Annotated in this window: 108 protein-coding genes, 1 rRNA gene and 1 pseudogene (1 of these 110 only partly in view); 44 read left to right on the top strand and 66 right to left on the bottom strand. The window is 68.3% G+C overall.

All coding sequences use genetic code 11. From position 1 onward, the window contains the following. On the top strand, positions 1-620 hold the end of the coding sequence (locus tag SB816_RS27975) for a phospholipase A (protein ID WP_395756861.1). The gene continues 664 nt to the left of window position 1, outside the view; 620 of the gene's 1,284 nt are visible here — the last part of the coding sequence; its start codon lies off the left edge, out of view; the stop codon is at positions 618-620. A 28-nt stretch (positions 621-648) separates the two neighbouring features. On the opposite strand, the gene SB816_RS27970 is transcribed toward SB816_RS27975, so the two are convergent. Genes SB816_RS27970 through SB816_RS27955 form a run of 4 tightly spaced genes read right to left on the bottom strand, consistent with a single transcriptional unit; the run spans position 649 to position 4,843 of the window. After that, the gene (locus SB816_RS27970; RefSeq protein WP_410547832.1) at positions 649-1,584 is read right to left on the bottom strand and encodes a dihydrodipicolinate synthase family protein; all 936 of its coding nucleotides are present in this window, start codon (positions 1,582-1,584) and stop codon (positions 649-651) included. A gap of 5 nt (positions 1,585-1,589) precedes the next feature. Next, the gene (locus tag SB816_RS27965) at positions 1,590-2,762 is read right to left on the bottom strand and encodes an L-rhamnonate dehydratase (protein WP_070781012.1); all 1,173 of its coding nucleotides are present in this window, start codon (positions 2,760-2,762) and stop codon (positions 1,590-1,592) included. A 57-nt stretch (positions 2,763-2,819) separates the two neighbouring features. Continuing rightward, a complete protein-coding gene (locus SB816_RS27960; protein ID WP_054503202.1) occupies positions 2,820-3,860 on the bottom strand; it encodes a 4-hydroxythreonine-4-phosphate dehydrogenase PdxA in 1,041 nt (346 codons plus the stop codon). Positions 3,861-3,868: 8 nt separating this feature from the next. Then, positions 3,869-4,843 carry a Bug family tripartite tricarboxylate transporter substrate binding protein gene (locus SB816_RS27955; RefSeq protein ID WP_410547831.1) on the bottom strand — a complete coding sequence of 325 codons (975 nt, stop codon included), beginning with the start codon at positions 4,841-4,843 and terminating at the stop codon, positions 3,869-3,871. Positions 4,844-4,963: 120 nt separating this feature from the next. Here SB816_RS27955 and SB816_RS27950 point away from each other — a divergent pair, with 120 nt between their 5' ends. Beyond that, on the top strand, positions 4,964-5,890 hold the full coding sequence (locus SB816_RS27950) for a LysR family transcriptional regulator (protein WP_054503204.1): 927 nt from the start codon (positions 4,964-4,966) through the stop codon (positions 5,888-5,890). A 392-nt stretch (positions 5,891-6,282) separates the two neighbouring features. Here SB816_RS27950 and SB816_RS27945 read toward each other — a convergent pair whose 3' ends face one another. From SB816_RS27945 to SB816_RS27900, 10 genes are all read right to left on the bottom strand, one after another. Beyond that, positions 6,283-6,519, bottom strand: coding sequence for a hypothetical protein (locus tag SB816_RS27945; protein ID WP_026383281.1), 237 nt, complete (start codon positions 6,517-6,519; stop codon positions 6,283-6,285). A gap of 19 nt (positions 6,520-6,538) precedes the next feature. Continuing rightward, positions 6,539-6,775, bottom strand: a complete 237-nt coding sequence (locus SB816_RS27940; RefSeq protein ID WP_054503205.1) for a FixH family protein — start codon at positions 6,773-6,775, stop codon at positions 6,539-6,541. 22 nt (positions 6,776-6,797) lie between these two features. Further along, positions 6,798-8,288, bottom strand: coding sequence for a cytochrome c oxidase accessory protein CcoG (gene ccoG / locus SB816_RS27935; RefSeq protein WP_410547830.1), 1,491 nt, complete (start codon positions 8,286-8,288; stop codon positions 6,798-6,800). Positions 8,289-8,362: 74 nt separating this feature from the next. Further along, positions 8,363-9,316 carry a cytochrome-c oxidase, cbb3-type subunit III gene (ccoP, locus tag SB816_RS27930; RefSeq protein WP_054503207.1) on the bottom strand — a complete coding sequence of 318 codons (954 nt, stop codon included), beginning with the start codon at positions 9,314-9,316 and terminating at the stop codon, positions 8,363-8,365. Further along, positions 9,313-9,489, bottom strand: coding sequence for a cbb3-type cytochrome oxidase subunit 3 (locus SB816_RS27925; RefSeq protein WP_080977556.1), 177 nt, complete (start codon positions 9,487-9,489; stop codon positions 9,313-9,315). The genes ccoP and SB816_RS27925 overlap by 4 nt, the downstream gene beginning before the upstream one ends. Next, a complete protein-coding gene (ccoO, locus tag SB816_RS27920; RefSeq protein WP_054503208.1) occupies positions 9,489-10,217 on the bottom strand; it encodes a cytochrome-c oxidase, cbb3-type subunit II in 729 nt (242 codons plus the stop codon). Before ccoO ends, SB816_RS27925 begins: the two co-directional genes overlap by 1 nt. A gap of 10 nt (positions 10,218-10,227) precedes the next feature. Continuing rightward, complete coding sequence (gene ccoN / locus SB816_RS27915) at positions 10,228-11,715, bottom strand: cytochrome-c oxidase, cbb3-type subunit I (protein WP_116792114.1); 1,488 nt, start codon at positions 11,713-11,715, stop codon at positions 10,228-10,230. A gap of 211 nt (positions 11,716-11,926) precedes the next feature. Beyond that, positions 11,927-12,088, bottom strand: coding sequence for a cbb3-type cytochrome oxidase assembly protein CcoS (ccoS, locus tag SB816_RS27910; protein WP_006390533.1), 162 nt, complete (start codon positions 12,086-12,088; stop codon positions 11,927-11,929). Next, positions 12,085-13,059, bottom strand: coding sequence for a membrane protein (locus SB816_RS27905; protein ID WP_049072778.1), 975 nt, complete (start codon positions 13,057-13,059; stop codon positions 12,085-12,087). The genes ccoS and SB816_RS27905 overlap by 4 nt, the downstream gene beginning before the upstream one ends. A 184-nt stretch (positions 13,060-13,243) precedes the next feature. Beyond that, positions 13,244-14,512 (bottom strand): adenosylmethionine--8-amino-7-oxononanoate transaminase, encoded by a 1,269-nt coding sequence (locus SB816_RS27900; RefSeq protein WP_395756866.1) that lies wholly within the window; start codon positions 14,510-14,512, stop codon positions 13,244-13,246. 114 nt (positions 14,513-14,626) lie between these two features. Between SB816_RS27900 and bioF the strand changes: the two genes are divergently transcribed. The 3 genes and pseudogenes from bioF (at position 14,627) to bioD (ending at position 17,901) form a co-directional block, all read left to right on the top strand. Beyond that, positions 14,627-15,811, top strand: a complete 1,185-nt coding sequence (gene bioF / locus SB816_RS27895; RefSeq protein ID WP_410547829.1) for an 8-amino-7-oxononanoate synthase — start codon at positions 14,627-14,629, stop codon at positions 15,809-15,811. After that, positions 15,811-16,476: an alpha/beta fold hydrolase gene (locus SB816_RS27890; protein WP_054503211.1), complete on the top strand. Its 666-nt coding sequence runs from the start codon at positions 15,811-15,813 to the stop codon at positions 16,474-16,476. The genes bioF and SB816_RS27890 overlap by 1 nt, the downstream gene beginning before the upstream one ends. Further along, a pseudogene (bioD, locus tag SB816_RS27885) lies at positions 16,473-17,901 on the top strand (dethiobiotin synthase). The gene SB816_RS27890 and the pseudogene bioD overlap by 4 nt, the downstream one beginning before the upstream one ends. 37 nt (positions 17,902-17,938) lie before the next feature. Here bioD and SB816_RS27880 read toward each other — a convergent pair. Continuing rightward, a complete protein-coding gene (locus tag SB816_RS27880; protein ID WP_054503213.1) occupies positions 17,939-18,703 on the bottom strand; it encodes an alpha/beta fold hydrolase in 765 nt (254 codons plus the stop codon). Positions 18,704-18,829: 126 nt separating this feature from the next. Here SB816_RS27880 and SB816_RS27875 point away from each other — a divergent pair, with 126 nt between their 5' ends. Continuing rightward, positions 18,830-19,618 carry an AraC family transcriptional regulator gene (locus SB816_RS27875; protein WP_144654597.1) on the top strand — a complete coding sequence of 263 codons (789 nt, stop codon included), beginning with the start codon at positions 18,830-18,832 and terminating at the stop codon, positions 19,616-19,618. A gap of 20 nt (positions 19,619-19,638) precedes the next feature. Here SB816_RS27875 and SB816_RS27870 read toward each other — a convergent pair whose 3' ends face one another. Genes SB816_RS27870 through SB816_RS27860 form a run of 3 tightly spaced genes read right to left on the bottom strand, consistent with a single transcriptional unit; the run spans position 19,639 to position 21,376 of the window. Continuing rightward, positions 19,639-20,478 (bottom strand): MBL fold metallo-hydrolase, encoded by an 840-nt coding sequence (locus SB816_RS27870; protein WP_410547828.1) that lies wholly within the window; start codon positions 20,476-20,478, stop codon positions 19,639-19,641. Positions 20,479-20,496: 18 nt separating this feature from the next. After that, complete coding sequence (locus SB816_RS27865) at positions 20,497-20,823, bottom strand: hypothetical protein (RefSeq protein ID WP_035360784.1); 327 nt, start codon at positions 20,821-20,823, stop codon at positions 20,497-20,499. Between the two features lie 7 nt (positions 20,824-20,830). Beyond that, positions 20,831-21,376, bottom strand: coding sequence for a sugar ABC transporter (locus tag SB816_RS27860; RefSeq protein ID WP_410547827.1), 546 nt, complete (start codon positions 21,374-21,376; stop codon positions 20,831-20,833). A 141-nt stretch (positions 21,377-21,517) separates the two neighbouring features. Here SB816_RS27860 and SB816_RS27855 point away from each other — a divergent pair, with 141 nt between their 5' ends. Continuing rightward, entirely contained in the window at positions 21,518-22,420 is a 903-nt protein-coding gene (locus SB816_RS27855) for a LysR substrate-binding domain-containing protein (protein ID WP_410547826.1), read from the top strand. A 115-nt stretch (positions 22,421-22,535) separates the two neighbouring features. Here the strand turns inward: SB816_RS27855 and aceA are convergent, their stop codons facing one another. Continuing rightward, positions 22,536-23,855 carry an isocitrate lyase gene (gene aceA, locus SB816_RS27850; RefSeq protein WP_020929020.1) on the bottom strand — a complete coding sequence of 440 codons (1,320 nt, stop codon included), beginning with the start codon at positions 23,853-23,855 and terminating at the stop codon, positions 22,536-22,538. Between the two features lie 322 nt (positions 23,856-24,177). Between aceA and queF the strand changes: the two genes are divergently transcribed. Next, positions 24,178-25,002 (top strand): NADPH-dependent 7-cyano-7-deazaguanine reductase QueF, encoded by an 825-nt coding sequence (gene queF, locus SB816_RS27845; protein WP_054503219.1) that lies wholly within the window; start codon positions 24,178-24,180, stop codon positions 25,000-25,002. A gap of 73 nt (positions 25,003-25,075) precedes the next feature. On the opposite strand, the gene SB816_RS27840 is transcribed toward queF, so the two are convergent. Next, positions 25,076-26,080, bottom strand: a complete 1,005-nt coding sequence (locus SB816_RS27840) for a cytochrome-c peroxidase (RefSeq protein ID WP_054503220.1) — start codon at positions 26,078-26,080, stop codon at positions 25,076-25,078. 185 nt (positions 26,081-26,265) lie between these two features. Then, complete coding sequence (locus tag SB816_RS27835) at positions 26,266-27,174, bottom strand: LysR substrate-binding domain-containing protein (protein ID WP_410547825.1); 909 nt, start codon at positions 27,172-27,174, stop codon at positions 26,266-26,268. Positions 27,175-27,309: 135 nt separating this feature from the next. On the opposite strand from SB816_RS27835, the gene SB816_RS27830 reads away from it, so the two are divergent. Next, positions 27,310-28,386 carry a tartrate dehydrogenase gene (locus tag SB816_RS27830; protein ID WP_269873502.1) on the top strand — a complete coding sequence of 359 codons (1,077 nt, stop codon included), beginning with the start codon at positions 27,310-27,312 and terminating at the stop codon, positions 28,384-28,386. 108 nt (positions 28,387-28,494) lie between these two features. Here the strand turns inward: SB816_RS27830 and SB816_RS27825 are convergent, their stop codons facing one another. From SB816_RS27825 to SB816_RS27770, 12 genes are all read right to left on the bottom strand, one after another. Continuing rightward, positions 28,495-29,781, bottom strand: a complete 1,287-nt coding sequence (locus tag SB816_RS27825) for an MFS transporter (protein ID WP_410547824.1) — start codon at positions 29,779-29,781, stop codon at positions 28,495-28,497. Between the two features lie 196 nt (positions 29,782-29,977). Further along, positions 29,978-30,550, bottom strand: coding sequence for a CDP-diacylglycerol--glycerol-3-phosphate 3-phosphatidyltransferase (gene pgsA, locus SB816_RS27820; RefSeq protein WP_006390551.1), 573 nt, complete (start codon positions 30,548-30,550; stop codon positions 29,978-29,980). A gap of 80 nt (positions 30,551-30,630) precedes the next feature. Then, positions 30,631-32,460 (bottom strand): excinuclease ABC subunit UvrC, encoded by a 1,830-nt coding sequence (gene uvrC, locus SB816_RS27815; RefSeq protein ID WP_058665051.1) that lies wholly within the window; start codon positions 32,458-32,460, stop codon positions 30,631-30,633. After that, positions 32,423-33,478, bottom strand: coding sequence for a beta-N-acetylhexosaminidase (gene nagZ / locus SB816_RS27810; RefSeq protein ID WP_410547823.1), 1,056 nt, complete (start codon positions 33,476-33,478; stop codon positions 32,423-32,425). Before nagZ ends, uvrC begins: the two co-directional genes overlap by 38 nt. 37 nt (positions 33,479-33,515) lie before the next feature. Then, positions 33,516-33,953: a holo-ACP synthase gene (gene acpS / locus SB816_RS27805; RefSeq protein ID WP_175143988.1), complete on the bottom strand. Its 438-nt coding sequence runs from the start codon at positions 33,951-33,953 to the stop codon at positions 33,516-33,518. A 35-nt stretch (positions 33,954-33,988) separates the two neighbouring features. Next, the gene (gene pdxJ / locus SB816_RS27800; RefSeq protein ID WP_054503224.1) at positions 33,989-34,729 is read right to left on the bottom strand and encodes a pyridoxine 5'-phosphate synthase; all 741 of its coding nucleotides are present in this window, start codon (positions 34,727-34,729) and stop codon (positions 33,989-33,991) included. Continuing rightward, positions 34,726-36,213, bottom strand: a complete 1,488-nt coding sequence (locus SB816_RS27795; protein WP_410547822.1) for an efflux transporter outer membrane subunit — start codon at positions 36,211-36,213, stop codon at positions 34,726-34,728. The genes pdxJ and SB816_RS27795 overlap by 4 nt, the downstream gene beginning before the upstream one ends. Beyond that, positions 36,210-39,431, bottom strand: a complete 3,222-nt coding sequence (locus tag SB816_RS27790; RefSeq protein WP_410547821.1) for an efflux RND transporter permease subunit — start codon at positions 39,429-39,431, stop codon at positions 36,210-36,212. The genes SB816_RS27795 and SB816_RS27790 overlap by 4 nt, the downstream gene beginning before the upstream one ends. Positions 39,432-39,494: 63 nt before the next feature. Further along, positions 39,495-40,784, bottom strand: coding sequence for an efflux RND transporter periplasmic adaptor subunit (locus SB816_RS27785; protein WP_054503227.1), 1,290 nt, complete (start codon positions 40,782-40,784; stop codon positions 39,495-39,497). 294 nt (positions 40,785-41,078) lie between these two features. Further along, positions 41,079-41,531: a helix-turn-helix domain-containing protein gene (locus tag SB816_RS27780; protein WP_054503228.1), complete on the bottom strand. Its 453-nt coding sequence runs from the start codon at positions 41,529-41,531 to the stop codon at positions 41,079-41,081. Between the two features lie 155 nt (positions 41,532-41,686). After that, the gene (locus SB816_RS27775; protein ID WP_064523494.1) at positions 41,687-42,883 is read right to left on the bottom strand and encodes a DUF3734 domain-containing protein; all 1,197 of its coding nucleotides are present in this window, start codon (positions 42,881-42,883) and stop codon (positions 41,687-41,689) included. Positions 42,884-42,904: 21 nt separating this feature from the next. Continuing rightward, the gene (locus SB816_RS27770) at positions 42,905-43,507 is read right to left on the bottom strand and encodes a DUF4136 domain-containing protein (protein WP_081273389.1); all 603 of its coding nucleotides are present in this window, start codon (positions 43,505-43,507) and stop codon (positions 42,905-42,907) included. Positions 43,508-43,705: 198 nt separating this feature from the next. On the opposite strand from SB816_RS27770, the gene SB816_RS27765 reads away from it, so the two are divergent. Beyond that, positions 43,706-44,500 carry a TOBE domain-containing protein gene (locus SB816_RS27765; protein WP_054503230.1) on the top strand — a complete coding sequence of 265 codons (795 nt, stop codon included), beginning with the start codon at positions 43,706-43,708 and terminating at the stop codon, positions 44,498-44,500. Between the two features lie 104 nt (positions 44,501-44,604). Here the strand turns inward: SB816_RS27765 and SB816_RS27760 are convergent, their stop codons facing one another. From SB816_RS27760 to SB816_RS27725, 8 genes are all read right to left on the bottom strand, one after another. After that, positions 44,605-45,291: a sulfate/molybdate ABC transporter ATP-binding protein gene (locus SB816_RS27760; RefSeq protein ID WP_269873499.1), complete on the bottom strand. Its 687-nt coding sequence runs from the start codon at positions 45,289-45,291 to the stop codon at positions 44,605-44,607. Further along, positions 45,288-45,971 carry a molybdate ABC transporter permease subunit gene (modB, locus tag SB816_RS27755; RefSeq protein ID WP_064523489.1) on the bottom strand — a complete coding sequence of 228 codons (684 nt, stop codon included), beginning with the start codon at positions 45,969-45,971 and terminating at the stop codon, positions 45,288-45,290. The genes SB816_RS27760 and modB overlap by 4 nt, the downstream gene beginning before the upstream one ends. 30 nt (positions 45,972-46,001) lie before the next feature. Continuing rightward, complete coding sequence (gene modA / locus SB816_RS27750) at positions 46,002-46,760, bottom strand: molybdate ABC transporter substrate-binding protein (RefSeq protein WP_410547820.1); 759 nt, start codon at positions 46,758-46,760, stop codon at positions 46,002-46,004. Between the two features lie 126 nt (positions 46,761-46,886). Beyond that, positions 46,887-47,237, bottom strand: a complete 351-nt coding sequence (gene speD / locus SB816_RS27745; protein ID WP_049072743.1) for an adenosylmethionine decarboxylase — start codon at positions 47,235-47,237, stop codon at positions 46,887-46,889. Further along, positions 47,234-47,404: a hypothetical protein gene (locus SB816_RS27740; protein WP_162876642.1), complete on the bottom strand. Its 171-nt coding sequence runs from the start codon at positions 47,402-47,404 to the stop codon at positions 47,234-47,236. The genes speD and SB816_RS27740 overlap by 4 nt, the downstream gene beginning before the upstream one ends. Before the next feature lie 3 nt (positions 47,405-47,407). After that, positions 47,408-48,877 (bottom strand): DUF4178 domain-containing protein, encoded by a 1,470-nt coding sequence (locus SB816_RS27735; RefSeq protein ID WP_410547819.1) that lies wholly within the window; start codon positions 48,875-48,877, stop codon positions 47,408-47,410. 13 nt (positions 48,878-48,890) lie between these two features. After that, on the bottom strand, positions 48,891-49,907 hold the full coding sequence (locus SB816_RS27730; protein WP_410547818.1) for an SPFH domain-containing protein: 1,017 nt from the start codon (positions 49,905-49,907) through the stop codon (positions 48,891-48,893). 44 nt (positions 49,908-49,951) lie between these two features. Further along, on the bottom strand, positions 49,952-50,338 hold the full coding sequence (locus tag SB816_RS27725) for a DUF350 domain-containing protein (RefSeq protein ID WP_049072739.1): 387 nt from the start codon (positions 50,336-50,338) through the stop codon (positions 49,952-49,954). Between the two features lie 96 nt (positions 50,339-50,434). Between SB816_RS27725 and SB816_RS27720 the strand changes: the two genes are divergently transcribed. From SB816_RS27720 to SB816_RS27705, 4 genes are all read left to right on the top strand, one after another. Further along, entirely contained in the window at positions 50,435-51,946 is a 1,512-nt protein-coding gene (locus SB816_RS27720) for a polyamine aminopropyltransferase (RefSeq protein ID WP_410547817.1), read from the top strand. Then, on the top strand, positions 51,946-53,583 hold the full coding sequence (locus tag SB816_RS27715) for an NAD(P)-binding protein (protein ID WP_410547816.1): 1,638 nt from the start codon (positions 51,946-51,948) through the stop codon (positions 53,581-53,583). Before SB816_RS27720 ends, SB816_RS27715 begins: the two co-directional genes overlap by 1 nt. A gap of 144 nt (positions 53,584-53,727) precedes the next feature. After that, complete coding sequence (locus tag SB816_RS27710) at positions 53,728-54,978, top strand: NAD(P)/FAD-dependent oxidoreductase (RefSeq protein ID WP_144654585.1); 1,251 nt, start codon at positions 53,728-53,730, stop codon at positions 54,976-54,978. A 28-nt stretch (positions 54,979-55,006) separates the two neighbouring features. Beyond that, positions 55,007-55,711: an aspartate/glutamate racemase family protein gene (locus SB816_RS27705; RefSeq protein ID WP_410547815.1), complete on the top strand. Its 705-nt coding sequence runs from the start codon at positions 55,007-55,009 to the stop codon at positions 55,709-55,711. A 102-nt stretch (positions 55,712-55,813) separates the two neighbouring features. Here SB816_RS27705 and SB816_RS27700 read toward each other — a convergent pair whose 3' ends face one another. After that, a complete protein-coding gene (locus tag SB816_RS27700) occupies positions 55,814-56,608 on the bottom strand; it encodes an ABC transporter ATP-binding protein (protein ID WP_054503238.1) in 795 nt (264 codons plus the stop codon). Position 56,609: 1 nt separating this feature from the next. Next, positions 56,610-57,500 carry an ABC transporter permease gene (locus SB816_RS27695; RefSeq protein WP_049072730.1) on the bottom strand — a complete coding sequence of 297 codons (891 nt, stop codon included), beginning with the start codon at positions 57,498-57,500 and terminating at the stop codon, positions 56,610-56,612. Between the two features lie 209 nt (positions 57,501-57,709). On the opposite strand from SB816_RS27695, the gene SB816_RS27690 reads away from it, so the two are divergent. Then, the gene (locus SB816_RS27690; RefSeq protein ID WP_155755470.1) at positions 57,710-57,862 is read left to right on the top strand and encodes a hypothetical protein; all 153 of its coding nucleotides are present in this window, start codon (positions 57,710-57,712) and stop codon (positions 57,860-57,862) included. A gap of 28 nt (positions 57,863-57,890) precedes the next feature. Here the strand turns inward: SB816_RS27690 and SB816_RS27685 are convergent, their stop codons facing one another. Then, a complete protein-coding gene (locus tag SB816_RS27685) occupies positions 57,891-58,862 on the bottom strand; it encodes an ABC transporter substrate-binding protein (protein WP_049072728.1) in 972 nt (323 codons plus the stop codon). Positions 58,863-59,104: 242 nt separating this feature from the next. Here SB816_RS27685 and SB816_RS27680 point away from each other — a divergent pair, with 242 nt between their 5' ends. Beyond that, the gene (locus SB816_RS27680; protein ID WP_144654583.1) at positions 59,105-60,061 is read left to right on the top strand and encodes an aldo/keto reductase; all 957 of its coding nucleotides are present in this window, start codon (positions 59,105-59,107) and stop codon (positions 60,059-60,061) included. Between the two features lie 27 nt (positions 60,062-60,088). Here the strand turns inward: SB816_RS27680 and SB816_RS27675 are convergent, their stop codons facing one another. The 7 genes from SB816_RS27675 to bktB form a co-directional block, all read right to left on the bottom strand. Next, positions 60,089-61,063, bottom strand: a complete 975-nt coding sequence (locus SB816_RS27675; protein WP_049072725.1) for a Bug family tripartite tricarboxylate transporter substrate binding protein — start codon at positions 61,061-61,063, stop codon at positions 60,089-60,091. Between the two features lie 162 nt (positions 61,064-61,225). Continuing rightward, positions 61,226-62,767: a malonate--CoA ligase gene (locus tag SB816_RS27670; protein ID WP_144654582.1), complete on the bottom strand. Its 1,542-nt coding sequence runs from the start codon at positions 62,765-62,767 to the stop codon at positions 61,226-61,228. A gap of 5 nt (positions 62,768-62,772) precedes the next feature. Next, positions 62,773-63,564, bottom strand: coding sequence for an enoyl-CoA hydratase/isomerase family protein (locus tag SB816_RS27665; protein WP_116792140.1), 792 nt, complete (start codon positions 63,562-63,564; stop codon positions 62,773-62,775). Positions 63,565-63,609: 45 nt separating this feature from the next. Further along, positions 63,610-64,926 (bottom strand): malonyl-CoA decarboxylase domain-containing protein, encoded by a 1,317-nt coding sequence (locus SB816_RS27660; protein WP_054503242.1) that lies wholly within the window; start codon positions 64,924-64,926, stop codon positions 63,610-63,612. Beyond that, on the bottom strand, positions 64,877-65,626 hold the full coding sequence (locus tag SB816_RS27655; protein WP_054503243.1) for a GntR family transcriptional regulator: 750 nt from the start codon (positions 65,624-65,626) through the stop codon (positions 64,877-64,879). Before SB816_RS27655 ends, SB816_RS27660 begins: the two co-directional genes overlap by 50 nt. A gap of 179 nt (positions 65,627-65,805) precedes the next feature. Continuing rightward, entirely contained in the window at positions 65,806-66,576 is a 771-nt protein-coding gene (locus SB816_RS27650) for a spermidine synthase (protein WP_054503244.1), read from the bottom strand. A gap of 104 nt (positions 66,577-66,680) precedes the next feature. After that, positions 66,681-67,862, bottom strand: coding sequence for a beta-ketothiolase BktB (bktB, locus tag SB816_RS27645; protein ID WP_054503245.1), 1,182 nt, complete (start codon positions 67,860-67,862; stop codon positions 66,681-66,683). Positions 67,863-68,231: 369 nt separating this feature from the next. Here bktB and SB816_RS27640 point away from each other — a divergent pair, with 369 nt between their 5' ends. Genes SB816_RS27640 through SB816_RS27615 form a run of 6 tightly spaced genes read left to right on the top strand, consistent with a single transcriptional unit; the run spans position 68,232 to position 75,298 of the window. Continuing rightward, entirely contained in the window at positions 68,232-69,500 is a 1,269-nt protein-coding gene (locus tag SB816_RS27640) for a carbohydrate porin (RefSeq protein WP_054503321.1), read from the top strand. 26 nt (positions 69,501-69,526) lie between these two features. Continuing rightward, on the top strand, positions 69,527-70,540 hold the full coding sequence (gene xylF / locus SB816_RS27635; protein WP_054503246.1) for a D-xylose ABC transporter substrate-binding protein: 1,014 nt from the start codon (positions 69,527-69,529) through the stop codon (positions 70,538-70,540). A gap of 14 nt (positions 70,541-70,554) precedes the next feature. Next, complete coding sequence (locus SB816_RS27630; protein WP_269873494.1) at positions 70,555-72,102, top strand: xylose ABC transporter ATP-binding protein; 1,548 nt, start codon at positions 70,555-70,557, stop codon at positions 72,100-72,102. Between the two features lie 5 nt (positions 72,103-72,107). Beyond that, positions 72,108-73,295, top strand: coding sequence for a sugar ABC transporter permease (locus tag SB816_RS27625; protein ID WP_116792144.1), 1,188 nt, complete (start codon positions 72,108-72,110; stop codon positions 73,293-73,295). Beyond that, positions 73,288-74,370 (top strand): lactonase family protein, encoded by a 1,083-nt coding sequence (locus SB816_RS27620; RefSeq protein ID WP_410547814.1) that lies wholly within the window; start codon positions 73,288-73,290, stop codon positions 74,368-74,370. Before SB816_RS27625 ends, SB816_RS27620 begins: the two co-directional genes overlap by 8 nt. Before the next feature lie 16 nt (positions 74,371-74,386). After that, entirely contained in the window at positions 74,387-75,298 is a 912-nt protein-coding gene (locus SB816_RS27615) for an NAD-dependent epimerase/dehydratase family protein (RefSeq protein WP_054503249.1), read from the top strand. 17 nt (positions 75,299-75,315) lie between these two features. Here the strand turns inward: SB816_RS27615 and SB816_RS27610 are convergent, their stop codons facing one another. The 6 genes from SB816_RS27610 to SB816_RS27585 form a co-directional block, all read right to left on the bottom strand. Next, positions 75,316-76,335 carry a LacI family DNA-binding transcriptional regulator gene (locus SB816_RS27610; protein WP_054503250.1) on the bottom strand — a complete coding sequence of 340 codons (1,020 nt, stop codon included), beginning with the start codon at positions 76,333-76,335 and terminating at the stop codon, positions 75,316-75,318. 13 nt (positions 76,336-76,348) lie between these two features. Next, a complete protein-coding gene (locus tag SB816_RS27605; protein WP_054503251.1) occupies positions 76,349-76,723 on the bottom strand; it encodes a tautomerase family protein in 375 nt (124 codons plus the stop codon). A gap of 157 nt (positions 76,724-76,880) precedes the next feature. Then, positions 76,881-78,167, bottom strand: coding sequence for a glycine betaine/L-proline ABC transporter ATP-binding protein (locus SB816_RS27600; protein WP_054503252.1), 1,287 nt, complete (start codon positions 78,165-78,167; stop codon positions 76,881-76,883). Continuing rightward, positions 78,164-79,021 carry an ABC transporter permease gene (locus SB816_RS27595; RefSeq protein WP_006385635.1) on the bottom strand — a complete coding sequence of 286 codons (858 nt, stop codon included), beginning with the start codon at positions 79,019-79,021 and terminating at the stop codon, positions 78,164-78,166. The genes SB816_RS27600 and SB816_RS27595 overlap by 4 nt, the downstream gene beginning before the upstream one ends. Before the next feature lie 287 nt (positions 79,022-79,308). After that, a complete protein-coding gene (locus SB816_RS27590) occupies positions 79,309-80,310 on the bottom strand; it encodes an ABC transporter substrate-binding protein (protein ID WP_049072697.1) in 1,002 nt (333 codons plus the stop codon). A gap of 417 nt (positions 80,311-80,727) precedes the next feature. Next, positions 80,728-81,999, bottom strand: a complete 1,272-nt coding sequence (locus tag SB816_RS27585) for a class I SAM-dependent methyltransferase (protein ID WP_116792146.1) — start codon at positions 81,997-81,999, stop codon at positions 80,728-80,730. A 210-nt stretch (positions 82,000-82,209) separates the two neighbouring features. On the opposite strand from SB816_RS27585, the gene SB816_RS27580 reads away from it, so the two are divergent. The 6 genes from SB816_RS27580 (at position 82,210) to SB816_RS27555 (ending at position 88,382) form a co-directional block, all read left to right on the top strand. Beyond that, positions 82,210-83,358, top strand: a complete 1,149-nt coding sequence (locus SB816_RS27580; protein ID WP_054503254.1) for a Bcr/CflA family multidrug efflux MFS transporter — start codon at positions 82,210-82,212, stop codon at positions 83,356-83,358. Between the two features lie 458 nt (positions 83,359-83,816). Further along, entirely contained in the window at positions 83,817-84,053 is a 237-nt protein-coding gene (rpmB, locus tag SB816_RS27575) for a 50S ribosomal protein L28 (protein WP_054503255.1), read from the top strand. Between the two features lie 37 nt (positions 84,054-84,090). Further along, entirely contained in the window at positions 84,091-84,258 is a 168-nt protein-coding gene (gene rpmG, locus SB816_RS27570; protein ID WP_003810296.1) for a 50S ribosomal protein L33, read from the top strand. Between the two features lie 259 nt (positions 84,259-84,517). Next, the gene (locus SB816_RS27565; protein WP_082401958.1) at positions 84,518-85,747 is read left to right on the top strand and encodes an ABC transporter substrate-binding protein; all 1,230 of its coding nucleotides are present in this window, start codon (positions 84,518-84,520) and stop codon (positions 85,745-85,747) included. After that, complete coding sequence (locus tag SB816_RS27560; RefSeq protein WP_175189786.1) at positions 85,747-87,624, top strand: ABC transporter permease; 1,878 nt, start codon at positions 85,747-85,749, stop codon at positions 87,622-87,624. Before SB816_RS27565 ends, SB816_RS27560 begins: the two co-directional genes overlap by 1 nt. Next, positions 87,621-88,382: an ABC transporter ATP-binding protein gene (locus SB816_RS27555; protein WP_064523437.1), complete on the top strand. Its 762-nt coding sequence runs from the start codon at positions 87,621-87,623 to the stop codon at positions 88,380-88,382. Before SB816_RS27560 ends, SB816_RS27555 begins: the two co-directional genes overlap by 4 nt. A gap of 7 nt (positions 88,383-88,389) precedes the next feature. On the opposite strand, the gene SB816_RS27550 is transcribed toward SB816_RS27555, so the two are convergent. The 4 genes from SB816_RS27550 to SB816_RS27535 form a co-directional block, all read right to left on the bottom strand. Beyond that, positions 88,390-90,174 (bottom strand): SulP family inorganic anion transporter, encoded by a 1,785-nt coding sequence (locus SB816_RS27550; RefSeq protein ID WP_054503258.1) that lies wholly within the window; start codon positions 90,172-90,174, stop codon positions 88,390-88,392. 35 nt (positions 90,175-90,209) lie between these two features. Next, on the bottom strand, positions 90,210-91,082 hold the full coding sequence (locus SB816_RS27545; RefSeq protein ID WP_054503259.1) for a phosphonopyruvate hydrolase: 873 nt from the start codon (positions 91,080-91,082) through the stop codon (positions 90,210-90,212). A gap of 94 nt (positions 91,083-91,176) precedes the next feature. Beyond that, positions 91,177-91,725, bottom strand: a complete 549-nt coding sequence (locus SB816_RS27540) for a hemerythrin domain-containing protein (RefSeq protein WP_064523432.1) — start codon at positions 91,723-91,725, stop codon at positions 91,177-91,179. 16 nt (positions 91,726-91,741) lie between these two features. Then, complete coding sequence (locus tag SB816_RS27535; protein ID WP_081273386.1) at positions 91,742-92,899, bottom strand: D-alanyl-D-alanine carboxypeptidase family protein; 1,158 nt, start codon at positions 92,897-92,899, stop codon at positions 91,742-91,744. Between the two features lie 410 nt (positions 92,900-93,309). Here SB816_RS27535 and SB816_RS27530 point away from each other — a divergent pair, with 410 nt between their 5' ends. From SB816_RS27530 to SB816_RS27485, 10 genes are all read left to right on the top strand, one after another. Next, positions 93,310-93,768, top strand: a complete 459-nt coding sequence (locus tag SB816_RS27530; protein ID WP_054503261.1) for an HU family DNA-binding protein — start codon at positions 93,310-93,312, stop codon at positions 93,766-93,768. A gap of 180 nt (positions 93,769-93,948) precedes the next feature. Then, positions 93,949-94,461: a MarR family winged helix-turn-helix transcriptional regulator gene (locus SB816_RS27525; RefSeq protein WP_064523429.1), complete on the top strand. Its 513-nt coding sequence runs from the start codon at positions 93,949-93,951 to the stop codon at positions 94,459-94,461. A 36-nt stretch (positions 94,462-94,497) separates the two neighbouring features. Next, the gene (locus tag SB816_RS27520) at positions 94,498-95,712 is read left to right on the top strand and encodes an MFS transporter (protein ID WP_054503263.1); all 1,215 of its coding nucleotides are present in this window, start codon (positions 94,498-94,500) and stop codon (positions 95,710-95,712) included. Between the two features lie 86 nt (positions 95,713-95,798). After that, entirely contained in the window at positions 95,799-98,456 is a 2,658-nt protein-coding gene (leuS, locus tag SB816_RS27515) for a leucine--tRNA ligase (protein ID WP_269873483.1), read from the top strand. 11 nt (positions 98,457-98,467) lie between these two features. Next, positions 98,468-99,130: an LPS assembly lipoprotein LptE gene (gene lptE / locus SB816_RS27510; protein ID WP_064523426.1), complete on the top strand. Its 663-nt coding sequence runs from the start codon at positions 98,468-98,470 to the stop codon at positions 99,128-99,130. A gap of 3 nt (positions 99,131-99,133) precedes the next feature. Next, positions 99,134-100,192 carry a DNA polymerase III subunit delta gene (holA, locus tag SB816_RS27505; RefSeq protein ID WP_410547813.1) on the top strand — a complete coding sequence of 353 codons (1,059 nt, stop codon included), beginning with the start codon at positions 99,134-99,136 and terminating at the stop codon, positions 100,190-100,192. 88 nt (positions 100,193-100,280) lie between these two features. Then, positions 100,281-101,561, top strand: a complete 1,281-nt coding sequence (locus tag SB816_RS27500; RefSeq protein WP_410547812.1) for a glutamate-5-semialdehyde dehydrogenase — start codon at positions 100,281-100,283, stop codon at positions 101,559-101,561. A gap of 57 nt (positions 101,562-101,618) precedes the next feature. Continuing rightward, the gene (locus tag SB816_RS27495) at positions 101,619-101,999 is read left to right on the top strand and encodes a hypothetical protein (protein ID WP_175143968.1); all 381 of its coding nucleotides are present in this window, start codon (positions 101,619-101,621) and stop codon (positions 101,997-101,999) included. 5 nt (positions 102,000-102,004) lie between these two features. Beyond that, positions 102,005-102,799 (top strand): 2-keto-4-pentenoate hydratase, encoded by a 795-nt coding sequence (locus SB816_RS27490; RefSeq protein WP_054503269.1) that lies wholly within the window; start codon positions 102,005-102,007, stop codon positions 102,797-102,799. 55 nt (positions 102,800-102,854) lie between these two features. Beyond that, on the top strand, positions 102,855-103,376 hold the full coding sequence (locus SB816_RS27485) for a GNAT family N-acetyltransferase (protein ID WP_054503270.1): 522 nt from the start codon (positions 102,855-102,857) through the stop codon (positions 103,374-103,376). A gap of 79 nt (positions 103,377-103,455) precedes the next feature. On the opposite strand, the gene SB816_RS27480 is transcribed toward SB816_RS27485, so the two are convergent. Both SB816_RS27480 and SB816_RS27475 read right to left on the bottom strand, forming a co-directional pair. After that, positions 103,456-104,859 carry an amidase family protein gene (locus SB816_RS27480; RefSeq protein ID WP_054503271.1) on the bottom strand — a complete coding sequence of 468 codons (1,404 nt, stop codon included), beginning with the start codon at positions 104,857-104,859 and terminating at the stop codon, positions 103,456-103,458. A 116-nt stretch (positions 104,860-104,975) separates the two neighbouring features. After that, positions 104,976-105,842 (bottom strand): LysR family transcriptional regulator, encoded by an 867-nt coding sequence (locus tag SB816_RS27475; protein WP_410547811.1) that lies wholly within the window; start codon positions 105,840-105,842, stop codon positions 104,976-104,978. A 146-nt stretch (positions 105,843-105,988) separates the two neighbouring features. Between SB816_RS27475 and SB816_RS27470 the strand changes: the two genes are divergently transcribed. Further along, positions 105,989-107,401, top strand: coding sequence for an MFS transporter (locus tag SB816_RS27470; protein ID WP_410547810.1), 1,413 nt, complete (start codon positions 105,989-105,991; stop codon positions 107,399-107,401). A gap of 13 nt (positions 107,402-107,414) precedes the next feature. Here the strand turns inward: SB816_RS27470 and SB816_RS27465 are convergent, their stop codons facing one another. Further along, entirely contained in the window at positions 107,415-108,047 is a 633-nt protein-coding gene (locus SB816_RS27465) for a hypothetical protein (protein WP_054503273.1), read from the bottom strand. A gap of 188 nt (positions 108,048-108,235) precedes the next feature. Here SB816_RS27465 and SB816_RS27460 point away from each other — a divergent pair, with 188 nt between their 5' ends. The 3 genes from SB816_RS27460 (at position 108,236) to SB816_RS27450 (ending at position 109,941) form a co-directional block, all read left to right on the top strand. Continuing rightward, positions 108,236-109,180 carry a 3-hydroxyacyl-CoA dehydrogenase NAD-binding domain-containing protein gene (locus SB816_RS27460; RefSeq protein ID WP_410547809.1) on the top strand — a complete coding sequence of 315 codons (945 nt, stop codon included), beginning with the start codon at positions 108,236-108,238 and terminating at the stop codon, positions 109,178-109,180. Positions 109,181-109,264: 84 nt separating this feature from the next. Next, positions 109,265-109,537, top strand: a complete 273-nt coding sequence (locus SB816_RS27455; RefSeq protein ID WP_054503275.1) for a GNAT family N-acetyltransferase — start codon at positions 109,265-109,267, stop codon at positions 109,535-109,537. A gap of 8 nt (positions 109,538-109,545) precedes the next feature. Continuing rightward, complete coding sequence (locus SB816_RS27450) at positions 109,546-109,941, top strand: YchJ family protein (protein WP_054503276.1); 396 nt, start codon at positions 109,546-109,548, stop codon at positions 109,939-109,941. Here SB816_RS27450 and SB816_RS27445 read toward each other — a convergent pair. Continuing rightward, positions 109,933-110,820: a LysR substrate-binding domain-containing protein gene (locus SB816_RS27445; protein ID WP_116793570.1), complete on the bottom strand. Its 888-nt coding sequence runs from the start codon at positions 110,818-110,820 to the stop codon at positions 109,933-109,935. The two genes, SB816_RS27450 and SB816_RS27445, sit on opposite strands and share 9 nt — an antisense overlap. A 143-nt stretch (positions 110,821-110,963) precedes the next feature. Here SB816_RS27445 and SB816_RS27440 point away from each other — a divergent pair, with 143 nt between their 5' ends. After that, positions 110,964-111,677, top strand: a complete 714-nt coding sequence (locus SB816_RS27440) for a haloacid dehalogenase type II (RefSeq protein ID WP_064523368.1) — start codon at positions 110,964-110,966, stop codon at positions 111,675-111,677. Between the two features lie 27 nt (positions 111,678-111,704). Beyond that, positions 111,705-112,469, top strand: coding sequence for an aldolase (locus SB816_RS27435; RefSeq protein WP_116793568.1), 765 nt, complete (start codon positions 111,705-111,707; stop codon positions 112,467-112,469). A 158-nt stretch (positions 112,470-112,627) separates the two neighbouring features. On the opposite strand, the gene rrf is transcribed toward SB816_RS27435, so the two are convergent. Then, a 5S ribosomal RNA gene (gene rrf / locus SB816_RS27430) occupies positions 112,628-112,740 on the bottom strand. Positions 112,741-113,004: the final 264 nt, after the last annotated feature.

Genomic DNA, 113,004 nt, shown 5'->3' with positions numbered 1-113,004 from the left:
GCCTGTTCAGCCCGTCCGGCAACCGCCCGGCGACCTGGGGCGAGAATTTCTACCTGGGCTACACCCAGACCTCGCTGTGGGACCTGCAGGGCGATTCCATGCCCTTCATCGACACCACCTTCAACCCCAGCCTGTTCTGGCTGTCCGACAACATGTGGCAGTCGGCGAACCAGAATTGGCGTCTGGGCATGAACACCGGCGTCGAGCACAACTCCAACGGCAAGGCCGGCGACGACTCGCGCTCGGTCAACGACGCCTACATCCAGCCGCAGTTCAACTACCGCTTCGACGGCGGCAGCACGCTGACCTTCGCGCCCAAGGTCAAGGCCTACTTCGGCGTGGCCAGCGAGAACTCCGACTACGCCGACTATGCCGGCCGCGTCGACTGGAACCTGCGCTGGGCGCAGGACAACGGCGCGGTGGTCTCGGCCATGTACCGCCAGGGCGACCAGCGCCGCCGCACCACGCAGCTCGACTTCGCCTGGCCGCTGCAGCGCACCTGGCTGAACATGAACGGCTACCTGCACCTGCAGTACTTCAACGGCTACGGCGAAACGCTGCTGGGCTACAACCAGCGCAACGAATCGCAGTTCCGCATCGGCTTGTCGCTGGTGCCTTGACGCCCGCGCCCGTCCCCGGCCGGGCGCCTTAGCGCGCCCAGCGCAGCACCAGCGGATCCAGCCGCCGCGCCACGTCCAGCAGGCCCTGCCGCACTTCCGGCCGCATGGCCGGGAACGGATGGCGCGGCGCGTCGCAGGCGATCACGCCGCCGGCCTTCATCAGCGCCTTGGCGGTCAGGATGCCGCCCTGGCGGTTCTCGTAGTTGATGAGCGGCAGCCAGCGCTCATACAGGCGGTAGGCGTCGTCGGCGCGGCCTGCGCGATGCGCCTCGATGATCGGCCGGATGCCGTCGGCGAAACCGCCGCCCGTCATGGAGCCGGTGGCGCCGGCGTCCAGGTCCGGCAGCAGCGTGATGGCCTCTTCGCCATCCCACGGCCCTTCCACCGCCGCGCCGCCCAGCGCGATCAGGTCGCGCAGCTTGCTGGCCGCGCCGGCGGTCTCGATCTTGAAGTACGACACCTGCGGGATCTCGCGCGCCATGCGCGCCAGCAGCGCGGCGGGCAGCGGCGTGCCGGCGACCGGCGCGTCCTGGATCATGATGGGGATGTCGATGGCGTCCGACACCTGCTGGAAGAACCCGATCACCTGCTCCTCGGAAACGCGGATGGTGGCCCCGTGGTACGGCGGCATGATCATCACCATGGCCGCGCCCTGCGCCTGCGCCCGGCGGCTGCGCGCCGCGCACACCCGGGTGCCGTAGTGCGTGGTGGTGACGATCACCGGCACCCGGCCGGCCACGTGCTCCAGCAACGTGCGTGTCAGCACCTCGCGCTCGTCGTCCGACAGCGAGAACTGCTCGGAGAAGTTGGCCAGGATGCACAGGCCGTCCACGCCGCTGTCGATCATGAAATCGACGGCGCGCTTCTGGCCCGCCAGGTCCAGCTCGCCCGCTTCGGTGAAGATGGTGGGCACCACCGGAAAGATGCCGCGATAGCGCGGCGCCGGCACAGTCGTCGTGATCATGGCGCTCACTCGATGATGTTGAAGTCTTTCAGGTATTCGGTCTTCAGGCTCAGGCCCAGGCCCGGCTTGTTGTCGTCCAGGTCGATGAAGCCTTCCCTGGCCACCGGCTCGCCGTCGAAGATGTAGTAGAAGAGTTCATTGCCCACTTCCACGTCGAACATCGGGAAGTACTCGCTCATGGGCGAGGCCAGCGTGCTCATGGTCAGGTGGTAGTTGTGCATCTGGCCGGCGTGCGGGATGACCGGCACGCTGTAGGCTTCGCACAGGGCATTGATCTTGTGGGCGGCGGTGATGCCGCCGACGCGGTTGGTGTCGTACTGCACCACCGACACCGCCTTGCGGTCCAGCAGTTGCTTGAAGCCATACAGCGAGAACTCGTGCTCGCCGCCCGAGATCGGGATCGAGGTGAGCTGGTTCAGTTCGGCATAGCCGTCGATGTCGTCGGCGATGACCGGTTCCTCCAGCCAGCGCGGCTCGAACTTCTCCAGCTTGGGCAGCATGCGCTTGGCGTATTCCAGGTTCCAGCCCATGTAGCATTCGAGCATCAGGTCGGTGTCGTAGCCGATCACCTCGCGCACCGCCTCGACCGACTTCAGGTTCTCCGACACGCCGCGCTGCAGGTGCGCCGGGCCGTAGCCGAAGCGCATCTTGAAGGCGGTGAAGCCCTGGTCCAGGTAGGTCTGGGCCTCTTCCTGCATGGCCTTGAGATCAGTGCGGTAGAGCTTGGAGTAATAGACCGGAATCTTCTCCTTGGTGCGCCCGCCCAGCAGCTTGAAGACCGGCTTGCCGACCGACTTGCCCAGGATGTCCCAGATCGCCAGGTCCACGCCCGAGATCGCCGCCATGGTCACGCCCTTGCGGCCCCAGGCATGGGTGGCGCGGTACATGCGCTGCCACAGGTATTCGTAGTCCCACGGGTCCTGGCCGATCACCAGCGGCGCCAGGTACTGGTCGATGATGGCCTTGGCCACCCGCGGCGCCAGCGCCACGTTGCCCAGCCCGACGATGCCGTCGTCGGTCTCGACCTCGACCACGGTCCAGCCATGGAAGCGGAAGGTGCTCATGGTTTCCTGCGGCGAATACAGCAGGTCCATGGCGTTGGAGCAGAAGTTACCTTGCGGCGGCACGGTCTTGCCGGTCCATTCAAAGACGCGCGCGCGGACGGATTTGATCTTCATGGGGATTCCTGCAAAAAATGGATCGAACGATGCGATGAATCGGAAGGAAAGGCCGCCTCAGGCCGCCGCGCGCGCGGCGCGGTGCGACAGGCCCATGCGGCAGGCGATGCGGAAAGCCTGCCAGGTGGCGTCGACGCTGGCGCGTCCCTGGCCGGCGATGTCGTAGGCGGTGCCGTGGGCCGGCGTGGTGATCGGGATCGGCAGGCCGCCCTGCACCGTCACGCCGCGCGAGAAGCCCAGCAGCTTGATCGCGATCTGGCCCTGGTCGTGGTACATGGTGACGATGGCCTGGAACTCGCCCGCCTGCGCCTTCAGGAAGATGGTGTCGGCCGGGAACGGGCCCTGCACCGGCAGCCCTTCCTGGTTCAGTTGGCGCACGGCCGGGGCGATGATGTCGACCTCTTCGCGCCCGCAGGTGCCGCCATCGCCGCCATGCGGATTGAACGCCGCCACCGCCACCCGCGGCGCGGCCACGCCGTTGGCCTGCAGCGACTGGTAGATCAGCCGCGTGGCGGCCTTGATGCCGTCGATGCTGAGCGCGGCGGCGGCGTCCTTGAGCGGAATGTGCGAGGACACGCGCGAGGTCCACAGCTCGCCCAGCGTGTTGAACTCGCAGAAGTAGCCCGTCACGCCCAGGTACTGCGCGAAGTGGTGCAACTCGTCATCGTGGCGCAGGCCGCCCTGCTTCATCGCGTGCTTGTTCAGCGGCGCGAAGCAGATGGCGTCGATGTGGCCGGCCAGCGCCGCGTCCATGCAGGCGTTTAGCACCCGCAGCACCGAGGCGCCGCCGGGCGCCTGCGCCTGGCCCAGGTTGACGTCCTCGCGCCGCACGGTATCCATCGCCAGCCACGCCGGCACGCCGGTATCCGGCCGCGTCCGCACGGCGTCGAAGCCGGCCACGGCCCGCGTGGCCACCTGCACCCCGGCCACCCGCTGGCCTTCGCGCCACAACCATTCATCGCCCACCAGCACGATGTTGGCCAGTTGCGCCGCCTCGGGCCGCGCCAACAGGCGCGCGATCAGTTCGGGGCCGATGCCGGCGGGATCGCCCAGCGTGAGGGCGATGACGGGTTTGGCGGCGTTGCGGTCGTTGCTCATGCTGTGCTTCATTCCACGGAGATATGGTTCTTCTTGATGATGCCGGCGTAGCGCTGGTTCTCGGCCTGGTGAAACTGCGAGAATTGCGCCTGGCTCATCGGATTGATGTCGGCGCCGATCGCCTGCAGGCGCGTCTGGGTCTCGGGAATGGCCAATACCGCATTGACCGAGTCATGCACGCGCTGCTGCACCGCCGCCGGCGTGCCGCTGGGCATGTAGATGCCGTACCAGGCGCTCATCTCGACGCCGCTGACGCCGGCCTCGGCCATGGTCGGCACATCGGGCAACTGCGGATTGCGCTTGGCGCTCAGCACCGCCAGCGCGCGCACCTTGCCGCTCTTGATGTGCGGGATGACGGAGGACGCGGTCTCGAAGGCGATCTGCACCTGGCCGCCCATCAGGTCGACCATGGCCGGGCCGCTGCCGCGATAGGGAATGTGCGTCATCTGCACGCCGGTGGCGTCCTTGAACAGCTCGGCGGCGATGTGCTGGGTGCTGCCCGAGCCACTGCTGGCGAAGTTGTATTCGCCCGGCTTGCGCTTGAGCAGCGCGATCAGCTCCTGCACCGATTGCGCCGGCAACTGGTTGTTGACCACCAGGATGTTCGGCACCGCGCCCACGAACACTACCGGCGTCAGGTCGCGGTCGTTGTCGTAGCCCAGCTTGAGCAGGTGCGGCGCGATCGCATGCGCGGTGGACACGCCCATCACCATGGTATGGCCGTCGCCCGACTTGGCCGCCAGGTCCGCCGCCAGCGTGTTGGACGCGCCCGGCTTGTTCTCCACCACCACGGTCTGCTTGAGCATCGGCCCAAGCTTGTCGGCCACGGCGCGCGCCATCGCGTCGGTGCCGCCGCCGGGGGCCGAGCCCACCAGCAGGCGCAGCGGCCGGGTCGGCCAATCGGCGCTCTGCGCCGGGGCGGGTGCGGCGGCGGACAGGCACAGCACGCCCGCCGCCAATGCGGCATAAAGCCGAGTCTTCATGGTTGTCTCCTTGGGGGCTTATGGCCCGTAGCGGGCTTTGTTATGCCTGCATCTTAGAAACAACCGCTGTTTCCGTAAAATGAAACTTTTGCACCAACCGTTCACTACAGGCGATCAATCATGGAACGCGTCCCGAACGTCCCCGCGCTGCTGTCGCGCCTGCGCATGCGGCAGATCGTGCTGCTGCTGGCCATCGAGGAACGCGGCACCCTGCGCGCCGCCGCCGCCCAGCTCAACATGACCCAGTCCGCCGCCAGCAAGATGCTGCACGAACTGGAACTGGCCATCGGCCAGCCGCTGTTCGAACGGGTCGGCCGCGGCCTGGCGCTGACCGCCGCCGGGGAATGCGTGATGGGGTATTTCCGCGGCATGCGCGGCACGGTCTCGTCGCTGGCGCGCGAGCTGGAGGAATTGCGCCTGGGCAGCGCCGGCAAACTTTTCATCGGCAGCATCATGGCCGCCTCGCCGGGCCACCTGACCGACGCCCTGCTGCGCCTGAAACAGACCTATCCGCTACTGGCCGTGGAGATCTCCACCGGCACCAGCGACCTGCTGATCGAACGGCTGAACGAGGGCAAACTCGACGTCGTCATCGGCCGCATGCTGACCCTGTCCGAACGCCATTACGTCTTCCGCCCCATCGGCGACGAGGCCCTGTCCGTCATCGCCGCCGTCGACCATCCCCTGACCCGCCGCAAGCGCATCGGCTTCGACGCGCTGCAGGCCTACCCCTGGATCCTGCAACCCCACGGCAGCCCCATGCGCGACGTCCTGGAACAGGAATTCCGCGCCCACGACACCGCCCTGCCCAAGGGCCTGATCGAGTCCGCCTCGATCCTCACCACCACCAACCTGGCCATGAAGTCCGACATGCTCGGCGTCATCCCCGACTCCGTCGCCAGCCGCTACGCCCGCCACGGCCTGCTCGCCATCATCCCCTACCAACTCCAGCACACCCTGACCGCCTTCGGCAGCATCATCCCCAAGGACCGCCCGCTAAGCGCGCCGGCCAGGCACTTCGTGGACCTGCTGCACGACACGGAATAAAGACGCATCACACCCAGGACAAATACCACCAGCCGCCAACACCCCAACACCGCCCCGACGCAACACACCGCGTAAGCCCCAAAAGGCCGCCCGCGCGGCCGACCTGGGGCGGGCCCCGCAAACCTCTCCATGCCCCCGCCGATCTGACAACGCGACACTCCAAGACGCTCGCAGCCCCTCGCGGCGGGCGAGTCGGTGGCGGGCAACCTCGATGCGCCCGAGGGAATCCGAAGGAGTCGCCGAAGGCGAGGACGAGGATGACAACGGGGCAGTCCGGAGCGAACGCTCCGGACCGCAATCGTGGGCGCCCGCCACCGACTCGCCCGCCGCGAGGGGCGACCTACGAAGCGAATCCCCAACAACGCCCCCACGAAGCACCCCAAAAAACCCACCTAAAGATCCGGATCCTCCTCCACCTTAGGCATCAAATAAGCCGTCAACGCACTCGACGCCCCCGCCATCCCCCAAAGCAAAAAGAACGACACCGTATAAAACCCCACCCGCCCCGTCGGCACATACCCGAACACCGCCACGTCCAACGGATCGATCAGCGCAAAGACAATCGCGCTGCCCACGGCCGCCGCCAGGAACGACGGCCACAGTATCCACATCAGCGATCTCAACCCCATGCCGCGCCTCCGGGAATCGTCAACGAACGCCGATCGCGGGCGGCGGCGTCGGCACCGTGTCCGCCGGCTCGATCACCAGGCCGCGCTTGACCACGCCTTCCTGGATCGGCTGATTGGCGAACTGCGTATAGGCCAGGTAGATCGTGATGGCGCAACCGATCACCGCCAGGAACGGCCCCGCCATCAGGAACCAGGGCCAGAATTCGCGGTACCAGGGTTTCACCGGCATCGGCGCGGCTACATGGGCAGTATTCATCGTCGGCATCCTTTATTCGGAATCACTCGGGGACATAAAAACTCGCGGCTTCATCGGTCTCGACCGGCCGGTTCTCCTGATCGTGGGCGCGGGCCCGCAGCGTGATCGGGTGCGCGCCCGGCTCGGCGCCGGCCGGGGCGCGGATCACCATCGGCACCAGCTTGTTGGCCGCCGGCTCCACGTCCACCACGTCCGACTCGCTTTGCCCGGCGCGCACCGCCAGCCCAGGCATGCCGTCGGCCGACAGCCGCAGCCGCAGCCGCGAATCCGAGGTATTGATGATCTGCAGCCGGTACACGTTCTCGATCATGCCGCCCGCCACCTCTCGACCCAGCGCGCCGCGATCGCGGATCACGTCCACCCGCAGCGGGTTGCGCATCGCCAGCGAGGTCACGAACGCCACCGCCAGCACCAGGATCAGCGAGCCGTAGACCAGCACCCGCGGCCGCAACAGGTGCGAGCGCGCGCTTTGCGTCGACAGCCCGTCCAGCATGGCGCGCTCGGACGTGTAGCGGATCAGCCCGGACGGATACTGCATCTTGTCCATCACCTGCTCGCAGGCATCGATACAGGCGCCGCAGCCAATGCACATGTATTGCAGGCCCTCGCGGATGTCGATGCCGGTCGGACAGACCTGCACGCACAGGCTGCAATCGACACAGTCGCCCAGTCCCGCGGCCTTGTGGTCGACCTTGCGCGAACGGCCGCCGCGCGGATCGCCGCGGCGCTTGTCATAGGTCACGACGAAGGTATCGGGATCGACCATCACGCTCTGGAAGCGCGCGTACGGGCACATGTACTTGCAGACCGACTCGCGCATGAAGCCGGCATTGCCCCAGGTGGCGAAGCCGTAGAACACCATCCAGAACCACTGCCACGGCCCAAGCTGCAGCGTGAACAGCTCGTGGCCCAGCTCGCGGATCGGCGCGAAGTAGCCGATGAAGGTGGAGCCCGTCCACCAGGCCAGCGCGATCCACAGGAAGTGCTTGGTGACCTTCAGGCGCGCCTTGCGCCAGGTCCAGGGCGATTCATCCAGGCGGATGCGGGCGACGCGGTCGCCTTCGACCTTGCGCTCGATCCACATGAAGATCTCGGTGTAGACCGTCTGCGGACAGGCGTAGCCGCAGAACAGCCGCCCCGCCACCGCGGTGAACAGGAACAGCGCCAGCGCCGAGATCACCAGCAGCACCGCCAGGTAGACCACGTCCTGCGGCCACAGCACCAGGCCGAACAGGTAGAACTTGCGCGCGCCCAGGTCGAACAGCACCGCCTGGCGGCCGTTCCATTGCAGCCACGGCAGGCCGTAGAAGATCAGTTGGGTGAGGAAGACGAAGGCGATGCGCCAGCGCGCGAAAATGCCGCTGACCGAGCGCGGATAGATCTTGCCGCGCACGTCGGCCAGGGTCTGCTCCAGCGTTTCCTGGCCAGGACGCGGCGGCCGCACGTGCGGCCGCCAGGGCGGCGGGTCGCCGCCAGGCGGACTGCTGACGCTTGCGGTTGACCCATCATCCATGTGCTGCTCCGTGCGGTAAGTCCATGCGATATGGGGGCTGCCGTCGCGGCGCGCCCCCACCTATGTGGCGATGCCTAGTTGGCCGAGGCGGCGGCCGAGGCCGGTTGCGGTTGCGCGTCCGGCTTGTTCGACAGGCCCCAGACCCATGCCGTCAGGATCTTGATCTGTTCCGGGGTCAGGATGTCGCCGTGCGCCGGCATGCGGTTTTCGCGCCCATCCAGGATGGTCTTGACGATGGTGGCTTCCGAACTGCCATAGAGCCAGACGTCATCGGTAAGGTTGGGCGCGCCCAGCGCCTGGTTGCCCTTGCCGTCGACACCGTGACAGGCCACGCAGAAATTGGCGAACTCGCGCTTGCCGCGGAACACCCGGACCGGGTCGGCCGTCAGGCCCGACAGCGAACGCACGTACTGCGCGATGTCGCCGGCGGTCTTGGGGTCGATGGCGGCTTTCCAGGGCGGCATCACGCCGATGCGGCCATGGGTGATGGTCTGCATGATGGCCTCGGGCGAGCCGCCGTGCAGCCAGTCGCTGTCGGTCAGGTTGGGGAAGCTGGGGCCGCCCTTGGCGTCCGAACCATGGCACTGCGAGCAGGTGTTCAGGAACAGGCGCTGGCCGATTTCACGGGCGCCCGGATCCGCGGCGATCTGCGGCACCGTCATGGTCTCGAAACGCGCGTAGATCGGGCGCACGGCCTCGGCCATTTTGGCCTGTTGCTGCGCCACCTCGTTGGCGCTGCTGTAGCCCAATTGGCCCTTGTACGAACCCAGGCCCGGCATGAAGAACAGGTAGCCCAGCGCGAAGGCGCAGGCCAGCAGGTACATCCAGGTCCACCAGCCGGGCACCGGGTTGTTCAGTTCGGTGAGGTCGCCGTCCCAGACGTGGCCCGTGTCCTCGACCTGGCCGTTGGCCGGCTTGGTTTTGAGCCAGCGGCGCTGCGTGTACAGCAGCCACACACACCACACCACGCCGCCCACGGCGACGATCGAGATGAAATACCCCCAGAAGCCATTGACGAAATCGCTCATGACCGATCCGCTCCATCTTGTTGTGCCGGCCCGAACTCATCGGGCAGCGCGAACGGCAGCATGGCCGATTCGCTGTTGGCATGCTGGCGGCCGCGCGAGCAGGCCCACCAGACGATGCCGAAAAAGGTTGCCATCGAAATGGCGGTGACGATTGCGCTCAGCAAAGCCATGATCAGCCTCCCGACGCCGCGGGTTGCGCAGCGGCGGGCGCCGGCTGCGCGGCCTTGCGGGCTTCTTCGGCCTTCTTGGCTTCTTCCGCCTTTTTGGCCTGCTGCGCCTTGCGCACGCCCACGCCCAGCCCCTGCAGGTAGGCCACCAGCGCGTCCTCTTCGGTCTTGCCCTCGATGGCCTTGGGCGCCGCGGCGATCTCCTCGTCGGTGTAGGGCACGCCCAGGGCGCGCAGCGCGCGCATGCGCTGCTCGACGTTCTGGCCGGTGATCACGGTCTTTTCCAGCCACGGATAGGCCGGCATGTTGGATTCCGGCACCACCTGGCGCGGATTGCGCAGGTGGATGCGGTGCCAGTCGTCGGAATAACGCTCGCCCACGCGCGCCAGATCCGGGCCGGTGCGCTTGGAGCCCCACAGGAAGGGATGGTCGAACACCGACTCCGAGGCCAGCGAGTACGAGCCGTAGCGCTGCACTTCGGCGGCCAGCAGGCGCACCTGCTGCGAGTGGCAGCCGACACAGCCTTCGCGGATGTAGACGTCGCGCCCCATCAGGCGCAGCGGGCTGTAGGGTTCGACCCCCGCCACCGGCTGCGTGGTGCTGTGCTGGAAAAACAGCGGCACGATCTGCACCAGGCCGGCGAAGGACACCACCAGAATGCTGGCGATGATCATCCAGCCGATGTTCTTCTCGAGTGTCTGGTGAGAGAAAAAGCCTTGTTGCTTGTTGGCCATGATGTCCTCGTCAAACGGTGGCCGGCGCGGGCGCGGCGACAGCCGGCGCGCGGGCGGTGTGGGGATCGTCCTGCGGGATGGCGGGGTTGACCGCCTGCGCGCCGCGCACCGTCTTCCACACGTTCCAGGCCATGACCAGCACGCCCGACAGGAACAGCGCCCCGCCCAGCAGACGGATCAGGTAGTACGGCACCCGCGTCTTGAGTTCCTCGACGAAGCTGTAGACCAGCGTGCCGTCGGCGGCGGTGTCGCGCCACATCAGGCCCTGCTGCACCCCGGCGATCCACATCGCGGCGATGTACAGCACCACGCCGATGGTGGCGATCCAGAAGTGCAGCTCGATGGCCTTGACGCTGTACATCTTTTCGCGGCCATACAGGCGCGGGATCAGGTAGTAGAGCGAGCCGAACGAGATCATCGCGACCCAGCCCAGCGCGCCGGAGTGCACGTGGCCGATGGTCCAGTCGGTGTAGTGCGACAGGGCGTTCACGGTGCGGATCGACATCATCGAGCCTTCGAACGTGGCCATGCCGTAGAACGACAGCGCGGTCACCATGAACTTCAGGATCGGATCGGTGCGCAGCTTGTACCAGGCGCCCTGCAGCGTCATGATGCCGTTGATCATGCCGCCCCACGACGGCGCCAGCAGGATCAGCGAGAACGTCATGCCCAGCGACTGGGTCCAGTCGGGCAGCGAGGTGTACAGCAGGTGGTGCGGACCGGCCCACATGTAGGTGAAGGCCAGCGCCCAGAAGTGGACGATGGACAGGCGGTACGAATAGATCGGACGGCCGGCCTGCTTGGGCACGAAGTAATACATCATGCCCAGGAAGCTGGTGGTCAGGAAGAAGCCGACCGCGTTGTGGCCGTACCACCACTGCACCATGGCGTCCTGCACGCCGGCGTAGGCCGAGTAGGACTTCCACAGCGTCACCGGCATCTCGATGTTGTTGAAGATGTGCAGGATGGCGATGGTGAGGATGTACGAGCCGAAGAACCAGTTGGCCACGTAGATGTGCTTGGAGCGGCGCTTGATGATGGTGCCGAAGAACACGATGGCATAGGCCACCCAGACCAGCGTGATCAGGATGTCGATGGGCCATTCGAGTTCGGCGTATTCCTTGCTGCTGGTGTAGCCCAGCGGCAGGGTGATGGCGGCGGCCACGATGACCGCCTGCCAGCCCCAGAACGTGAACGCGGCCAGCTTGTCACAGAAAATGCGGGTCTGACAGGTGCGCTGGACCACGTAGTACGAGGTCGCGAACAGCGCGCTGCCGCCGAAGGCGAAGATCACGGCGTTGGTGTGCAGCGGACGCAGGCGGCCATAGCTCAGCCAGGCGGTGTCGAAATTCAACTGAGGCCAGATCAGCTGCGCGGCGAGAAAAACGCCCACAGCCATGCCGACGATGCCCCAGACCACGGTCATGAGCGCGAACTGCCTCACGATCCTGTAGTTGAAGGTGTCGGCCTTGCTTGCGATTGCGGCGCAATCGTTCATCACCCTTCCCCCAAAACAAAAAGAAACAAGTAGCTCCAGGTTTCAATGATGGGGGGTCGCGGGTAAACCGGGGTTGATGTGCGTCAAACCCCATTGCTCGCGCAGGGGAACCCGCGGCGCGGCGGCAACGTCGCTGGCGCGGACGCCGGCCAAGGCCGGGCGGGCGGCCAGCGAATGGCCGCCGCGAGACGCCTGGGGAGATCGCGCGATCCTAGCCGCGCGAGGCCGGCCCGCTATCGTCGTCGCGCAGGATGGCGGTGCCGGCGTTGTCAGTGTCGTCGTATTGGCCGTTGAACACGGCCCACCACAGCGACACGCCGATCGCCAGCACGAACAGCAGCGACAGGGGCAGCAACAGGTAGAGGATGGTCATGGCGCGGCTTCCAGCGCGCCGTCGGGCGCCGGGCTGCCGGACCAGTCGCGGCGCGACAGCCGCCACGAGTTGTAGGCCACCGCCAGCGACGACAGCAGCATGGTGATGGCCGCCAGCCAGGGCGTGACCCAGCCGACCAGCGCCAGCGGCGTCATCAACAGGTGCCAGGCCAGCGAGCCATGCAGGTTCTGGCGCGCCTTGCGTTGCGCCTCGGCCAGCAGCGCGTCCAGCGCCGCGTCGGGCATGGACGGATGCGCCGCCAGCGCCGCATGGGCCGACGCCATGGCGGTGGGCACCGCCATCGACATGGCACAGGGACAGCTCATCACCAGCAGCGCCACCATCACCGGGATACTGTGGGCCGGGTCGATCCAGGCCCAGACCGCCGCCGCGCCCAGCGCCAGCGCCACCTGCGCCATGACGAAGCGCGAGGCCAGCCGGTCGGCGCCGGCGCCCAGCAGTTGGCGTTGCGCCTCGACCCGGGCGTGGCGCTGGCCGCCGGCGCTGCCGCCGAACGACTGGCGCGCGCACAGTTCCAGGTAGCGCGCCGTCAGCAGGAAGGCCACGAACATGGTGACCGAATCGAAATAGACCTCGCCGTGGCCGGTGTAGGTGGCATGCACGCTGGGAATGAAGGCGGCGACGATGCCCAGCGCCACCGGCACGTCCATGCCGGCGCGGCCCTGGCGCAGGTTGGCGCCGGCGTGGCGCCAGATCGGCCAGGCCGAATACAGCACCACCGGCACCGTCAGGGCCAGGCTGGCCCAGTTCATCAGCACGATGGCCCAGTCGAGCGTGTCCAGGGCGTCCTTGGGTATGCCCTCGTGGCGCAGGTAGCCGGGCCAGGCGAACATCATCACCTGCATCATCGCCAGCCACGCCAGCGACAGGCGCACCAGCGCATGCCGGCGCTGCTGGCGCTCGGCGTCGGACAGGGATGGCGGGACGGCGAAGATGGATTTTGCTCGCATGCGCCGATGCTACCCAGCGCCGCCGGCGCTCGCCTTGACCTGGATCAAGGCGCGCGGGGCGATTTGCCCAGGCACGGCGCGCGGCGGCCTTGCAGACTTGCCGTCCCACAAGCGCAAGCGCGGCATTGCCAGAGGATCCGCGAAAGCTCCCCTGGCCCGCGGGGCCGCCCGCTGGCGCCGGCCTTCAGGGCCGTTGGGCGCGCAGCACGGCGATCACCGCCCGCATCAGGGTGTCCAGCTCGTCCGGGGCGATGGTCAGCGCCGGCGTCAGATACACCACGTTGCCGAACGGCCGCACCCAGACGCCGGCCTCGACCAGGCGGCGCTTCAGGGCCTCGCGGTCGTCGATGCGGTCCAGCTCGACCACGCCGATCGCGCCCAGCACCCGCACGTCGCGCACCCAGGCCAGCTCGCGACATGGCGCCAGCCCCGCCGCCAGGGCGGACGACAGCGCCCGCGCCTGCGCCAGGCGCGGCTCGCTCTCGAACAGATCGAGCGAGGCATTGGCGGCGGCGCAGGCCAGGGCGTTGCCCATGAAGGTGGGACCGTGCATCAGGGCGTGCGAGGGGTCGTCCGACCAGAAGGCGTCGAACACCCGGCCGCTGGCCACCGTGGCGGCCAGCGGCAGCGTGCCGCCGGTCAGCGCCTTGGACAGCGTGATGATGTCGGGGCGGATGCCGGCCTGCTCGAACGCGAACAGGGTGCCGGTGCGGCCGAAGCCGGTGAAGATCTCGTCGAAGATCAGCAGCAGGCCATGGCGGTCGGCCAGCCGGCGCAGCCGCCGCAGCACCTCGGGGTCGTGCAGCAGCATGCCGCCGGCGCCCTGCACCAGCGGTTCGACCAGGATGCCGGCCAGTTGCGGGCCGCGCGTCTCCAGGAAGGCGTCGAGCCGGGCCATGGCGGCGTCGTCGCGCGGCAGGTCGACGATGTCGTGCTCGGCCAGCATGCCGCGGAACAGGCTGTGCATGCCCTCGTCGGGGTCGCACACCGCCATGGTGCCGAAGGTGTCGCCGTGGTAGCCGCCGCGGAAGGCCAGGAAGCGGCTGCGGCCGCGCTCGCCCTGGTTGAGCCAGAACTGCACCGCCATCTTCATCGCGACTTCCACCGCCACCGAGCCGGAGTCCGTATAGAACACGCGGTCCAGCCCCGGTCCCAGCAGGGCCGCCAGGCGCCGCGCCAGGGTCAGCGCGGGTTCGTGCGTCAGGCCGCCGAACATGACGTGCGGCATGGCGTCCAACTGCGCCCGCACCGCCTGGGCGATATGCGGGTGGTTGTAGCCGTGGCAGGCGGTCCACCAGGACGCCACGCCGTCGATCAATTGGCGGCCGTCGGCCAGCTCCAGGCGGCTGCCGTGGCTGCGCACCACCGGCAACGGCGGCGTCGCGGTCTTCATCTGGGCGTAGGGCTGCCAGATATGCGGCTGGCCCCGGGCCATCCAGTCAGGCGTCTGCATGTTTCACCTCCACTACAATGGCTCGCATTCTACGGCCGGGGGCCTGACGGCGCTGTTAACGGCCGCGGCCCGATTGCGGGACGCCCCCGCCGACGGCCGCCGCAGGAAATCGTCATGTCCAAGCTGGATCCCCTCTTTTCTTCCGAACTGGCGCAAGCCGAATCGCGCCGCGTGCGGCGCCGGCTGCGCACCGCCGCCGCCGCGCCCGCCGGCCGCATCGCGCTGGGCGGCGTCCCGGCGCTGAACTTCTCCAGCAACGACTACCTGGGCCTGTCCAAGCACCCGCTGCTGATCGAGCGCTCGCGCGAATGGGCCGCCCGCCACGGCGCCGGCGCGCAGGCCTCGCGGCTGGTGTGCGGCAATCTCGACCTGCACGAGCAGGTCGAGGCCAAGCTGGCCCGCCTGAAGGGCACCGAGGCCGCGCTGCTGCTGGCCTCCGGCTGGCAGGCCAACGCCGCCGTGCTGCCCGCGCTGCTGCGCGCGGCCGCCGGCCAGGGCGAGGTGCAGGTCTACGCCGACAAGCTCAACCACGCCAGCCTGCACCACGGCTGCCAGGCGGCGGGCGTGCGGCAGATCCGCTTCCGCCACAATGACCTGGACCACCTGGAAGCCTTGCTGGCGGCGCGCGCCGACCCGTCAGCGCCGCCCGCCGCGCGCTTCATCGTCACCGAAAGCGTCTTCAGCATGGACGGCGACCGCACCGACGTGGCGCGGCTGGCGGCGCTGGCCGAGCGCTACCAGGCCTTTGTCTACCTGGACGAGGCCCACGCCACCGGCGTGCTGGGACCGGGCGGCATGGGGCTGGCCGGGCTGGCGCCGGGCGGCATCGACCTGGCCATGGGCACCTTCAGCAAGGCGCTGGGCGGCTTCGGCGCCTACGTGGCCGGCTCGCGCGCGCTCTGCGACTACCTGGTCAACGCCTGTTCGGGTTTCATCTACACCACCGCCCTGCCGCCTGCCGTGCTGGGCGCGATGGACGCCGCGCTCGACCTGGTGCCCACGCTGGACGCCGAACGCGCCCGGCTGGCCGCCTCGGGCGAACGCCTGCGGGCGGCGCTCCGCGGCCTGGGCGTGGACAGCGGCGACTCGTCCACGCAGATCGTGCCCGCCATCGTCGGCGACGAGGCCCGCGCCCTGGCGCTGGCGGCGGCGCTGGAACAACGCGGCCTGCTGGCCGTGGCGATTCGCCCGCCCACCGTGCCGGCCGGCACCAGCCGCCTGCGCATCGCCCTGAGCGCGGCGCACCGCGACGCCGATGTCGACCAACTGATCGACGGCCTGACGGCCGCGCTCGCCTGATGCTGGCCGCCGCTCCTGTCCGCCCCACCCTGCTGTTCGTGCATGGCTGGACCTTCGACGCCGCATTCTGGGGCCCGCTGGCCGCCGCGCTGGCCGACTGGCCGCAGGCCGTGGCCGACGCCGGCTATTTCGGGCCGGCCCATACGCCCGCGCCCGCCGGCCCGGTGCTGGCCATCGGCCACTCGCTGGGCGCCCTGCGGCTGCTGGGCGAACCGCCGCCCGGCTGCCTGGGCCTGGTGGCGATCAACGGCTTTGCCCGCTTCGGCGCGGCCGACGATTTCCCCGAAGGCGTGCCGGCGCGCATGCTGGACCGCATGTTGAACCGCCTGGCGGCGCAGCCGGAAACCGTGCTGCGCGATTTCCGCCAGCGCTGCGGCGACACCAGCGCCATCGGCGTCCCCCAGGTCGAACCGCTGGCGCGCGACCTGCGGTTCCTGCGCGACGCCGACCAGCGCGCCGCGCTGGCGGCGCTGCCGATGCCGCTGCTGGCGCTGGCGGGCGCGGCCGACCCGATCGCCACCGCGCCGATGACGACGGCGGGCTTCGGCGCCGCCATCGAGATCCATTGGCGCGAGCACGGCGGCCACCTGCTGCCGCTGACCGACACCGACTGGTGCGCGCGGCGCATCCGCGCCTTCCTGGCCCGCGTGGCGACCGCCGCATGAGCGCCCACCTGCGCAATGCCCGGGTCGGCGCGCGCTTCGGCGCCGCCGCCGCGCGCTACGACGACCATGCCCCCGCCCAGCGCATCACCGCCGGGCGGCTGGCCGACGCGATCGGCCGGCTGCCGCTGCCGCCGCGTCCGCGCATCCTGGAGATCGGCTGCGGCACCGGCCTGCTGACGCGGGCGCTGGCCGCACGGCTGGGGCCGGCGGACTGGACCGTGACCGACATCTCGCCCGCCATGCTGGCGCGGGCGCGACAAGGTCCGGCGCTGCCCGGCACCGCCCGCTACCAGGTGCTGGACGGCGAGCACCCCCGGGACCTGCCGGGCGGGTATGACCTGATCTGCTCCAGCCTGGCGGTGCAGTGGTTCGCCGACCTGAACGGCGGCCTGGGCCGCCTGGCCGGCCTGCTCGCGCCCGGCGGTCACCTGGCGGTGGCGACGCTGGCCGAAGGCACGTTCGAGGAATGGCGCGCCGCCCATGACGCCGTCGGCCTGGCCGCCGCCACGCCACGCTATCCGCCAAGCGGCGCCATCCATCCGGCCATGGCCGATCTGGCCGGTGGCGTGCACAGCGAACGGCTGATACAAGATCATCCTGACGGCCTGCATTTCCTCAAGGCGCTCAAGGGCATCGGCGCCACCACGCCCGCGCCCGGCACCGCGCCGCTGGGCCCGGCCGCATTGCGGAGGGTGCTGGCGCAGTTCGACAAACAAGGCGCCACGGTGACCTATCACCTGGCCTATGGAATCTGGAAGAAACATGACTGACTCCCGCGCCCACGGCGTATTCGTCACCGGCACCGACACCGGCATCGGCAAGACCCTGGTCTCGGCCATCCTGGCGCGCGCCTGGCAGGCCGACTACTGGAAGCCGGTGCAGACCGGCGTGGCCGAGGAACCGGGTGACACCGAGACTGTCGCGCGCCTGGCGCAACTGCCGCCCGAGCGCCTGCACCTGCCGGCCTACGTGCTGCAGGCGCCGCTGTCGCCGTGGGCCGCCGCGCCGCTGGAAGACGCGGTGATCGACGCCACCGCCATCGTGCCGCCCGCCACGACCGCGCCCCTGATTGTCGAAGGGGCCGGCGGCCTGTACGTGCCGATCGACGACAGCCACATGATGATCGACCTGATCGCGCGCCTGGGCATGCCGGTGGTGCTGGCCGCGCGCAGCGGCCTGGGCACCATCAACCACACCCTGCTCAGCCTGGAGGCGCTGCGCCGCCGCGCCATCCCGGTGCTGGGCGTGATCATGAGCGGCCCGCTGTCGGCCGGCAACCGCGAGGCGATCGAACGCTTCGGCAATGTGCGCGTGCTGGCCGAGATCCCGCCGCAGGACCGGGTCGACGCGGCCGCCGTCGAGGCGCTGGCGCGCGCCGTGCCGCCGCTGGCGGAATGCCTGGCGGCGATGCGCGCCGCCGGGTGACGGCAACGGGCTGACCGCAGCGCCGCGTGCGCCGCGCTCAGTCCCCGGCGGAGGTCCGCAGGAAGCGCTCGATGGCCGCCGCCAGCGCCAGCGGCGTTTCATTCATCGGATAGTGCCCGGCATTGGCCAGCACCTCGACTGTCGTGCGCGGATAGCGCCGCGCATAGGTCGCGGCCATCAGCGCCGGCGTGAACACCGGATCGTGCTCGCCCACCAGGGCCAGCACCGGATGGCGGCCGTCGATGCGGTCGCTGAAATCGGTGCCGACCCACGCGGGCAGGTACGCGGCGAACGCGGCCGCCGACGAATGCGCGGCGGAATAGTCGGCCTTCCACGCCACCCATGCCGCCGGCAGGCGCCCGCCGGTGCTGCGGTCGATGATGGCGCGGCGCGCGGCCAGGTCCGCGGCCGCGCCGTCGAACAGCGCGCGCGTGGCCGGCGCCATGGCCACGCCGCCGCACGGCACCGGGGCCACCGCCACCAGCGCGCGCACCCGCTCGGGCGCCAGCGCCGCGACCCGCTCGATCGCCATGCCGCCCATCGAATGGCCCACCAGGCTGAAGCGCTCGAACCCCAACGCGTCGGCCAGCGCCAGCGCGTCGGCGGCGATCTCGTCGATCGAATGTTCGCCGGCCGCCTCGCGCATGCCGCCATAGCCGCGGTAGTCCATGAAGACGTAGCTGAAGTCCGCGCCCGACAGCCAGGGTTCGATCGGCTCGAAGGCGTGCGCGTCGCCGAACCAGCCGTGCAGCACGATGACGGGATGCGGGCCGTGGCCCACGCGATGGAAAGTGTTGGCCATGTCGGCTCCTGGAGTGTGGCGATGCGCCGCCGCAGGGCAGCGAACGCGATGGACAATGGCGGCATCGTAGGCTTGGCGCCGGCGGCCCGCCTTCGATATCGGGTCATTCACTGTAGAATCCAGGCCATGCGCAATACCCTGGTCGATCCCTACGAGGACATTCCGCGCGACGTGGTGGTGACGGCATGCGACTACCCGGCCGGCCTGACCTTCCCGCTGCACGCCCACCGCCGCGGCCAGTTCGCCTACGCCGCGCGCGGCGCCATCAGCGTGGCCACGCCGACGGGCCGCTGGCTGGTGCCGCCGCAACGCGCCTGCTGGGTGCCGGCGGGCATGGATCACCAGATGACCATGAGCGGCGCGGTGACCATGCTCAACACCTTTCTCACCGCGCCCGCCGCGCAGGCCCTGGGCCTGCCCGCCGAATGCCGGGTCCACGCCGTCTCGCCGCTGCTGCGCCACCTGCTCGATGAAGCCATCGACCTGCCCGCGCTCTACGACCTGGACGGCCGCGCCGGCAAGCTGATGGCGCTGCTGGCGGCCGAAATCGCCGCCATGCCGGCGCTGTCGCTGCACGCGCCGCTGCCCGCCGACCCGCGCCTGGCGCGCGCCTGCCGCGCGCTATGGGCGGCGCCGTCGATCACGACGGACCTGGACACGATGGCGGCCGCGGCCGGCATGAGCCGGCGCACCTTCACCCGCCAGTTCCGCGCCGAAGCCGGCATCAGCTTCGGCGACTGGCGCCAGCAGGCCTGCCTGCTGGCCGCGATCGAGCGCCTGAGCCAGGGCCAGCCCGTGACCCGCGTCGCGCTGGACCTGGGCTACGCCAGCGCGAGCGCCTTCACCAGCGCGTTCCGGCGCGCGCTGGGCCAGGCGCCCAGTGCCTACCTGGCCTCGAACGGCCGCCCCGCCTGAGACAACCGGGGCCGTCCCGCTCAGGTCTCGTAGGCGATGCGGTAGCCGTCGCCCTGGCGCGCGATACGGGCAAAGCCGGGTTCGCCGAGATGCATGCCGGCAACCAGGAGCCCATCCGCGCTGACGATGTCCAGCAGCGCCGAGCGCGTGTTGGCGGCCAGGGTCGGATCCTGGTCGAAGGCGATCGACACATCGGGGCGCGCGATCTGGATCTGCGGAAAATGCACGATGTCCCCCCAGACCAGCACACTCCGTCCGTCGGACTCGATACGGAAGCCGGAATGCCCGGCGGTATGCCCCGGCAGGGGCACCGCGTCGATGCCGGGCAGGACGTCGCGGCCCGTGAACGTGCGCATCCTGGCTCGATACGCGCCGAACACCTTGCGGGCGAACTGGAAGTTGCCGCGTGCGCGCTCGCTGGCCCGCGCGAGATTGCCATCGTCTTGCCAGAACGCCACCTCCCGCGCATGTACAACCAGCTCGGCCCGCGCAAAGACTTCCCGCCCCGCGGCATCCAGCAATCCGCCAATGTGATCGGGATGCGCGTGGGTCAGCAGCACCGTATCGACGTCGCCGGGTTGCACGCCGGCCAGCGCCAGGTTGGCCAGGAGCTTGCCGCCCCATTGCTTGAATCCGCCCGCGCCCGCATCGATCAGCAGCGTGCGGCCCCTGCCCCGGACCAGATAGCCATTGATATGAATGGCGCCGGGGTCGGAGACGCCCGCGTCGCGCTGCAGCTTGGCGGCATCCTCCGGGTCGATGTTGGAGAGCGATTCAAGGGCGGCGGACAGGTATCCGTCACTGATGGCGGTGATCGAGAACTCACCGATCCGCAGGCTTGGCAAGGTCATGGGTTGCATGGCGATCCTCCAGAATGCTCAATGGCGCGCATGGATGGCTCCTGCCGCATGGCCGAAGCAGCGGATGCGCGCGGTCAGCCCCGTGATGCGCAGGATGGTCTCATCCAACCCCGCCATGAAGGCCTCCATCACGGCGGGTGGACGGAACGGTTCGAGCCGGAATTGGACTTCCGCGAATGCCGGAAGCCCGCGCCCGGGGTGAACCGCCAGGTTGATGATGTGCACGTTCTCCAGCGCCGCGCCGAGCACGTCAACGCACAGCCCTGTGCATGCCTCGGCCAACTCCGCCAGATCGCGGTCGGCCGGCATGCATGGCGCCGCGAAGAAAAATGTCACGTTGGGCATGGCGGCGCTACTTCGACGCATCGCGGCCGGCCCCGCGCGCATTCGCCAACTGCGCCGTCATCGGCGCATAGCGGTGCACGCCGGACGGCAGTGCGGGGGCTTGGCCATCCGCGCCGCGCGGGCACTTCGCCAGCCACCGGTGCCCGGGCGATTTGTCCAGCGCCACGGCGTGCATGGCGGCGGGCGTCAGGCCCAGCGCGACCAGCGGCTCAGGGCCGACGTCACTCACCAGCAGGGTTTCGTCCGCGGCAATGGCGGGGGCTCGCGCCAGGCCGGCATAGAGATTGCGGTGCCAGTCCGTGATGTGCGGCTGCCAGCGGGCGAAGTTGCCGCCGCCCTTCTGCCGATATTCCTCGCCGAGCAACACCTCGAGCCCGTCGATCGAATGCACGGCGAGGTAGGTCGGGCAACCCGCGCTCAGCGCCTGAAAGCGCTGCGAGGTCTGGAAACCGCTTACGGAAATGAGCGCGGGCAGCTTTTTCAGGCTGTAGAAATCATTCCAGGCCCCTTCGCTGGCGGGGTCCGAGAAACTGCATTCGACGGTGTAGATCATGGGTTCGGTCGCGGCCGGCCATATTTCGTGCCCGGCGCCTTGGTTGAGGTTTCATCATGGTATGGCCTGAAAAAGACGCCATAAAACGATTTTTCGGTATGCTTCATTGAGCAAACATCAAGGCAAACCGGAACTCGCCCCATGCGCCGCAGGATTCCCAGCAATACTTCCTTAATGGCCTTCGAGGCGGCCGCCCGCCATGGCAGCTTCGCCCGCGCGGCCGACGAACTGGCCGTCACCGAAGGCGCCATCAGCCGCCAGATCGGCCGGCTGGAAGCCTTTCTCGGCGTTCCATTGTTCGAGCGGATCGGTAACCGCGTCCGGCTGCTGCCCAATGGCGCGCGCTACGCCGACCAGGTGCGCGAACTGCTCGACCGGCTGGATCGGGACAGCCAGTACCTGATCGGGCAACGGCAGGACAGCGCCAACCTTGACATCGCCACGGTGCCCACCTTCGCCATGCGTTGGTTGATTCCCCGCCTGCCGCGATTCCAGCGGCGGCACCCGAACATCGCCGTGCATCTGGCCGAGCGACTGGAGCCGTTTGCCCTGGCCGGCAGCGGGTTCGACGCCGCCATCCATTTCGCGCATCCGGCCTGGACTGGAATGCATACGCAGCATTTGCTCGACGAAGTGCTGATCCCCGTGTGCCATCCCGCGCTGGTGGAAGGCGACGCCGGTCCGATGGCCCTGGACGCCCTGCCGCGACTGCACCGGCGGCAGAATCCGGACGCCTGGCAGCGGTATGCGCGGGAAACCGGCATCCCCCTGGCCAACGCCGCGCTGGGCGTGCGCTATGACCTGCATGCCATGCTGATCGAAGCAGCATTGGCCGGACTGGGCGTGGCGCTGGTGCCGCGGCTCTACGTGGAAACCGAAATCGCCATGGGCCGGCTGGTAGCGCCATGGCCCCAGGCAAAAACCGTCTCCAAGGCCTTCTGTCTGGTCCTCCCCGAACCGTTCACCCTGAGCCCGCCCCCTCTCCAGGCGTTCACCGAATGGCTAAGGCAAGAAGCGGGTAACGCGGCGGCAGCCGGGCCGTAGGACGCCGCTCCCATCGCGCGACGGCGCCCGCCCAAAAAAGAGGGTGCCCGAAGGCACCCTGAATCCACCCTACAACAGCACTACAACTGCAACTGCACAATCAATCCCGTCCGGCTCAGGCGGCCTTCTGCTCCTTGCCGTGCTCGAACTGCGCCTCTTCGGTCGAGCCGGTCAGCGCGGTGGTCGAGGACTGGCCGCCCTCGATGGTCTGGGTCACGGCGTCGAAGTAGCCGGTGCCCACTTCGCGCTGGTGCTTGACCGCGGTGAAGCCCAGGTCGGCGGCGGCGAATTCCTTCTGCTGCAATTCGACGAAGGCGCTCATCTGGCGGCGGGCGTAGCCGTGGGCCAATTCGAACATGCCGTAGTTCAGCGCGTGGAAGCCGGCCAGCGTGATGAACTGGAACTTGTAGCCCATGGCGCCCAGCTCGCGCTGGAACTTGGCGATGGTGGCGTCGTCCAGGTTCTTCTTCCAGTTGAACGACGGCGAGCAGTTGTACGCCAGCAGCTTGCCCGGGAACTGGCGATGGATCGCGTCGGCGAACTTGCGGGCGTACTCCAGGTTGGGCGTGGAGGTTTCGCACCAGATCAGGTCGGCGTACGGCGCGTAGGCCAGGCCGCGCGAGATCGCCTGGTCAATGCCGGCGCGGGTGCGGAAAAAGCCTTCCACCGTGCGCTCGCCGGTGATGAAAGGACGGTCGTTCTCGTCGACGTCGCTGGTCACCAGGTCGGCGGCATCGGCGTCGGTGCGGGCCAGCAGCACGGTGGGCGTGCCCATCACGTCGGCCGCCAGGCGCGCCGAGACCAGCTTGGCCACGGCTTCGCGGGTCGGCACCAGCACCTTGCCGCCCATGTGGCCGCACTTCTTCACGGACGCCAACTGGTCCTCGAAGTGCACGCCCGAGGCGCCGGCCTCGATCATGGCCTTCATCAGCTCGAAGGCGTTCAGCACGCCGCCGAAACCGGCTTCGGCATCGGCCACGATGGGCGCGAAGAAATCGATGTAGCCCTCGTCGCCCGGGTTCTTGCCTTCCATCCACTGGATCTGGTCGCAGCGGGTCAGCGAATTATTGATGCGGCGCACGACCTGCGGCACCGAGTTGGCGGGGTACAGCGACTGGTCGGGGTACATCTCGCCGGCCAGGTTGGCGTCGCCGGCCACCTGCCAGCCCGACAGGTAGATGGCCTTGAGGCCGGCCTTGACCTGCTGCATGGCCTGGTTGCCGGTCAGGGCGCCCAGCGAATTGACGAAAGGCTCGCTGTGCAGTTGCTCCCACAGACGGGTCGCGCCGCGGCGGGCCAGGGTGTGCTCGACGGCGATCGAGCCGCGCAGGCGGATGACATCCTCGGCGCTGTAGTCGCGCTTGATGCCCTGCCAGCGGCTGTTCTCGGCCCAGTCTTTCTGCAGATTGCGGATTTCGGTTTCGCGGTGGCTCATGGTCATGCTCCTTGGTCTATGGCTGAAAAGGCAAGAAAACTTCGGGGTTGCATTGCGTGAATCGTTGGAGAAAGTCTATGCCTGTGCTGCGGAGCAATGTGGCCGCGCCTCTTATATAAGAGGAAAAATATTATTCATATAAATCAATGTCTTATTTGGATCATTCCGCATTACGGAACGCAATTGTCATCCGTGAAATGGCCTCGCGCGGCGGCGCAGCACAGACTTTCACATGCCGGGAGCGGCGTTTCATGATGCGAAAAATAGGCCCTTCGCAACCGCCTACAATGCGGTCATCTCCACGTTTTCCGACGACCTTTCCATGACGCTGTCTCACGGCCCGCTGGGCCAGAGCGTGACCTACGTCTCGCAATACGACCCCTCGCTGCTGTTCCCCATCGCCCGCGCCCACAACCGCGAGGCGCTCAACCTGGCGAGCGGCCCGCTGCCGTTCACCGGGGTGGACCTGTGGAACGCCTATGAGTTGTCATGGCTCGACGCCAAGGGCAAGCCGCGGGTGGCGATGGCCACGTTCTCGGTGCCGGCCGACAGTCCCAACATCATCGAGTCCAAGTCGTTCAAGCTGTACCTGAACTCGTTCAACCAGACCCGGCTGGTCAACTCGGCCGCCCTGCGCGGCCGCCTGGAACGCGACCTGAGCGCCGCCGCCGGCGCGCCCGTGGGGCTGGACTTCATCCTGCCGCAGCGCTTTGGCGAACTGCGCATGGGGGAACTGGACGGTATCTATATAGACAAGCTCGACATCGAGATCGACACCTACGAGCCGGCGCCCGAGCTGCTGCGCACGCGCGCCGGCGACGTGGTCGAGGAAACCCTGTGCTCGCGCCTGCTCAAATCCAACTGCCCGGTGACCGGCCAGCCCGACTGGGCCAGCGTGCAGGTCCGCTACCGCGGCAAGCCGATCGACCGCGAGTCGCTGCTGCGCTACGTGATCTCGTTCCGCCAGCACGCCGAGTTCCACGAGCACTGCGTGGAACGCATCTTCACCGACATCATGCAGGCCTGCGCGCCCGAGCAACTGACGGTCTATGCGCGCTACACGCGGCGCGGCGGGCTGGACATCAACCCGTGGCGCAGCAACGTCGAGACGGCGCCGCCGGCCGACGTGCGCACGGTGCGCCAGTAAAAACGGTCGTCGTCCGCCCCGAGGCGAACGACGCCCTTCACAGGCGGCGCCCCCGACGGCGCCGCCCGCCTCCCTACTTCACGAACGGCGCCGGCCGCGGCGTGTCGTCCGCCGAAGGCGGCAGCAGCGGGTACTGGATCGCCGGCTGGTCGCCCGTCAGGGTCTTCAGGAACGCCACGATCTGCGCGTTCTCGTCCGGCGTGAAGGTGCGGCCCAATTGCAGGCGGCCCATCACGTCCACCGCCTGCGTCAGGGTGGCGGCCTCGCCGTCATGGAAATACGGATAGGTCAACGCCACGTTGCGCAGCGTCGGCACCTTGAAGTTGAAGCGGTCGGCGTCCTTGCCGGTGACGGCGGCGCGGCCCTCGGCCTTGTTGTCGGTCTGGTACGGCGCCACCAGCCCCATCTTCTGGAACGAGTTGCCGCCCACCGCCACGCCGTTGTGGCACGCCACGCAGCCGCTGTTCTTGAACAACGTGTAGCCGGCCAGTTCCTGGACGGTCAGCGCCTTGTCGTCGCCCTTGAGCCACTGGTCGAAGCGCGAGTTCGGCGTCACCAGCGTTTCCTCGAAGGCGGCCAGCGCGCCCGTCACCTCGTCAATGGTGATGCCGTCCTTGCCGAACACCTGCTTGAACTCGGCGCGGTAGCCCGGAATGGAATTGAGCACCTGCACCGCCAGTTCATGGGTCGAGGCCATTTCCATCGGATTGGCGATCGGGCCGCCGGCCTGCTCGCGCAGGTCCTTGGCGCGGCCGTCCCAGAACTGGGCGATGTTCAGGCTGGAATTGAGCACCGTGGGCGAGTTGATCGAACCCTGCTGCCACTTGTGGCCGATCGACGCCTTCAGGTTGTCCGCGCCGCCCATGCCCAGGTTGTGGCAGGAATTACAGGAGATCGCGCCCGAGCGCGACAGGCGCGGGTCGAAGAACAGCTTCTTGCCCAGTTCCACCTTGGCCGGGTCCTTGACCACCGCCGCCTCGATCGGCTGGATCGGTTCCTGGCGAGGCGCGCCCGACGCCTGGCCCGCCCACAGCGCAATGACGACACCCGCCGCGAGCATCGCGTGCTTCTTTCTCATGGCTTTCTCCTGTTGAATAACCTTATCCATACAAAGGTCATTACATCGGAGCCGGCCGGCGGGCGGCTTGCGATGCGTCAAGGGCGCCGGCGCGCCGGCGCGCCCCGCAACGGCGGCTTGACCTGACGCAATCCGAATTGACTGCCTCGATCCGCCAGGCCGGCGGGCCGCGCGACCCGATCGCGTCAGTCGTTGACGTCGAGCTGGCGCAGATGCGCCTCCAGGAAATCCACGCACACCCGCACCTTGGCCGAGGCGTTCAGCCGCGCCGGGTACACCGCCCAGATGTTGGCCTCCTGGCGGTACTGCGGCAGCACCGGCACCAGCTTGCCGGCGGCGATCAGCGGGCCCACGTCCCAGGCCGAGCGCAGGATGATGCCGCGGCCGTCCACCGCCCACTGCACCACCATCTCGCCATTGTTGGCCGACAGCGGTCCGCGCACCTTGACGGTGTGCTCGCGCTCGCCGCGCCGCATGCGCCAGACGCCGAAGGGATGGTCGCGCTCCTTGATCACCAGGCAGTCGTGCGCGGCCAGGTCGTCCAGCTTGCGCGGCGCGCCGCGTTCGGCCAGGTATGACGGCGCCGCGCAAAGCAGCCTGTGGTTGGCGGCGAGCTTGCGCGCGATCACGTGCGGCGCGATATCGTCGCCGACCCGCACGTCCAGGTCGTAGCCCTCGGCGGCCACGTCGACCAGGCGGTCGAACACCTCGAAGCGCACCTGCACGGCGGGATGGCGCGACACGAACGCCGACAGCGCCGGCGCCACCACCCGCCGCCCGAAGCCGAAACTGCTGCAGATGCGCAGCAGGCCGCGCGGTTCGCGGCGCGTGACGCCGACTTCTTCGACCAGGTGCTCGACGTCGTCAAGAATGCGCTGGGCCCAGTGGTAGACGCGCTCGCCCGCCTCGCTGACGACCACGCGCCGCGTGGTGCGATGGAACAGCGGCGTGCCGAGGCTGGCCTCGAGCAGCCGGATGCGCTTGGTGACGTAGGCGGCCGACATGCCCAGGTCTTCGGCGGCGCGCGAAAAGCTGGAGGCGCGCACCACCGCGTTGAATACGCGCAGGTCGGCGGGGAGCAGGTCATTATTCACGATTCGTGCAGGGTAATTTCACGCAGTGGCCCATTGTAGATGGACTGTGGGGACACCTACCATGGCTGCGATCCCCTGCGACGCGCCCGACGGCGCGGCGCGGGACGCCCTTCCCCTTTTCTTTTCAGGTTCCGCATGTCCCACGTCCACAAAATCGCAGCCATCGCCGGCGACGGCATCGGCAATGAAGTCCTGCCCGAAGGCCTGCGCGCCGTTCAGGCCGCCGCCCGCCGCTTCGGCCTGGCGCTGCAGATCGACACCTTCCCCTGGGCCAACTGCGAGTACTACGCGCAGCACGGCGAAATGATGCCGCCCGACTGGAAGGAACAATTGCAGGGCTACGACGCCATCTTCTTCGGCGCCGTCGGCTGGCCCGCCACGGTGCCGGACCACGTGTCGCTGTGGGGTTCGCTGCTGAAATTCCGACGCGAGTTCGACCAGTACATCAACCTGCGTCCGGTCCGATTGTTTGAAGGCGTGCCGTGCCCGCTGGCCGGCCAGCGCCCGGGCGACATCGATTTCTTCATCGTGCGCGAGAACACCGAAGGCGAATACACCAACCTGGGCGGCCGCCTGTTCCCCGGCACCGAGCGCGAGATCGTGATCCAGGAATCGGTCTTCACCCGCCACGGCACCGACCGCGTCATGCGCTACGCCTTCGAGCTGGCCAGCCAGCGCCAGCGCAAGCAGCTCACCATCGCCACCAAGAGCAACGGCATCGCCATCAGCATGCCGTGGTGGGACGAGCGCGCCGACGCCGTCGGCCAGCAGTTCCCCGACGTCAAGACCGACAAGCAGCACATCGACATCCTGGCCGCGCGCTTCGTGCTGCAGCCCCAGCGCTTCGACGTGGTGGTGGCCTCCAACCTGTTCGGCGACATCCTGTCGGACCTGGGTCCGGCCTGCACCGGCACCATCGGCATCGCTCCCTCGGCCAACCTGAACCCGGAGCGCGCCTTCCCGTCGCTGTTCGAGCCCGTGCACGGCTCGGCGCCGGACATCTACGGCAAGGGCATCGCCAACCCCATTGCCATGATCTGGTCGGGCGCGCTGATGCTGCAGTTCCTGGGCAGCCAGGACGCACACGACGCCATCCTGGCCGCCATCGAACACTGCCTGAAGAACGGCCCGCGCACGCCCGACCTGGGCGGCCAGGCCCGCACCGAGGACATCGGCCGCGCCATTGCCGCCCATATCGAGGCGCAAGGCTGATCCCGGGCGCGGCAAGCGCTCTCCTTCCTAAGACGGCGGCAAATCCGCCGGCCCCAAAGCAGAACGCCGCCCGAGGGCGGCGTTCTGCCTGCTGCGATGGCGGACGCGTCAGGAACGCGCCGGCACCGCGGCGGCGGGATCGGCCCGGCGCGCCTGCACCGCGATCCACTGCGCCAGCAGCGCGGCGGCGGCGAACGCCACGCCCGCGCCGATCCACGGTCCCTGGCGCAATCCCGCGTCCAGCAGCAGGCCGAAAGCCAGCGGCCCCAGCGCAGAACCGACGTCCATGCCGGAATACACCAGGCCGTAGACCGAGCCGGTCGAGCCCTTGGGCGTCACGCGCCGGATCAGCATGTCGCGCGACGGCGCGGCCACGCCCGAGCAGAAGCCGGCCAGCGCCACCACCGGCGCGGCGAACAGCGCCGGCACCAGGCCCAGCGCCAGCACCACCAGCGTCAGGCCGGCCAGGATCAGCGCCACCATCACCGTGCGCTCGGTGCGCGGGTTGGCCGACACCAGGAAGCCGCCGGCCGCCATGCCCACCGCCGACGCCACCATGTAGCCGGACAGCGCCGAGCTGGCCGCCACCTTGGACAGGTCATACAGTTGGCCCAGCAGCGGAATGGTGTAGTTCTGCACCGACGACAGCGCGATCGAGGTGCAGGCGAAGAACAGGAACGCGCCCCATAGCGCCGGCTTGGACAGCAGCGTGGCCAGGGTCGTCAGCACGCCTTCCTGCGGCTTGGGCGTGGCGCGCGCGCCGGCCTTGGCACCGTCGGCCTGGGCCGGCTCCGCGCCGCCCAGCAGGTTGCGGCCCAGCACGGTCAGCAGCAGCACGAAGGCCACCAGCGCCGCGGCGCTGTAGGCCGCCACGCGCCAGTTGGCCAGCAGCGTGATCGAGGTCATGAACACGGGCGTCAGGGCCCAGCCCAGATTGCCGGTCAGGCCATGGGTGGAAAAGGCATGGCCCAGGCGCGGCGCCGTGATGCGGTGGTTGATGATGGAATAGTCCGCCGGGTGGAACACCGAATTGCCGATGCCGCCGACCACCGCGGCCGCCATCAGCATGGGGTAGCCGGTGGCCGAGCCGATCAGCAGGCCGGACAGCACGAAACAGGCCAGGCCGAACCACAGCACCGGCCGCGCGCCGATGCGGTCCACCACGAACCCGGACGAGGCCTGGCCGATGCCCGAGACCACATAGAAGGTCGACACCAGCAGGCCGAGGCGGGCGAAGTCCAGTCCGAACTCGTTGCCGAGCGACACGTACAGCGACGGCAGGACCAATTGGAAGAAGTGCGACGAGGCATGCGCCACGCCGATCAAGAGGATGATCTGCCAGTCGCGGCGGCGGACGGCGGCGTCCGAGGCAAGGGGGGATGCAGCGGTAGTCATTGCGCAAGGCCGCGGGCAGCGGCGAAAGGCGGCCGCCCCGGGGCGGCTCGCGGGTTGTCTCCAGCAACGTCCGGCCAGGCCGGCGTTGTCCCAATGGCGAATGCGGCGCATGGCCGGGCCGGTCGCGGTCCTCGCCCCGCCGGCTTCGCTCTTGATCTGTCAGGACGGCCCCGGGCGCGAGCCGGGCCGCCGCGGGTTACTGCGCTTTCTCGCGGATCGCGGGCCAGGCGCGCTGCAGGTAATACAGCATCGACCAGACCGTCAGCACCGCGGCCACGATGATCAGCACGTCGCCCAGCATCTTGGTGGAGATGCCGTGGATCGGCTGGTTGTACAGCAGGCACGGAATCGCCACCATCTGCGCGGCGGTCTTGAACTTGCCCAGCCGGTGCACCGCCACGCTGGCGCTGGCGCCGATCTTGGCCATCCACTCGCGCAGCGCCGAAATGGTGATTTCGCGGCCGATGATGATGAGCGAAATGAAGGCATCGACGCGGCTCAGGTCCAGCAGCACGATCAGCGCGGCGCAGACCATCAGCTTGTCGGCCACCGGATCCAGGAACGCCCCGAACGCCGACGTCTGGTTCCAGCGGCGCGCCAGCCAGCCATCGAACCAGTCGGTCAGGGCGGCGATGATGAACGCCCAGGCGGCAAAGGTGTCGCGCACCGGCACGGACAACCAGCTTTCAGGCAGGTAGAACAGCCCTACCACCAGCGGAATCATGGCGATACGCAGCCACGTCAGAATTATGGGTACGTTAATTGGCATAGTGTCCGTATGCTACATCAGCCGGGTTGCACTGGCTGTCCCGGGGCCGCCGGGCGGCCGCCACCCGGCCGTCCGGAGCCTTATCCGCGCAGCGCCTCATAGATCCGTTCGGCCAGTTCCTCGGAAATGCCGTCCACCGACGCCAGGTCCTCGATGCTGGCCGAGGCCACCCCCGAAAAACCGCCGAAACGGGCCAGCAGGCGCTGGCGGCGGCGCGCCCCGACCCCTTCGATCTCCTCCAGCCGCGACACATTGCGGGTCTTGGCGCGGCGCGCGCGCATGCCGGTGATGGCGAAACGGTGGGCCTCGTCGCGCACCTGCGCGATCAGCATCAGGGCGGCCGATTCGCCGCCCAGCGCCACCGGCGGGCGGCCGTCGGCGAACACCAGGGTTTCCAGGCCGACCTTGCGCCCTTCCCCCTTGGCCACGCCCACCAGCGCCTGGATGTCCAGGCCCAGCTCGGCGAACACTTGGCGCGCCACCTCGACCTGGCCCTTGCCGCCGTCGATCAGCACCAATCCGGGCATCTGCGCCTCGCCGTCGGCCACCTTGGCGAAGCGCCGCGTCAGCACCTGGCGCATGGCGGCGTAGTCGTCGCCCGGGGTGATGCCCGCGATGTTGTAGCGGCGGTACAGCGACGGCTGCATGTCATGGTGCTCGAACACCACGCAGGAAGCCTGGGTGGCCTCGCCGGCGGTATGGCTGATGTCGAAGCACTCGATGCGCAGCGCGTCCAGCGCCGCCTCGTCGGTATCCAGGTCCAGGGTTTCGGCCAGCGCCAGGGTGCGGGCGGCGCGGGCGCCGGATTCGGTCAGGGCCCGTGCCAGCGCCATCTCGGCGTTCTTGACCGCCTGTTCCAGCCAGGCGCGGCGGGCGCCCTGGGGCCGCGTCAGCACGCGCGACGGGCGGCCGCCGGCCTGCTCCACCAGCAGGTCGATCAGGCCGGCGTCGGGCAAGGCGTGCGAACAGACCAGCACCGGCGGCAACGCATTGTCGGTGTAGTGCTGGGCCACGAAGGCTTCCAGCACCTGCGGCGCGGCCTCGCCCTCGGCGTGGGTCGGGAAGAACGGCTTGTCGCCCAGGTGGCGCCCGCCCCGCACCATGGCCAGGTTGACACAGACCTTGCCGCCGGCGATGGCCACCGCGACGATGTCGGTGTCCTCGCCGCTGACGTTTTCCATGGTCTGCTGGTGCAGCACCCGCGCCAGCGAGCCCATCTGGTCGCGCAGCGCGGCGGCTTCCTCGAAGCGCAGCGCCTCGGCGGCCTCCAGCATGCGGGCCTCGATCTCGCCCATCACGTCCTTGGCCTCGCCGTTCAAGAAGCGCACCGCGCGCTGCACGTCCGAAGCGTAGTCCTGCGCCTGGATGGCGCCCACACAGGGCGCCGAGCAGCGCCCGATCTGATGCAACAGACAGGGCCGCGAACGGTTGGCGAAGACGGTGTCCTCACAGGTGCGCAGGCGGAACACCTTCTGCAGGATCTGGATGGTCTCGCGCACCGCCCAGGCGTTGGGGAACGGGCCGAAGTATTGGCCGCGCTTGTTGGTGGCGCCGCGGTAATAGGCGATGCGCGGCCAGTCGTGGCCGGTGATCAGCAGGTACGGGTAGGACTTGTCGTCGCGGAACAGGATGTTGTAACGCGGCTTCAGGCTCTTGATGAGGTTGTTTTCCAGGATCAGCGCTTCGGCCTCGGAGCGCGTGACGGTGACCTCCAGCCGCGCCACCTTCGCCACCATCTGGGCGATACGCGGGCTGGACAGGTTCTTCTGGAAATACGACGAGACGCGCTTTTTCAGGTCGCGCGCCTTGCCGACATACATGACCTCGCCGGCCGCATCCAGGTGTCGGTAGACACCCGGCAGATGCGGCAGGTCAGCCAGGAACGATTTGAGATTGAAGTCGTCGGGCATTCTGGTAACGGCTTTCGGCCTGCAGGGAGTCCCAGTCGAGCGCGTCGAAACGCGGCATCAACCGGCGGATGCGGGCCACGGACTCGGGCGCGTGGTCGAATTCGAGCCGCGCCAGCAGCTCGTCGGCCAGGTCGGGCCGGTTGCACACCAGCACCATGTCGCAGCCGGCGCCCAGCGCGGCCTGGGCGCGCGCCAGGATGTCGCCGGCGACGGACGCGCCCTCCATGGTCAGGTCATCGGAGAAAACCACGCCATCGTAGCCCAGGCGGGTGCGCAGGATGTCCTGCACCCAGCGCCTGGAGAAACCGGCCGGGTGCTTGTCGACCTTGGGGTAGATCACGTGCGCCGGCATCACCGACGGCAGCACCGCGTCGCCCAGCCAGGCGTAGGGCGCGGCGTCGTCCTTCAGGATGCGCTCGAGCGGACGCGGATCGACCGGGATCTCGTGGTGCGAATCCGCGCCGACGAAGCCGTGTCCCGGGAAATGCTTGCCGCAGGCCGACATGCCGGCCAGCGCCAGGCCCTGGATCAGCGCGCGCGACAGCATCGTCACCACCCGCGCGTCATGATGGAAGGCGCGGTTGCCGATCACCTTGCTGACGCCGTAATCCAGGTCCAGCACCGGCGTGAAGCTCATGTCCACGCCGCAGGCGCGCAGCTCGGCGGCCAGCACGTAGCCGGCCTCGGTCGCCAGGCGCATGGCGGTCAGCGGATCGCGGTCCCACAGCGCGCCCAGGTCGCGCATCGCGGGCAGCGGCGTGAAGCCGTCTTCGCGGAAGCGCTGCACCCGGCCGCCCTCGTGGTCGACCAGGATCAGCAGGCGCTCCTTGCGCGCCTTGTGGATCTGGCGGGTCAGCTCGGTGAGCTGGCGACGGTTCTCGAAATTGCGCGCGAACAGGATCACGCCCCCCACCAGCGGGTGGCGCAGGCGCTTCTTTTCTTCCTTGGTCAGCATGGTGCCGGCCACATCGACCATTACGGGACCGGGCGGCAGCGCCCGGGATTTCTTCTTGGCCATCGGCGTGTCCTTCTGTGTTGCTAGCCGGCCCGCGGGCTCAAGGCTTGCGTTCGACCACCACGTAGGCGGCGGCCATGTCGGATTCATCGGTAATGGAAACGTGCGCGGCGCCAAAGCGCTGCACGTACCATTCCAGCAGTTCAGGGGCGATCACCAGCACGGGCCGCCCCCCGGGCGCGTTCAGGGTCTGCACCCGGCGCCAGGTCATGGGCATGCGCATGCCCAGCCCCACCGCCTTGGAAAAGGCTTCCTTGGCGGCAAAGCGCGTCGCCAGGAAGCGCACGCCGCGCACCGGGTCGCGGGCGCGGCGCGCATGGAACTTGGCCAGTTCCTCGGGCCCCAGGATCTTCTCGGCGAAACGGTCGCCGTGGCGCGCCAGCGCCCGCTCGATGCGATCGATGCGCAGCAGGTCCATGCCGATGCCGCCGATGGCGGCCGGCGGGGGGACGGCGAGAGGGGATTCGGGCTGGGACATCGCTATGGCGCCGTGGGAGGGGGTCGGGCCCGGGCTCAACGGCCGCGCAGCGCTTCCAGGCGAGCCTGCACCATCAGCGCCTTCATGTCGCGCACGGCCTTCTCCCAGCCATCGAACACCGCCTGCGCCACGATGGCGTGGCCGATGTTGAGCTCGGAAATGCCGTCCAGCGCCGCCACCGGCTTGACGTTGCCATAGTGCAGGCCATGGCCGGCGTTGACGCGCAGGCCATGGCGCAGCCCTTCGGCCACCGCCACGCGGATGCGTTCCAGCTCGGCCAGGGCGGCGTCGCCCTCGGCTTCGGCATAGGCGCCGGTGTGCAGCTCGATGACCGGCGCGCCCGCGCGGGCGGCGGCGGCGATCTGCGCCGGGTCGGGGTCGATGAACAGCGACACGCGGATGCCGGTCTCGGTCAGCAGGCCGACCGCGTCCGTCACCGCCGACAGCGCGCCGGCCACTTCGAGCCCGCCTTCGGTGGTCAGCTCGGTGCGTTTTTCCGGCACCAGGCAGACGTCATTGGGCTTGACCGCGCAGGCGATCTCCAGCATCTCGGGCGTGACCGCGCACTCCAGGTTCATGCGCGTGCGCAGTTGCGGCCGGATCGCGTAGACGTCGGCGTCCTGGATGTGGCGGCGGTCTTCGCGCAGATGCAGCGTGATCAGGTCGGCGCCGGCGTCCTCGGCGCGCAGCGCCGCGGCCACCGGGTCCGGATAGGTCGTGTGACGCTGCTGCCGCAGGGTCGCGACGTGATCGATGTTTACACCAAGTTCTATCATTGCACTTTCGTTGTTTCTTCCCAGCCGCCGCCCAACGCCTTGTAGAGTTCCACACGGTTGATCAGCGCGGCCAGGCCGGTTTGCACCAGCGCGAGCTGGGCATTGAAAAAGTCCACTTGCGCGGTCTGCACCTGCAGGTAGCTGTCGATGCCATTGGTATAACGCAGGTTCGACAGTTCCAGGGTGCGCGCCGACGAATCCTGCAACGCGCGCTGGGCGTCCAACTGCGCGCCATAGGTGGCTTCGCCCGCCAGCGCGTCCGAGACCTCGCGGAACGCCTGCTGGATGGTCTGCTCGTACTGCGCCACGGCGATATTGTCGCGCGCCTTGGCCAGGTTCAAGCCTTCGCGGATGCTGCCGCCGGCGAACAGCGGCGTGGTGATCGACGGCGAAAAGCTCCAGTAGCCCTGGCCGCCCTTGAACAGCGTATCCAGCGAGGGGCTGGCCACGCCGAACAGTCCGGTCAGCGAGATGGTCGGGAAGAACGCCGCGCGCGCCGCGCCGATGTTGGCGTTGGCCGACTTCAGGTTGTTCTCGGCGGCCAGGATGTCCGGACGGCGCTCCAGCAGGTCGGACGGCAACCCGGCCGGCACGCTCGCCAGCAACTGGTCGCGGCCGAACGGCGCCGGCGCCGGCAGATCATCGGGCAACGGCGTGCCCAGCAGCAGCACCAGCGCGTTGACGGCCTGGGCCTGGGCCCGGGCCAGTTGCGCCAGATCGGCCGATGCCGTGTCCAGCAGCGACTTGGACTGGTTCAGGTCGAGTTCGGACGCCACGCCACCGTCGAAGCGGCGCTTGACCAGGTTGTACGACTCCTGGCGCGAGGCCAGGGTGCGCTGGGTCAGTTCGAGTTGCACCTGGGCGGCGCGCAGGTTGAAGTACGACTGCGCCACCGCGCCGATCAGCGTGATGTGGGTGCTCTTTTGCGCCTGCTCGGTCGACAGGTACTGCTGGTACGCCGCTTCCGACAGGCTGCGCAGGCGGCCGAACAGGTCGATCTCGAACGTGGTCAGGCCGATGCCGGCCTGGTACGAACTGCTGATCGAACCGGCGCCCGGCTGGCGCATGTTCTCGGGCAAGCGCTGGCGTTGGCCCTGGATGCCGGCGCCGATGCTGGGCCACTGCGCGCCGCGCTGCACGCCGTACTGGGCGCGCGCCTCTTCGACGCGCTGCACCGCCACGCGCAGGTCGCGGTTGTTGACCAGCGCCAGCTCGATCAGGCGCTGCAGGCGCGGATCGTGGAAGAACTCGCGCCAGCCCAGGTCGGCCGCGGGCGTGCCCGCCTGCGGCGCCACCGCCGACGCGGGCTGCGTGCCCAGCGACATCGGATTGGCGTACGCGCCGTACTGCACCTTGGGCTGGTCCGGCCAGTTGCCGGAGACCGGCGCGTCAGGCCGCTTGTAGTCGGGCGCCAGCGAGCAGCCGGCCAACGCCACCGCCACGAAGGCGGACAAGGCGGTCTGTTTGAACATCCGGGCGCTCATTCCTTGCCCTCCTGGCCACCGTTGGGTTGTGCGGGAGCGTCCGGCGGGGTCTGCCCCGCCGCCGCCTTCTTGGCCGCCTGTTCTTCCTCGAAGGCGCGCAGCTCGGCGCCCAGCAGGCGCGGCTTGGTCTTGAACAGGCCCAGCACCACCACGAAGAAGGTCGGCACGAAAATCACCGCGAACGGCGTCGCGGCCAGCATGCCGCCCAGCACGCCCAGGCCCACCGCGCGCTGGCTGGCGGCGCCGGCGCCGGTGGCCATGGCCAGCGGCACCACGCCCAGGATGAACGCCAGCGAGGTCATCAGGATCGGCCGGAACCGCAGGCGCGCGGCTTCCACCGCCGCTTCATATAGCCCCATGCCGCGCGCGTACTGGTCCTTGGCGAATTCCACGATCAGGATGGCGTTCTTGGCCGCCAGCCCGATCACGGTCACCATGCCCACCTGGAAGTACACGTCGTTGGACATGCCCAGCGCGCTGACCAGCGCCACCGCGCCCAGCATGCCCAGCGGCACCACCAGCATCACGGAGATCGGGATGGCCCAGCTTTCATACAGCGCGGCCAGCACCAGGAACACCACCAGCAGCGACAGGCCCATCAGGATCGGGGCCTGGTTGCCGGCCTGGCGTTCCTGGTAGGACAGCCCGGTCCATTCGTAGCCGAAGCCCTGTGGCAACTGGGCCACCAGTTTTTCCATTTCCTCCATGGCCTGGCCGGTCGTGTAGCCGGCCGCGGCGCTGCCGCCGATGCGCATGGATTCGTAGCTGTTGTAGCGCACCACCTGCACCGGGCCCTGCGACCACTTGGCCGTCACGAACGACGACAGCGGCACCATGCCGCCCTGGGTGTTGCGGGCGTTCAGCTTGAGCACGTCCGACAACTGCATGCGGTACGGCGCGTCCGCCTGCACCCAGATGTTCTGCATCCGGCCCAGGTTGGGGAACTTGCTCAGGTAGGCGGAACCGACGGCGGTGGAGATCAGCGAGGCGGCCTCGTCGAAGTTCACCCCCAGCGCGGCGGCCTTGTCGCGGTCGATGTCCAGCGTCAGTTGCGTGCCGGCCGACAGGCCGGTGATGCGCACCTGCGACAGCACCGGGCTCTTCATGGCCATGCCCATCAGTTGCCCGGTGGCCGCGGCCAGCGCCTCGGTGCCGGCCGCGCCGCGGTCCTGCAGGCGCAGGTCGAAACCGGTGGCGTTGCCCAGCGACGAAATCGCGGGCGGCACGAGCGTGAACACCTGGGCGTCGTGGATGCCCATGAGCTGCTTCTGGAATGCATTGAACGCGATCGCGCCGGCCGAATCGCCCTTGCCCTTGCGGTCCTTGAAGTCCTTGAGCGTGGTGAAGGCGATGGCCGCGTTCAGGCCGTTGCCGTTGAAGCTGTAGCCCTGCACGGTGATGATGTTCTCGACTGCGGGGATCTCGCGGAAATAGGCCTCGACCTCCTCGATCACCTGCACCGTGCGGTTGGCGCTGGCGCCCGTGGGCAGCTCGATGTTGCTGATGACGTAGCCCTGGTCTTCTTCCGGCAGGAACGACGACGGCAGGCGCAGGTACAGCCAGCCCAGCAGGATCACCAGCATCAGGAACGCCAGCATCATGCGGCCGCCCTTGTGCAGGATGCGCGAGACCCAGTTCTGGTAGCCGTGCGTGGTGGCGTCGAACTTGCGGTTGAACCAGCCGAAGAAACCCTTCTTGTCGTTGTGGTGTCCCTTGGGCACCGGCTTGAGGATGGTCGCGCACAGCGCCGGCGTGAAGGTCAGCGCCAGCAGCGCCGAGAAGAAGATCGACACGGCCATCGCCACCGAGAACTGGCGGTAGATCACGCCCACCGACCCGCTCATGAAGGCCAGCGGCAGGAACACCGTCACCAGCACCAGCGTGATGCCGATGATGGCGCCGCTGATCTGCGGCATGGCCTTCTTGGTGGCCTCCTTGGGCGGCAGGCCTTCGGTCGCCATGATCCGCTCGACGTTCTCGACCACCACGATGGCGTCGTCCACCAGGATGCCGATGGCCAGCACCATGGCGAACATGGTCAGCACGTTGATCGAGAAGCCCAGCCCCAGCATGACCGCGAACGACCCCAGCATGGCCACCGGCACCACCAGCGCCGGGATCAGGGTATATCGCACGTTCTGCAGGAACAGGTACATCACCAGGAACACCAGCACCATGGCTTCGGCCAGGGTGTGCAGCACCTGCTCGATCGAGACCTTGACGTACGGCGCGGTGTCGTAGGGGATGGCGTAGGTGATGTTGCCGGGGAAGTACTTGGACAGTTGGTCCATCTGCTGGCGCACGCCCTGGGCGGTGGCCAGCGCGTTGGCGTCCGGCGACAGCACGATGGCGAAGGCCGCCGTCGGCTTGCCGTTCAGGCGGGCGCCGAACTGGTAGTTGTCGGCGCCGACCTCGATGCGGGCGACGTCGCGCAGCAGCACCTTGGAGCCATCGCTGTTGGCGCGCAGCACGATCTTGCCGAAACCATCGACGGTGCTGAGCTGGCCGTTGGCCACCACGGTGGCCGTGATGCGCTGCGAATCAGGGTTGGGCGGCGCGCCGATGCTGCCGCCCGACACCAGCACGTTCTGCGCGGCGATGGCCTGGTTGACCTCGGCCATGCTCAGGCTGAAGCCGACCAGCTTGGCCGGGTCGACCCAGATGCGCATGGCGCGCGGCGCCGCGAATAGCTGGAACTGGCCCACGCCCGACACCCGCGACACCGGGTTCTGGACGTTGCGGGTGATGTAGTCGGCCAGCGCCGTCTGGTCGAGCGAGCCGTCGGTGGACGACAGCGTCACGATCATCAGGAAGCCGGTGCTGGTCTGCTCGTACTTCAGGCCCTGTTGCTGCACCGCGGACGGCAGTTGCGCGATCACGTTGGACACGCGGTTCTGCACGTCCACCTGCGCGAGGTCGGGATCTCGCCCGGGCGCGAAGGTGGCGGTGATGGTCGAGGTGCCGTAGGAATCGCTGACCGACTCGTAGTAGATCAGGCCCTTGGCGCCGTTGAGCTTGTCCTCGATGATACTGGTGACCGACTCGGCCACTTCCTTGGCCGACGCGCCCGGATAGGTCGCGGTGATGGTGATGGCCGGGGGCGCCACGTCGGGATACTGCGATACCGGCATGTTGGGGATGGCCAGCACCCCCGCCAGCAGGATGAACAGGGCGACTACCCAGGCGAAAATTGGTCGATCAATAAAAAATTGCGGCATGTGGGCTGACTCTGAAAGCGATGCTCACCAAAGAGGAACGCAGCGCGTTGCGCTGCGAGCCGCTTACGATTTCTGGCCGGTGGCCGGGGCCTGCTGCGCCGGCTTGGCGGGGTCCGCGGGCTTGGCCGCGGGAGCGCCCGCCGCGGGATCCGCCGGCTTGGCGCCAGGCTGTGCCGGCGGCTGGCCGCCCGCGGCGGGCGCGCCGCCCCCCGCCTTGTCCTTGTTCCAGGGGCTGGCCTGCACCGGGGCGCCGGGACGGATCTTCTGGAAGCCTTCGACCACGACCACGTCGCCGGCCTTCAGGCCGCTGGTGACGATCCAGTTGTTCTTGATGGCGCCGCCGGTGGTGACGGGCAACTGTTCGATCTTGTTGTCCTTGACCAGCATCAGGCTCTGCGAACCGTCGGCCGTGCGCTGCAGCGCCTGCTGCGGCACCAGCAGGGCCTGGTCGTCCACGCCCTGCTCCAGGCGCACGCGCACGTACATGCCGGGCAACAGGATGCCGTCGGGGTTGGGCACCTCGGCGCGCAGGTTGACCTGGCCGGTGCTGGGATCGACCGTGATGCCGGTGAAGAGCAGCTTGCCCGGCTTGTCGTATTCGGACCCGTCTTCCAGCACCACGGTGGCGCGGGCGGCATCCTTGCCGACCTGCTGCAGCTTGCCGCTGGCGAAGGCGCGACGCAGCGCGGCCAGGTCGGCGGTGGACTGGGTGAAGTCAACGTAGATCGGGTCGAGCTGCTGCACGGTGGCCATCTGCGTGGCGGAGGTGGCCTCGACCAGCGCGCCCTCGGTCACCAGCGGCTTGCCGATGCGGCCCGTGATCGGCGAGGTGACATCGGTGTAGCCGAGGTTGATGGACGCGTTGTCCTGCGCCGCCTTGGCGGCGGCCACGGTGGCATCGGCCTGGCGGTAGGCCGCCACGGCATTGTCGTATTCCTGCTTGCTGACGGCGTTGGCCTTGACCAGCGGCGCGTAGCGGTCGGCCAGCAGCTTGGCGCTGAACAGGTTGGCCTGCGCCTGCTTGAGCTGCGCGGTCGCCTGATCGTAGGCGGCCTTGTAGGGCGCCGGATCGATCTTGAACAGCAACTGGTTTTCCTTGACGTCGCCCCCCTGCTCGAAGGCGATCTTCTGGACGATGCCGGTGACCCGCGAGCGGATCTGGGCGTCGCGCACCGCGTCGACGCGGCCGGGCAGTTCGGAGACGATGGGTGTGCGTTGCGGCTGCACCGTGATGACGCTGACCTGCGGCATGCCGGGGTTCATCTGCGGCTTTTCACCGCAACCCGCCAACAACAGCGCGAGGACGCCGCCGGAAAAAGCCAGACTTGATACACGTTTAGGCGAAAACCGCATTGAAACCCCCGCGAAGTTAACCGCGTCAAGCGACCGCAACAATGTAACGGCGTTAGCTGAGCGCCGTGTCCGGTTGCCGAAGGACGGCCGCGGGCTTGCGCGGCCGTGTCCGACCGCCGTATTTGACCGCAATATGTGATTGCGATCAAAACAAAATCCCGCGCTCCGCCACTGACACGTGAATAGCCCGTTAATGTAACTCAGTTATTGGGGAAATCACTGATTTTCACGACGGCGCGCGACATGGGAAGCGGCGAAAAACAAACGGATCCGGGGGGAATCCGCCCGCCGCGATCAGACGTCGGCAACCTCTTGCAGGTTGCCCAGGAAAACATAGCCCACGCCATGCACCGTATGCAACGGCAGGCGCCCGCCAGCCTCGCGCACCTTGCGCCGCAGGCGGCAGATCGCCACATTCAGGGCGCGCAGGTTGGTGCTCTGGCGCGGCAGCATCAATTCCTCGCGCAGCAAGGCGAGTTCCTCGCGCAACAGTTCCTTGCGCGGGTTGCGCAGCAGGCACTGGAAGCAGGCCCGCTCGACCTCGGTCAGGTCCAGCCGCGTGCCTTGCGGGGTCAGCAAGGTCCAGCCGTGGTACAGCAGGCTCCACCAGCCGTCGAGCCGCACCGGGAAGGGGCCGTCGGCCGGTTCGGCCGCGGCGGCCGGCGGCGGGGCCGGCGTGGCGGCGCCCGGAACCGCAGGCGCGGACTGCGGGCCGCGGACAGGGGGAACGGGGAAAGCGATAGTCATGTTGGCGTCTCCAGCGGGCGCGGGCGCGGCGCGGAAGACGGCGGCCCGGACCCGGAACAAGGTTTCAAGTCTTGCCGAAAGACTACCGTTGCTGACGCCGTTGTGCGGCGAAGTTTCCCTGGAATCAGACGGATCCCAGACCGCCGCGCGGAACCTCAGGAGGTGTGCTTGCCATTGCGGTGGATGTCGTGGGCCACGAAGCAACTGTCCTGCGTCGGGCGCGCCAGGATACCCGGCTTGGCCAGCGTCTGGCGGATGTCGGCCAGGCCCGACTCCCAGTGCTCGCGCATGGCCTCGGTGCCGAACTCATAGTCCTTGGAGAAGCGCTCGCGGTGCTTGGACTCGTAGATCAGGTTGATGATGTTGGTGGCCGGGGTCTTGGCCAGGCGGCGGATCTCGGCCAGCTCGGGCGCGCCCCGCTCTTTTTCGGGCAGGCGCTCCAGCAGTTGCTGCAGGCCATGGCGCAGCTTGAGCACGCGGCGTAGCTGGTCGGTGACCATGCGGGTCCGGCTGGAGTACTGGATGTCCTTCTGGCGCTCGGCCACTTCCTCGAGCGTGGTCGGCAGCCCGCCGCGCGCGGGCCACAGGTCGACCTGGAAGGCCAGCGTGTCGCGCATCGTGTCGCTGGTCAGGACCTGCGCCAGCGGCGTGTTGGACACCACGCCCCCGTCCCAGTAGTGCTCGCCGTCGATCTCCACTGACGGGAAGCCGGGCGGCAAGGCGCCGGAGGCCATGATGTGCTCGGGCCGCAGGGTGTCCTTGAGGCTGTCGAAATAGGCGAAATTGCCACTGCGCACATTGACCACGCCAAAGCTGGCGCGCACCGCGCCGGAATTGAGCAGATCGAAATCCACGTACTCGCGCAACGTCGCCGCCAGCGGCGTGGTGTCGTAGAAGCTGGTGGACGCCGCGCCCTTGCCGTGCACCCAGTAAGGCGGCGGAAAGCGCGGCTTGAAAAAGCCCGGCTGCCCCGAGAACAGCGCCTGGAAGGCCGACAACTGGCCATTCATGGCGGGCGAGCCGAAGCCGAATGGAATGCCCTCGAACATGCCGGCCAGCGTATCGCCCCAGGGGACCGAGGCGAACCCCGCCGGCCGGCAGATGCTTTCCCAGAACCCGCGCAGCCGTTCGATGCGCTCGTCCTCGCGCGAACCGGCAATGATCGCCGCGTTGATCGAACCGATCGAGATGCCGGAGATCCAGTTCGGGCGGATGCCGGCCTCGTGCAGGCCCTGGTACACCCCCGCCTGGTACGAGCCGAGGGCGCCGCCGCCCTGCAGCACCAGGGCGACGGTGTCATAGGACGGCGTGGCGCCGGTATCGGTAGACGAGGATTTGCGGCGGGTGCTCATGCGGGGTTCCTTTGGATGACGCTACGGTTTGCGCTTGTCCGGCCGCTGCGGCGCGGCGACGCCGGCGCGGAACGGATACTGGGCGAAGACCTGGGCCACGGCCTTCTCTATGCTCTGCGGCGAGGTCGCGGCCTCGGGATCGCGGACTTCGCCGACTGCGACGCCCTCCCACACCAACTGTTTGCGGCGCGGGTCGACCAGGTCGATGTTGAGGGTGCCCTCGGTGTATTGGTAGACGGTGTCGCCCCAGCCGTAGCCGGGCCAGCCGCCGTAGAAGCCGGCGCGATAGCCGTAGTACGGCCCCATCGGCGGAGGCGGCGGCGCCTGGGTCACCTCGGTCTTCTGCTGCAGTTTGCCGTTGAAATTGACCAGAAGGTCGGGATTGGCGGCGTCGTAGACATAACCGCGCATTTCCATCTGGCCACGGGTCGCGTCCTTGAGGCGTTCGGTCAGCAGGGTGCTGTAGCCGGCCTTGTCGGTGCCCAGCGGCGACATGTAGCCGAAGGTCCGGTAGCGCGAGAAATCCGCCTGATGGTCGTAATCGCTTTTGATGGTGGGGCCGGAAGCGCAGGCCGCCAGTAGTGTCACCATGGAACCCGATGCCAGCATTTTCAGCGCTTTCATGTCGATCTCCAAGAAGCGGGGCCGCGAGCCGGCCCCCGATGTCAACACACCTCAACACATCCTGAGCGCACTCATAGTGCCGCGAAGCGGATAAAGTTTCAACAGCATCTCATTCTCATCCGATCCCTCCCGAATGCCGGCGGCGTGGGCTCCATTACACTCGCGGTACTTTCATCACGCTGACCACACCCGATACCGATGTTGGAACTCGACGGCTCGATTTGGTTTCGTTCCGGCGCCCAGAACTGGGGCGGCAAGAACCGCATAGACCTGCTGGCGCAGATCGACGCCACCGGCTCGATCACGGCCGCCGCGCGCGCGGTCGGCATGAGCTACAAGGGCGCCTGGGACGCCATCGACGCCATGAACAACCTGGCGGGCGAACCGCTGGTGTTGCGGGCGGCCGGCGGCAAGGGCGGCGGCGGCACGCGCCTGACCGACCGGGCGCGCGGCCTGATCGCGACGTTCCGGGTGCTGGAAGCCGAGCACCGCAAATTCATGGAAAACCTGGCGCGCGCCGGCCTGGATGCCAGCGGCGACATCGACCTGATGAGACGCTTCATGCTGAAAACCAGCGCACGCAACAAACTCATGGGCACCGTGATGGAGGTCCGCACGGGCGCCGTCAACGACGAAGTCCTGCTGCGCATCGCCGGCGGCCAGGTCATCACGGCCACCATCACCCGCGAGAGCACCCAGGAACTCGAACTGGCGCCCGGCAAGGAAGCGCTGGCGCTGGTCAAGGCCTCGTCGGTGATCGTCGGCGCGCCCGGCGCCGGCCTGCGGCTGTCGGCCCGCAACCAATTGCCAGGCACCGTGACGGCGGTGCGCGCCGGCGCGGTCAACAGCGAGATCCTGATCGAACTGGAAGGCGGCGCCACGCTGGCGGCCATCGTCACCAACGAAAGCGCGCAGGACCTGGGACTGGGCGAAGGCGCGGGCGCGGTCGCCGTGTTCAAGGCCTCGAGCGTGATCCTGGGCGTGCTGGACTGACTTCGCTCCGTTGCGGCCAGGCGCTTGCCGCCACCGCGGTCGGCCCCGGGCGGCCGCGGCGCTTACAGGCAGCGGCATTCACGCTTTGAATGCCGCCCTGCCCGTCACACGCCCACGTCCTCGTCGCGGCGACGCACCTTGCCGTCGCGGACCTCGAAGACCTCGTCGGCCAGCGCCTCGACGTCGGCCGGATCGTGCGTGATCAGCAGCATCGGCACGTCCAACTGGCGTTGCAGCGCGCTCAGCTCCTGGCGCATCTTGCCGCGCAACTGCGAGTCCAGCGCCGAGAACGGCTCGTCCAGCAGCAGGATTTCCGGCTTGACCATCAGCGCGCGCGCCAGCGCCACGCGCTGCTTCTGTCCTCCCGAGATCTCGTGCGGATAGCTGCCCACGATGGCGCCCAGTTCAAAGGCGTCGACCCAGCGCCGCGCCTCGGCCGACACGGCCCGCCGCGGCGGATTGAGCCAGCCTCGGCGCGAGCCGAAGGCGATGTTCTGCGCCACCGTCAGATGCGGGAACAATGCGTAGTCCTGGAACAGATAGGCCACGCGGCGGGCCTGCGGCGCGACGCTCAGGCGCGCCTCGGAATCGAACAGCACCCGTCCGTTGATCTCGATGCGGCCGGCGTCCGGCCGCAGCAGGCCGGCCACCGCCCGCAGCGTCAGGCTCTTGCCGGCGCCCGACGGGCCGAACAGCGCGATGCGCCTGGACTTGGAGGAGAACGCCACGTCCAGGGAAAAGTGGCGGTCGCCCGACACCATGTCCTTGCGGATGCGCAGGTCGACGCTCATCGCCCGCCTCCGCGACGGCTGGAGCGGATCGGCACCAGCTTGCCGGCCGCCAGCAGCACGACCACGCAGGTGATGGAGGTCACCAGCACCAGGAAATTGGCGGTGGCGTCATCGCCCGCCTGCACCGCCTCGTAGATGGCGACTGACAGCGTCTGGGTGCGGCCGGGCAGGTTGCCGGCAATCATCAGGGTGGCGCCAAACTCGCCCAGCGCGCGGGCAAAGGCCAGCAGCACGCCGGCCACGATGCCGCGCGCCGCCAGCGGCAAGGTCACGCGAAAGAACACGCCGGCCTCGCGCACGCCCAGCACGCGGGCCGCGCTTTCCAGTTGAGGATCGACGTCTTCGAAGGCGGCGCGGGCCGACTTGAACACCAGCGGAAAGGCCACCACCGACGCGGCGATGACCGCGCCCTGCCAGGTGAACACCAGTTCAATGCCCAGCGCCGCCAGCTTCTCGCCCAGCACGCCGCGCCGTCCCAGTAGCACCAGCAGGTAATAACCCAGCACCGTGGGCGGCAGCACCAGCGGCAGGGTCAGGACGGCATCCAGCAGGTCGCGGCCCGGCCAGCGCCAGCGCGACAGGCCATAGGCGGCCGCGGTGCCAGCCACGGCGGCCAGCAGCGTTGCCCAACCCGCCACTTTCAGGGTAAGCAACAGGGGCACCCATACCGGATCACTCATCACAGACCGCGTTGGCTACCGCCCGCGCCCTCAAGGCTTCTGGAAGCCGTAGCGTGACAGGATTTCCTGCCCGGCGGGCGACATCACGTAGGCCACGAAGCGCTTGGCTTCATGGGCGGCGGCATCACGCGCCGTCACGGCGATGGGATAGGTGACCGGCGTCTGCGACGGCACGCGCACCGCCACCTTGACCTTGTCCGGCATGATTGCCGCGTCGGTGGCGAACACGAAGCCCGCGTCCACTTCGCCGCGCGACACGTAATCCAGGCTCTGGCGCACGTTCTGCGCCAGCACGCTCTTGGCCTGCACCGCGTCCCACAGGCCGGCGGCCTGCAGCGCGCCCTGCGTGTAGCGGCCCACCGGCACCGAGGCCGGGTTGCCGTAGGCGATGCGCTTGATGTCGTCGCGCGTCAGGTCCTTGAGCGCGGTGATGTTGGCCTTGCTGTCCGTCGGCACGATCAGCACGATCTGATTGGCGGCGAAATCCACCCGCGACTCGGGCTTGACGGCCTTTTCCTCGACCGCCTTGTCCATCGCCTTCTGGTCGGCGGACGCGAACACGTCGGCGGGCGCGCCCTTGACGATCTGCTGCAGCAGCACGTCGGAAGCGCCGAAGTTCAGGATGACCTTGGTGCCGGCATGCTCCTTCTCGTACGCATGCGCCACGTCCTTGAACGCGTTGGTCAGGCTGGCGGCGGCGGACACGACCAGGTCGCCAGCGTGGGCGCTGGGGCCCCAGGCGGCGGCCAGGACCAGCGACAGCGCCAGGACCGGGTGTTTGCGGAACATGCATCTCTCCTCGGACAAGATCAATCTCGGTATCGAAATATATATAGGTATATAACGCTCGTCAATTTGTGCCCGGGGCCGACTTGCGCCCGATCAACGAAGGGAGGAAATCGGCCTGGAGCCCGCTCAGCCGCGGTCGACCGTGGTGACGCGCACCGTGTCGGGGGCCAGCGCGGCCCGCAGCCGCTCGAGCGCCAGTTCGGGCCGGGCGGCCCCGCACATGAAGATGTCCAGCGCCGCGAACCGGTGCTCGGGCCAGGAATGCACGCTGATGTGCGATTCGCTCAGCATGACCACGCCCGTCACGCCCGCGCCTTCTCCAAAATGGTGGAAGTGCGCGCCCAGCACGCGCGCGCCGGCGGCCTCGGCGGCCCCCAGCAGCTCACGCTCGAGCGCCTGGGCGTCGGCCAGCAGGCCGGCGTCCACGCCACGGAAGTCGGCCAGGATGTGGCGGCCGGGCGTCGCGTGCGGCGTCACTTGTGCGATCCGCCCGACGACCAGCCCGAGCTGCCCGACGATCCGCCGCCCCAACTGCTGCTGCTGCCGCCGCTGCCACCGCTGGTGAAGCGGGCGCCGGGCGAGCTGGCGCCGGTGGCTGCGATGACCACGATCAGGGCGTAGATGGCGTAGAAGAACTTGCCCATGCCTCAGTCGTCCTTTGCCGACATCTTGTCCGCGAGGCTGGCCGGCAGCCACAGGAAGGCCAGGCCGATCAGGATCGGCAGGATGCGGCCGCTGAAGATGTTGCCCATGTTGAGGAATCCCATGGCGATGGTGGCGAACCAGGCCCATTTGCGATAACCGCCCGGCGAGGCCGAGCGCGGCATCGCCTTCTGCCTGGCCAGTTCGGGATTGTCGAACCACTGGGCCAGTTGCGCCGGCGCCACCGGCGCGGCGGCCGACCAGCCCACCTCGGCCGGCCCCTGTTCGCGGGTGAGCTTGAGGTTGCCGGCCTTGTAGTCGGTGATCTTGGTGCTGTCGCCGACCCTGACGCGCCAGTTGAAGGCGCCCAGCGCCAGGTCGACGCGCGAGGTGTAGTCGTACAGCTTCTGGTACAGCTTGGAGCGCCAGCGCACGCTGGTGGCGTTGTTGTAGCTGGGCCAGGTATCGCAGACCTGCACGCGCTCCCAGCCCTCGTCCGTCTCCACCAGCCAGATGAAGCCCTTGGCCGGGTTGAACAACAGGTATTCGATCCAGTCCGAGGGCTCCTCGGGGTCCGGGTCGGCGCATTTCATCAGGCCGATCAGGGTGTAGGCGACGCCATCGATCCTGGCGGTGGCGCCCAGCGCCAGCGTGGTCTTGATGGCCTTGACCTTGCGCGCCTTCTCGATGACTTCGGCGGTCTCGCCGGCGCAGTCGACCGTGGCCGCGCACGACGGGCACACCACCTGCGTCGCCATGGCGGCGACGAAGCTGATCGGCGCGCCGCAGTTGGGGCAGTCCAGCGCCTTGATCTGGCCGCGGAAGCGCCCGGCGGTTTCCTCGACCTGTTCGTTCGAACGCAGCGTCGCCGCCTGCATGCCCGCCAGGTCGAAGGCCTTGCCGATGTAGAGCTCGGGTTCGGGACCGTCGGAAAAGTCCAGCGTCAGGAACGCATCCAGGCTGCGGAAATCGGCCACCTTGGCTTCCCAGCCATCGCCCGGCACGAACGGCAGTTCCCCCTGCGCGCCGCCAGCGCGGCAGCGCCGCACGTCGGAAGCCGTGAAACGCTGGCCATCCAGTTTCATGTCGTCGCCGGGCGCGATGTCGGCGAAGGCAGGCAGGCCCTGCACGGTCTTGGCCTTGCGGCGGCGGGTAATGGCGTATTGGCCGGAGGCGTCCGACAGCCAGCCGTCCGAGCCGTCTTCGAACCACAGGTACCACTCGTTCCAGAAGCCGTCCTCGTAGCGCAACTGGATGCGGCCGATCAGGTCGAAGCGCTTGCCTTCGAACTGGCCGGCGGCGCCCAGGCACAGCGGCGAATAGTCTTCCAGGACATCGGCGGTCTCGCCGATGCGCTTGACCGACTCGGCGTCCTTGAGCAGCGTGCTGCGGCAGGCGCCGCAGACCGCCATGACCGATGCCGTGGAAGTGAACTTGACGGGTGCTCCGCACTGCGGACACAGGACCTGCTGCATGGGCGGGCGGCGTTCAGCTAGTGAGTTTCTTCAGGACCTCGGCCTTGGCCGCGTCGTAGTCGGCCGGCGTGATCAGGCCCTTGTCGAGCAGATCCTTGAGCTGCTGCAGGCGCTGCACCGGGTCGGCGCCCGAAGCGGCCGCCGCCTGGGCGCCCGCCGCCGGTTGCCCCGCGGCCACGCCCAGTCCGGCCGCCATGGTCTGGCCCAGCGCCGCGCCGGCCGCCAGGCCCGCGCCGATGCCGGCGATGCCGCCTTCGTTCTGCGCCGCCAGCGGGATCGAGGTGGCGGTCTGGTACTGGGTGAACTTGCCCAGGTCGCCCGCCATGCCCATCGAGATCCGCGTGTCCAGCGCCTTTTGCAGTTCTTCCGGCAGCGACACGTTCTCGACCGTGAAGTTGTCGAGCTTGACGCCATAGCGCTCGAACACCGGGCCGAGCTGCTCGCCGATGCTCTGCGACATCAGGCCCTGGTTGCCGGCGATGTCCAGGAACGGCACCTTGGAGCCGCCCAGCGCGGTGGTCATGGCCGCGACCACCATGTTGCGCAACTGCGCTTCCAGGTCATCGACGGTGTAGACGTCGCGCGTGCCGCTGATCTCGCGGTAGAACTTGGCCGGATCGGTGATCTGGTACGAATACACGCCGAAGGCGCGCAGCCGCACCATGCCGAATTCGCTGTCGCGCAGCGTCACCGGCTGCGCCGTGCCCCAGCGCCGGCCCAGTTGCAGGCGGGTGCTGAAGAAGATCACGTCCGACTTGAAGGGCGACTCGAACAGCTTGTCCCAGTTCTTCAGGTACGTCAGCACCGGCAGCGTCTGGGTGGTCAGCTTGTACATGCCGGGGCCGAACACGTCGGCCACCTTGCCTTCGTTGACGAACACCGCCATCTGCGACTCGCGCACGGTCAGGCTGGCGCCGTACTGGATTTCGAAATCCTGCATCGGATGACGCCAGGCCAGCACGCCGTCGCCGTCCTCGTTCCATTGCAGGATGTCGATGAACTGTTTGCGGATAAATGAACCGAGACTCATGGCTAGTTCTCCTGTGTCAGAGATGGGTCGACGCGCGCGGCCGCTCAGGTCAGGCAGGCGGCGTTGACCACGCCGGCGGCCAGCGAGATCGATCCGATCAGGCCGCCCATGGCAATGTTGTTTTCCTCGATGGCCTCGTGCAAGCCCTGGATGGCGCGCGACACGACGGCATAGACGACCAGTTGCACCACCATGGCGGCCACGCCCCAGACCAGGAACATGACGAAGCTCGCATGGATGGCGATGCTGGAGCAGAGCGTGAACGAAAAACCGACCAGCGCGCCGCTGTATGAGAGCACCGCGGCAATGTTGCCCTGGCGGATCAGTTCGAATTCCTTGTAGCGCGTCACCGTGGTGTAGACCGCGGTGAAAATGCCCAGCATGACCAGCGCCGAAACAATGTAGATCAGATAGGTCACCGCCGGATGCATCGCTTCTCCCATAATCGCCCCTCCAGGCCCTGATTGCGCGCAGTATATACGCCGCCTTCGATATACTGCGAACGCATTTTTCGAGTCGGAACCCTCATGCGCGACCGCGTCCTCATCCTGTCGGTATTGATCGTCGCTTCCTGCGGCCTGGGCTACGAGCTCATCAGCAGCGCGCTGGCCAGCTATTTGCTGGGCGATTCCATCCTCCAGTTCTCGTCCGTCATCGGCTGCTATCTGTTCGCGATGGGCATCGGATCGTGGTTGTCAAAATATGTAAGAGACGACGACGTTTTGAATCGATTCATCGACGTCGAACTGGCCGTCGCCTTGTTGGGCGGGGTTTCCGCCGCGGTGCTGTTCCTGGTGTTCGCCTGGCTGTCGGCGCCGTTTCGCGCGGCGCTGTACGCGGGCGTCTTCATCATCGGACTGATGGTCGGCATGGAGATCCCGCTCGTGATGCGCGTCTTCAACCAGCGCAAAGCCGAGTTCCGCGAGATCGTCAGCCGCGTGCTGACTTTCGATTATCTCGGCGCGCTGGCCGTGTCGCTGATCTTTCCGCTGCTGCTGGCGCCCAAGCTGGGCCTGCTGCGCACCAGTTTCCTGTTCGGCATGCTCAACGCCGGCGTGGCGCTGTGGACCACCTGGCTGTTCCGCGGCGAGATCCGGCGCCCTGCTGAACGCGCCATACGCGGCGGCGTGGTGCTGGGGCTGCTGGCGCTGGGCTTCCTGTTTTCCGGCCAGATGACGGCCTGGGCCGAGAAGGGCCTGTACGGCGACGACGTGGTGCACGCCGAGACCACGCCCTACCAGCGCCTGATCGTGACGCGCTGGCACGACGACCTGCGGCTGTACATCAACGGCAACCTGCAATTCTCGTCACGCGACGAACACCGCTACCACGAGTCGTTGGTGATCCCTGGCCTGCAGGCCCTGCCCTGGGCCCGCAACGTGCTGGTGCTGGGCGGCGGCGACGGTCTGGCGGTGCGCGAAATCCTCAAATTCAAGCACGTTGAGCACGTCACGCTGGTGGACCTGGACCCGGCCATGACCGGCCTGTTCTCGCGCTCCGAGCCGCTGACCAAGCTGAACCAGGGCTCGCTGACCGATCCGCGCGTCACCGTCATCAACGACGACGCCGGCCGCTGGCTCGAAAGCCACGCCGAGGTCTACGACTTCATCGTGGTGGACTTTCCGGATCCGTCCAACTTCGGCCTGGGCCGGCTGTACTCGGTGCCGGTCTACCACCTGATGGCGCGGCACCTGGCCGAGAACGGCTACATGGTGATCCAGTCGACCTCGCCCTACTTCGCGCCGCGCTCGTTCTGGAGCGTGGACGCCACGATCAAGGAAGCCGGCCTGAACACCTGGCCGTACCACGCCTACGTGCCGTCGTTCGGCGACTGGGGCTTCATCCTGGCCGGCAAGCGCCGCGACTATACGCCGCCGGACGCCGTCACCGTGCCCACCCGCTACCTCGACCCCGCCACCCTGCGCGAGCTGTTCCACTTTCCCGCCGACATGCCGGCGCTGGCCATGCCACCGAACCGCCTGAACGAACAATCGCTCGTGCGGTACTTCGACGAGGACTGGCGCAAGGTCATCCGCTGATGCGGCGCCGCACCTTCCTGCTGGGCGTCGCCACCGCCGCCGCCGCCGGCACGGCGGGCTACTACCGTTCGCGCGTGGTCGAGACCACGCCCGAGGTGCGCTACCCGGGCATGCAGGCCGGCCATGCGCTGCGCGATGGCGCGGCGCTGCCGCCATCGTCCGGCGCCCGGCGCTGCCAGGTGGCGATCCTGGGGTCCGGCGTGGCCGGCCTGTCGTGCGCCTGGAAGCTGGCGCGCGAAGGCTTCACCGATTTCGTCGTGGTCCAGGGCCCCGAGTACGGTGGCAATGCCGCCGCCGGCGCCCGCGACGGGCTCGACTACCCGCTCGGCGCGCACTACCTGCCGCTGCCGTCGATGCAGTCCACCCACGTGCGCGAGATGCTGGCCGATTTCGGCATCGCCGAGCGCGACGCCTTCGGCGAGCGGCCCTATTACGACGAGGCCATCCTGGCGCACTCGCCGCAGGAACGGCTGCTGCGCGACGGCCGCTGGGAAGACGGTCTCTTGCCGATGCACGGGCTGCCCGAGGCCGATATCGAACAGCACCGCAAGTTCCTGGCGCTGGTGGACCGGCTGCACGGCGCGATCGGCAACGACGGCCGCAAGGTCTTCTGTATTCCCATCGTGCTGTCCTCGCGCGACCCGGCCTGGCGGGCGCTGGACGCGCTCACATTCAAGCAGTGGCTGGACCGCGAAGGCTACACCTCCCCCGCCCTGCACTGGTACCTGAACTACTGCTGCCGCGACGACTACGGCGCGCCCTACGACCGGGTCTCGGCCTGGGCCGGGCTGCACTACTTCGCCAGCCGCGGCGGCCATGCCGCCAACGCCGCCGAGGGCGCGGTGCTGACCTGGCCCGGCGGCCTGGCGCCGCTGGTGCAACGGCTGCGCAACGCCATCAGCGCCCGTCTCGGCCATGAGGGCTGGCTGCTGCCCGGCACCGCCGCGCGGTTGCAGGAAAGCGCGGCCGGCCCGCGCATCGATTGCCTGGCGCCGGGGCCCGCCGCCCGCGTCTTTACGCTGCAAGCGCAACGCGCGGTCTGCGCCATGCCGCTGTTCGTGGCCCAGCGCCTGCTGCCCGACATCCGCGCCTACGGCTACGATCCGGCCACGCACGCGTCGCCGCACGCGCCCTGGCTGGTGTCGAACTTCGTCATGGACGGCTATCCGCGCGAAGCGCCGGGCGAGCCGCTGTCGTGGGACAACGTGGTCTACCAGGGCCAGGCCCTGGGCTACGTGGTCTCGACCCACCAATTGCTGCGCGTGGCGCGTTCGCCGCGCACGGTGTTCACTGCCTATCACGCCCTCAGCAACCGGACGCCGCAGGCCGCGCGGCAATGGCTCGCCGACGCCCGCCCCGAGGCGCTGCGCGACGAGGCCGCCGCCGATCTGGTCGCCGCCTATGGCGACGAGTTCTGGCGTCGCGCCCGGCAGTTGGAGATCACGGTGCGAGGCCATGCCATGGCCTCGCCCTACTGCGGCTATCTATCGAACGCCGGCCTGGCGGCGTTGCGCGAGGTGGACGGCCCGGTGCTGTTCGCCCATGCCGACCTGTCCGGCTATTCGGTGTTCGAAGAAGCCGCGTGGTGGGGCGTGGCGGCGGCCGGCCGCATCCTGGGGCAACGGCCGCCCGCCTGACCGGCGCCGGCACACCCGCCTGGCGGCCGCCCGGCGCGGCGTCACAATCATGGATTGCCCGCTCTCGCTGGCGCCCGCCCGCTGCCCTACAATCGGCCGCTCACCTCCCTTGGTTCCATACCGACTCAAGCAGCGACAGCGACGATGGGAAAGCAAGTCATAGTGCTCGGCGCCGGCATCGTCGGCGTCTGCTGCGCGCTGGAACTGCAGCGGCGCGGCATGCAGGTCACCCTGGTCGACCGCCAGGATCCCGGCCGGGAAACCTCATCCGGCAACGCCGGCGTCCTGGCCCGCAGCTCCCTCATGCCCTTCAACCATCCCGGCCTGTGGCGCCAGTTGCCCCGGCTGCTGCGCAACGACACCGTCCAATTCCGCTATCGCGCCGCGTACCTGGCCCGCAATCTGGGCTGGGCGGCGGGCTTCCTGGCGCGCGCCCGGCCGTCGGTGTTCGGCGAAACCACGGCGGCGCTCGACGGCCTGATCCGGCGCTCCGCCGCCGAACACCTGCGCCTGCTGGACGCGGCCGGCGCGCGCCACCGCCTGCGCGACAGCGGCTGGATCTTCCTGTTCCGCAGCGAACAGGCGTGGCAGGGCGGCGCCCTGGCGCGCCAGGCCTACGCCCGCCACCAGGTGCCGACCCAGGCGCTGGCCCCGGCCGAACTGGCGCAACTGGAGCCGGCCCTGGCGCCGATCTTCCCGCGCGCGCTGTGGATCCAGGGGTCCTATTCGGTGGACGATCCCAGCGCCGTGACCACGGCCTACGCCGACCTGTTCCAGCGCTCGGGCGGCGTCTTCCGCACACTGCAAGCCGCCGCCATCCGCCGCGATGGCGGACGCGGCTGGATCGTGCAAGGCGATGCCGGCACGGAAACGCTGACGGCGCCCGACCTGGTGGTGGCGCTGGGCCCGTGGTCCAAGGCCCTGCTCAAGACCACCGGCATCGACCTGCCGCTGGCGTTCGAGCGCGGCTATCACATGCATTACGGCACCGCCGGCGGCCCGGCGCTGGGCCGCCCCATCTACGACACCGGCGGCGGCTACGTGCTGTCGCCGATGGCGCGCGGCCTGCGGCTGACCACCGGCGTCGAGCTGGACGACTGCGACGCGCCTGCCCGTCCCATCCAGTTGGACCTGGCGGAAACCCGGGCGCGAGAGGCCATCGACCTGGGCGAGCGGCTGGACCCGCGGGCCTGGCTCGGCCGCCGCCCGACGCTGCCGGACAGCCGCCCGATGATCGGCCAGGCGCCGCGCCATCCGGGCCTGTGGCTGGCGCTGGGACACCAGCACATCGGTTTCAGCACGGCGCCCGGCACCGCGCAGATACTAGGGGAATTGATGACCGACGGCGACGCCACCGGCCGCCACGACGCCTTCCGTCCGGGACGATTCCTCTAGGGCGTATCGACATTCACGGGAGCCTCGCATGGCCACGAACGATGCAACCCTCCCGGCCGCGCCCGCGGCCCCCGGCGCCTTTCTCGGCCTGCTGATGCTGGACACGCGCTTTCCGCGCCCGCCCGGCGACGTCGGCAACCCCGAGACCTACGCCCGCGCCGGCATCCCGGCGCGCTTCGTCACGGTGCCGGGCGCCTCGCCGCGCAAGATCGTGCAGGAAGCCGACCCGGCCTTCCTGCGGCCGTTCATCGGTGCCGCCGTGGGTCTGGCGCGCGACGGCGCGGCGCTGATCTCCACCAGTTGCGGTTTCCTGGCGCGCTACCAGGACGCCTTGCAGGCCGCCGTGCCGGTGCCAGTCGTGTCGTCCAGCCTGCTGCAATGCCATGGCCTGGCGCGGGTGGGCATCGTCACCTTCGATGCGGCCTCGCTCGATCGCGCCTTGCTGGATGCGGCCGGCGTGCCCGCCAACGCCGTGGTCGAAGGCCTGGCGCCCGGTTGCGAGATGCAGGCGCGCATCCTGGAAAACGCGCCGGACATGGATCTGGCGCGGGTCGAACGCGACGTGGTCGAGGCGGCCGAACGGCTGGCGCGGCGCGCCCCGGACCTGACCGACATCGTGCTCGAATGCACCAACATGCCGCCCTACCGCGAGGCCGTGGCGCGCGCCACCGGCCTGCCAGTGCACGACATCGAGACGCTGCTGCTGCGCACCTGGCGCGCGCTGGCGGCCTGACCGCCGATCCGCGCGGGCGCCGCGCGCCGGCATGAAAAAACCCGGCGCGATCCCGAGGGATCCGCGCCGGGTCTTGCGCCTGGCGGCGCCCGGAGCGTCCGTTCAGCCCAGCAGCAAGGCGTCGTCCGACAGTTTCTCGCCGCGCACGCGCTCGAACATGGCCAGCAGGTCGGGCACGTCCATGCCGCGACGCTCGTCGCCGGATACGTCCAGCACCACCTGGCCCTGGTGCAGCATCACCGTGCGGTCGCCCACGTCCAACGCCTGGCGCATGCTGTGCGTGACCATCATGGTGGTCAGCTTGCTTTCGGCCACGATGCGCGCCGTCAGTTGCAGCACGAAGTCGGCGGTGCGCGGGTCGAGCGCGGCGGTGTGCTCGTCCAGCAGCAGGATGCGCGACGGCTGCAGCGCCGCCATCAGCAGGCTCACGGCCTGGCGCTGGCCGCCCGAGAGCAGGCCGATGCGGTCGGTCAGGCGGTTTTCCAGGCCCAGCCCGAGCGTGGCCAGGCGTTCGCGGAAACCTTCCTTCATCGAAGTCTTGACCGCGCGGCCATAGCCGCGGCGCGCGCCGCGCAACTGCGCCAGCGCCATGTTCTCTTCGATGGTCAGGTCTTCGCAGGTGCCGGCCATCGGATCCTGGAACACGCGCGCCACGCGCGAGGCGCGGGCCCAGACCGGCTGGCGCGTGACGTCGGCGCCGTCGATCTCGATGCGGCCGGAATCGACCGGCAGGTCGCCCGACACGGCATTCAGGAAGGTCGACTTGCCCGCGCCGTTGGAACCGATGACGGTGACGAACTGGCCCGACGGGATGTCCAGCGACAGCCCGCGCAGCGCCCGCGTCTCGATCGGCGTGCCGGCGTTGAAAGTGATCTTGAGGTCTTTTGCGGACAACATATCAGCGCCCCTTCTTGCCGACCAGCCGGCGCTTGAGCATGGGAATGACCAGGGCGATCGTGACCAGCACCGCGGTGACGAGGTTCAGGTCCTGCGCCTTCAGGCCGATGAAATCGCTGTTCAGCGCCAGCGCGATGAAGAAGCGGTAGACGATGGCGCCGATGATGACGGCCAGCGTGGCCAGCACCAGCTTGCGCGACGGCAGGATGCTTTCGCCGACGATCACGGCGGCCAGGCCGATGACGATGGTGCCGATGCCCATGGAGATGTCGGAACCGCCCTGGGTCTGCGCGAACAGCGCGCCGGCCATCGCGACCAGCGCGTTCGACAGCGCCATGCCGCCCAGGATCATGCGGCCGGTGTTCACGCCCTGCGCGCGGGCCATGCGGCCGTTCGAGCCGGTGGCGCGCACCGCCAGGCCGGTCTGGGTGGCGAAGAACCAGTCCAGCGCCAGCTTGGCCAGGATCACGATGACCACCAGGATCAGCGGCCTCGCCACGTAGTCCGACAGCCAGCCCGGCTGCAGAATGGTGAAGACGGTGGGTTCGGTGATGAGCGGCACGTTGGGCTTGCCCATGATGCGCAGGTTCACGGAATACAGCGCGATCATCATCAGGATGCTGGCCAGCAGATCCATGATCTTGAGCTTGACGTTGAGCCAGCCGGTGACCAGCCCCGCGGCGGCGCCGGCGAAAGTGGCGGCGATGGTGGCCACGAACGGGTCGGTGCCCGAGGCGATCAGCGTGGCACAGACGGCGCCGCCCAGCGGGAAACTGCCGTCAACGGTCAGGTCCGGAAAGCGCAGCAGGCGAAAGGAGATAAATACGCCCAAGGCCACCAGGCTGAAGATCAGGCCGATCTCCAGTGCGCCTAACAACGAGAACAATGACATGGGTCAAATCCAATCAGGTAGGGAACGAGCATATTAGAGATTAGGAACGTCCAACTTCTTGCGTTTCGGGGTCAGTTTTACCCGAGCTTTCGCAATAAACGTTTCCTGCCGTGCGATTTTCTCTCGATTCCTGCCAAGGCGTTGCCGGGCTTGGCGGCCAGGGCCGCAAGCGGGCTGCTTGAGGGACGCTCCGGGGAGCAAAACGCGGCATGCGGTCCGTGACCAACCTGCCGTTCAAGGCCAACGCCATCGCGCCGGGCCGCGCGCACCTTGTGGATGCTGCCGCCCTGTGGACCCCGCGTACCGGCGCGGGGCAAACACAAGAAAACAAGATAAAACAAAACCCCGCTCATGCCGGGTAGGCACGGGCGGGGCCGAACGACTTGCGCTTTACTTTACCACCACCGCGGCCGACTTGATGATCGCGTCGGACAGCGTCACGCCTTGCTTGGCGGCGGCGCCCGGGTTCACGTAGAGCTCCAGCTTGGAGATGGTTTCGGACGGAATCGCGCCGGGCTTCTCGCCCTTGAGGATGCGCACCACGACCTTGCCGGTCTGCACGCCCAGGTCACGGTAATTGATGCCCAGGGCGGCGATGCCGCCGCGCTTGACGCTGTCGGTGTCCGAGGCGATCAGCGGGATCTTGGCGTCGTTGCCGACCTTCACCAGCGACTCGTAGGCCGAGACCACGTTGTTGTCGGTGTTGGTGTAGATGACGTCGACCTTGCCGATCAGGCTGCGGGCGGCGGATGCCACGTCGACCGAACGCGGGGCGGCGGCTTCGACCAGGCTCATGCCCGACTTGGGCAGGATTTCCTGCAGTTTCTTGACCACCACGACCGAGTTGGCCTCGCCCGGGTTGTAGACCATGCCGACGCGCTTGGCGTTGGGCACGATCTTCTTGATCAGCTCGACCTGCTTGTCCAGCGCCAGCAGGTCCGACACGCCGGTGACGTTGGTGCCCGAGGCGTCCATGCTGGCGACCAGTTGGGCGGCGACCGGGTCGGTCACGGCGGAATACACCACCGGCACGTCCTTGGTGGCGGCCACGACGGCCTGGGCCGACGGGGTGGCGATGGCGACGATGGCGTCGGGCTTGTCGCCGACGAACTTGCGCGCGATCTGGGCGGCGGTGCCGGTGTTGCCCTGGGCGCTCTGGTACTGCCACTTCAGGTTCTTGCCCGGCTCGTAGCCGGCTTGCTTGAGGGCGTCCTGCACCCCGTCACGCACGGCGTCCAGCGCCGGGTGCTCGACGATGGCGGTGACCGCCACCGACTTCTGCTGCGCCGCCACCGGCGCGGCGATCGCCATCGCCAGCGCCATTGCGCCAACCGTCAGAAAATGTTTTTTTCCGATCAGCATAGGTAAGCTCCTTGAACCCTTGGTATTTGTTCATTATTACGGCTGTTCCGCGGGCTTCCCCACGGTCCGGACAGCCGTAAAGCCGTATAGTCTAACGTGTCGCAACCCAAATTCACTTGGGGGGAATCCCTGAAATGGTGCATGCGTGGCGCGGCTGCCCCATGCCGGGGCGGGCGGCGCCAATATACTAAAAGCGCCGCGCCCGCGCGACACGACATCCGCGACATCCAAAGGGCCACATCATGATCAAACGCGCATTGGGCCGCTCCGGCCTGCAGATCCCTCCCCTCACCTTCGGCGGCAACGTCTTCGGCTGGACCGTCGACGAGGCCGGCACGTTCTCGCTGCTGGACGCGCTGGTCGACGCCGGCCTGAATTTCATCGACACCGCCGACGTCTATTCGCGCTGGGTGCCCGGCAACCAGGGCGGTGAATCCGAAACCCTGATCGGCAAGTGGCTCAAGCGCTCGGGCAAGCGCGACCGCGTGCTGATCGCCACCAAGGTCGGCATGGAGATGGGTCCGGACGCCAAGGGCCTGGCGCCGGCCTACATCCGGCGCGCGCTGGAGGCGTCGCTGGCGCGGCTGCAGACCGACCACATCGACCTGTACCAGTCACACAAGGACGATCCCGACACGCCGCTGACCGACACGCTGGGCGAATACGCCAAGCTGATCGAGGCCGGCAAGGTGCGCGCCATCGGCGCCTCCAACTACACCGCGGTGCGGCTGTCCGAAGCGCTGATCGCCAGCGAACGCCACAACCTGCCGCGCTACGAGAGCATCCAGCCGGAATACAACCTGTACAGCCGGGAGCCGTTCGAGGCGCACCTGCAGGCGCTGGTCAAGGCGCAGGATCTGGGCACCATCAACTACTACGCGCTGGCCAGCGGCTTTCTCAGCGGCAAGTACCGCGGCCCGGCCGACGTCGGCAAGAGCGCGCGCGGCAAGAAGATCGTCGACACGTACCTGAACGACCGCGGCTACCGCATCCTCAAGGCGCTGGATGAAGTCGCCGAGGATGCCAACTGTACGCCCGCCCAGGCCGCGCTGGCCTGGCAGATCGCGCAGCCCGGCATCACCTCGCCGATCGTCAGCGCCACGTCGCTGGCGCAGTTGGACGAACTGGTCAAGGCCGCCAGCCTGACGCTGACGCGCGACCAACTGGCCAGGCTCAGCCTGGCCAGCGACTGGCGTTGACACGCGCCCGCGCCAACGCCACGGGCGTCAATCCAGCTTGACGCCCGAGTCCGACACCACCTTGGCCCAGCGCGACACCTCGCTGTCGACGAACTTGCCGAAGGCCGGCCCGGTCAGGGTCGGAATGGCGGTGCCGTTGCTCTCCCAGGTCTCCTTGATCTTCGGCGTGTTCAGGGCCTTGGTGATTTCCGCCGTCATGCGGTCCACCGCCTCCTGCGGCGTGCCCGCGGGCGCCCAGATCGCGTACCAGGTCGACACCACGTAGTTCGGCACCCCGGCCTCGGCCGCGGTCGGCACGTCCGGCAGCGACGGCGAGCGCTTGTCGGCGGCCACCGCCAGCGGCTTGATCGCGCCCGAGCGGATATGACCCGATGACGAGCCCAGGCCGTCGAACGCCAGGTCCACCTGCCCGCCGATCAGCGCGGTCAGCATCGGCCCCGCGCCCTGGTACGGCACGTCGACCAGCTTGATGCCGGTCTGCATGGCGAACAGTTCGCCGGCCAGGTGGTGGGTGCTGCCCTTGCCGGCCGTGCCGAAGTTGATGTCGCCGGGATGCTGCTTGGCGTAGGCAATGAATTCCTGCAGCGTCTTGACGGGCAGCTTGGTGGCATTGATGACCACCACCTGCGGCGGCTGCGCCACCAGCGCCACCGGCACGAAGTCCTTCTGGATGTTGTAGTTCAGGCTCTTGTACAGCGACGGCGCCAGCGCATGGTGCGCGCCCCCCATGAAGAAGGTGTAGCCGTCCGGCCGCGCCTTGGCGGCCACGCCCGCGCCGACGGTGCCGCCGGCGCCGCCCTTGTTGTCGATCACCACCGACTGGCCCAGTTGCATCGTCAACTGCTGGGCCAGCGGCCGGGCGAAGGTATCGGTGCCGCCCCCGGCGGGAAAGGGCACGATGAGCGTGATGGGCCGTTCCGGCCAGGACGCGGCGCTGGCGGTGCCAGCGAAACCGGCGGCCAGCGTGGCCAGCAGGGTCGCGGCGAACATGCGGTATTTCATATTGTCTCCTCTTGCTGCAGCGTGGGGACGGCGCGTTTCCCGCGTCTCGTCTCTTGTGTTCTTGGGTTGGGATGCTGCCTGGTTCGGGAATCGTTCTGGAAAGGGGGCGGGCTCCTTGGAAAAAAATGGCCGGTCTGCGTGGACCGGCCTGGCATGACGACGCTACAGCGCCTGATAGGTTTCGCGCAGCACGTTCTTCTGCACCTTGCCCATGGTGTTGCGCGGCAGTTGGTCAACGATGTGCACGCGCTTGGGCACCTTGAAGTTGGCGATGCGCGCCTTCAGCTCGGCCTGCATCGCGGCGGCGTCCAGCGTGGCGCCGTCCTTGGGCACCACCACCGCCACCACCGCTTCGCCGAAATCGGCATGCGGCACGCCGATGACGGCCGATTCGGCCACGCCCGGCATGTCGTCGATCAGCGTCTCGATCTCTTTCGGATAGACATTGAAGCCACCGGAGATGATCAGGTCCTTGCTGCGGCCGACGATCGACAGATAGTCGGCAGGCACGTCGCGGCCAGCGGATTCGCCGCCCCAGCGGCCCACGTCGCCGGTCTTGAACCAGCCATCCTGCGTGAATTCCTCGCGCGTCTTTTCCGGCATGCGCCAGTAGCCCGAGAACACGTTGGGCCCGCGCACCTGCACGTTGCCGATCTCGCCCGGCGCCAGCGCGATGCCGGCATCGTCCACCACCCGCACCTGCACGCCCGGCAACGCCCGGCCCACAGTGCCGGCCAGGCGTTCGCCATCGGCCGCGTCATACGGATTGGAGGTCAGCATGACGGTCTCGCTCATGCCGTAGCGTTCCAGGATGGCGTGGCCGCTGCGCTCGCGGAAATCGTTGAAGGTCTCGGACAGCAGCGGCGCCGAGCCCGAGATGAACAGGCGCATGTTGGCGCAGACCTCGCGGTTGAAGCGCTTGTCGGCCAGCAGCCGCACGTAATAGGTCGGCACGCCCATCATCACGGTGCTTTGCGGCAGGTAGCGCAGCGCCTGGTCGGCGTCCAGCTTGGGCAGCCAGATCATCTTCGCGCCGGCCAGCAGCGCGCCGTGCGAGGCGACGAACAAACCGTGCACGTGGAAGATCGGCAGCATGTGCAGCAGCACGTCGTCCGAGCGCCAGCCCCAGTACTTGTGCAGCACCTGCGCGTTGGACGCCAGGTTGCCATGCGACAGCATCGCGCCCTTGCTGCGGCCGGTGGTGCCGGACGTGTAGAGAATCGCGGCCAGGTCGTCCGGCGTGCGCTTGACGGTCTTGAAGGTCTGCGACAGGCCGCCAGCGGCCTCAAGCAGCGTGCCGGTGCGGTCTTCGTCGAGCGTGTAGACATGCGCGCAGCCGGCCTTGTCGGCGGCGCGCTGGACCCAGTCGCGGTTCTTGCCGGCGCAGACCACCACGGCCGGCTCGGCGTTGCCCAGGAAATACTCGATCTCGGCTTCGCGATAAGCGGTGTTCAGCGGCAGGTACACCAGGCCGGCGCGCAGCGTGGCCAGGTACAGCAACAGGGCTTCGGGCGATTTCTCGACCTGCACCGCGACCCGCGCGCCCTCGGGCAGCTTGAGCGAGGCCAGCAGATTGGCCAGGCAGGCCGTGGCGCGGTCGATGTCGTCCCAGGTGTAGGCCAGCTCGGGGGTTTCGAGCGCGACCTGTTTGCGATCGGCGGGGAATCCGCCCTCCAGCACAGCGTATAGATTGGCGTTGCTCACCGTTTTCAGTCTCCGGAGAAGTGGGGGTCTACGCCGGCCAGGAAAGCGCGCACGCCCTCCTTGTGGTCCCGGCTGTCGGCGTAGGAGAAATAATCCTGGTATTCGGCTTCGGTCAAGGCGCCGCCCTGCGCCAGGCGCGCCGACAGGCGCTTGTTGATGCGGGCGGCCAGCGGCGCGCCCTGGCAGATGCGTTCGGCGCTGCGCCGGGCCTGCGCGGCCACCTCGGCATCGGCCACGATGCGCGTCAGCAATCCCAGGTCGCGCGCCTCGGCGGCGCCGAACACGCGGCCTTCGAGCAGGATGGCCAGCGTCGCGGCGCGGCCGGCCAATGCCAGCAGGCCGCGCATCTCGTCGGGCGCCATGGGAAAGCCCAGCCGGTTGATCGGCACGCCAAAGCGCGCCGATTCGCCGGCGATGCGCAGGTCGCACTGGCAGGCGATCTCCAGCCCGCCGCCGACGCACACGCCTTCGATCTGCGCCACCACCGGCTGCGGGCATTGCGCCACGGCCATCAATGCGGGCGCCAGTATCTCGCGGTGGTAGCGCTGCACGCCCGCGGCGTCGGCGCGCTCGGCCGGAAACTCGCGGATGTCCGCGCCCGCGGCGAAATTGCCGCCCTCGCCGCGCACGATCACGCAGCGCAGCGCGTCGTCGGCGGCGATGCGCGTGAACACGTCGCGCAGTTCGCGCCACATGCGCACGGTGATGGCGTTCAGGCGCCCCGGGTGCGACAGTGTCACCCAGGCCAGTTGCCCGTCGCGTTGCAGCAGCACACGGCCTGCCGTGTTGTCCGTCATGTCCCCTCGCTGGTTATCGGTTTTTATGTGGCGACGCGCCGCCGCTCAGGCCGCGCGTAACACGCTGCGGCTCACTTGCGGCTTGCCTTCATGCAGGCGCGCCAGGTTGCCGTCCAGTTCATCCAGGTCGTACAGGTAATTGACCATCAGGCCGCAGGACTGCTTGAGTCCCTTGGCCGAGGTGTCCGCCGCCCAGTTCAGGCGCTCGATACGCGCGCCGTTGCCCAGGTGGAAGCGCGCCACCGCGTCCAGCGGCAGACCGTTCTTCATGGCCTGCAGATAGTGCGCGGCCAGGCGGAAGGCGGCGCGCTTGACCACGTCGGGCGTCGCCTTGCCCTGCGCGGCGCGCGCCAGCCGCGCTGCCCAGCGCTGGCCGTCCGGCACGCCGGCGCGCTGGCGCGTCTTGGCGCGCGACTTGTCCTCGCGCACGATGGCCTCGACCGCGTCGGCGTCGAGCTTGCCAAGCCAATCGGCGAACCCCGGAATCGGCGACAGGGTCGCGAACGACTTGAGCTGCGGCAGTTCTTCCAGCAATTGCTCGACCACGCGCTTGAGCAGGAAATTGCCGAAGCTGATGCCCTTGAGCCCCGCCTGCGTGTTCGAGATCGAATAGAAGATCGCCCAGCGCGCCTTGCCCAAATCCTGCCGCGGCGCGGCGCTGTCCAGCACCGCCTGCACGTTGTCGGCCATGCTGCCGGCGAACGCCACCTCGACGAAGATCAGCGGCACGTCCGGCATCTGCGGATGGAAATAGGCGTAGCAGCGGCGATCCGGCGCAACCCGGTGGCGCAGGTCGTCCCACGACTGGATCTCGTGCACCGCCTCGTAGATGATCAGCTTCTCCAGCAGCGAGGCCGGCGAGTCCCAGGTCAGCGGCCGCAGCTCCAGCAGGCCGACGTCGAACCAGGCCGACAGCAGGCCTTCCAGGTCTTTGTCGAGCGCCTGGACGCCGGCCACCTGCTTGCGCCAGCGCAGCATGTCGGCGCGCAGTTCCACCAGGAAGCGCAGGCCCGCGGGCTGCGCGTTCAGGCGCTTGAAGAAGCGCACGCCCTCGCCGCCATCGCCGGCGAAGGTGCCGCGCACCTGCGTCAGCGCGGCCAGCATCAGCCGACGGTCCTTGCCGTCGGCCGCCGCATAGAGCTCGCGCCAGCGCCGCGCCAGCTTGTTGGCGGCCACGTCGGTCAGGCGGGCCTCGAACAGCCGCCGCACTTCGGATTCGCTCGGCAGCCGGCCGCGTTCCCACAGGCGGCCCAGGCGCGTGATCAGGCTGTCGCCGACCTGCGCGGCGGCATCGCCCGACTCGACGTCGGTGTCAGGCGTGCGTGCGCCGCGCGCGGACTCGAGATGGACGGGTGCGTTCATGGACGGGCTCCTCTGCAACGGGAAGATCGGAAAGCGATGGCGCCTGGTCATCGGCCGCCAGGGCGCGCAGCACTTCGAGCTGGCGCATCAGGTGATGGCGCGCCAGCGCCTCGGCGCGTTCGGGATCGCGCGCCTTCAGCGCCTCGAAGATGGCCAGGTGCTCGGCGCAGGATTCCTCGATGCGGCCGGGCCAGGCCAGGCTGCGGTGGCGCGACAGGCTCAGCACCTTGCGCAGGTTGCCCACCATGTCGACCAGCCACTGGTTACCGGCGAGCGCCTGCACCGCTTCGTGGATCAGGTAATTGGTCTGGTAATACGCATCGATGCGGCCGGCGGCGGCATGGCCGGCCAGCGCCTCGTGCAAGGGCGCCAGCGCCTCGAGTTGCGCATCCGACGCCTTGCGGGCGGCCTCGTGGGCGCAGCGGCCTTCCAGCATGGCCATCAACGGAAAGATGTCTTCCAGGTCCTGCGCCGACAGTTCATTGACGAAGCAGCCGCGGCGCGGCTCCAGCCGCACCAGGCCCTCGGTGGCCAGTACTTTCAGCGCCTCGCGCAAGGGCGTGCGCGAGATGCCCAGCTCGCCCGCCAGGCGCAGCTCGTCGATCCATTCGCCGTTGCGCAGCGCGCGCGCATGGATCATGGCGCGAAGACGGTCCGCGACTTCCAGGTACAGGGCTTGCCGGACGATGGGTGAGGTCATGGGCAGACGGCCTGACAGCGCCGTAATTCATAATTATGAATAAGCCCATCATAGCGCTGTCCCAATGAATCAGACTAGTCGGATGTCGTAGGGACTTGCCCCAGGGTCCCCTTCGCGCCTCGGCTGCGTGCGAACGGGCATGCCGCCGCGGCCACGTGGCCGCGGGAAAACAGGGACGCCTAAAAATGCAGGATGCCGTCGACCGCGTGGCGGGTCAGCGAACGGGCCCAGCGGCGCGCCGGCAGTCCATACCGGGATTCGACCGCCTCGGCCCGCGCCAGCAGGTCGGCCGGCGTGACGGCAAGGCGCGGACCGGAAAACGCCAGCACGATCTGGTTGCCGGCGTCGATCTCGGGCAGCAGCACGATGCGGTCGTCAAAGGCCTTGGACAGATTGTCGATATTCTTGCCGAAGCTCTCATGGCGGCCGAACAGGTTCACCGCCACCACCCCGACCTCGCCCAGCACGCGGCGGCAGTCGCGGTAGAACTTGACGCTGTCGCGCACCGGCCCCTGCGCCGAGGCGTCGTACAGGTCGACCATCAGCACCGGGCAGCGCCCCGCGTTGAGCGGATCGGCGGCCCATTCGGCGGCGTCGGCGTGCTCGACGAGCAGCCGGTTCTCGCCGGGCAGGCGGAAGAACATGTGGCAGGCGGCGGTGACGCGCGGGTTCCATTCCACCGCCAGCAGCGGCGCGCGCGTCTGCTTGGCGCAGAACCGCGCCAGCGAACCGGCGCCCAGGCCGAACATGCCGATGGCCTCGTCCTTCGGCGGCTCCAGGAACAGCAGCCAGGCCATCATCTGGCTGGTGTATTCCAGTACCAGTTCCGCCGGGTTCTTGATGCGCATGGCGCCCTGGACCCATTCGGTGTTGAAGTGCAGATAGCGCACGCCGTCCACTTCCGACAGGGTCGGCTGGTCGAGTTCGGAGGGGAATTTGGATTTGTACATGGCGCGATTGTAGGGCCGCCGCGGGCGGACCCTTGCGGCCCGCCCGCGGGGCATCGATGCGCCGTCGACGGCGCGTCGATGACGGCGCCTCGATGAGGCGTCGCTCAGATGCGCTCGAAGATCGCCGCGATGCCCTGGCCGCCGCCGATGCACATGGTCACCAGCGCGTAGCGGCCCTGCACGCGCTGCAGTTCATGCAGCGCCTTGACCGTGATGATGGCGCCGGTGGCGCCGATCGGGTGGCCCAGGCCGATGCCGCTGCCGTTGGGGTTGACCTTGGCCGGGTCCAGCTTCAGTTCGCGGGTCACGGCGCACGCCTGCGCGGCGAAGGCCTCGTTGGCCTCGATCACGTCGAGTTGATCCACCGTCAGGCCGGCGCGCTTGAGCGCGGCCTGCGTGGCCGGCACGGGACCGATGCCCATGATGGTCGGATCAACGCCCGCATGGGCGTATGCCACCAGGCGCGCCAGCGGCTTGACGCCGCGCTTGGCCGCCACCGAGGCGTTCATCAGCACCAGCGCGCCGGCGCCGTCGTTCAGCCCCGAGGCATTGCCGGCGGTGACGGTGCCGTTTTCCTTCTGGAATACCGGCTTGAGCGCGGCCAGGCTGTCGGCCGTGACATCGCGGCGCACGTGCTCGTCGGTGTCGAACACCACTTCGCCCTTGCGGGTCTTCTGCACGATCGGCACGATCTGGTCGCGGAAATAGCCGGCCTCGATGGCGTTGGCGGCGCGACGGTGCGATTCGGCGGCCAGCGCGTCCTGGTCCTGGCGGCTGACGCCGAACCGGGCCGCGACGTTCTCGGCGGTCACGCCCATGTGCATGCGGCCGAACGGATCCGACAACGCGCCGGTCATCATGTCCTGCATCACGCTGTCGCCCATGCGCGCGCCCCAGCGCTGCGCCGGCGCGATGTAGGGCGCGCGGCTCATGCTCTCGGCGCCCGCGCCGATGGCGATCTCGGCGTCGCCCAGCAGGATGGTCTGCGCCGCCGAGACGATGGCCTGCAGGCCCGAACCGCACAGGCGGTTGACGTTGAAGGCCGGCGTCTCCTTGGCAATGCCCGCGTTCATGGCGGCCACGCGCGACAGGTACATGTCGCGCGGTTCCGTATTGATGACGTGGCCCACGGCGACGTGGCCGACCTCGTCGCCCTTGACGCCCGCGCGCTCCAACGCCGCCTTGATGACCGTGGCGCCCAGATCGCAGGGCGGCACGTCTTTCAGCGCGCCGCCAAAGTCGCCGATGGCGGTACGGACGGCGGACGCGACGATGACTTCATTCATGATGTTTCCTCCTGGTTATCTGTCCATCATACTCGCGCGCCCGGCGCCTCCCGCCGCCTCTCGGCGCGCCCTTCTCGCCAGGCGAAAGTCGCCTTGCCGGCGCCGTGGAAAAACCCCGCGCTCCCCGGGCAATCCCTAATCCCGACCACAATTGACAGCGCTGTCATTTTTGCAGACACTAGCTTCGCCGGTATCTGCCGGTCAACGAAAAACAAGCCGCGACGGCCCTCGGCACGGGCGGCATCAGGAGACAAAGTCATGGCAATACCTCCCTGCCTCGCGGCAGCGGCAGGGACCGGCGTGCACCTGCGGCCCCTGCGTTTCCCGTCCCACCCCGCGCGATCCAACCGCTGGCTGCCCTGGCTGCTGATGGCCGGCCTGCTGTCGGCCGCCGGCGCGGCCCGGGCCTACGACCTGCAGACCAGCCCCTACCTGCTGGGCGACTGGGGCGGCCTGCGCACCCGCCTGGCCGAAAGCGGCGTGACGCTGAATCTGGGCTACACCGGCGAGGCCGCCCACAACTTCAGCGGCGGCCAGGACAAACTGACGCGCTACACCGACCAGTGGGTCATCGGCGCCACGATGGATCTGGACAAGCTGCTCGGCTGGCATGGCGGCACGTTCCAGATGACCATCACCGACCGCAACGGCCGCAACCTGGGCGCCGACGCGGGCATCGGCAACAACATGCTGATCCAGGAGGTCTACGGCCGCGGCCAGACCTGGCACATGACGCAGTTCTGGTTGAACCAGGCCTTCCTGGACAACCGGGTGCAGTGGAAGATCGGCCGCCTCACCGTGGGCGAGGACTTCGCCAGCTTTTCCTGCGACTTCCAGAACCTGACCTTCTGCGGCTCGCAGCCCGGCAACCTGGTGGGCAGCTACTGGGTCAACTGGCCGACCAGCCAGTGGGCCACGCGCCTGAAGGTCAACACGTCCGAGCAGACCTACGTGCAGGCAGGCGTCTACCAGGTCAATCCGAACTACGTGGACGACGGCTATGCGCGCCGCCACGGCCTGTCGCTGGACAATCCCGACGGCACCACCGGCGCCCTGATCCCGCTCGAAGTCGGCTGGCTGCCGGCCTGGAACGGCCTGCCCGGTTCGTACAAGTTCGGCGCCTGGTACAACACCTCCGATGGCAAGGATCTGTACCAGGACATCAACCACGCGCCGCGCGGCCAGACCGGGCTGGCGCCGCGCGAACGCAACGGCCAGTACGGCTTCTACATCAACTTCGAGCAGCAGGTCAGCGGCGCCGCCGGCGGCCGCGGCGCCTCGGTGTTCCTGAACGTGTCGCAGGCCGACCGCGCCACCGCCGCGCAGGATCACCAGATCGCGCTCGGGCTGCAGTACAAAGGACCGTTCGGCCTGGCGCGCGACGTCATCGGCGTGGCGATCGGCGCGACCCACAACAACGGCCGCTATGCCGACTACGCGCGCCAGCAGGACCAGCGCCTGGGCACCAGCACCAAGGTGGGCGACGGCTACGAGTACGTGGCCGAGGCCTACTACAGTTGGTCGCCGATCCCGTCCGTTTACCTGCGCCCCAATCTGCAGTACATCAGGCATCCTGGCGGCACCAGCGCCAACCACGACGCCTTCATCGCAGGCTTGAAGACCGGCATCACATTCTGAGCGCGACGCGCCACTAGGAGACCGACATGACCCCATTCTTTCGCCGCCTGGCCTGCGCGCTGGCCCTGCCCGCGGCGCTGCTCGCCAGCCCCGCCGTCCACGCCAGCAAGGACGCGCCGGTGATCGGCTTTTCCATCGACGACTTGCGGGTCGAACGCTGGACCCGCGACCGCAACTATTTCGTCGAGGCCGCCACCGCGCTGGGCGCCAAGGTCAACGTGCAATCGGCCAACGCCAGCGAATCGCGCCAGATCGCCCAGGTCGAGAACCTGATCGCCGAGGGCGTGGACGCGCTGGTCATCGTGCCGTTCAATTCCAAGGTGCTGGGCAGCGCCATCGCCAAGGCGCACCGCAACGGCATCAAGGTGATCGCCTACGACCGCCTGATCCTTGGCGCGCCGCTGGACGGCTACGTATCGTTCGACAACATCAAGGTGGGCGAAATGCAGGCCCAGGGCATGGTCGACGCCGTGCCCAAGGGCCGCTACTACCTGCTGGGCGGCGCCTCGACCGACAACAACTCGCGCATGTTCCGCGAGGGCCAGATGAACGTGCTCAAGCCGCTGGTCGCCAAGGGCGACATCACCATCGTCGGCGAGCAATGGACGCCCGAATGGGATCCGTCCAAGGCCCAGACCATCATCGAGAACGCCCTGAACGCCAACGACAACGACATCCAGGCCATCGTCGCCTCCAACGACGGCACCGCCGGCGGCGCGATCCAGGCGCTGACGAGCCAGAAGCTGGCGGGCAAGGTCGCGGTATCCGGCCAGGACGCCGACCTGGCCGGCGTGCGCCGGGTGGCGGCGGGCACGCAGACCATGACGGTCTACAAGCCGATCAAGGCCATCGCCGAGGCGGCCGCGCAGATGGCGGTCAACCTGGTGCAGGGCAAGACGCCCGCTTTCAACGCCAAGCTCGACAACGGCAAGGGCGAGGTCAACGCCCTCCTCATCAAGCCCACGCTGGTCACGCGAGACAATCTGGATATCCTGGTCAAGGACGGGTTCTATACGGCAGACCAGATCGCGGGCAAGTAGCCGGGAGGCGCACCATGGACCAACAGCAACCGCTGTTCGAAATGCGCGGCATCGTCAAGGAATTCGCCGGCGTGCGCGCGCTCTCGGGCGTCAGCCTGAGCGTGCGGCCCGGCGAATGCCTCGGACTGTGCGGCGAAAACGGCGCCGGCAAATCGACCCTGATGAAGGTGCTGTCGGGGGTCTACCCCCACGGCAGCTACCAGGGCCAGATCCTGTGGCAAGGGCGCGAGCTGCGCGCACGCTCGACCCGGGACAGCGAGGAAGCCGGCATTGTCATCCTGCACCAGGAACTGATGCTGGTGCAGCAACTGAGCGTCACCGAGAACATCTTCCTGGGCAACGAAATGCGCCTGCCGGGCGGGCGCATGGACTACCCGTCCATGCACCGCCGCGCCGCCGAGCTGCTGGCCCGGCTCAAGCTCACCGATGTCAACGTGGCCGCGCCCGTCATGAACTACGGCAACGGCCACCAGCAGTTGTTCGAGATCGCCAAGGCGCTGGCCAAGGAAGCGCGCCTGCTGATCTTCGACGAGCCGACCTCCTCGCTCAGCGCCAGGGAGATCGAGGTGCTGCTGGCCATCATCGAAGACCTCAAGCGCGCCGGCGTGGCCTGCATCTACATCTCGCACAAGCTCGACGAGGTCAAACGCCTCTGTGACACCATCACCGTGATCCGCGACGGCCAGCACATCGCCACCCAGCCGGCGGACGCGCTCGACGAAGACAGCATCATCGGCCTGATGGTGGGACGCGCGCTCGAATCGCGCTTTCCGCGCACCGAACGCCAACCGGGCACGGTGGTGCTGCAGGCGCGCGGCGTGACCTGCTGGGACGTCACCAATCCGCGGCGCAAGCGGGTCGACGACGTCGCGCTGCAGGTGCGCGCCGGCGAGATCCTCGGCATCGCCGGCCTGGTGGGCGCGGGCCGCACCGAACTGGTCTCGGCCATCTACGGCGCCTACGCCGGCCGCTACCAGGCGCGGGTGCAGGTGGCCGGCCGCCCGGTGCGCATCACATCCCCGGCCGACGCCATCGCGCACGGCCTGTGCCTGGTGCCCGAGGACCGCAAGCGCCACGGCATCGTGCCGCTGATGAGCGTGGCCGAGAACATCACGCTGGCCAGCCTGGCCGATCATGCCCGCGCCACGCGGGTGGATGGCGATTCGGAACTGGCCACGGTCGAGCGCGAAATCGCGCGCCTGCGCATCAAGACGGCCAGCCCCGGCCTGCCGGTCGCCAGCCTGTCAGGCGGCAACCAGCAGAAAGTGGTGCTGGCGAAGATGGCTCTCAGGCAACCCAAAGTCCTGATCCTGGACGAACCGACGCGCGGCGTCGACATCGGCGCCAAGTACGACATCTACAAGATGATCTTCGATCTCGCCGACCGCGGCGTGGCCATCATCATGGTGTCGTCGGAACTGCCGGAGATCCTCGGCATGAGCGATCGCGTGCTGGTCATGAATGCCGGCCGCATCGCGGCAGACTTTCCCATCCAGGGCCTGACGCCGGAACGCGTGCTCGCCGCCGCCCTCAACACCGACCCGCTGCGGCACGCCGCCTGAACGCCATGACCCAGATACTCGCCTCCTCCTCTTCAGAACCGCGCCGGCGCGGCGGACATCCGCCGCTGCGGCAACTGTTCGCGCGCCACAAGCTGCTGGCCATGCTGCTGGCACTCGCCCTGATCTGGCTGTTCTTCTGGCACCAGACCCATGGCAGCTTCCTGCGGCCCAACAGCATCTCCAACCTGCTGCTGCAGATGTCGGTGACCGGCATGCTGGCCTGCGGCATGGTGCTGGTCATCATCGCCGGAGAGATCGACCTGTCGGTCGGCTCGCTGCTCGGGCTGCTCGGCGGCCTGGTCGCCATCCTGACGGTCAACCTGGGCTGGAACACCTGGTTGTCGGTCGCCGTGGTGCTGGCGGCCGGCGCCGCGCTCGGCCTGGTCAATGGCTATCTCACGACCCGGCTGCGGGTGCCGTCGTTCATCGTCGGCCTGGGCGGCATGCTGGCCTACCGCGGCCTGCTGCAGTTGAGCACCGACAGCGTCACCATCGCGCCCGTGCCCGACGACCTGGGCGCCATCGCCCAGGCGTTCGTGCCGCCCGCCCTGTCCTGGCTGTTCGCCGCGTTGATCGTCGCGCTGACCTGCGGCCTGACGCTGGCGCGCCGGCGGCGCCATCGCCGCCTGGGCCTGGCCGTGGCGCCGCGCTGGATCGACGCGCTGCGCATCGGCGCCATCACCGCCACCGCCGTCGGCTTCGTCCTGGTGCTGAACCAGGCCCACGGCGTGCCGCTGCCGGTGCTGATCCTGCTGGCCCTGCTGGGCGCGTTCTCGTGGATCGCCACGCAGACCGTGTTCGGCCGCCACGTCTACGCGGTTGGCGGCAACGTCGAGGCCAGCCGCCTGTCCGGCGTCAACGTCCAGCGCGTCAAGCTGATGGTGTTCATGCTGATGGGGTTGATGTGCGCGTTCGCCGGCATTGTCACCACCGCGCGTTCGGCGGCCGGCTCGCCTTCGGCCGGCGTGGGCGGCGAACTCGACGCGATCGCCGCCTGCTTCATCGGCGGCACCTCGATGCGCGGCGGCTCCGGCACGGTGTACGGCGCGCTGATCGGCGCGCTGGTCATGGCCAGCCTGGACAACGGCATGCAGCAGATGAACGTCGACACCTCCTGGCAGATGATCGTCAAGGGCGCCGTGCTGGTGCTGGCGGTGTGGATCGACGTGGCGACGAGGTCCGAACGTGCATAACGACATCCTTTCCCGCGTACCCGGCGCCTGCGTGCTCGCCGTCGGCACCTATACCGAAATCCTGCCCCACGTGCAGGGCCGCGGCCAGGGCATCCACCTGCTCGCGTTCGATGGCGCGACGGCATCGTTCCGGCAACGCCAGGTGCTGTCCGGCCCGGTCAACCCCTCCTATTTATGCGCGACGGCCGGCCGCCTCTACAGCGTCAGCGAACAGGAGCAGGACGCGGCGCTGGAGGTTTTCGCGATCGAGGACGGCGCCGCGGCCCTGCGCCCCATCGGGCGCGTCGCCATACCCGGCGCCGCGCCCTGCCACGTCAGCATCAACCGGGCGGCGCGGCAACTGTACGTGTCGAACTACGGCTCCGGCGAACTGCTGTGCTACGCCCTCGACGCCGACGGCCTGCCAAGCGCCGCGCCCCAGGTCATCACGCGAAGCGGCTCCGGGCCGCGCGCCGACCGCCAGGAAGGTCCGCACGTGCATTACGCGGCCCCCGGCGCCGACGGCACGCGGGTCTACCTCTGCGATCTGGGCACCGACACGATTGCCTGCCACCGCGTCCTGCCCGACGGCCTGGAGGCCATGCCGATACGCCAATGGCGCACGCCGCCCGGCGCCGGACCGCGCCATCTCGTGCTGGCGGCCGGCGACACGCTGGCGGTGGTGGTGGAAGAACTGTCCAACACCCTGGCGCTGTACGCGCTGGACGGCGCCGGCAACGCGCTGGCCCGCGCCAGCACGCTGCCGCCCGATTGGCGCGGCGCCAACACCACGTCGGCGCTGCGCCTGCATCCGCGCGGCGACCTGCTGTATGCCGCCAACCGGGGCCACGACAGCATCGCGGTCTTCCGGCTGCGCCGCGCGGCGCCGTGGCTCGAACCGCTCGGTTTCATCGCCGTCGGTGGCCGCACGCCGCGCGACATCGCCTTCACGCCCGATGGCGAATTCCTGCTGCTGGCCGCCCAGGACGATCACCTCCTTCGCGCCGTGCGCATCGATCCGGCCACCGGCCTGGCGCAGTCGCACGGCGCCCCCTACCCGCTGCGCTCTCCCGCCTGCCTGTGCCCTCTGCATTGAACCGGAAACATCCACCGTGACCTCTACCCTGCCCCCCGCCCGCATCATCGTCACCGGCGCCACCGGCCAGCTCGGCCGCAAGGCCCTGGCCATCCTGGCGCGCCAGCCTTGGTGCGAGCACCTGACCGGCATCGACCTGCAGGCGGACGCCAGCGTCTTCAGCCCGGAGCTGCGCGACCGCCTGACCCTGGTGGCCGCCGACCTGCAACGGCCCGATCCCGGCTGGACCCGCCACTTCGCCGGCGCCGACGCGGTATTGCACCTGGCGGCACGCCACTCGACGCCCGACGCCAGTTGGGAAGAGGCGCTGGGCTCTTACGACATGACGCTGAACGTCCTGACGGCCGCCGCCACGCAGGGCGTGCGCCGGCTGCTATTCTCGTCATCGAATCACGCCATGGGCGGCTACAAGGACCTGCCGCTGGCCGCCACGATCGGGCCGGGCAAGCTCACCGCGCGCACGGAGCCCGCGCCCGGCACCCGCTGGTTCGACGGCGAGCGCGAGGTGCATTCGCTGGCCTACGGCACCTCGAAGGTGATGGGCGAGCGGCTGTGCCGCGCCTTTTCCGCCGTCACGCACGGCAAGCTGTCCACCGTGATCGCGCGCATCGGCTGGATTCTGCCGGACGACAACGATCCGCGCGACATGACCTATTCCGGCGTGGCGCATCGGCGCGCGCCGGCGCCCCCCGCGCGGGACGAGCCGGCCCGCCGCGCGCTGGCGTGGTTCCACGATATGTGGCTATCCAATGGGGATTTCGAACGGCTGTTGCTTGCCGCGCTGACCGCGGATGCGTCGAACTGGCCGGACGGCAGCGTGACCGTCAACGGCGTGTCGGCCAACCAGGGCAGCGCCTGGGACGTGGCCGAGGCCCGCGACAGCATTGGTTACGCGCCGCAGGATGACGTGCAGAAGCGCCTGCGCTGAGCGCCCGCGCGCCGGGCTCAGCCGGGCGAGCGGGTCGAATCGCGCACCACCAGCTCATAGCCGAGCGTGCGCACCCGCGCCTGCGGTTCGCGCGAGGCCAACTGCTCGACCGCCGCGTAGGCCATCTCGCGGATGGGCTGGCGCAGCGTGGTCAGCTTGGGCCAGGTCTGGCGTGACAGCGGCGTATCGTCGTAGCCCGCGACCGACAACTCTTGCGGCACCTTGAGGCCGCGCGCGTGCGCCGTGTAGAGCACGCCGGCCGCCATGTCGTCATTGGCCGCGAAGATCGCGGTCGGGCGCTGCGCGCGGTCCAGCAGACGCTGGCCGCACTGCATCCCCGAATCGAACGAATGCAGGCCCTGCTCCACCAGCGCCGGATCGTAGGCCACACCCAGCTCCGCCAGCGCATCGCGGTAGCCATGCAGGCGCTCGCCCACCGCGCCGTGGTCGGGATGCCCGGCCACGAAGCCGATCCGGCGATGGCCCAGGCCGAGCAGGTAACGGGTCATGTCGCGCGCCGCGGCGCGATCGTCGGTGCTGACTTCCAGCCCCCGGGCGCTGGGCGAACCCGGCGCCAGCCGCACGTAGGGCACGTCGCCATGGTCCAACGCCTCGATCAGCGCGCGCACGTCGGACAACGGCGGCGTCAGCACCAGCCCGGCGCAGGCGTGCTGCCGCGCCGCCTGCACGATCTGCGCCGCCAGGTCGGGCGCGCGATAGTCGCAGGGATGCAGCAGCAGGCTGTAGAAATAGCGCTTGCAGGCGTCGAGCGCGCCGTGCTGGATGTTGATCAGGTAGTTGTCGCTGGGGTTGTCGTAGACCAGCATGATCAGATCCGAGCGCTTGCTGGCCAGCCGGCGGGCCGAGGGATTGGGCTGGTACTTCAGCAACTCGATCGCGGCCATGACCTTGGCGCGCGTCTTCTCGCTGGTGTTCGGCTCGTTGTTCAGCACCCGCGAGACGGTCTTGATCGACACGCCCGCTTGGGCCGCCACGTCATCGACGGTGACGGATCCCCTGTCCTTGCCGGTCGCCATGCCGGGGCCCCGCTCAGCGGCCCGCGGCCTTGGCGCTCAGGCCGTTGGCCACGCCCATGTCGGTCTTGGGCACGTCGCGGATCAGCACCCGCACGTCTTCGCCCGAAATGCCGATGCTGTCGCAGACGGCCTGGTTCAGCGCCGCGATCAGCGCCGACTTCTTGGCTTCGTCACGGCCCTCGATCAGCGCCGCGTCGACGCGCGCCATGGCCTTGCCGATTTCGCCCGCCACGATGACGTGTTCGGCGGGGATTTCCTGCAGCACGATGCGCACGCTGGACAGCGGCGCGGCAATGCTTTCCACGACCGCCTGCGAGGCCGCCTTCAGCAACGTGGTCTTCTGGGCGGCCGAATGGCCCTGCATGATCTGGACATTCAAGATTGGCATGACGGATTCCGATATTCCGAATAGTGGCACGCCGGCAGTCGGCGCCGGCCAGCCATCATATCCGGACTGGCCCGAGGCGCAAGCCTGGCCGCGCCGGAATCGGCTCGTCATGACGAGCGGCACCCGCCGCCCGCCTTGCCTGACGGCAAGCGGGGCCTCAGGCCGCCTCGCCTCGCGGCGCCGGTTGCGGCTGGCCCTGCAATTCGGCCTGCGCCGCCTGGCCGTCCTCCGCAGGCGTCTCGGCGGACGGGTCCGTCGGCGCCGTCTCGGCCAGCACCGGCGTAACCAGTTCGACCACCTTCTTGCGCGACAGCATGCCGATGAACTCGTCGTTCTCGCCCGTCACCGCCACCGGCTGGTCGCTGTGCACCAGTTGCGCCAGCACCTCGCCCAGGCCCGCCGTGGCCGGCACCGAGGCCAGATCCTCGACGAAGCGCGACACGTCGCGCCCGCCCTCGCGCACGGCCTGCTCGGCCGCGACCAGCGTCAGCACGCCGGCCAGCCGCTTGCCGTCCAGCACCGGCGCGTATTCGTAGTTGAGCGCGCGCATGCGGTCCACCGCGTGGGCCGGACGCGACCGCATGGTCAGCGTCAGGCGCGCCGGGTTCACCGCATGGGTCGCGTTCAGCACCTTGGTGCGGTTCACGTCCTGCAGGAACGACTGCACGTAATCGTTGGCCGGGTTCAACAGGATGTCTTCCGGCGTGCCTTCCTGCACCAGCTCGCCGTCCTTCAGGATGGCGATGCGGTTGCCCAGGCGCAGCGCCTCGTCCAGGTCATGGGTGATGAAGACGATGGTCTTGTTGAGCTTGGATTGCAGTTGCAGCAACTGGTCCTGCATTTCGCGACGGATCAGCGGATCGAGCGCCGAGAAGGCCTCGTCCATCAGCAGGATCTCCGCGTCGGTGGCGAGCGCGCGCGCCAGGCCGACGCGCTGCTGCATGCCGCCCGACAACTGGTGCGGATACTGCTGTTCGAAGCCCGACAGGCCGACCTGCTCCAGCCATTCGCGGGCGCGCTGCTCGCGCTCGGCGCGGCCCACGCCCTGCACGGCCAGACCGTAGGCGGCGTTGTCCAGCACGGTGCGGTGCGGGAACAGGCCGAAGCGCTGGAACACCATGCTCATCTTCTTCTGGCGGAAGGTCTCCAGGTCGCGCTTGTTCAGGCTGACCACGTCGACGCCGTCGACCAGGATGTGGCCCGCGCTGGGCTCGATCAGGCGGTTGAAGTGGCGGATCAGCGTCGACTTGCCGGAACCCGACAGGCCCATGATGACGTAGATGCTGCCCTCTTCGATCGACAGGCTGATGTCGCGCAGGCCCAGCGTGTGGCCGCTTTCGGCCAGCAGCGCTTCCTTGCTCATGCCGCCCTGGGCGGCTTCCAGCCATTTCTTCGGATGCGGCCCGAAAATCTTGTAGATGTTCTTGACTTCGATCTTGCTCATCGCTGGCCTCCCATGCGCATGCGCTGTCCATACGATTGCGTGATCCGGTCGAACAGCACGGCCAGCACCACGATGCCCAGGCCCGCCAGTAGGCCGCGGCCCACTTCCAGGCGATTGATCCCGAGCAGCACTTCATAGCCCAGGCCGCGCGCGCCGATCATGGAGGCGATCACCACCATCGACAGCGCCATCATCGTGGTCTGGTTGATGCCGGCCATGATGTTGGGCAGGGCCAGCGGCAGTTGCACGCCGAACAGTTGCTGGCGCGGATTGGCGCCGAAGGCGCGCGACGCTTCCAGCACCTCGCGGTCGACCAGGCGGATGCCCAGGTCGGTCAGCCGGATCAGCGGCGGCACGGCGTAGATCACGGTGGCGATGATGGCCGGGATCTTGCCCAGGCCGAACAACATCACGACCGGGATCAGGTACACGAAGCTGGGCATGGTCTGCATCACGTCCAGCACCGGCAGCATGATCGAGCGCAGCCAGTTGACGCGCGCCATCAGCACGCCCAGCGGAATGCCGATGATCACCGACAGTCCGGCCGCCATGATCATCAGCGCCAGCGTCTGCATGCCGGCGTCCCACAGGCCGAGCACGCCAATGACGCACAGCAGCGCGCCCATGGCCAGGCTCAGGCCGATGCGGCGGCTGACCAGCCAGGCGATGGCGATGGTCACGCCGACCACCGCCCACCACGGCGAGCTGCGCAGCACCTGCTCCAGCCACACCAGGGCGTGCAGCACGGGCTGGGACAGCGTCTCCAGGGTGTCGGCGTAATTGGTGACCAGATGATCGACGAATCCGTCGATGGCCCCGCGCACCTGACGCGCGGGAATGATTTCAGGAAACATGTTTTTGACTCCATTTCAGCGCGTTCGCCACGCGCCGCGCCGTGCGCCAGCACGGCATCCGGCACGGAGACCGGCGGCGGCGCCCTCGCGGGGAGCGGCCGTCGGCAAGGGCGAAACACGCTTACAGTCCGGCGCGGGAGCAATACCTCCCGCGCATTGCCCGCATGGCGGGCAGTCCGCCTGCCGGAGGGCTTTTTCCCCTTGGGGTCATCCCAAGGGGAAAAAGTCCAACCCGGCGGGCCGTCCCGGCAAGCCGGAGCGGCCCGCCGCCGGAAAGGCGGCGCGGGTTACAGCGCGCTTTGCACGCGCCCGGCGACGTCGGCGGGGACCCACTTGGTCCAGACGTCGGGCTTGTTCTTCAGGAACCACTTGGCCACGGCGCCGGACTCGTCGCCGGTTTCCTCCATGTGGGCCAGGGTCTCGTTCATCACGGGCAGCGGCACCGAGACCTTCGACAGGAACTCGGTCAGCACCGGCGCTTCCTGCGAGAACTTGGTGTTCACCGCGGTGAAGACGGGATTGTCGGGATAGGCGCTGGCCTCGGGCTTGGCGCACTTGGGCGACGTCAGGCACTTGTGCTTGTCGGCATCGTAGGGCGGCATTTCCAGCTTGACCAGGTCCATGGCGCCCACCAGCGGCGTGGGCGACCAGTAGTAGAAGACCACGTTCTGCTTGCGCTTGTAGGCCGACATCAGGGCCGCCTTCTGCGCCGCGCCGGTGCCCGGCGAGTACAGCGTGTAGGTGTCGTCCAGCTTGAGGGCGTGGAACAGGTTGGTGCTGGTGACTTCGCAACCCCAGCCCGCCGGGCAGCCGTAGAAACGGCCCTTGCCGGGCTCCTCGGGGTCCTTGAACTTGTCCTTGAACTTCGGCAGGTCGGCCGCGGACTTCAGCTCGGGCAGGCGCTCGGCGGTGTAGCGCGGGATGTACCAGGCCTCGCCGCCCATGTAGAGATCGCCGATCCGTTTGACGCGGCCGGTCTTTTCGGCGCGTTCCCAGGGGTCGGCGACGCTGTTCAGCCAGATCTCGGTGTTGATGTCCAGGTCACCGCGCTCGAGCGCGGCCAGGGCCGGCAGGGTCTCGGTAGGCAGGGTTTCGGTCTTGCAACCGTAGCCCTTTTCCATGATGAAACGTTCGACATCGACCAGGACCAGATTGGATTCCCAGTTCATGGCGCCGAAGTTGATCGGACGCTTGAGTTCGCATTGCGGCGCATCGGCGGCTTGGGCCGAACCGGCGAAGGCGAACAAGACGGCCGCGGCGGCCAGGGTCTTGACGGGGGTGAAACGCATTGGCTTTTGCCTCCATAGGTTCAGGGACACGGCGGCGCTGGTCCGGCCGTGCCATGGAGCTAAGGGGGTTGTGCGGAAGACGGGCAGAACCGCCAATACAAACCGACACTAGCAACAAGAGGATCCGCAGGGTGCGGGGTCTTGCAAGACAGGAGCCTCGAAAAACGGAGTTTTCGAGAACCCACAGATAGTGAACAAACTGAAAGAAGAAGCCAGCATCTTAACCGAAATTAATGCATAGCCCAAGCCCGCACCTGAACGAATCAGATACATTCACGCCGAAAAGCGTTCGGAAAAACCCTTATTCCCAAGAGGCGATTCCCCGTTTTCCCCTGGGGAATCGCCCCTCGAAAACATGGATACATTTAGTTAATATTTTGTTCTTATAAATACATTTGACGCTTCCAAAACCCGGTTTCAGGGTCTTGGATCGGCGTCCCGGTACATGTAGTCGCGCCGCCACGGGTAGGCCAGGTCGGGCGGATTGTCGAGCTCGTCCGGACGCCCCGTGGCCGGGTATTGGCCCACGATCTGGTGCAACGCGATCCAGCCGTGCTCGAAGCCCATGGCGCAACCCGCCAGGTAGAGACGATAGGCGCGCAGCGAACGCTCGCCCTGCTCGCCGCCCAGGATCCGGGCGGCCTCGGCCAGGTTGGCCTCGAGCGCGTCGCTCCACGCCCACAGGGTTCGGGCATAGTGCGGCCGCAGATTCTCCACGTCCACCTCTTCCAGGCCGCCGTTGGTCATGGCCTCCATGACAACGCTGATGTGGGTCAGCTCGCCGCCAGGGAAGATGTACTTCTCGATGAATTCGCCCATGCCGCTGCCCAGTTCGGCGTTGTAGACGCCGGCCGCGGTGATGCCATGGTTCATGATCAGCCCGCCCGGCTTGAGCAGCCGGCGCAGCTTGGCGAAGTAGCCTTCCAACTGGGCCCGGCCGACGTGCTCGAACATGCCGACCGAGGCGATCTTGTCATAGGGCGTGGCCTCGTCGAGCTTGCGATAGTCCAGCAGCTCCACCCGCACGCGGTCGCCCAGGCCCTTTTCCTGGATCAGCCGGGTGACGTGCGCGTGCTGGTTGCGCGACAACGTGATGCCGGTGGCGTCCACGCCGTAGTGCTCGGCGGCCCACAGCAGCAGCCCACCCCAGCCCGCGCCCACATCGAGGAATCGCTCGCCCGGCCGCAGCCGCAGCTTGCGGCAGATGTGGTCGAGCTTGGCTTCCTGGGCCTGGGCCAGGTTCATGCCCGGCTCGCGGTAGTAGGCGCAGGAATAGACCCGGCGCGGATCGAGCCACAAGGCGTAGAAATCGTCGGACAGGTCGTAATGGAATTCGATCTGGCGGGCATCGCGCTCCATCGAGTGGCGCCACACCGACATCACCTTGCGCACCAGCTCGGTCAGCCAGCCGCCGCGCGCCGCGTCCACCGGCGAACCCGGCAACAGCGCCGCGGCCGCGGCCATCACGTCGCGCATCGAACCTTCGATATCGATGCGGCCCTCGACGTAGTCCTGCCCCAGCACGCCCACGGCGCCCTCGGCCAGGTGAGCCAGCGCGGTCTTGTCATGCGTCACGAACCGCACGCGGGGATCCGGCGGCCCGACCACGGTGCCATCGGGCAGCACCAACTGGACAGTGACGGGCAAAGCCTGGAGCTTGCGTTCCACAACAGACAGCAAAGGACTCACAGCATCTCCTCTGGAATACGTACGGACACGGACAGACTGTATCGGAAATCACTTGCAATTTGCGTGTAAGGCGACGCGTGATACAGTCATTGGCTTGGTGCAAAACGCGCAATGCCGCGCGACGCACCCTGTCAATTGCGCGACCCCGTCGCGATCCACATGCCCCCTACCCATTCTTCCCGCGGCGCGCTGCCGGGCTGGCTCATCCTCATGGGCGCGCTGACGGCGATCGGTCCTTTCGCCATCGACATGTACCTGCCGGCGTTCCCGACGATCGCCGCCAACCTCGGCGTGCCGCGCGGCGATGTCGAGCGCACGCTGGCCGCCTACCTGATCGGCCTGGCGCTGGCGCAGGTGTTCTATGGTCCGATGGCCGACCGCTTCGGCCGCAAGCCGCCGCTGCTGGTGGGCCTGGCGCTATTCATGATCGCGTCGCTGGGTTGCGCCCTGGCCGGCTCCGTCGAGGCGCTGACCGGCTGGCGCGTGGTGCAGGCGATGGGCGGCGCGGCCGGCATCGTGATCCCGCGCGCCGTCATCCGCGACCATTACGAAACCCACGAAGCGGCGCGCGCCATGTCGCTGCTGATGCTGATCATGGGTCTCGCGCCGATCCTCGCCCCGCTGGCCGGCGGGCAATTGCTGGGCATCGCCAGCTGGCGCAGCCTGTTCTGGGTGATGCTGACCGGCGGCGCCATGCTGATGACGGCCGTCGTGCTCATCATGAAGGAATCGCTGGCGCCCGAACGGGTGGTGCCGCTGCGCTGGCACACCATCTTGCAGAACTATCGCGCGCTGTTCGCGCACCGCGGGTTCATGGCGCACAGCCTGGCCGGCGGCTTCGGCCAGGCCGGCATGTTCGCCTACATCATCGGCTCGCCGCGGGTGTTCATCGAACTATACGGCGTTGACCCCAAGTATTACGGCCTGCTGTTCGGCACCAACGCGCTGTCGCTCATCGTCTGCTCGCAGATCAGCGCCCGCCTGCTGCGCACCTATACCCCGCGCCAACTGCAGCGCCGCGCCCTGACCGCGCTGGCCTGCGCCAGCCTGGCGGCGGTGGCGCTGACGCTGGGGGGCTGGATGACGCTGCCGCTGTTGATGGCCTGCCTGATCTGCTACATGGGCAGCCAGGGCTTCGTCAATCCCAACTCGGCGGCCCTGGCGCTGTCGGATCAGGGCAAGCGCCTGGGCGCGGCGTCGGCGCTATTGGGGACGCTTCAACTGTCGTGCGGCGCGCTGGCCGGTTTCGCCGTCAGCGCCTGGCAGACCGACAGCGCCCTGCCCCTGACGACCACGCTGGCGACCTGCGCCTGCCTGTCCTGGCTGTCGGGACGCGTGGCGCAATCGCACCCGGCCTGAGCGCAGGGACATAACGCCGCCGGCACGGGGACGGAAGCCGGCCCGCGCCGCGCAGCGGAATATGCCTGCCGAAATCGAGCCCGACGGGCGCCGCGAGCGGCGCCCGTCGCGGCTAGCGCGCCACGCTTTTCCATGTGTCGCCGCCTCGACACTTGATTTTCCTGGATTTTTCGTATTAGAATCTACGTCTTCACATGAAGTTTCCCGTGCTGGACTACTATGCTTTGTAGTTCAACACTCTGACCCCCAAGCGCATTTTTTTGCGGATGGCAGGCAGCGGGTATAAGCACTGGGCGGGATTCCAAAGATTCCCCCCTCATCCACTAAGACTGGGTGGCCGGCAAGATGGCAAGACCTCGTGGCAAGACCACGACGATCCCAGCCTCTGATATTTCTTAGCCCGGCGGCTGAAACCCTGTCTCCCCCCGGCGATGCGCAAGAATAAATGAGGTGCATCCATGGCACGCGTATGCCAAGTGACCGGCAAAGGCCCGATGGTGGGCAACAACGTTTCGCACGCGAACAACAAGACCAAGCGTCGCTTCCTGCCCAACCTGCAATCGCGCCGGTTCTGGGTTGAAAGCGAAAACCGCTGGGTGCGTCTGCGCGTCTCGGCCAAGGCCATCCGCACGATCGACAAGAACGGCATCGACGCCGTGCTGGCCGACCTGCGTGCCCGCGGCGAACTGGCCTAATCGGCCCCCCGCCAATCTGACATACTAGGAGCACGACATGGCCAAAGGTATCCGCGAAAAGATCAAGCTCGAGTCGACTGCCGGCACGGGTCATTTCTACACGACCACCAAGAACAAGCGCAACATGCCCGAGAAGATGCTGATCAAGAAGTTTGATCCGGTCGCTCGCAAGCACGTTGACTACAAGGAAACCAAGCTGAAGTAATTCAGCCGGTCTCCGGAAAGTCGAAAAGGCCCTGCTTTCGCGGGGCTTTTTTCATTGATGGGCCCTGCGTGACGGGGCCTTTTTCATTGGCGCGCCGGCCAGACGCACCGGACGCAAACCATTGGGGTCCGCCTGCAGGCCCGCGGCGGGCCATTTTTCCTGGCGCCAGGCAGGCGAGCATGCTTCAATTGGGCCGAACCGAACCCGTGTCCGACACGGCCCGGCCTGCCCGGGCCCTTTCCCGCCTGCGATATCCGCCATGCTCCGTCCCTGCCTGACCCTGCTGCGCCGCGCGCTCGCCCCCGCGCTCCTGGCCCTGGCGCTGACCCCCGTCGCGTCCGCCAAAGACACCAAAGACAAGGAACCGCCGATCCGCATCGGCGAGATCAACAGCTACAAGGCGATTCCCGCCTTCCTGGGCCCGTACAAGAAGGGCTGGCAACTGGCGCTGGAAGAAGTCAACGCGTCCGGCGGCGTGCTGGGCCGCAAGCTCGAGGTGATTTCGCGCGACGACAACGGCAACCCAGGCGATTCGGTCCGCGCCGCCCAGGAACTGCTGGCCCGCGAAAAGGTGGATCTGCTGTTCGGCGGCTTCCTGTCCAACACCGGCCTGGCGCTGACCGATTTCGCCAAGCAGCAGCAGGTGTTCTTCCTGGCGGCCGAGCCGCTGACCGACAAGATCACCTGGCAGGAAGGCAACCGCTATACCTGGCGCCTGCGGCCTTCGACCTGGATGCACGTAGCCGCGCTGGCGCCCAAGGCGCTGGCGCTGCGCAAGAAGCGCTGGGCCATCGTCTACCCCAATTACGAGTACGGCCAATCGGCCGTGGCCACCTTCAAGGCCATGATGAAGTCGTTCCAGTCCGACGTCGAATTCGTCGCCGAGCAGGCCGTGCCGCTGGGCAAGGTCGACGCCGGCGCGGTGGTCCAGGCCCTGGCCGACGCCAAGCCGGACGCCATCTTCAACGTGCTGTTCGCCGCCGACCTGACGCGCTTCGTGCGCGAGGGCAACACCCGCGGCCTGTTCGAGAACCGCGCCGTGGTCTCGGTGCTGTCCGGCGAACCGGAGTACCTGGAGCCGCTGGGCGCCGACACGCCGTCGGGCTGGATCGTCACCGGCTACCCCTGGTACGCCATCGACACCCCGGCCAACAAAGCCTTCGTCGAGGCCTACCGCAAGCGCTACAACGAGACGCCCAAGGTCGGCTCGGTGGTCGGCTACGCGTCGCTCATGTCGATCGCCCAGGGCCTGAAGGCGGCCGGCGAGGTCGACACCGAAAAACTCGTCGACGCCTTCGCCGGGCTGAAAGTGGACACGCCCTACGGCCCGATCCAGTACCGCAAGATCGACCACCAGTCGACCATGGGCGTCTACATCGGCGTCACCGCGGTCGAGGACGGCAAGGGCATCATGAAGGACTTCGCCTACATCGACGGCGCGCGCCTGCAACCGCCGGACGAACAAGTTCGCAAGATGCGCCCGCACTGATGAGCCTGTCCGGGCTGCTGTCGCAGTTGCTCAACGGCCTGGCGGATGCCAGCGCGCTGTTCCTGGTGGCCGCCGGCCTGTCGCTGATCTTCGGCGTCACGCGGGTCGTCAATTTCGCGCACGGCTCCTTCTACATGCTGGGGATATACCTCGCCTGGAGCTTCACCCGGTATTTCGGTGACGGCCCGGGCTACTGGGCCGGGCTGCTGCTGGCGGCGCTGGCCACCGGCCTGATCGGCGCCGCGGCTGAACTGCTGGTGCTCAAGCGGCTATACCGCGCGCCGGAACTGTTCCAGTTGCTGGCGACCTTCGCGCTGGTGCTGATCATCGGCGACGCCGCTCTGGCGATCTGGGGCCCGGAAGACCTGTTCGCGGCCCGCGCGCCCGGCCTCTCCGGCGCGGTCGAAATCCTGGGCAGGCGCTTTCCCCAATATGACCTGCTGCTAATCGTGGCCGGCCCGGTGGTGCTGGGCCTGCTGTGGCTGCTGCTGATGCGCACCCGCTGGGGCCGGCTGCTGCGCGCCGCCGCCGAGAACCGCGACATGCTGGCCGCGCTCGGCGTCAACCAGGCCTGGCTGTTCACCTCGGCCTTCACGCTGGGCGCGTTCCTGGCCGGGCTCGGCGGCGCGCTGGCCGCGCCGCGCGTGCCCGCCACGCTCGGGCTCGATCTGGAGATCATCGCCAGCGCCTTCGTAGTCGTTGTCGTCGGCGGCCTGGGCTCGATTCCCGGCGCCTTCCTGGCGGCGGTGCTGATCTGCTGCGTCAAGGCCGTCTTCGTCTTCCTGGGGCAAGTGCAGATCGGCCCCTGGCTGTTCAACCTGTCCAAGCTCACCCTGCTGGCCGAATTCGCCGTGATGGCCGTCGTGCTGGTGGCGCGTCCCTGGGGCCTGCTGGGCCAGCCGCCGGCGCCCTCCTCGCATGCGCTGGCGGCCGAGGCGCCCATCGCCCCCGCCGGCCGCCGTCTGCGGCTGGCCTACGGCGCGTTGCTGGCATTGCTGGTCCTGGCGCCCCTGGCGACCGCGCAGTGGCCGTATCTGGGCATCCTGCTGACCGAAGTGCTGATCGCCGCCCTGTTCGCCGCGAGCCTGCATTTCCTGACCGGCCTGGCCGGCATGACCACATTCGGCCACGCCGCCTGGTTCGGCCTGGGCGCCTACGGCGCGGCGCTGCTGCTGAAACTGGCGGCCCTGCCGATGGAAGCCGCGTTGCTGCTGGGCCCGCTGGCCGCCGGGCTTGGCGCGGCGCTGTTCGGCTGGTTCTGCGTGCGCCTGTCCGGCGTGTACCTGGCGATGCTGACCCTGGCCGTGGCGCAGATCCTGTGGGCGCTGGCCTATCAATGGGATGCGATGACCGGCGGCAGCAACGGCCTGACCGGCCTGTGGCCGTCGCGCTGGCTGACGCAGGGCCCCTGGTTCTACTACCTGACGCTGGCGCTTTGCGCGCTCGGCATCGCCTGGCTGCGGCGCCTGGCGTTCTCGCCGCTGGGCTACGCACTGCGCGGCGCGCGCGATTCGGCCTTGCGGGCCGAAGCGCAGGGCATGGACATCCGCCGCATCCAGTGGGCCGGCTTCGTGGCGGCGTCGCTGGCCGCGGGCATGGCCGGGGCGCTGTACGCGTTCTCCAAGGGCAGCATCGCTCCCGACGTGCTCGGCGTGAGCCGGTCGGTGGATGGGCTGGTGATGGTGCTGCTGGGCGGTCTGCAGACGCTGGCCGGCCCGCTGGTCGGCGCGGCCGCCTACACCTGGCTGCAGGATGTCGCGGCACGCAGCACGGACTACTGGCACGCGGTGCTGGGGCTCGCCATCCTGGCGCTGGTGATGGCGTTCCCGTCGGGCCTGGCGGGCGCCGCCGCGCGCTGGACGCGGAGGCGCGCATGACCGCCAACGCCTTGCTGACGGTCGAGGGACTGCGCAAATCATTCGGCGGCATCGACGCGCTGGCGGATGTCTCGTTCCAGCTCGAGGCCGGCCAGATGCTGGCGTTGATCGGCCCGAACGGCGCCGGCAAGTCCACCTGCTTCAACGTGCTGGGCGGCCAGTTGCGACCCGATACCGGATCGGTGCGGCTGGACGGCCGCGAGCTGGTGGGCCTGACGGCGGGCAAGATCTGCCGCCTGGGCGTTGGGCGCACCTTCCAGACCGCCGCCACCTTCCGCTCGATGACGGTGCTTGAAAACGTGCAGACGGCCCTGCTGTCGCGCGACCGCCTGTTGTTCCGTCCCTGGCGCCGCGCCGCATTGCACCGCGCCGACGAGGCCATGGCGCTGCTGGAACAGGTGCGGATGGCCGCCCAGGCCGGCGCGCACTGCGGCGCCCTGGCCTACGGCGACGTCAAGCGGGTCGAGCTGGCCATGGCGTTGGCGCACCGGCCGAAGCTGCTGCTGATGGACGAACCCACCGCCGGCATGGCCACCAACGAACGCCACGCGCTCATGCGCCTGACGCGTGAACTGGCCGACACGCAGCGCATGGCCGTACTGTTCACCGAGCACAGCCTGGACGTGGTCTTCAAACATGCCGACCGCATCGCCGTGCTGGTGCGCGGCCGCCTGCTGGCCGAGGGCCCGCCAGACCGGATCGCGGCCGACGCACGCGTCCAGGCCGCCTATCTCGGCACCGACGCGCCGCCCCCCTGAGACCGGATCAGTGGCCGGCCTGCGGGCTATCCGGCTGGCATTCCCAGAACACCCGGGCCTGGCAGCCCGCGCAGATGCCCCGGTCCAGCCTGGCGTAGATGGCGTGCAGCGCGGTCGCCTTGTCAGGAAACACGTGGTCCGCGCCCAGCCGCTCCAGGAAGCCGGTGCGGCGCCACATCGCCAGCACCTCGGGACGCGGCCGGTGGAAATAAAGGTCGCCTCCCATGGCGCGGCGCGCCACCAGTTCGTCCTCCCAGACCTGGGCGCCGGCCAGGTCGATGAAGTTCATGCTCTTGGCCATCACCAGCAAATGGCGCGGCGCATCCGCACCCGCGCGCAGTTCCTGCAGGCGCTGCGCCACGTGCGCGGCTGCGCCGAAATACACCGACCCTTCCATGCGCAGCAGCTTGAGCTGGGGGCATTCCGGCAAAGCCTCGGGCTGCTGCGCCAGCACCACGAAGCGGCGGTCCAGGCCGCGCGAATCGAACCCCATGGTGCGCATCGCCGGCCGCGAGGTGCGATGCAGGTACGCCATCAGCGACAGCACGGTGCCCAGCAGGATCGCCACCTCCATGCGGATGGTGACGGTGGCCGCCAGCGTGGCCGCGGCGATCGCGCTTTCGCCCGGCTGGGTGCGGATCAACTGGCGCCAGCGGGGCACGTCCAGCAGGGTCCAGGCCACCAGCAGCAACAGGCCCGCGATGGCCGCTTGCGGAATCCGCGCCAGCAGGGGGCCGCTCAGCGCCACCAGCGCCATCAGCAGCAGCGCCGAGAACACCGCCGCCAGCGGCGTCTTTGCGCCCGCCTCGTAGTTGGGGATGGAACGGTTGAGCGAGCCGCAGGACAGATAACAGGAAAAGAAACCGCCCACGACGTTGGAGAGCCCCTGCCCGACGAATTCACGATTGGCGTCGATGCGCTGTCCCGAACGCGTCGCCACCGCCTTGGCGATGGAAATCGATTGCGCCAGCGCCACGATGGTCAATGCGAACGCCAGGCTGAGCAGATCGGGCAAGGCGCGCCAGTCGATGCTGGGCACGTGGAAGGGCGGCCACGGCTGCGCCAGATCTCCCAGGAGCGGCACCGGCGCGGCGCCAAGGCGCGCCGCCAGCGCATTGAACACCGCCGCGGCCAGCGCCCCCGCCACCAATCCGGCCAGCATGTAGGGCCTGCGCCTGTCCAGCCGCCTGAGCAACAGGGCCGCGGCGATCGTCACGGCAGTCACCAGCAGCGCGCCCGCCAGCGACTGGTCCCAATGGCCGGCCAGGCTGGCCAGCAACGCGCCGGCGCCATGCGAATCCGGCGCAGGCAGGCCCAGCGCATCCTTGAGCGCATGCACCGCGATCAGCAGGGCCGCGCCGCTAGTGAAGCCGAACAGCGCCGATGGTGAAATGAAGTGCGCCAGCGAACCCAGCCTCAGGGCGCCCACCAGCCATTGCATCAGGCCGACCAGCACCGTCACCGCCAGGGCCAGTTCGATGTAGCCCGGACTGCCCGCCACCGCCAGCGGCGTCAGCACCGCGAACAGCGCCAGCGAATTGGCATTGGTGGGGCCGGACATGACATGGCGGCTGGAGCCGAACAGCGCCGCCACGATACAGGGCACGATGGCCGAATACAGGCCATATTGCGCCGGCAGCCCGGCCAGCGTGGCGAAGGCCACGCCCTGCGGCAGCACCAGCAGCGCGCCGAGCAGCCCGGCCGTCAGGTCCGCGCGCAGGGTCGCGGGCCCGACTTCCGGCACCCAATCGCCCAACACCCGCGCCAACCGCGCTTTCCATCCCGCCGCCATCGCTCCCCTGCCCCGTCTTCTGCATTCCCGCGCGCTCAGCGCAGGAACCTGCGTTCCAGCTCGCGCATGTCCGCGTCGCCCTGGAGACCGATGATATCGCGCACGGTCGGCAGGCCGGCATCGACGGCATGGATGCCGCCGTCCTCGCGGATGCGGGCGAAGACCTCGCGCATCGCGCCTACGGCTGCTCGGATCGCGTGGTTGCCGTAGATCACCAGCCCCACCTTGCCCAGCGCCTGGATGTCGCGCTCGCGCAGTTGCGGGTACGCGGTGGGCACCAGCACCAGCGGCACGCCGCCGGACCAGGCCGCGACGAAGGCCAGCACCTCGTCGGGGGTGGCCTGCCTGGAATGGATCAGGATGGCGTCGGCGCCGGCCGCCTCATAGGCCGCGGCGCGCGCCAGGGCCTCGGCCTGTCCAAGTCCCGCGATCAGCGCTTCGGTCCGCGCGATGACGCAGAAATCGGGATCGCGACGGGCGGCACAGGCCGCTTCGATCTTGCCCTGGAATTCCTCCACGCGCACCAGTTCCTGGCGGCCATCGGTCCGCAGGCTGGTGTCCTTGGGAAAGGTCTTGTCTTCCATCACGACCGCCGACACGCCCGCGGCCTCGTATTGCGGCACGACGTAGGAAACGTTGATGGCGTTGCCGAACCCGGTGTCGATATCGGCGATGACCGGCACGTCGACCGTGGCGGCCATGGCGCGCATCATGTCAAGGTGCACCCCGGCCGACAGGATATTGGCGTCCGGCACGGCGTAGCTGGCCGACAATTCAAAGCCACTGCCCCAGATCGCGTCGAACCCGGCCTCCATCGCCAGCCGGGCGGCCAGCGGATTGTGCGCCGACATGGCGTGCATCAGGGCGGGATCCTGCAGTTTCCGGCGAAAGCGTGCGTTGCGGTGCATGGCGTGGCGATCCGAGATCCGGCGCGGATTGCCCCGGCTGCGACCATTTAACACTAAAAGAAGCGCCGGGCGGCCGCCTGGCGCGCGACGAGGTTCAGCCAGCCTCGCCGCCGCGCCGCGCCTTCATCGCCCGGCTGAGCGCGGCCAGGGCGTCATCGCCGATCAGGCGCGCGGCCAGCGGCAGCAGTTCATCCTCTTCGCGCTGGATATGCGCCGCATAGGCCGCCGCGAACGCCTCAACCTGCGCCGGCGGCAGCGCCGCCGGGCGGCCCGCCGCGATCTCGCCCAGGATTTGCCGCAACGGCGCCCACAGCGCTGCCAGCCGCGCATGATCGGCAATCAATCCATCGACCAGCGCGCGCAGGCAGACGGCGTCGGAACCCGCCATGGACTCGATCAGAGCCGGGAACAGGTCCTCTTCCTCGTCTTCGTGGTGGTGGATCGCGGCCGTCTGGAAATAACGCGCGACGCCCGCCGCCGCGACCCGGGCCGCGTCATCGCTGCCATGCGCAGGCAGATGCGCGGCCAGGCGCCGCAAGGTTGCGCATTGCCGCGCAATGCGTCCATGACAGGCGGACAGCAGCCCAAGAGGATCATCGGTGGTCGGCGCCGCGGCCGGCCCACCCGGAAAACTCACCGCCATGTCCCCTCCCGTCGGATCAGGAATGCCCGCGCCACCACAAGCGGATGGAATCCCAGGCGCGGCCGGCGAATCCGGCCTCGGCCACCGGCTCCAGCGCCACCACCGGAAACTGCATGGCGGGCTTGCCGTCGACCATCACGCGCAGCGAGCCGACCGTGGCCTGGGCCGCGATCGGCGCCACCAGCGGATCCTGCGGGGTCCAGACCGGCTCGACCTTGGCGCCGGCCGGCACCGTGACGTAGGCGTCGCGCGCGAAACCGGCCTTGAGCGTGTCGGTCTGGCCCTTCCAGACCTCGGGCGTGGCCACCGCCTGGCCCTTCGCATATAACTTGATGGTATTGAACCCCTGGAAGCCCCATTCCAGCAACTCGCGGCTCTCCTGGGTGCGCAGTTTGTCCGAGGCCGTGCCGACCACCACCGTGATCAGGCGACGCTGGTCGCGACCGTTGGGCCGGTGCGCGGTCGCCACGATGCAGTAACCGGCCGCGTCGGTATGGCCCGTCTTCAGGCCGTCGACGCTGGGATCGAGCCACAGCAGCCGGTTGCGGTTGGGTTGCGTGATGTTGTTATAGGTGAAGGTCTTGGCCGAATCGTAGGCCTTGTACAGCTCGGGGTAATCGCGGATGAAGCGCGTGGCAAGGATCGACAGGTCGCTGACCGTGGAATACGTGCCCGGATCCGGCAGCCCGTGGGGACTGGCGAAGTGCGTGCCATGCAGGCCGAGTTGCACGGCGGTGTCATTCATGCGCGCCACGAACGCCTCGACGCTGCCCGACAGCGCTTCGGCGAGCGCGATCGCCGCGTCATTGCCGGACTGGATCATCAGGCCGCGCAGCAACTGGTCCACGGACACCTTGGAGCCCGGCTCCAGGAACATCTTGGAACTGCCGGGCGGCACTTTCCAGGCGCGCGTCGAGATGGTCACCTTCTGGTCCGGCGACAGCTCCTTGTTGTGGATAGCGCCGAACACCACGTACGCCGTCATGATCTTGGTGAGCGAGGCCGGCTCGATCCGGGCGGTGGCCGCGTGCGACGCGATCACCTGGCCGCTGGTCTCGTCCAGCAGCAACCAGGCCTTGGCCGACAGGTCTGGCTGGGGCATCGATTGCGCCAGGGCGCCTGACATACACGCGGTCGCAACGAGCAGGCTCGCCGCCAACTTCTTCATCAACATAGGGTGCTTCACTTCCATGCGGGGTAAGGATGGCACGCGGGCCAGCGCCGGCAGGCGGCCACACCGCCACCCGCCCGCGCCCGCCGACGCGCGGCGCGAAGCATTGGAACACGCTTGGCCCGGATGGTTCAAAACGGCCCGGCGCGCGCAACGTCTGCTGCCGCGCAATGGCTTGGCGCGCGCGTTCCGATGCCGCGCGTGCCACTGAAAAAATCGCAGCGATTGTCACTGCATTTTGCAGAACCCCTTGTAGAAGGGGTTTTTCTGCCTGGAAAACAACAAAGATTGCGCGAAAGGCCTTGCGAAAGCGGCTACAACCGCCACTCTTCCGCTATCATCGGGCGCGTAGCGTTAAACGCCGATACCCGGCGCGCGCGCTGCCCCATGTCCTCAACATACGGATTTTGACCATGGCCACGAAAGCTAAAGCTCCTGCCAAGAAAGTCACCAAGCCCGCCGCCAAGGCGCCCGCAAAGAAGGCTACCGCCGCCAAACCCGCTGTGAAGCCGGCAGCCAAGAAGGCCGTCGCCGCCAAGAAGGTCGCTGCCGCCCCCAAGGCTATCAAGGCTGCTCTGAACAAGACCCAGCTGATCGCCTACATCGTCGAGCAGTCCGGCGTTGAAGCCAAGGCGGTCAAGGCCGTCCTGGCCAGCCTGGAAACCTCGGTGCTGAGCTCCGTGGACAAGAAGGGCGCTGGCGAATTCACGCTGCCCGGCCTGTTCAAGGTTGCCGTGCAGAAGGTCCCCGCCAAGGCCAAGCGCTTCGGCAAGGATCCGTTCACCGGCGAAGAGCGCTGGTTCCCCGCCAAGCCGGCTTCGGTCAAGGTGAAGGTTCGCCCGCTCAAGAAGCTGAAGGACGCCGCGCAGTAATTCCGCACGGTTATCCGGTCAAGCCGGAAAGGGCCTGCCCCGCAAGGGGCGGGCCCTTTCTTTTTTGCGCGCCCGCGCTTTCCGGCGCGGTCCGCGCCCGCCGGCGGGCGCGCCTTGCATGATCCCGGGACGGCCTGCTAGAATTTATCTTTATATAAAGATACTTCATATAAAAACATCATGAATGATCTGGTCGACCTGGTGCTGTCGCAGTGGGAGCAGGAATGTCCCAACCTGGATATCTCGCCGATGAGCGTCCTCAGCCGCGTGTTCCGCTTCCACGCCTTCGCCGCGCGTGACGTGGGCCAGGCGTTCAAGCGCCACCACCTGCACCAGGGCGAATTCGACGTGCTCGCGACGCTGTACCGCACCGGCGCGCCATACGCCATGAATCCGCAGAAGCTGGTCGCGGCGCTGCTGCTGACCTCGGGCGCCATGACCAACCGGCTGGACCGCCTGGAACAGGCCGGCCTGCTGGCGCGCACGCCCAACCCCGACGACCGTCGCGGCGTCATCGTGGCGCTGACCGCCGAAGGCCTGCGCGTCATCAAGCAGGTGCTCAAGGATTACCTGCGCGAACTGGAATCGCTGCTCGCCCCCTTGAACGCCACCGAACGCCGCCAGATGGCCGGCCTGCTGAAGAAACTGCTGATTCCGCACGACCGGGAAACGCCCGGCGGCATCGCCGCCTGAGTCTTCCTTTCGCCACACTTCCACGCCCCGCCTCACATGAACGCCGCACCTGCCCAACCCGCTCCGCTGACCGCGCCCGTCATCCTGCTGATGTCCGTCGCCACCGGCCTGGCGGTCGCCAGCAACTATTACGCGCAGCCGCTGCTGCACACCATCAGCCAGCAATTCACGCTGTCCAATGCCACCGCCGGCAGCATCGTCATGATCGCGCAGTTGAGCTACGCGCTCGGCCTGATCCTGCTGGTGCCGCTGGGCGATCTGTTCGAACGCCGCGGCCTGATCGTGCTGATGACCCTGTTGTCGTCCGGCGGCCTGCTGGTGTCGGCCTTCGCCCGCAACATCCAGATGCTGATGCTGGGCACCGCGGTGACCGGCATGCTGTCGGTGGTGGCACAGGTGCTGGTGCCGTTCGCGGCCACCCTGGCGGCGCCGCACGAGCGCGGCAAGGCGGTCGGCACCGTCATGAGCGGCCTGCTGCTGGGCATCCTGCTGGCCCGCACCGCGGCCGGCGTGCTGGCCGACCTGGGCAGTTGGCGCACCGTCTACTGGGTCGCCGCGATCCTGATGCTCTGCATGTCGTGCGCGCTCTGGCGGGTGCTGCCGCGCCACAAGAGCCAGGCCGCGATGAGCTATCCGCGTCTGCTCGGCTCGATCTTCCGCCTGTTCGCCGAGGAACCGTTGCTGCGCGGCCGCTCGCTGCTGGGCGGCCTGCTGTTCGCCGCCTTCAGCATGCTGTGGACGCCGCTGACCTTCCTGCTGTCGGGCCCGGACTACGGTTTCAACAACACCACCATCGGCCTGTTCGGGCTGGCCGGCGCGGCCGGCGCCTACGCCGCCAACCGGTTCGGCAGGCTGGCCGACCGCGGCCTGGGCAACCAGGCCACCCGCATCGGCCTGCTGCTGCTGCTGGCGTCGTGGGGCCTGATGGCCTTCGGCCAGGCCTCGGTCATCGCGCTGCTGGCCGGCATCCTGATCCAGGACCTGGCGATCCAGGGCGTCCACGTCACCAATACCAGCTCGCTGTACCGCACCCGTCCCGAGGCCCGCAGCCGCCTGACGGCCGGTTACATGACCAGCTACTTCATCGGCGGGGCCACCGGATCACTGGTATCGTCCTGGCTGTACTCCCATTACGGCTGGCCCGGCGTGGTCACCGCGGGCGCGGTTCTGGCGGCCATAACCCTGGCCTACGGCATGCTCGGGGCCAGCGCCCGCATCCCGGAAACCGCCCCGCCCCCTATCCGCGCCTAGCACCTCCTATAATCAGGGGTTTTGACCGCCCCCGCGCCTGGCGCGCGGGGGCGGTTCACCCATTTTTCGCCATCGCGCACGAGCCCATGCAGGAACGTTACCTCCCCACTACCGTCGAAGCGGCCGCCCACCAAGACTGGCAGGCACGCGACGCCTATCTGGTCCATGAACACGCGAAGAACCCGGACGGCTCCGAGAAGCCGAAGTTCTACGCCTGCTCGATGCTGCCCTATCCCAGCGGCAAGCTGCACATGGGCCACGTGCGCAACTACACCATCAACGACATGATGGCGCGCCAGTTGCGCATGCGGGGCTACAACGTGCTGATGCCGATGGGCTGGGATGCCTTCGGCATGCCGGCCGAGAACGCCGCCATCAAGTCCAAGGTGCCGCCCGCCAAGTGGACCTACGACAACATCGCCTACATGAAGAAGCAGATGAAGGCGATGGGCCTGGCGATCGACTGGTCGCGCGAAATGTGCGCCTGCGATCCCGAGTACTACAAGTGGAACCAGTGGCTGTTCCTGAAAATGCTCGAAAAGGGCGTCGCCTACCGCAAGACCCAGGTCGTGAACTGGGACCCGGTCGACCAGACCGTGCTGGCCAACGAACAGGTCATCGACGGCCGCGGCTGGCGCTCGGGCGCCCCGGTCGAAAAGCGCGAGATCCCCGGCTACTACCTGCGCATCACCGATTACGCCGACGAACTGCTGGGCGCGGTGCAGAACGACCTGCCCGGCTGGCCCGAGCGCGTGCGCCTGATGCAGGAAAACTGGATCGGCAAGTCCGAGGGCCTGCGCTTCGCCTTCCCGCACCAGATCGCCGGCCAGGACGGCCAGTTGATCCAGGACGGCAAGCTGTACGTCTTCACCACCCGCGCCGACACCATCATGGGCGTGACCTTCTGCGCCGTGGCGCCGGAACATCCCCTGGCCACCCACGCCGCGCAGTCGAACCCGGCCCTGGCCGCCTTCATCGAACAGTGCAAGCTGGGCGGCACCACCGAGGCCGAACTGGCCACGCGTGAAAAGGAAGGCCTGCCCACCGGCCTGTTCGTGACGCACCCGATCACCGGCGACCAGGTCGAAGTCTGGGTCGGCAACTACGTGCTCATGACCTACGGCGACGGCGCCGTGATGGGCGTGCCAGCGCACGACGAACGCGACTTCGCCTTCGCCAAGAAGTATGAGCTGCCGATCCGCCAGGTCGTGGACGTGGCCGGCAAGGCCTACTCCACCGACGCCTGGCAGGAATGGTACGGCGACAAGCAGAGCGGCCGCACCATCAACTCGGGCAAGTACGACGGCCTGTCGCACAAGGAAGCCGTGGACGCCATCGCCGCCGACCTCGGGGCGCGAGGCCTGGGCGAAAAGCAGACCACCTGGCGCCTGCGCGACTGGGGCATCTCGCGCCAGCGCTACTGGGGCACCCCGATCCCCATCATCCACTGCGCGGATTGCGGCCCGGTGCCGGTCCCCGAAAAGGACCTGCCGGTGGTGCTGCCGGACGACCTGATCCCGGACGGCAGCGGCAACCCGCTGGCCAAGAACGAAGCCTTCCTGTCGTGCGCCTGCCCCAGTTGCGGCAAGCCGGCGCGCCGCGAGACGGACACGATGGACACCTTCGTGGACTCGTCCTGGTACTTCATGCGCTACACCTCGCCGGGCAACAACACTGCCATGGTCGACGCGCGCAATGACTACTGGATGCCGATGGACCAGTACATCGGCGGCATCGAGCACGCGGTCCTGCACCTGCTGTACGCGCGCTTCTGGACCAAGGTCATGCGCGACATGGGCCTGCTCAACTTCGACGAGCCCTTCACCAAGCTGCTGTGCCAGGGCATGGTGCTGAACCACATCTACTCGCGCAAGAACGCCCAGGGCGGCATCGAGTATTTCTGGCCCGAGGAAGTCGAGAACGTCTACGACGCGCGCGGCGCCATCATCGGGGCCAAGCTCAAGTCCGACGGCTCGGACGTGACCTACGGCGGCGTGGGCACGATGTCCAAGTCCAAGAACAACGGCGTCGATCCGCAATCGCTGATCGACACGCTGGGCGCCGACACCGCGCGCCTGTTCGTGATGTTCGCCAGCCCGCCCGAGCAGACCCTCGAATGGTCCGATTCCGGCGTCGAAGGCTCGAACCGCTTCCTGCGCCGCCTGTGGTCGATCAGCTACGCGCAGCGCGACACCGTCGCCCGCGGCCTGGCCGCCGGCGCCGACTGGACCGACGCGCCCGCCGCCGTCAAGGATCTGCGCCGCGAGGTCTACAACCTGCTCAAGCAGGCCGACTACGACTACCAGCGCATCCAGTACAACACCGTCGTGTCGGCGTGCATGAAGATGCTCAACGCCATCGACGACGCCAAGCTGCCCGAAGGCAAGCACGCCGACGCCGCCTACGCCGAAACGCTGGGCGTGCTGCTGCGCGTGCTGTACCCGGTGGTGCCGCACATCACCTGGCACCTGTGGCGCGACCTCGGCTACGCGCACGAGCTGGGCGACCTGCTCGACGCGCCGTGGCCGCACGTCGACGAAGCCGCGCTGGTGGCGGACGAAATCGAACTGATGCTGCAGGTCAACGGCAAGCTGCGCGGCTCGATCCGCGTCGCCGCCAAGGCCGCCAAGGAAGACATCGAGAAACTCGCCGCCGCCCAGGATGAAGTCGCCCGCTACCTGGAAGGCCGCCCGCCCAAGCGGGTCATCGTGGTTCCGGGCAAACTGGTCAACGTCGTAGGCTGATGAGGTCGAGCATGTACTTCGCCGGGCAACACACGCAATCCCCCCGCCAATCCTGGCTGCTGCGCGGCGCCTGCCTGGCGCTGTTCATGCTGATCTCGGCTTGCGGCTTCACGCTGCGCGGGGTCACCCCGCTGCCGTTCGAAACGTTGTATGTCGGCATTGCCGACAACACCCAATTCGGCGCCGACGTGCGCCGCGCGCTGCGCGCGGCCTCGCCCGACACCAAGCTGGTCACCTCGCCCAAGGACGCGCAGGCGATCCTGCAGGAGGTCTCCAACACGCGCGCCCTGCGCGAGGTGTCGCTGAACGCCCAGGGCCGTGTCGAGGAATACGAACTGGGCATCAACTACACCTTCCGCCTGATCGATGCGAAGGGCCGCGCGCTGATCCCGGACACGACCCTGTCGATCTACCGCGAAATGCCGTACGACGACCAGATCGTCCAGGCCAAGCAAGGGCAGATCGAAACACTGTACCTCGCCATGCAGCGTGATCTGGTTTCGCGCTTGCTCCGCCGCATGACGGCTCCGGAAGTGCGAAAGGCCTTCGAAAACCGCGAACAGCGGGCGGAAGACGGCGAGACGCCGCTATACGATCCCACCGCACCGCAGCCTCGCCGCACGCCGACCCCGTGGCAGACGCCGTCCACCACCGACCCTGCCTACACGCGCTGACCGATGGCACAAGTCCTGGACGCGGATCGCCTGGCCGATCACCTGCAGCGGGCCGGCAGCCGCCTGGCCCCGCTGTATACGGTGTCCGGTGACGAGCCCCTCCTGGTGACCGAGGCCGTGGATGCGCTGCGCGCCGCCGGGCGCGGCGCCGGTTATACCGAACGCCTGTCGATGGTGATGGACGCGCGCAGCGACTGGAGCGCGGTCATCGCCGCGACCCAGAGCGTGTCGCTGTTCGGCGACCGCCGCATCCTCGAACTCAAGATTCCCACCGGCAAGCCCGGCAAGTCCGGCGCCGATACCTTGGCGCGCCTGGCCGAACAAGCCGAAAAGCAGGCAGACAACCCGGATACCCTCATCCTGGTGGCGCTGCCGCGCCTGGACAAGGCCACCCGCGAAAGCCGCTGGATGCAGGCCCTGGGCCGTGCCGGCACGACGGTCGACATCCCCAGCATCGAACGCGGCCGTCTCCCCGCCTGGATCGGCCAGCGCCTGGCGCGCCAGAACCAGCGCACCGACAACGCCACCCTGCAATGGATGGCCGACAAGGTCGAAGGCAACCTGCTGGCCGCGCACCAGGAAATCCAGAAACTGGGCCTGCTCTATCCCGAGGGCCAGTTGGCGCCGGAAGACGTCGAGCGCGCCGTGCTCAACGTCGCCCGCTACGATGTATTCGGCCTGCGCGACGCGATGCTGGCCGGCGACATCGCCCGCACCATCCGCATGATCGACGGCCTGCGCGCCGAGGGCGAAGCCCTGCCGCTGGTGCTATGGGCGGTGGGCGAGGAAATCCGCCTGCTGGCGCGCGTGGCCGAAGCCCGCAGCCTGGGCCAGGACGCCAACGGCCTGATGCGCCGCCTGCGCATTTTCGGCGCGCACGAACGCCTCGCGCTGCAGGCGCTGGGCCGGGTCCGCCCCGACGTCTGGCCCGCCGCGGTGCAACACGCGCACGAAGTGGACCGCCTCATCAAGGGGCTGTCCGTCCCGGGTCGGCTGTCCGACCCCTGGGAAGAAATGACCCGCCTGGCCCTGCGCGTCGCCGCTGCCGGCAACCGACCGTGAAGGCGGCCCCGGCCGCCTCCTGATCCTCCCGGCCCCTGGCCGGATAAACTATCCCAATCGCACGCGGCGCCCTGGCCGCCCCCTCACCATGATCGACGCCGCCATGTCCTCGTCCTCCATCGAACAAGCCATGCTGACCCTTGGCGACAATGCGCGCCGGGCTTCGCGCGCCATGATGCGCGCCAACAGCGCCGCCAAGAACCAGGCCCTGCTGGCCATGGCCGATGCGCTCGCCGCCAACCAGGCCGAACTGCTCGCCGCCAATGCCAAGGATGTCGCCGCCGCGCGCACCAACGGCCTGGAGCCGGCCCTGCTCGACCGCCTGACCCTCTCGGAAAAGACGCTGGCGCACATGGCCGAGGGCCTGCGCCAGATCGCCGCCCTGCCCGACCCGATCGGCAGCGTCACCGCCACCAGCGTGCGCCCCAACGGCATGCGCGTGGCGCAGATGCGCGTGCCGCTCGGCGTCATCGGCATCATTTACGAATCGCGCCCCAACGTCACCATCGACGCCGCGGCGCTTTGCCTGAAGTCCGGCAACGCCGCCATCCTGCGCGGCGGCAGCGAGGCCCTGCATTCCAACGTGGCGCTGGGCCGCATCGTCCAGCAGGGACTGGCGGCCGCCGGCCTGCCGCAAGACGCCGTGCAGGTCGTCGCCACGGCCGATCGCGCCGCGGTCGGCAAGCTCATCACCATGACCGAGCACATCGACGTCATCGTGCCGCGCGGCGGCAAGGGACTGATCGCGCGCCTGGCGCAGGAAGCCCGCGTGCCGCTCATCAAGCATCTGGACGGCAACTGCCACATCTACATCGACGCCGCCGCCGATCCCGAGAAGGCCCACGCCATCGCCCTCAACGCCAAGACCTACCGCTACGGCATCTGCGGCGCCATGGAAACGCTGCTGGTCGACGCCGTCGCGGCCGTCTCGATCCTGCCGCGCCTGGCGGCCGCGCTGACCGAACACGGCGTCGAACTGCGCGGCTGCCCGCGCACGCTGGCGCTGCTGCCGCACGCCAAGCCGGCCACCGAGGAAGACTGGGGCACCGAATACCTCGGGCCGATCCTGGCGATCCGGATCGTCGACTCGCTCGACGACGCCATCGAGCATATTGCCCGCTGGGGCTCCGGCCACACCGACGCGATCGTCACCGAAGACCTGTCATCGGCCCAGCGCTTCCAGCGCGAAGTCGACTCCAGCTCGGTCTACGTCAACCTGCCGACCTGCTTCGCGGACGGCTTCGAATACGGCCTGGGCGCTGAAATCGGCATCTCCACCAACCGCCTGCACGCCCGCGGCCCGGTCGGCCTGGAAGGCCTGACCACGCTCAAATGGGTGCTGACCGGCGAAGGCCAGACCCGCGGCTGACCGCCTTTTCCTACAACCTTCTATTCGCGACCACACCGCGCGTTACCGGGATTTCCCATGCATTCACCCGCCATGGCCATGGCCTTCAGCCTTTTCGTGCTGTGCTTCATCACCTGTTCGCTGAGCGGCCTGGTGCTGTTCTTCTTCAAGAGCAGGCAGATCAACGCCGCGCTCAAGCACCCCTATCTGCAGCATCGTCCCTTCGAGCGCTATCCGCTGGCGATCAAGGCCGCCATCATGCTGGATTATTTCTTCCGCCTGATGTTCCCCGGCACCCGTTTCTGGCTCATCGGCAACGCCAATGACCTGCTGGGCCACGTCGATCCCAAGAAGACGCCGCTGGCCCTCAAATGGCCGATCGTCGGTTTCTGGGGCTCGTGCTGGCTCGGCCTTATCGCCATGATCGTGCTGTGGACCCTGCTGTTCCTGGGAGCCTGACGCGCATGCAGATTCGGATCGAAGACTATCCCGGCTGCGTCGACGCGGCCCGCACGCTGATCGCGGCCCGTGATTCCGGCGTGGCCGGACCGCGTCTGCCCGCGGCCAGCCGCCCGCAGACGCTGGGACAGGCGTTCGCCGTCCAGCAATGCACCGCTCGGCTGCTGCGCGAGACGCGCCGCGACGGTATCGGCGCCTGGAAGAGCGCGCTGCCGTCGCCCGAAAAGACCGTGGTCGCGCCCATCTATGCCTCGACCGTGGCGCCGGCCGGCACGCTGCCGACGGCCACGCCCGTGGTCCGCATCGAACCCGAGATCGCCTTCGAGCTGGCGCATGACCTGCCCGCGCGCGACGAGCCCTACACCCACGCCGAGATCGACGCCGCCATCGGCGGCGCGCGGCTGGCGCTGGAAGTGCTGGGTTGCCGTTACGCCGCGCCCGAGCACGCCAGCCTGCCCGAGCTGCTGGCCGACCACATGTTCAATGCCGGCCTGGTGCTCGGACCGCGCATCGCTTCGCCGGACGCCGCCCCCGCCAGCATGGCTATCACGCTGTCGGTCGACGCCGCCGAGGTCGAACAACATGCCGGCATCCATCCCAACGGCCACGCCAAGGCCGGTCTTTACTGGCTCGCCAATTTCCTGCGCGAGCAGGGCATGGGCCTGACCGCGGGCCAGCATGTCATCACCGGCTCGTACGCCGGATTCCTGGACGTACCGGCCGATCGCGACCTCGAACTCGCCTATGGCGATCTCGGCGTCCTCAAAGTGCGCTTCAGCCACAGCGCAAAGGCGCCTTGAAACGCCGCAGCCGCGCCGGTTAAGCTGGGGGCCGTTCACTGCCGCGGCCCTTTCCATGCTCACCCTGCGCCCCTTCTCGACCCCGGACTATCCGCTGCTCGCCAGCTGGTTCAACAGCCTGCCCGAGGTCGTGCAATGGGGCGGTTCACATGTGTCGTATCCGCTGACCGCGGCCGACATGGACGCCATGCTGCGCGAGGGCCTGTCGCAACCGCCCTCGCGGCGCTGCTGGATGGCCTGCCGCGACGGCGCGCCAGTGGGCCACGCCCAACTGGCCTACGAATGGCGCGACGGCAACGCCCGCCTGGGCCGTGTCGCCATCGCACCCGACGCGCGCGGTCAGGGCCTGGCGCGGCCGATGGTGGCGCTGATGATCGACGAGGCCTTCCGCACGCCCGGCATCGAGCGCCTGGAGCTGAACGTCTACATGTTCAATACGCCCGCGATCCGCACCTACGAGGCGCTCGGCTTCACGCTCGAAGGCGTGCGCCGGTCGTCCACCCGTGCCGGCGAGGCGCGCTGGGATACCGGCATGATGGGACTGCTGCGGGCCGAATGGCGGCCGAACGCGGGATGACTCGCCGCTGCCCGGCCCGGACCGTGATTCCGTTCACGATCCGGCCCTTCAGCCAGCCGGGCATCGGACCGCGCCGCGCCTAGCGCGCGACCGGCTCCGCGATCTCGACCGCGGGCCCTGCCGCTTCGATCACCTCGCCGGCCGCCAGGCAGAGGTCTTCACGATAACGTCCGGCCACGACCTGCACGCCGACGGGGCTGCCGCCCGCGCTGCCCATTGCCACCGTCAGCCCCGGCAGGCCCATGAAGGGCAGCCCGATCTGGGTCATCTGCGCGCGCCACACGCGGCGGTAGGCGGCCTCGCCCTGCAAGTCCAGGTTGTCCTCGAACGGCAGTTCCGCCGACACCGGCAGCAGCAGCACCGGATAGTCGGCCAGGAACAGCTCCCACAGGCGCGTCAGCGTGGCGCGGCGCGTCAGCACCGCCGAGAATTTCGCCAGGTCCATGCCGGCGACGTGCTCGCGCTGGCCTTCCAGCGCCGCCAGCGCGCCGCGGTCGCCCTCTTTACGCGCGGCCTCGACCATGCCCTCGTAGCCGTCGGCCATCCACATGCGGATCTGCAGGTCGGCGGCTTCGCGCAATGGCGGCAGGGTGTCGACCGTATCCACCGACCAGCCGGCCTCGCTCAGGCGTCGGGCGGCATCCTGCAGGGCCTTGACCACCGCGGGCTCGGTCTGCATGCCATCCGGGTTCAGGCACAGCGCCGCGCGGCGCGGCGCGGCCGGACCTTCCAATGGCGCCGGCACCCACCAAGGATCGCGCGGATCGGGCGCGGCCATCGCCGCCAGGCCCAGCCGCAAGTCGGCGATGCTGCGGCCCAGCGGCCCCGACACCGCCGTGATCTGCCCGCCGATGGTGCGCTCGGGCAGGGACGCGTTGTAGGCCGGCACACGGCCCAGCGACGGCCGCAGACCGTGCACGCCGCAAGCATAGGCGGGATAGCGGATGGAACCGGCGATGTCGGTGCCGTGCGCCAGATGGCCAATGCCGGCCGCCACGGCCGACGCCGCGCCGCCGGAGGATCCACCGGGCGTCAACGCCGGATTGCGCGGGTTCAACGTATCGCCGTGCAGCAGATTGCCGGTGAACCAACGCAACGAAAACGCAGGCGTGTTGGTGCGCCCGACGATCACCGCGCCGGCCTTGCGCAGGTTGGCCACCACCGGATTGTCGACGGCGGCTATCACGTCCTTCTGCAGCGTCACGCCGTTGGTGGTGGCAAAGCCCGCCTGGTCCACATTGACCTTGACCGTCACCGGCACGCCCGCCAGCGCGCCGGGATCCTCGCCGCGCGCCAGCGCCGCGTCGACGCGGGCGGCCTGCGCCAGCGCGTCTTCGGCGCGATGGTCGACCACGGCGTTGATGCGGGGATTCACCGCATCCAGGCGCGCCAGCGCGCTTTGCGCGGCCTCGACCGCGGATACCTCGCGCCGGCGGACACGCGCGGCAAGTTCAACTGCGGACAAACGCCAAAGATCGGACACGCGGAACTCCTCGTTCAGGTCATGGAACAGAGCCGGCGCGCCAGCGCCGCCGGACGGTCAACCTTAGCGCCGCCGGCCCGCCGCTACAAGCTGCGGTTTGCGCCAAGGCCCGCGTCTCAGTCCTCTTCAAACACCTCGACGATGGCGTCCGCCACCGCCCGCACCCGCGCCGTGCGGTTCAGGTCGCCGTGCATCACCAGCCACAGGTCATAGGGTTCGCTGCGATGCGGCCATATGCGCACCAGGTCGGGATATTTCGACGCCATGTGGACCGGCAATTCGCCGATGCCCAGTCCCGCCGCCACCGCCTCGATGATCATCAGCCCCGAATTCACTTCCATCGCGATATGGCCATTGCCCGTCGGCTCGCCGCAAAAGGTATCCGACCATCCCGGCAGCACCGCTTGCTGATAGGTGACCAGCGTGTGGCCGGCAAACGCCGTGCCCTGCCGTGGCTCGCCGCGCGCGGCGATATACGACTTCGATGCAAACAAGCCGACATCCCTGCGGGCCAGGTGACGGAGGATCAGATCGGGGTTGTCCGGCTTGACGTTGCGGATCGCCAGGTCGGCCTCGCGCCGCGTCAGGTTGCTGATTTGAATTGAAGTCGACAGCGCGATGCGGATATCGGGATGCTGCCGATGCAGGCGGCGTACCGCCTCCATGATGAAATAGCTGGCGACGGTCTCCGACGTCGCCACCCGCACCACGCCCGACAACCGGTGATCCAGCCCCTGCATCTGCCGCTGCAGTTGGTCGGCGGCCTGCTCCATGCGCTCGGCGGCGGCGAAGGCCTGCTCGCCTGCGGCGGTCGGCACGTAGCCCGACGGGGTGCGCAGGAACAGCCGGGCATCCAGCGAGGTTTCCAACGCCGCCAGCCGGCGGCCGGCCGTGGCCTGGTCAATCTGCAACAGCGCGGCGGCGCCGCGCAGGGTGCCGTTGCGGTAGATCGCCAGGAAAATGCGCGCGTTGTCCCAATCCATGGCCGCGAATGCCCTCAGGAAACCATCAGAGCGTAGCTCGTCGATGCGATGCAATTTTGCATCACTATAGAGCAGTTTCTCCTATTTTTTGCATCACGGAAACCTCCTAAGCTGTGCGCCTCGGATAGTCCCCGGAAGTCCCCGCCATGCGCACCGCCTGCCCCACCGCTCCCCTCCCGCCCGCCCCGGCGGATCCCGTCCCGCGTCCCGCCGTCACCGGCCTGCTGCCCCTCGTCACGCTGGCCATTGGCTTCGTCATGGCGATGCTGGACGTCACCGTCGTCAACGTCGCCCTGCCCAGCATCGCGCAGCAATTCACCGTGCCGCTCACCGATCTGGTCTGGATCGTCGACGGCTACACGCTGACTTTCGCCGCGCTGCTGCTGGTGGCTGGAGCCTTGGCCGACCGCTATGGCGCCAAGACCATCTACCTGGCCGGGCTGGGCGTCTTCACGCTGGCCTCGCTGCTTTGCGGCATCGCGCCCGGCGGCGACCTGCTGATCGCCGCCCGCATGCTGCAGGGATTGGGCGCGGCGCTGTTCATGCCAAGCTCGCTCAGCCTGCTGGCCCACGCCTACGAAGACGAGCAGGTGCGCAACCGCATGCTCGCCGCATGGTCGGCCATCGTGGCGGTGGCCGGCGCCGCGGGCCCCCTGCTGGGGGGCGTGCTGATCCACCAATTCGGCTGGCGCGGCATCTTCCTGATCAACCTGCCGCTGGGCCTGGCCGGCCTGTGGCTGGCGCGGCGCCGTATCCAGGCCGCGCCGCGCCGGCCGCGCGCGCTCAACCCGTTGAGCCACGCGCTCGGCGTGGTGGCGCTGTCCGCGCTGTGTTTCGCGCTGATACAGGGCAACGCCTACGGCTGGTCGTCGGCGCCCATCCTGGGCGCGATCGCCTTGTGTGTGGCGGCCACGCTGGCGCTGGTGCGGCGCGAGCGGCGCCATGCCGAGCCGATCCTGCCGCGTCCGCTGTTCCAGACCCCGCAATTCGCGGCCGCCAACGGCGTGGGCTTCCTGATCAACCTCGCGGCCTACGGCCAGCTATTCCTGCTCAGCCTGTTCCTGCAGCATGCGCGCGGCGCAGACGCGCTGCAGACCGGCATCCAGTTGGTGCCGATGCTGGCCGTGTTTTCGATCGGCAATCTGCTGTCGAGCCGCTTGTCGGCGCGCTGGAACGTCTCGGCCGCGTTGCTGGGCGGCATCTGCCTGGCCACCGCAATGAGCGCGGTCGGCCTGTTCAGCTTCGCGCCCGACATGCGCTATTGGCCATTCGCGGTGATCGTGGCGCTGGCCAACCTCGGCGTCGGCATCGCGGTGCCCGCCATGACCAGCGTGGTGATGCAGGTCTCGGGCAAGCACCACGCCAACAGCGCCGCCGCCGCGCTGAACGCCAACCGCCAATCGGGCGCGCTGGTCGGCGTGGCGTTGATGGGCACCGTCCTGCACCTGCTGCCCGACTGGCACGCCAGCCTGCCCGCCGCCTACGCCATCATCGCGGCGGGCTACCTCGGCGCCGCGGCGCTGGTGTGGCGCTATCTGCGCCGCGCGCGCAACGCCTGAGCCCCGGGGCCCCTCAGGCCGCTCGCAGGATCGCAACGCCACGCCCGGCGAACGCGCGATCGAACGCCGCCATCGGCACACAAGCATCGGCCTGCGCGCCAGGCTCGCCGGAAGGATTGTGGAAGGTCACATGCTCCGGCGTGGCCCGCGTCACCAGCACCAGGTGCCCGCCCTTGGCCGGCGGCTCCCGGTCCGGCCAGCGGATCCACGGATGCACCGACGCCATGAAATAAGCCGCGTCGCCCAGCAGCGCCGGCAATTCGTCCGCGCGCAGGTCCACCCGCACTTGCGCCCGCAGCCCGAATTGCTCGCCCACGAAGCGCACGAACGGCGCATAGATCATTCCCTTGATGTGCCCCTCGGAATTCTCTGTATAGGCGCCATAAGGCAGGCTGCGGCGCGCCAGTTCCAGCGTCGGATGGACCTGCCCGGTCTCGGCGGCCAGCACCATCTTCAGGCAGGCCATGCCACAGACATGGCTGGCCCAGCGCGCATATTCCTCAACGTCACGCGCGCCCGATGCGCGCCACGCCGGGTCATCCTCGAGGCGCAGTTCCTTGCGGATGATCTCACCCGCCCGATGCGCCGATTCCCATTGGCAGAAGTACGGCACCGCTCGCCGTTCGCCGGATCGGGACGACTCCATGAAGCTCTCCAATCAGCAGTGAGGATACGCGCGGCCAGCCCGCGCCGAGCCGCGATGCGGAAAAACAGGCCGCGCAGCGGCCTCGATGACGCAAGGCCTCGCTATCTTGCCCGCCGACCCCGCGCGTGGCAACCCCGCCCGCTTTGCTTCACAATGGGCCCTCCCATCGACATCCTCCGGAGCGCCGCATGACCGACTCGTCCCCCCATCCAGCCATCCGCCGCGTTGCGATTGTCGGCGCTGGCACCATCGGCGCTAGCTGGGCCGCGTTGTTCCTCGCGCATGGGCTCGACGTCGTGGTCTGCGATCCCGCCGCCGACGCCGAATCGCTGACGCGCGCGCGCGTCGCCGCTGCCTGGCCGGTGCTCGCGGAACTCGGACGCGTCGCCGCCGGCGCCACGCCCGATGCCCTGCGCTTCGAGCCCGATCTGGCCGCCGCGCTGCAAGACGTCGATTTCGTCCAGGAAAACGCGCCCGAACGCGAGGACTTCAAGACCGACCTGTTCGCGCGCATGGATGCGCTGCTCGCGCCCCACGCCATCGTCGCCTCCAGCTCGTCCGGACTCATCATGACCCGGCTGCAATCGCGTTGCCAGCATGCATCGCGCTTCGTCATCGGCCACCCGTTCAATCCGCCGCACCTGATCCCGCTGGTGGAAGTGGTCGGCGGCAAGCAGACCTCGGCGGCCACCATCGAATGCTGTATCGCCTTCTACCGCCAGTTGGGCAAATACCCGATCCGCCTGAACAAAGAGGTCCCCGGCCACATCGCCAACCGCCTGCAGGCCGCTCTCTGGCGCGAAGCGATCCACCTGGCCGCCGACAACGTCGCCAGCGTGGCCGACATCGACGCCGCCGTATCGCAAGGCCCCGGCCTGCGCTGGGCCCTGTTCGGGCCCCACATGACCTTCAACCTGGGCGGTGGCGCCGGCGGCCTGGCCCATTTCATGGACCACCTGCTGGGCCCGGTGCAGACCTGGTGGGACGACCTCGGCTCGCCCGAGGTCACGCCCGAACTGCAACGCCGCCTGATCGACGGCGTCAACGCCGAGGCGGGCGCGCGCGGCATCGCCGACCTGGTCGAGACACGCGACGCGCAACTGACGGCGCTGCTGAAGATCCTGCAGCGCTGACCAGAAGCGCCTGCCGCCACTGGTATCCTATGTCGATAGCCTGCCGCGCAGGCTCTCCCCACTCATTCACGCAGGAATGCCCCCATGGTTTCCGTCATCCACGATACCGAGCACTCGCGCTACACCGCCACCGTCGACGGCGTGCTGTGCGTGCTCGACTACCATCTGCGCGACGGCGTGATGACCATTACGCACACCGGCGTGCCGGGTCAGGTCGGCGGCCGCGGCATCGCCGCCGAACTGACCCGCGTCGCGCTGGAGACGGCCCGCGCGCAGGGCTGGAAGGTGCGCCCGCAGTGCTCCTACGCCGATGTCTACATGCGCCGCCATCCCGAATACAACGACCTGCTCGCCTGATTGCCATCGTGACCACGCCAGACCCGATTGCCTGTCCCTGCGGCACGGCCAAGCCCTACGCCACCTGTTGCGGCCGCTGGCACCAGGGCTCGCAAGCCTTGCAGGCCCCTACCGCGCAAGACCTGATGCGCTCGCGCTACAGCGCGTTCGTGCTCGACAGGCTCGCCTACCTGCTCGACACCTGGCATCCCAGCACCCGGCCGGCTTCGCTCGACCCCAATCCGCCCGGGCTGAAATGGCTGGGGCTGACGGTCAAGCAGGCGCGCTTACAGGATGCCGATCACGCCACGGTCGAATTCGTCGCGCGCAGCCGCCTGGCCGGACGCGCCAGCCGCATGCATGAGGTCAGCCGTTTCGTGCGCGAAGGCGGACGCTGGTACTACCTGGACGGCGACCTAAGCTGACGCCAGCCGGCGGCGCGGCGTATCGCCGTCCTCGCCGACGGCCCGCTTGAGCACCGCGACCAGACTTGCCACGGCCTCGCGGGCCGCGCCTCGCGCATCCCCCACGATCGCCAGCTCCGTGGCCGGCGCCGGCGCCAGGCCTTGCGCCTGTCCCAGCAGGCCATGCCCCGGCAGACAGGCAAACGCCGGCAGCAGCGAGATGCCCAGCCCCGCCGACACGGCCGCCTGCACGCCTGCCAGACTCTGGCTGTGATACGCCGCGCGCCAGGGCCGCCCGGCGCTTTCCAGCGCGTAGATCATCCGCTTGCGATAGATGCAGCCTTGCGGAAACAGCACCAGCGGAACCGGCTCCGAGCCCTTCAGTAGCGCCCGGTCTCCCACCCACGCCAGGCGTTCGGGCCATGACGCCAGGCAGGGCCCGTCGCCCGGTTCGCGCTTGATCAGCGCCAAGTCCAATTCCCCCGCGGCCAGCCCCGCTTTGAGATCCGTGCTCATGCCGCTGCCGGTCTCCAGGCGGATATCCGGATGGCTGGCGGCGAAGCCGGCCAACAGCGTCGTCAGGCGCGCCACGTCAAAATCCTCCGGAATGCCCAGGCGGATCACCTGCACCCGACGCGGCGCCGACAATACCAACTCGGCTTCGTCCGCCATTGCCAGCAGCTTGCGCGCATAGGCCAGCATCAGCTCCCCCTCTTCGGTGGCCTGCACCTGGTTGCCGGCCCGGTCGCGCAGCAAGAGCGTCTTGCCGACCGTCTGCTCCAGCTTGCGCACCTGCTGGCTCACCGTTGACTGGGTCCGATGCACCCGTCCGGCAGCGCGCGTGAAGCTGCCCTCGTCAACCACGCAGACGAGAGTCTTCAACAGTTCGAGATCAAGCATGGCGTGTCCTGGGTTGTGTGACTGCGTGGTATGAACGTGGATATTTATTATTCCACTGAGTGGAGTTTAATTATTAATTTTACGACTCAGGCGGCTCAGCCCTAAGCTGGCTTCATCTCCCTCGACTTCCGACAAGGAATCCCATGCCCCTGGACCACCTCCCACGCCCGCAATGGCTCACTTTCGACTGCTACGGCACGCTGATCCAATGGGACGAAGGCCTGCAAGCCGCGGTCGCCCGGATCCTGGCAGGAGACGAAGCGCGTCAGCATATGCCGACACCCGCACAATTCCTGCGCGTCTACGACGAGCATGAACACCGGCTGGAACGCACGCCGCCCCATATGCGCTTTGTCGACGTCACCCGCGAGTCGTTGCGGCTTACCATGCGCGACCTCGACTTGGACTACCGGCCGCAGGACGCCGAGCTGCTGACCGGCAGTATTTCGGCGATGCCGCCATTTCCGGAAGTGGTCGATACCCTGGCCGCCCTCAAGCGCGCCGGATTCCGCCTTTGCATCATCTCCAACACCGACGACGCCATCATCGCGGGCAACGTGGCGCAGTTGGGCGGCCACATCGACCGCGTCATCACGGCCGAGCAGGCCGGCGCCTACAAGCCGTCACGGCGCATCTTCGCCCACGCCCACGACAGCTTGGGCGTCACGCCCGACGAGGTCGTGCACATCTGCGCCAGTCCGCATCTGGACCACGCCGCCGCCCGCGACATCGGTTTCCGTTGCGTCTGGATCGACCGCGGCACCGGCCGCCAGCCCTTGCCGGACTATCGCCCCGACGCTACTGTATCGAGTTTGGACAAAGTCCCCGGCCTGTTCCAGCAGGCTGGCTGGATCTGAACGCTGACCTCTGACCTCGGGTTGCCCATGAACAAAGATCCCCACTTCGCGGATGCGCTCTTCCACGCCGATCGTGTTGCCGCCCTGCGCGCCGACCTGGCCCTGGCCCTGCGCGCGGCCGCCGCGCACGGCCTCGGCGAAGGCGTCTGCAACCACTTCAGCGTGGCGCTGCCCGGCGACAGCGATCATTTCCTGCTGAATCCCCGCGGCCTGATGTGGAACGAGGTCCAGGCAGACGACATCGTGCTGGTCGACGCCCAGGGCCAGAAGCTCGCCGGACGCCATGAAGTCGAGCCGACGGCCATGTTCATTCACGCCGCGATCCACCGCATCGCCGGCAAGGCCTGTGTGCTGCACACCCACATGCCATACGCCACGGCCCTGACGCTGACGGTCGATCGGACGCTGGATACCACGCTGTCACAGAATGCCATGCGCTTTCACGGCCGCATCGCCGTCGATGCGGAATACAACGGGCTGGCCCTGGATGCCAGCGAAGGCGAACGCATCGCTCACGCCATGCAAGGCGCCGACATCGCATTTCTCGGCAATCACGGCGTGGTGGTCTGCGGCGAGCGCCTCGACTACGCCTACGATGACCTGTTCTTCCTCGAGCGCGCCTGTACCGCCCAGGTGCTGGCGCAATCCACTGGCCGACCAATGGCACCGGTGGATCCAAAAATCGCCGCCAAGGTCGCTGAGCAGATCCAGAGCGAACGCCTGCAGTCGGAATTGTTCTTCGCCGCACTGCGGCGCCAACTGCCCGATACCGCACAACGCCAGGCCAGTTGATGTCTGCATGCGCCGCCAGCGGCCTGACGCAGATGCTCCACCCGCGATGACGTCGCTGCCAAGATCTGCATCCACGCGTTGCACCAAGGCGCTGTAACCCCGGATAAAACAAAAAACCCCGCAGGCGCTAGCCTGCGGGGTTTTCTTTTCGAATAACTGCCTGATACTGACCTACTTTCACAGACGTCCGTCCACTATCATCGGCGCGAAGGCGTTTCACTGTCCTGTTCGGGATGGGAAGGAGTGGTACCACCTTGCTATGGGTATCAGGCTTGACCTGCCGAGCATTCCGCTACGAGGGCGAACGCTCCAATCCTGTGCACTGCATGGACCGCACGGCCTGGCCACGATCAGAGCCAGGCTCAACGATCGTGCCACGCGCAAAAGCGGGCCTTTCATACAAAGACAAAACCCCACAGGCGTTAGCCTGCGGGGTTTTGAGCAATAAAAGCCTGACGATGACCTACTTTCACAGACGTCCGTCCACTATCATCGGCGCAAAGGCGTTTCACTGTCCTGTTCGGGATGGGAAGGA

This window comes from Achromobacter sp. SIMBA_011 (assembly GCF_046535435.1).
In the GTDB taxonomy this organism is placed as follows: Bacteria; Pseudomonadota; Gammaproteobacteria; order Burkholderiales; family Burkholderiaceae_B; genus Achromobacter; species Achromobacter dolens.
Note: the sequence above shows the minus strand (reverse complement) of the source record. Positions and strands in the feature narration are given on the sequence as shown.

Coding starts and splice junctions, on each gene's coding strand:
- SB816_RS27970 (WP_410547832.1), bottom strand. CDS start 1,584: ATGATCACGACGACTGTGCCGGCGCCGCGCTATCGCGGCATCTTTCCG.
- SB816_RS27965 (WP_070781012.1), bottom strand. CDS start 2,762: ATGAAGATCAAATCCGTCCGCGCGCGCGTCTTTGAATGGACCGGCAAG.
- SB816_RS27960 (WP_054503202.1), bottom strand. CDS start 3,860: ATGAGCAACGACCGCAACGCCGCCAAACCCGTCATCGCCCTCACGCTG.
- SB816_RS27955 (WP_410547831.1), bottom strand. CDS start 4,843: ATGAAGACTCGGCTTTATGCCGCATTGGCGGCGGGCGTGCTGTGCCTG.
- SB816_RS27950 (WP_054503204.1), top strand. CDS start 4,964: ATGGAACGCGTCCCGAACGTCCCCGCGCTGCTGTCGCGCCTGCGCATG.
- SB816_RS27945 (WP_026383281.1), bottom strand. CDS start 6,519: ATGGGGTTGAGATCGCTGATGTGGATACTGTGGCCGTCGTTCCTGGCG.
- SB816_RS27940 (WP_054503205.1), bottom strand. CDS start 6,775: ATGAATACTGCCCATGTAGCCGCGCCGATGCCGGTGAAACCCTGGTAC.
- ccoG (WP_410547830.1), bottom strand. CDS start 8,288: ATGGATGATGGGTCAACCGCAAGCGTCAGCAGTCCGCCTGGCGGCGAC.
- ccoP (WP_054503207.1), bottom strand. CDS start 9,316: ATGAGCGATTTCGTCAATGGCTTCTGGGGGTATTTCATCTCGATCGTC.
- ccoO (WP_054503208.1), bottom strand. CDS start 10,217: ATGGCCAACAAGCAACAAGGCTTTTTCTCTCACCAGACACTCGAGAAG.
- ccoN (WP_116792114.1), bottom strand. CDS start 11,715: ATGAACGATTGCGCCGCAATCGCAAGCAAGGCCGACACCTTCAACTAC.
- ccoS (WP_006390533.1), bottom strand. CDS start 12,088: ATGACCATCCTCTACCTGTTGCTGCCCCTGTCGCTGCTGTTCGTGCTG.
- SB816_RS27905 (WP_049072778.1), bottom strand. CDS start 13,059: ATGCGAGCAAAATCCATCTTCGCCGTCCCGCCATCCCTGTCCGACGCC.
- SB816_RS27900 (WP_395756866.1), bottom strand. CDS start 14,512: ATGCAGACGCCTGACTGGATGGCCCGGGGCCAGCCGCATATCTGGCAG.
- bioF (WP_410547829.1), top strand. CDS start 14,627: ATGTCCAAGCTGGATCCCCTCTTTTCTTCCGAACTGGCGCAAGCCGAA.
- SB816_RS27890 (WP_054503211.1), top strand. CDS start 15,811: ATGCTGGCCGCCGCTCCTGTCCGCCCCACCCTGCTGTTCGTGCATGGC.
- SB816_RS27880 (WP_054503213.1), bottom strand. CDS start 18,703: ATGGCCAACACTTTCCATCGCGTGGGCCACGGCCCGCATCCCGTCATC.
- SB816_RS27875 (WP_144654597.1), top strand. CDS start 18,830: ATGCGCAATACCCTGGTCGATCCCTACGAGGACATTCCGCGCGACGTG.
- SB816_RS27870 (WP_410547828.1), bottom strand. CDS start 20,478: ATGCAACCCATGACCTTGCCAAGCCTGCGGATCGGTGAGTTCTCGATC.
- SB816_RS27865 (WP_035360784.1), bottom strand. CDS start 20,823: ATGCCCAACGTGACATTTTTCTTCGCGGCGCCATGCATGCCGGCCGAC.
- SB816_RS27860 (WP_410547827.1), bottom strand. CDS start 21,376: ATGATCTACACCGTCGAATGCAGTTTCTCGGACCCCGCCAGCGAAGGG.
- SB816_RS27855 (WP_410547826.1), top strand. CDS start 21,518: ATGCGCCGCAGGATTCCCAGCAATACTTCCTTAATGGCCTTCGAGGCG.
- aceA (WP_020929020.1), bottom strand. CDS start 23,855: ATGAGCCACCGCGAAACCGAAATCCGCAATCTGCAGAAAGACTGGGCC.
- queF (WP_054503219.1), top strand. CDS start 24,178: ATGACGCTGTCTCACGGCCCGCTGGGCCAGAGCGTGACCTACGTCTCG.
- SB816_RS27840 (WP_054503220.1), bottom strand. CDS start 26,080: ATGAGAAAGAAGCACGCGATGCTCGCGGCGGGTGTCGTCATTGCGCTG.
- SB816_RS27830 (WP_269873502.1), top strand. CDS start 27,310: ATGTCCCACGTCCACAAAATCGCAGCCATCGCCGGCGACGGCATCGGC.
- SB816_RS27825 (WP_410547824.1), bottom strand. CDS start 29,781: ATGACTACCGCTGCATCCCCCCTTGCCTCGGACGCCGCCGTCCGCCGC.
- pgsA (WP_006390551.1), bottom strand. CDS start 30,550: ATGCCAATTAACGTACCCATAATTCTGACGTGGCTGCGTATCGCCATG.
- uvrC (WP_058665051.1), bottom strand. CDS start 32,460: ATGCCCGACGACTTCAATCTCAAATCGTTCCTGGCTGACCTGCCGCAT.
- nagZ (WP_410547823.1), bottom strand. CDS start 33,478: ATGGCCAAGAAGAAATCCCGGGCGCTGCCGCCCGGTCCCGTAATGGTC.
- acpS (WP_175143988.1), bottom strand. CDS start 33,953: ATGTCCCAGCCCGAATCCCCTCTCGCCGTCCCCCCGCCGGCCGCCATC.
- pdxJ (WP_054503224.1), bottom strand. CDS start 34,729: ATGATAGAACTTGGTGTAAACATCGATCACGTCGCGACCCTGCGGCAG.
- SB816_RS27795 (WP_410547822.1), bottom strand. CDS start 36,213: ATGAGCGCCCGGATGTTCAAACAGACCGCCTTGTCCGCCTTCGTGGCG.
- SB816_RS27790 (WP_410547821.1), bottom strand. CDS start 39,431: ATGCCGCAATTTTTTATTGATCGACCAATTTTCGCCTGGGTAGTCGCC.
- SB816_RS27785 (WP_054503227.1), bottom strand. CDS start 40,784: ATGCGGTTTTCGCCTAAACGTGTATCAAGTCTGGCTTTTTCCGGCGGC.
- SB816_RS27780 (WP_054503228.1), bottom strand. CDS start 41,531: ATGACTATCGCTTTCCCCGTTCCCCCTGTCCGCGGCCCGCAGTCCGCG.
- SB816_RS27775 (WP_064523494.1), bottom strand. CDS start 42,883: ATGAGCACCCGCCGCAAATCCTCGTCTACCGATACCGGCGCCACGCCG.
- SB816_RS27770 (WP_081273389.1), bottom strand. CDS start 43,507: ATGAAAGCGCTGAAAATGCTGGCATCGGGTTCCATGGTGACACTACTG.
- SB816_RS27765 (WP_054503230.1), top strand. CDS start 43,706: ATGTTGGAACTCGACGGCTCGATTTGGTTTCGTTCCGGCGCCCAGAAC.
- SB816_RS27760 (WP_269873499.1), bottom strand. CDS start 45,291: ATGAGCGTCGACCTGCGCATCCGCAAGGACATGGTGTCGGGCGACCGC.
- modB (WP_064523489.1), bottom strand. CDS start 45,971: ATGAGTGATCCGGTATGGGTGCCCCTGTTGCTTACCCTGAAAGTGGCG.
- modA (WP_410547820.1), bottom strand. CDS start 46,760: ATGTTCCGCAAACACCCGGTCCTGGCGCTGTCGCTGGTCCTGGCCGCC.
- SB816_RS27740 (WP_162876642.1), bottom strand. CDS start 47,404: ATGGGCAAGTTCTTCTACGCCATCTACGCCCTGATCGTGGTCATCGCA.
- SB816_RS27735 (WP_410547819.1), bottom strand. CDS start 48,877: ATGCAGCAGGTCCTGTGTCCGCAGTGCGGAGCACCCGTCAAGTTCACT.
- SB816_RS27730 (WP_410547818.1), bottom strand. CDS start 49,907: ATGAGTCTCGGTTCATTTATCCGCAAACAGTTCATCGACATCCTGCAA.
- SB816_RS27725 (WP_049072739.1), bottom strand. CDS start 50,338: ATGCATCCGGCGGTGACCTATCTGATCTACATTGTTTCGGCGCTGGTC.
- SB816_RS27720 (WP_410547817.1), top strand. CDS start 50,435: ATGCGCGACCGCGTCCTCATCCTGTCGGTATTGATCGTCGCTTCCTGC.
- SB816_RS27715 (WP_410547816.1), top strand. CDS start 51,946: ATGCGGCGCCGCACCTTCCTGCTGGGCGTCGCCACCGCCGCCGCCGCC.
- SB816_RS27710 (WP_144654585.1), top strand. CDS start 53,728: ATGGGAAAGCAAGTCATAGTGCTCGGCGCCGGCATCGTCGGCGTCTGC.
- SB816_RS27705 (WP_410547815.1), top strand. CDS start 55,007: ATGGCCACGAACGATGCAACCCTCCCGGCCGCGCCCGCGGCCCCCGGC.
- SB816_RS27700 (WP_054503238.1), bottom strand. CDS start 56,608: ATGTTGTCCGCAAAAGACCTCAAGATCACTTTCAACGCCGGCACGCCG.
- SB816_RS27695 (WP_049072730.1), bottom strand. CDS start 57,500: ATGTCATTGTTCTCGTTGTTAGGCGCACTGGAGATCGGCCTGATCTTC.
- SB816_RS27690 (WP_155755470.1), top strand. CDS start 57,710: ATGCGGTCCGTGACCAACCTGCCGTTCAAGGCCAACGCCATCGCGCCG.
- SB816_RS27685 (WP_049072728.1), bottom strand. CDS start 58,862: ATGCTGATCGGAAAAAAACATTTTCTGACGGTTGGCGCAATGGCGCTG.
- SB816_RS27680 (WP_144654583.1), top strand. CDS start 59,105: ATGATCAAACGCGCATTGGGCCGCTCCGGCCTGCAGATCCCTCCCCTC.
- SB816_RS27675 (WP_049072725.1), bottom strand. CDS start 61,063: ATGAAATACCGCATGTTCGCCGCGACCCTGCTGGCCACGCTGGCCGCC.
- SB816_RS27665 (WP_116792140.1), bottom strand. CDS start 63,564: ATGACGGACAACACGGCAGGCCGTGTGCTGCTGCAACGCGACGGGCAA.
- SB816_RS27660 (WP_054503242.1), bottom strand. CDS start 64,926: ATGAACGCACCCGTCCATCTCGAGTCCGCGCGCGGCGCACGCACGCCT.
- SB816_RS27655 (WP_054503243.1), bottom strand. CDS start 65,626: ATGACCTCACCCATCGTCCGGCAAGCCCTGTACCTGGAAGTCGCGGAC.
- SB816_RS27650 (WP_054503244.1), bottom strand. CDS start 66,576: ATGTACAAATCCAAATTCCCCTCCGAACTCGACCAGCCGACCCTGTCG.
- bktB (WP_054503245.1), bottom strand. CDS start 67,862: ATGAATGAAGTCATCGTCGCGTCCGCCGTCCGTACCGCCATCGGCGAC.
- SB816_RS27640 (WP_054503321.1), top strand. CDS start 68,232: ATGGCCGGCCTGCTGTCGGCCGCCGGCGCGGCCCGGGCCTACGACCTG.
- xylF (WP_054503246.1), top strand. CDS start 69,527: ATGACCCCATTCTTTCGCCGCCTGGCCTGCGCGCTGGCCCTGCCCGCG.
- SB816_RS27630 (WP_269873494.1), top strand. CDS start 70,555: ATGGACCAACAGCAACCGCTGTTCGAAATGCGCGGCATCGTCAAGGAA.
- SB816_RS27625 (WP_116792144.1), top strand. CDS start 72,108: ATGACCCAGATACTCGCCTCCTCCTCTTCAGAACCGCGCCGGCGCGGC.
- SB816_RS27610 (WP_054503250.1), bottom strand. CDS start 76,335: ATGGCGACCGGCAAGGACAGGGGATCCGTCACCGTCGATGACGTGGCG.
- SB816_RS27605 (WP_054503251.1), bottom strand. CDS start 76,723: ATGCCAATCTTGAATGTCCAGATCATGCAGGGCCATTCGGCCGCCCAG.
- SB816_RS27600 (WP_054503252.1), bottom strand. CDS start 78,167: ATGAGCAAGATCGAAGTCAAGAACATCTACAAGATTTTCGGGCCGCAT.
- SB816_RS27595 (WP_006385635.1), bottom strand. CDS start 79,021: ATGTTTCCTGAAATCATTCCCGCGCGTCAGGTGCGCGGGGCCATCGAC.
- SB816_RS27590 (WP_049072697.1), bottom strand. CDS start 80,310: ATGCGTTTCACCCCCGTCAAGACCCTGGCCGCCGCGGCCGTCTTGTTC.
- SB816_RS27580 (WP_054503254.1), top strand. CDS start 82,210: ATGGGCGCGCTGACGGCGATCGGTCCTTTCGCCATCGACATGTACCTG.
- rpmB (WP_054503255.1), top strand. CDS start 83,817: ATGGCACGCGTATGCCAAGTGACCGGCAAAGGCCCGATGGTGGGCAAC.
- rpmG (WP_003810296.1), top strand. CDS start 84,091: ATGGCCAAAGGTATCCGCGAAAAGATCAAGCTCGAGTCGACTGCCGGC.
- SB816_RS27565 (WP_082401958.1), top strand. CDS start 84,518: ATGCTCCGTCCCTGCCTGACCCTGCTGCGCCGCGCGCTCGCCCCCGCG.
- SB816_RS27560 (WP_175189786.1), top strand. CDS start 85,747: ATGAGCCTGTCCGGGCTGCTGTCGCAGTTGCTCAACGGCCTGGCGGAT.
- SB816_RS27555 (WP_064523437.1), top strand. CDS start 87,621: ATGACCGCCAACGCCTTGCTGACGGTCGAGGGACTGCGCAAATCATTC.
- SB816_RS27550 (WP_054503258.1), bottom strand. CDS start 90,174: ATGGCGGCGGGATGGAAAGCGCGGTTGGCGCGGGTGTTGGGCGATTGG.
- SB816_RS27545 (WP_054503259.1), bottom strand. CDS start 91,082: ATGCACCGCAACGCACGCTTTCGCCGGAAACTGCAGGATCCCGCCCTG.
- SB816_RS27540 (WP_064523432.1), bottom strand. CDS start 91,725: ATGGCGGTGAGTTTTCCGGGTGGGCCGGCCGCGGCGCCGACCACCGAT.
- SB816_RS27535 (WP_081273386.1), bottom strand. CDS start 92,899: ATGTTGATGAAGAAGTTGGCGGCGAGCCTGCTCGTTGCGACCGCGTGT.
- SB816_RS27530 (WP_054503261.1), top strand. CDS start 93,310: ATGGCCACGAAAGCTAAAGCTCCTGCCAAGAAAGTCACCAAGCCCGCC.
- SB816_RS27525 (WP_064523429.1), top strand. CDS start 93,949: ATGAATGATCTGGTCGACCTGGTGCTGTCGCAGTGGGAGCAGGAATGT.
- SB816_RS27520 (WP_054503263.1), top strand. CDS start 94,498: ATGAACGCCGCACCTGCCCAACCCGCTCCGCTGACCGCGCCCGTCATC.
- leuS (WP_269873483.1), top strand. CDS start 95,799: ATGCAGGAACGTTACCTCCCCACTACCGTCGAAGCGGCCGCCCACCAA.
- lptE (WP_064523426.1), top strand. CDS start 98,468: ATGTACTTCGCCGGGCAACACACGCAATCCCCCCGCCAATCCTGGCTG.
- holA (WP_410547813.1), top strand. CDS start 99,134: ATGGCACAAGTCCTGGACGCGGATCGCCTGGCCGATCACCTGCAGCGG.
- SB816_RS27500 (WP_410547812.1), top strand. CDS start 100,281: ATGATCGACGCCGCCATGTCCTCGTCCTCCATCGAACAAGCCATGCTG.
- SB816_RS27495 (WP_175143968.1), top strand. CDS start 101,619: ATGCATTCACCCGCCATGGCCATGGCCTTCAGCCTTTTCGTGCTGTGC.
- SB816_RS27490 (WP_054503269.1), top strand. CDS start 102,005: ATGCAGATTCGGATCGAAGACTATCCCGGCTGCGTCGACGCGGCCCGC.
- SB816_RS27485 (WP_054503270.1), top strand. CDS start 102,855: ATGCTCACCCTGCGCCCCTTCTCGACCCCGGACTATCCGCTGCTCGCC.
- SB816_RS27475 (WP_410547811.1), bottom strand. CDS start 105,842: ATGGATTGGGACAACGCGCGCATTTTCCTGGCGATCTACCGCAACGGC.
- SB816_RS27470 (WP_410547810.1), top strand. CDS start 105,989: ATGCGCACCGCCTGCCCCACCGCTCCCCTCCCGCCCGCCCCGGCGGAT.
- SB816_RS27465 (WP_054503273.1), bottom strand. CDS start 108,047: ATGGAGTCGTCCCGATCCGGCGAACGGCGAGCGGTGCCGTACTTCTGC.
- SB816_RS27460 (WP_410547809.1), top strand. CDS start 108,236: ATGACCGACTCGTCCCCCCATCCAGCCATCCGCCGCGTTGCGATTGTC.
- SB816_RS27455 (WP_054503275.1), top strand. CDS start 109,265: ATGGTTTCCGTCATCCACGATACCGAGCACTCGCGCTACACCGCCACC.
- SB816_RS27445 (WP_116793570.1), bottom strand. CDS start 110,820: ATGCTTGATCTCGAACTGTTGAAGACTCTCGTCTGCGTGGTTGACGAG.
- SB816_RS27440 (WP_064523368.1), top strand. CDS start 110,964: ATGCCCCTGGACCACCTCCCACGCCCGCAATGGCTCACTTTCGACTGC.
- SB816_RS27435 (WP_116793568.1), top strand. CDS start 111,705: ATGAACAAAGATCCCCACTTCGCGGATGCGCTCTTCCACGCCGATCGT.